Below are 115,343 nucleotides of genomic sequence, written 5' to 3' on the forward strand. Positions count from 1 at the left end.
CGGCGCGCCAGTTCCGCGTGCAATGTCTCCGGTCCCGTGCGCGCCAATTCATTGCGCCAGTGGCTGCGAATGTCCGCCGGGACCGGCGGGATCTGCGACAGGCCTCCGCTCAGCGCCCTGAAATACAGCCCGGTGCCGCCGACGATCACCGGCAGACGGCCCCGCGCACGGATCGAGGCAATCGCCGCGGCCGCATCCTCGAGCCAATGACCGGTCGAATAATCCGTCTGCGGATCGACGTGACCGTAAAGATGGTGCGGCACCAGCGCCATCTCCGCCTCCGACGGTCGCGCCGTGAGAATGCGCAGGCCCTCATAGACCTGCATCGAGTCGGCATTGACGATCTCGCCGTCATGCTTCTGCGCCAGCCGGATCGCCAGCCCGGACTTGCCGCTCGCCGTCGGCCCGGCTATCAGGATGGCCTCCTTGCCCTCGATCGAAAGTTCCTCGCTCATGGCTCTCGTTGCCACGCTGATTGCCAATCCGTCAAATCCTGCTCTCAGCCCCGCGCTGGGCGAAGCAGCGGCCGACGCGCTAGATGCCGCCGGCCTGTACTGGCTGGCCGACGGCATTGCCTGCGACCTGGCGCTTCGCGACACCGCCGACCCGCAGGCCGCCCTCCCCCGGCTGCGCGAAATTCTCGCCGGCCATCCGGTCGATATCGCCATCCAGACGGCGGAAACCCGGCGCAAGAAAGTGCTTCTTGCCGACATGGATTCGACCATGATCGACCAGGAGTGCATCGACGAACTGGCCGCCGAGGTCGGCTTCAAGGCCGAGGTTTCCGAGATCACCCGGCGCGCCATGAATGGCGAGATCGCATTCGAGCCGGCCCTGCGCGAGCGGGTGGCCCTGCTCGCCGGCCTGCCCGTCAGCAAGATTGGCGAGGTCATCGACAAGCGCATCACATTGGCCGCCGGCGGCACAACGCTGATTGCCACGATGCGCGCCAACGGCGCCTATACGGCGCTGGTCTCCGGCGGCTTCACCGCCTTTACCGGCCCGGTAGCCGATCAGCTGGGATTTGATGAACACCGCGCCAACCGCCTCGAGAGCGAAGACGGCAAACTGCTCGGCACCGTCGCCGAACCCATCCTCGGCAAGCAGGCCAAGGTGGATGCGCTGCGCGAATTGACCGTTCGTCTCGGCCTCGACCCGGAAGATGTTCTCGCCGTCGGCGATGGCGCCAACGATCTCGGCATGCTGCAGATTGCCGGCTCGGGTGTCGCCCTGCACGCCAAACCGGCGGTGGCGGCACAGGCGCAAATCCGCATTGACCATGGCGACCTGACGGCGCTCCTGTATCTGCAGGGCTACCGCAAGACCGACTTCGTCGGTGCCTGAAGATGCAGATGCTGACCACCGATCGCCTGATCCTGCGCAACTGGCGGGACAGCGACTGGCCCCTGTTCCACCTGATCAACAGCAATGATGAAGTGATGCGGTTCTTCCCGTTCCGCCGCGACCGCGCCGCCTCCGATGCCTTAATGCAACGCCTCGCCGCCGGTATCGCGCGCGATGGTTTCGGCTTCGCCGCCATCGAATTGCGAGACAGTGGACAGACGGCAGGCTTTGCCGGGCTGCACAGGAGCGAAGGCCTTCCTGCCCTGCCGCCGGGCAGCATCGAGATCGGCTGGCGGCTGGCCCCGGAGTTCTGGCATCGCGGCATCGCCAGCGAAGCGGCGCGGGCCTGGCTGGCCTGCGGGTTTGAGACGCTTGGCCTGCAGCGCATCGTCAGCTTCGCGGTCGCCGACAACGTGGCGTCACTGGCGGTGATGCACCGCATCGGCATGCGGCGCCGGCCCGATCTCGATTTCGACCATCCCGGCGTTCCCGCCAGCCACCCGCATCTGCGCCATCACGCCTTCTGCGAGATCACGGCCGCGCAGTGGGCGAAACAAAACGACGGATAGCAGGCCGGGCCCTAATCCATGCGCAGGGTGATGAAGCGCAATTCGCCATCCTTGTTGGCGAGCATCAAAAGCGCGTTGCGCCGCCCGTCTTCCTGCAGTTGCGCCAGCCGCTCCATGACCTCCTGCGGCGTCTCGACGGCGCTTTGCGCAATCTCGACGAGCACGTCGCCGGCAACGACGCGCTTGTCCGCCGCCGCTGACTGCTCCGCGACCTCCGAGATCAGCACGCCGGAGACATCCTCGGCGATGCCATATTCCTGCCGCGCGGCATCATCGAGCGGAGCGAAGGTCAGGCCCAGGGCCGAACGGGTCGGAACCGCCTCGGCGCTTTCCTCGGCCTCTTCCGCCGCCGCCAGTTGTTCGCCATCCTCGAGACGGCCGAGTGTGACCTGAACCGTGACCTCTTCACCCTTGCGCACCACTTGCACATCGACCGCCTTGCCGACCGGACTTTCGGCCACGATGCGCGGCAGATCGCGCATCTGGCGCACCGGCTGTCCGTCAAACGCCACGATCACGTCGCCTGCCTCGATCGAGCCGTCATCCACTGGCCCGCCGCGCACGACCCCGGCGACCAGCGCGCCGCGCGCCGTGGCCATGCCGAGGCTCTCGGCGATCTCGTCGGTGACCGGCTGAATGCGCACGCCGAGCCAGCCGCGCCGCGTCTCGCCGAATTCGCGCAATTGGTCGATGACGCTGACCGCCATCTCGGTCGGCACCGCAAAGCCGATGCCGATGGAGCCGCCGGACGGCGAAATGATCGCCGTGTTGATCCCGATCACCTCGCCCTTCATGTTGAACAGCGGACCGCCGGAATTGCCGCGATTGATCGCCGCATCGGTCTGAATGAAATTGTCATAGGGACCGGCCTGGATGTCACGGCCGCGCGCCGAGATGATGCCGACAGACACCGAGCCGCCCAGCCCGAACGGATTGCCGATTGCCATCACCCAGTCGCCGATGCGCATGGATTCGGAATCGCCGAAAGGCACCGCTGTCAGCGGTTGCGGCGGGTCGACCTTCAGAAGGGCAAGATCGGTCTTGCCGTCCGCACCAACCAGCTCTGCCTTCAGCTTGCTCCCATCGGCAAAGTTGATCTCGATATCATCGGCATCCTCGATGACATGATTGTTGGTCACGATATAGCCATCGGGATCGATCACGAAGCCGGAGCCGAGCGACGACATCTGCCGGCTGCGCGGCCCTTCGCCGCGCTCACGGAAGAAATCATCGAAAAAGTCCTGAAACGGCGAGCCATCCGGCGCCTGCATTCGCGGCCCGACCCTGTCGTCGCTATCGACATTCTGCCGTGTCGAGATATTAACGACCGCGTCAAGCAGCCCTTCAGCGATATCGGCAACCGATGCCGGTCCGGCGCCGCTTTGCGCCCGGGCCTCGGTTCCGAAGCCATTTGCGGCCGGCAGGAAAATCGGCGCGATACCCATGGCCACCGCCATAAGGCCGGGCAGGAAAACGGCCCGCATCGTTTGCAGGGCCGCGGTCCCGGGGTGTCTCGAAAGGGCTGGCATCGTCACGCTCGTTTTCTCCCGCTTGACTGGGTGCACAAAGACAACCTCAGACATAAGGCGAAATCGGGAGCGGTCCAATCATCTTTTTGCGAGCACAGCCACTGACGGGCATGGCGGGATGACACGCCGGCGCACCGGGCGTGAGCAGGTACTGGCGGGCGACCCGAAGGCCGTCAGCCCCAGTGCTTGGCGAGGAACACGAGACCGGTGCCGACCGCCAGCACGATGACGCCGGTCAGGCGCAAGGTCTGGTCATCGATGCGCGGCAACTGTTCGGCCATACGCCGCATTGCCCCCGGCGCCAGAGCCCAGATCAGGCCCTCGACGACACAGACCAGACCGATCGCAAGCAATAGCGTCGGCATGACGACCCTATTGCGCCGTCGCCGCTGTCCCGTTCTCCGCGCCGCCGGGCTCGCTTTCGCTTCCAGCACTCGCCGCCGCGTCCGGCGCAGCGGGCGTTTCCGCCGCAGCCGCATCGTCGCTGCTGCCGGCTGCGGTGGTTGCGCTTGTCGAAGCCCCCGCGTTGGGCGACGCTCCGGCCGAACCGAAGAACTCGAAGAACTCCGAATTCGGTGACAGCACCATCGTCGTGCCGCTGTCGGCGAGTGCCCCCGCATAGGCGCTCATCGACCGGTAGAAGGCAAAGAAATCCTCATCGCGCGAAAACGCATCGGCAAAGATGCGGTTGCGCTCGGCATCGCCCTCACCGCGAATGATCTCGGCGTCGCGCTGTGCTTCCGACTGGATTTCCACCACCTGGCGATCGGCGATGGCGCGGATGCGCTGTCCCGCCTCATTACCGCGGGCCCGGATCAATTCGGCCTCGGCCAGGCGTTCGGCCTTCATCCGCTCAAAGGTCTGTTGCGAGACTTCCTGCGTCAGATCGGTCCGCCGGATGCGCACATCCTCGATCGCGATGCCGAGATTCTCCGCCTCCGGACGCATCTGGTCGCGCACTTCACGCATCATCGAAGTGCGCTCTTCAGACAGCGCTGCCTCGAATCCGCGCAGGCCGTAGACCGTACGCAAGGCCGAGTTCAGACGCGTTCTCAGCCGCGATTCCGCCGCCACGATGTCGGCCGAGACCGTCTGCCGGAAGCGGCGCGGATCGGTGATGTCGTAGAGGACGAACGCGTCGACCTCGTAGAACTTGCCGCCCGACACCTGCACCCGGATGTCTTCCAGGTCAAAGCGCAGGACGCGCTTTTCGACGAACTGCACGGTGTCGATCAGCGGCACCTTGAAGTAAAGGCCCGGTGTTTCCCGCACGTCCTGAATTTCACCGAAGCGGACGACGATCGCCTGTTCGCGCGCATTGACCACATAGGCGGCCTGGTAGATCACGAACAGAACGAGAGCGGCAAGAATGCCGATGGCTGCGAAACGACTGCTCATTGCTGTTCACCCTGGGCGTTTTTCCGGATTTCCGGAAGCGGAAGATATGGCACCACGCCCGTTCCCTGTTCCTGTTCCATGATCACCTTGTCCGATCCCCTGAAGACGTTCTCCATGGTTTCGAGATAGAGGCGCTTGCGGGTCACCTCCGGTGCTTTCGAATATTCGTCATAGATCGAGATGAAGCGCTGCGCCTCACCGGTCGCCTCATTGACGACCCGATCCTTGTAGGCCGAGGCCTCTTCGCGGATCTGGGCGCCGCGTCCACGCGCCTGGCCCAGCTTCTGGTTGGAATACTGGTTGGCTTCCTCGACGAAGCGGTCCTCGTCCTGCTCGGCACGCTGCACCTCGTCAAAGGCATCGGCGACTTCGCGCGGCGGCGCCGCATCCTCGATCGACACCGCCGTGATCGACAGGCCCGAATCGAACAGATCCATGCTGTTTTGAATGATGTCGCGCACTTCCTGCGAAATCATCTCGCGATTGTCACGAAAGATGTCCTGCGCCGGACGCCGGCCGACCACCTCGCGCATGGCGCTCTCGGAGACCATGCGCAGCGTGTCTTCCGGCCTTGCCACGTTGAACAGGAAGTTCTTCGGATTGGCGACAGTGTAGAGAATCTTGAACTCGACATCGACGATGTTCTGATCGCCCGACAGCATCAGGCCGCCGGCGCTGCCGGTCCGCTGATTGCCGCCCGTCTCCATTTCGCGCTCGACGATCGACACCGTCTCGACCGTCTCGAACGGCCAGAAGATCATGTGCAGGCCGGGCATCGAGATTTCATCTTTCGGCTGCCCGAAGCGCAATTCGACGCCGCGCTCATCCGGCTGCACGGTGTAGATCGCCTGCATCAGCCACAGGGCCAGCAGGCCGACGACAATCACCGCCGCCATCACCTTGCCGCTGCCGCCGGATGCGCCACCGCCGCCACCGCCGCCGGGCATCACCCGCCGCAGGCTTTCCTGGCCACGGCGAATCAGATCCTCGAGATCCGGTGGCTGATTGCCGCCACCCCCGCCGCCGCGCGGACCCTGCGGGCCGCTGCCCCACGGTCCCTGGTTGTTGCCGCCGCCGCCGCTCCCGCCGCTGCCGCCCCAAGGGCCGCCGCCATTCTGATTGCTCCAGGGCATCCATACCTCTTTTCAAAAAAATGCGGGCGAAGCGCCCTTTCCGTGCCACCCACGCGGGCGCCCGACTTGCTGACTTCGTTATAAGGATCACGGCAGGCGCTTTCAACGCACCGGCGCTGCTAATCGTCCGCCGAGGGCCGATTTTATGCCGCGCGGCCGGTTTTAGCCGCGGATGTGGCGCCGCAAGCCGAAATATTGCCCTCTCAGCGGCGTCGATAGACCGCAAAGCGCATGGCATGGCTGTCACGCGGCCCTTCCGGCTGATGGCGCTCCGAGACGAGCGCCCACTCCGCCGGATCGATCGCCGGGAAGAACGTGTCCCCGTCAAGCTCGGCTGCGATATGCGTGATCTCCAGCCGCGCCGCGATATCCATGGCCTGCGCGAAAATCTCGCCGCCGCCGATGATGCAGATCTCCGGACCGTCGCTTTCTTCAAGCGCCTGGCGCGCCTGCTGCAACGCCGCCGGCAAACTGTCCACGACCGTGACGCCATCGATCGTCCGGCCGCTCCGCGAGATGACGATGTTGGTGCGCCCCGGCAAAGGCCGGCCGATCGATTCGAATGTCTTGCGGCCCATGATCACCGGATGGCCCAGCGTCACCCGTTTGAAATGCTGCAGATCGCTCGACAGCCGCCACGGCATGGCGCCATCGCGGCCAATGACGCCATTCTCCGTCAACGCCGCCACGAGAATGATTTCGGCCTCGCCGGCATTGCCTCTGTCAGGCGATGACTGTGCTTTTGCGCTCATACGGCGATCGGCGCCCGGATATGCGCATGCGCCTCGTAATTTTCGAGGCGGAAATCTTCGAAGCGAAAGGCAAACAGGTCGTCGACCTCCGGGTTGAGATGCATGCTTGGCAGCGCCAGCGGCTGCCGCTTCAATTGTTCGCGCGCCTGGTCGAAATGATTGCGGTAAAGATGCGCATCGCCGAGCGTGTGAACGAAATCACCGGGCTTGAGCCCCGTGACCTGCGCCACCATCATCGTCAGCAGTGCATAGGATGCGATGTTGAACGGCACGCCGAGAAAGATGTCCGCCGAGCGCTGATAGAGCTGGCACGACAGCTGTCCATTCGCGACGTAGAACTGAAACAGGCAATGACAGGGCGGCAGGGCCATGTCATCAACCTCCGCCGGGTTCCAGGCACTGACAATGTGCCGGCGCGACTGCGGATTTTGCCGCAATTGCGCAACGAGCTGGGCGATCTGGTCGATGCGGCGGCCATCGGGTGCAGGCCAGGACCGCCATTGCGCGCCGTAGACCGGCCCGAGCTCACCCTTCTCATCGGCCCAGTCATCCCAGATCCTGACGCCGTGTTCGTTGAGATAGGCAATGTTCGTGTCGCCGCGCAGGAACCACAGGAGTTCGTGGATGATCGACTTCAGATGCAGCTTCTTGGTGGTTACCAGCGGAAATCCGCCGGACAGATCGAAGCGCATCTGGTGGCCGAAAATGCTGCGCGTTCCGGTCCCGGTCCGATCATCGCGATCAGCTCCGTTTTCCAGCACCTTCTCGAGAAGGTCCAGATACTGGCGCATTGTCGTCTCCTGTCATCGCGAACCGGGGGCAGAAAGGCAAAACGCCCGGGCGTACCGGGCGAATTCCCACGTCTCGGACAGCGGCGCCCCGCGCCGCCGCCGCGCGTCCGGCATCAGATGCTGTCGAGCTTGCCAAGTTCCTTGGCGCACAGATAGTAGAAGGTCACGCGCGACTTTGAATTGTCACCCTTCATCATCGCGCAGACCTTTTCCACGGCCGCTTCGCCATCGCTTGCCGAAACGCCAAGCTTTTTCTGGCACCATTTTTCGTTCACGCGCGCGGTTTCCGTCGGATCCGAGCAGGACACGAGCGAGGAATCGCGGTTGCGCAGAGCAATCCCGAGATATTTAACGATCTTGGTGATGGTTTCGTCGGACGCGCCCGCGTCATATTTTTTCACATCGGCGGCGTAATCTGCCATGCTTGGCTCCTTGAATGCTCATCTTCCCGCACCCGCCGAACGCGAACACGGAACCCCCTGCGGCGAAATGTTTGCCATCCGGACCCGCGAAGTCAAGGGCTCCGCTCCTTTGCCCCCAACTTGCCGCTGCCCCACCCCGAAGTCCCGCCGCAGCGAAAGGCGGGCGCTCGGGCAAACGGCTGACACGGCCCTTTTCAACCCAGCCGCGGCCACCTATATAGGAAGCGTCGTCTTTGGCGACTATGGCAATAAACGGGCGATGCAATAAGCCATTCGGACCCGGGGGCGGTACCCGGCGCCTCCACCACGATCGGGCGAACGGAATTCGGCACTTTGACCGGTTCTCGCGGCCCGCTGGTGATGGGGGCGAAACAGGATCGACGAGGGTGTAAAGATCGACTTTTTGCTCGGCATAGTACCACCGTTATCGGGCTAAACTTGTAGTTGCAAATGACAACTATGCGGAAGCACGTCTCGCCGCGTAAGCAGCGCGACAGCTTCAATTGAAGTCCTGACCAGTCGCATGGTCAGGCGGGGTCCGGAGGCACCTGGCAACAGAAGCCTCCACTCTTTTCTTTTTTCGTCTGAATCTGACCGGCAACGCGCCTGACGAATGCGCTTGCAGCCGCATCGCGCCTGCCAATTGCGCCTCGCCGATGCGCATTGGATGGCCGGATACAGCCAATTTTTCACGTGATGCGCGCCGGCTGTGCCTTTTCCGCGCCCCGGAAAACCGTATATATGGAGAGGTACGTCGACTCGCGATATCGTGGCGAGCCGCCCATTCGGCGAAAGCCGCGCGTCGGGTCGCCCCAGGAGCAGGAAAGTAGTTCGCATGCCGCAGGACCATATCCGTTACGACATTCTGGCCCAGGATGCGTTGCGCGGCGTCATCCGCAAGGTGCTCAGTGAAGTCGCCGCGACGGGCTATCTGCCCGGCGAGCATCATTTCTTCATCACCTTCATGACCGAGGCTCCGGGCGTGCGCATTTCCACGCAGCTCAAGGAGCGCTATCCCGAGCAGATGACCATCGTCGTCCAGCACCAGTTCTGGGACCTGAAAGTAAGCGAGGCGCAGTTCGAGATCGGCCTTTCCTTCTCCGACAAGCCCGAAAAGCTGATCGTTCCCTTCGCCGCCGTGCGCGGCTTTTACGATCCGTCCGTCAATTTCGAACTGGAATTCGATACGGTGTTCGAAGAGGCCGCCAATGACGGCGAGACCGTCGAAGCCAGTGACGAGGATCTTGCCGAGGCCATCGAGCGCATCATCGAACCGGAGGCGGGCGCTGACGCATCGCAGCCAGGTGCCGGGGGTGCCAATGCGGCCGATGCATCCGAAAAGAACGGCGCCGATGTCGTCTCTCTGGATTCCTTCCGCAAGAAAAGCTGAGCGCCATGCCTTCCGTCAGCACGAGCCCGCTTGAATGACCGGCGAGATCGTCAATCTGCGCATGGCCCGCAAACGCAAGCGTCGGGCGACAGCGGAAGACGAGGCGGCACGCAACCGCTTAAGCCACGGCCGCAGCAAGGCCGAGCGGCAGGCCGCATCGCTCGAAACGGCGCGCTTGGATCGGCTGCATTCCGGCGGACGCCTTGACCCGCAACGGACCGCTGATGATCAAGACAGCGACGTCTGACACCCCTTCCACCGGCAATATCAAGCACTCGGTGACCATTCGCGGGCACCGCACCTCGATCTCTCTGGAACCCCGGTTCTGGTCGTGTCTGCGCCAGATGGCGCAGCAGCGCGATCTGCCGCTGGCCGCCCTGATCGCCGAGATCGACGCCGGACGGGGCCACGCTGAAGCCGGCAGCAACCTGTCCTCGAAAGTGCGCCTCGCCGTGCTCGAATGGGCGCTGGCCGCAGGCGTCAGCAACGCCGCAGCGCCGCCACAGCAATGATCGCCTGACCCGGCTCGGCATCTGCGGCTTGCAGCAAATCTGCCTGGAAAAGCGAAAAAATGCCTCCGAGAACGCTGCGCCGCGCACCACGCATCGCCCCTCGCAAAGACTAGAAGCGCTCCACCGATGGCGTGTCGAAATGGAAGTCGGACAGCGGATCATCGGGTTTGATCGTGCGCCGCGGCAGCGTCAGCACAGGGTCGGGATCTGGCGGCGGGGGCTCGATGCCCGGAACCAGTCTTGCCGCCGGCGCGCTGGCCGAGGCGGCATCTTTCTCCGCCGCAGCCCGGGCCTGACGCGCGGCCTCTTCCAGAGCCTTTTTCCGTTCCGCTTCCATCTGCCGCGCTGCCTGCCGCGCCGCTTCCAGACGCGCTGCACGCGCCGCTTCGTCCTCGGCTTCGCGCATGGCCCGCTGCTCCGCCTGGCGCGCCGCCGCCTCTTCCCGCTGCTGCCGGTCGATTTCCCGTTGCCGCGCCTCCTCCTGGCGCCGTTGCGCCTCCGTCTCGGCGCGCGCGGCCCGGTTTTCGCTGACCAGCGAAAGAACGCGCCGCAACCGCTGTTTCTCAAGCACCCCGGCCTGCAGCAATTCGACGCGACGACGCTCGCGTTCAAACGCACGCACCGACAGGAAATTCGTCAGTGCCGACACATCGAGATCGACGTCGGGGGCAGCAATCGGACCTTCAAGGGCAAAGGCCAGTGCCGGCTCCGCGCCGGCCTGCGCTTCAGATTCCGCCTCGAAGCCGAGCTGCAGCTGCGCCGTCATCTCGCCGCTGACCAGATCGACGCGCCCGTCGACGGAAACCTGCGCTCCCTGGGTGGCGATTTCCGCCGCCGAGAAGCGCTGAACACCGTTGGTGATCGTGAACGGCAGAACCACTTCACCTGCCTTAAGACGCCCCCCGGCCATCTCTCGCTCCGCCAGTCCTGCCACCTGCTCATCTGTCGGCTCGAATCCCTCCCGGTCGGCCGCCGCCAGAATGTCCGGCAGCGCCGACGCGGCAATCCCCGGCAGCACCACCTCGCTCAGCCGCATTTCGCCGCCGCCGGTCAGCGTTTCGACAAGCGCCAGTGGCGTTGTTCCGGAGGTTTCGAACCGTCCCGTCAAAGCCATGCGGCCTTCCGCAATCGCCTCACGCCCGAGCACCTCCTGCACGGCTCGCAGATCGCTGTCACTGAGGTCAAGCCGTGCCGACAGGAACGCCGTGCCTTGCGTGTTTGTCAGCTCAACATCGCCCGCCAGACGGCCACCGAGCCAGTCCGCCTCTGCACCCTTCAGGCTCAAACGTCCGTTGCGCAAACTCGTCTGTCCGTCGAAATTCTGCGCCGCAATTTTCGCTCCGATGTCGAAATGCACGGCGCGCAGCGCCACATCGAACTCGGCTCCGCCTGCCGCCGGATCCACGAAGGACTGCTCGCTGAACAGGCCCTCGTCCGCTTCGCCGGTCTGCGCTCCGAGCACCAGCCCGGCCAGCCAGGCCAGATCGGCGCGTTCCAGCGCCAGGGCACCGCGGGCCGACAGCGTCTCGCTCTGCCGATCGAAGGACAGCCGTCCGGACACGCCGTTGCCATCCACCGTGCCAAGAATCTCGTCCAGTCCGATCTCCGTGTCCGACAGGCGCACGGTCGCCCTGCCCCGCGCATCAAAGCCGTCGATCAGCGTTCCGGCGCCGGCAAGCGCCGGGTCGAGAAACAGCAACGCCATGACATCGCCGGAGGCGCGCAACTCGCTCTGAAAGGTTCCGGTCAGCGGCCCCTCTGCCGGCAATTTCCCCCGCCCGCGGGCGGTCAATTCGCTGTCGCCGGCCTTAATCGAGACAGCCATGTCGGCTACGCCGCCCGATGATGCCGTCCGATCGATGGTCTCGATGCTCAATTCGACGCGTGCCGGGCCGACATCGAGAACCGGCAGGACATCGAAACCGGCCTGTTGCGCCAGCTGCGCCGCCGAAGGATTGTCCGCTTCAAGCCGCACGCCCCACACGCCCATCCCGTCGAGCGAAACGGGCGCCGCGTCGGCCTCCATGACCAGCGTGCTGCCCCCGGCCATGCCGCGCGCCTCGACGCGGCTGCCCTCACTGCCTTGCAATGCGATTTCGACGCTGAGATCGAGATCATCAAAGACGCCCGGCACAGTGCGCAAGCGCTCGATGATCGTGTTTCCGTCACCCACCCGCGCGGCGAGGCTGAGAAGCTGATCGCCGGTCTCGGCGGCAATCTGACCGGAAATTTGCCCTTTCGGATCGGACAGGACCGTCTTGATCGTGCCCTGCAATTCGCCGGACCCGCCGGCCAGGTCGTTGAAGGCAAATTTCTCGATTGCCAGATCGCCCTGACGCAGGATCGCGCTGCCCTCAAAGCCGCCAATATCGATCCCGCCCACATGCAGGACCCCGGCCTGAACATTGGCGGACAGGTTGCCGCCCCCGAGCCATTCGCCGTCTTCGCCCGCATTGCCGAGTCCCGCCAGAACGGCCAGGGCGCGAATGGCCTCGATGTCGAAACGGTCTCCGGCAAGATCGAGTGACAGATTCGCCGGCCAGCCCTCTGGTTTCTGCCGTTCGAACCGGCCCGTCAGCTGCGACGGACCGATGGCCAACTCCAGCGCCTCGAAGCGCTGCACTTCCGCGCTCAGATCCACCTGCGCCGAGAAGCCTGCCCGGTCAAGCCGGCGGATGCCGGGATCGACCTCACCCGTCAGCCATTTCGCCAGCCCGGAAGGCTGGCTGGAGGCCACGACCATGTCGCCGACAAAACCCGCCTCGCTTCCAACACTCAGGGTCCCGCTGGTCTCGACCTTGGTGCGTCCCGGCAATGTCGCCACGAAGCGGTCAATGCGCCAGCTTTGCCCCTCGGGATGGGCCGCGATTTCAACATCGCGGACCGTGGTCTCGCCGGTCAGAAGCGCCGGCAGGGAAATCTCCACCCGGCCCGGCAGCAGCGGCGGCGGCATCTTGCCGAGAATGCGGTTGAGCTGCGCCAGCCGCGCGCCCACACCAGGCCTGTCGGGCTGGCCTTTGTCCTTCTCCCCGCTCGCCGCGCTGCGCCCCGTCTTGGTTCCGGCTTGCCGGCCAGCGCCCTGACCTATCGTGTCAATGTTCACCTGTTGTCCCTTGGCAATCAACAGGAAATCGGGATCAGGACCGGTATCCACCGTCGCCTCGCCCGTGACCACATAGGGATTGAGCCCGCCCCCCATCTCCAGCCGGTACTCTTCGATACGCAGCCGCTCGTTATCGGCGGCGAAATCGCCGCGCGCCACCATGGCAAGACCATTGGCTTCGGCGCCGGAGGGGTTTGCCGCAGCGGTGGCGGCATCGTAGCCCTCGGTTTGAATATCCGCCGGCATCGGAATGCGCAGGGTAAAGGTTCCGTCATAGCGCGGCTTGGCCTCGCTTATGCGTGCCGCGCCCTCGGTTTCAAGCGCGTATAGCCGGCTGTCCGGATGCAGCCTTGCCCTGAGCCGCAAACCGTTTTCCGCATCGACCGTGCCGGTGCTGATCGTGAACCCACCGCGCTGGCCGGCGACGCGGCCGCGTCCCTCGATCTGCCAGGGACCGGCCAGCGATTCGGCCGAGAGTACGGCGTAGATATCGGCAATCTGGTGCACGCGTCCGTTTTGCGCATCGACGATCTGCACATCGCCGTCGCTCACCCGCACTTTCTCCAGGACGATGGTTTCTCCGGGGCTCACCGGCTGGCGCGCCAGTGCCCAGTTCAGCGAACCGTCCGCCTCGATCGTCAATGTCGCTGACGGCTGCTGCAGATGCATGTCGATGATCCGCACCTCGCCGCGCAGGAACGGCGCCAGCTCGGCATCCATCGAGAATGTCTCGACGGTCATCAAGGGCGCGCCCGCCTCGTCAACGCCGATGACAACGTCCGAGAAGGTGACCGAGGGAAACGGCACCAGCCGCGCATCGGCATCGCCGCGCACCTGCACGGGCTGGCCCAATGCCCTGCTGGCCTCCCGTTCAAACGCCGTGCGATAGCTCGTCCAGTCGATGAAATAGGGGCCGATCAGCGCCGCGAACAAGGCGAGCACCAGAAGGCCTCCGATTAAGACAAAGATGCGGGCCAGTCCGAAATCCTCCTTGCGTTGATCGTGTGATGCGCCGCCGCACGATTGCGCGTTTGCTGTCGCAGTCTCCGCCCACGAAGCATCAACTGCTTATCAGATTATCTGCTTCGCAATGCTGCCGCCAGCACCCGGCGGAAACAAGGCACTGCGCCGATTTTGCAGCGATCTCGCGCCGCCATCAGTTCAAAGCGCAAACACCTTGCCCGGATTCATGATCTCATCCGGATCCAGCGCGCGCTTGATCTGCCGCATGATCTCCACGCTGTCCCCCAGCTCGGCCGGCAGATACGCCTGTTTGCCCTGGCCGATGCCGTGCTCGCCGGTGCAGGTGCCTTCAAAACGCAGCGCCCGTTCATTCAGCCGCGCCACGAACGCCTCTGCGGCCGCGATCTCCGCGGGGCTCTCCACGTCGATCAGCAGCAGCACGTGAAAATTGCCGTCCCCGGCGTGACCGACGATCGGCGCCGTCAGATCATGGGCCGCGAGATCCTCCTGGGTTTCCACCACACATGCCGCAAGCTGCGAGATCGGCACACAGACATCGGTGGAGAGCCCGCGTGCCCCGGGCCGCAACTGCAGCGACGCCCAATAGGCATCATGCCGCGCTTTCCACAACCGCGAACGCTTCTCCGGCTCCACCGTCCATGTGAATTCGCCGCCGCCACACTCCGCGGCAATCTCGCCAAAGCTTTCCGCCTGTTCCGCCACCCCGGCATCGGAGCCGTGAAATTCGACGAACAGTGAAGGCTGTTCGGCATAGTCGAGACCGGAATAGGCGTTGCAGGCCTTCATCTGCAGGGCGTCGAGCAGTTCGATGCGCGCCACCGGGATGCCCATCTGGATGGTCATGATCACTGCCTGGCAGGCCGCTTCGACGCTCGGGAACGGGCAGACGCCGCCGGAGATCGCCTGCGGAATGCCCTGCAGCCGCAATGTCACCGATGTCAGCACGCCGAGCGTCCCCTCGGCCCCCACGAACAGGCGCGTCAGGTCGTAGCCGGCCGAGGACTTGCGCGCCCGCTGCGCCGTGCGGATGTGCCGGCCGTCAGCCGTCACCGCCGTCACCGCAAGCACATTGTCCTTCATCGTGCCGTAGCGCACCGCATTGGTGCCCGAGGCGCGTGTCGAGGCCATGCCGCCGATCGTCGCATTGGCGCCGGGATCGATCGGAAAGAACAGTCCGGTGTCGCGCAGTGCGATATTCAGGTCTTCACGGGTGATCCCCGGCTCGACCGTGCAGTCCAGATCCTCCTGGTTGACCTCGATCACCCGGTTCATGCGCGTCAGATCGATACAGATGCCGCCGCGCGGCGCATTGACGTGGCCCTCGAGCGATGTCCCGGCGCCGAACGGGATCACCGGCACCCGATGTTTCGCGCAGGTCCGGACAATCAGTTGCACCTCGTCGCTGGTCTCGGCGAAGATCACCGCGTCCGGCCATTGCGCGGGAATGTAGGTCGTGGTGTGCGCATGCTGCGCCCGCAGCGCCTCGCCCGTCGACAGCCGCTCGGCAAAACGCTGGCCGAGAATGCCGATCGCTGTCGCGATTCCCGCTTCGTTGCGCGGCCCTGCCGTTATGTTGGCCAGTCCCATACTCGACTTTCCGTTGGCCGCCTGCGGCCCGTTGCTATCCGACACGGTCAGGCGTCGGTCCGGTTGCCACCTTGGCCCGCCCCGCCTCTGCGGCTAATGTGCCCAAGCGCTGCGACTTGTCCAGAGGGAGGACGTGACACCGATGACGACGACCCCGTTCCAGACCCCCCTGCAGGAGCTCGAACCCGGCTGGTTCGATTATAACGGCCATCTTAACATGGCCTATTACAATGTCCTGTTCGACCGCGCCGTCGATGTCTTTTTCGATGCGCTCGATTGCGGCGAAGCCTACCGCACCGCAGCCGATTGCAGCTTCTTCACCGCCGAGATCCATGTCAGCTATGTCCGCGAACTGCGCGAGGGCGCCCGCGTCCGCGCCGATATCCGCGTCGTTGATGTCGACGAAAAGCGCCTGCACGTCTTCGAGGAACTCTATCACGAGGACGGCTGGCTCGCCGCCACCTCGGAAACCCTGCTGCTGCATGTCGACATGCAGGGCCCGAAGGTGGCGCCAATGCCCGAGGACCTGCACGCCCGGATGGCCGCCCTGTGCCGCAAGCATGCGCATCTGCCCGCCGACCCCCGCATCGGCCGGTCGATCGCCATTCGCCGCAAGGGCTGAACTCAGCGCCCGCCAAGCCTATGAATAATGATTGCGGATCACTGCCTGCGCCACTTCCTCGCGGTCGATCACCCCGGCCACGTCCTCGGCGCGCGGCACGCCCGATTCATTGGCCACGACGATGGCATAGGAGCGCGCCCGCCGGCTCATGCGCGTGATCACCGTGTTCAGCGTGCTGGTTGGCACCGCGATGACGAAATCCGTGTTCATGATCTCGCCCAGCGTCTGCTTGACGAAGCGGTCGGCGTGATAGGGCACGGTGGCAAAGCGCACATAACCGACGATCCGCGTCCCGTCGGCGACCACGACACGGTTGGTGTCGACATCCGTATGCGATAGCGCTTCAGTCACCGACATTTCCGCCGGCAACACCTTGAAACTGTCATTCATCGCCTCGCGCGCCGGCTGCACCAGGAACATGTTGGTGGTCCGGTCGGTGGGAATGGCCCGCCCGCGCTTGCGCAGCTTGATCGTGTAGATGTCGTTCATCACCAGCGCCCGCCTTATGCCGAGCGCCAACGCCACGGCCAGCACCAGCGGCAGGATGATCGTGTAGTCGCGAGTCATTTCGAAAACCATCACGATCGCCGTCATCGAGGCGCTTGTCGCCGCCCCGACCATCGCCCCCATGCCGATCATCGCAAACACCGCGACCGACAGGCCGGCCTCGGGAAACAGCCATTGCCCGACCGTGCCGATCGCCGCCCCGAGCGTCGCGCCCATGAACAGCGACGGCGAGAAGATGCCGCCCGAAGCGCCCGCTCCGAGGCTGACGGTGGTCGCCAGCATCTTGGCGACGAACAGCGCCGCCAGCAGCACCGCCGGCAAGTGTCCGCCCGACAGGATGTCCTGGATCGTCGCATAACCGACGCTCATGACGTGATACTGGCCGGCCGTCAGCATGAACAGATATCCGGTCAGCCCGACGAGGCTCATGCCGAGAATGTTCTTGAAATAGTCGTTGACCGGCAGCGCCTCGAACCAGTCCTCGGAATATTCCAGCACCTTGACGAAGGCATAGGCGGCCAGTCCCAGCGCAATGCCGGTGAAGGCCGCCAGGCCGATCTCCGGGAAATTCACTGCATCGGCATGCGCCGGACTCGCCCAGGCTGGCAGATGGAAAGCCGCCTCGGCACCGATGATATGCCGGTAGGCGTAGGTTGACGTCGCCGTCGCCGCCACCACCGGCAGAAAGCTGCGCGGCGAAATTTCCGGCAGCAGCACCTCGACCGCAAACAACACGCCCCCGAGCGGCGTGTTGAAGGTCGCAGCGATGCCTGCCCCGGCGCCGGCCGCCAGAAGCGTGATCTTTTGCGAGCGGATCAGCCCGAGCCAGCGCCCGAAGGTCGACCCGAACGACGCGCCGATCTGGATGATCGGCCCTTCGCGACCAACCGAGGCGCCGGTGCCGATCGACAGGGCCGAAGCGAACGACTTGATCACCGCGACGATGCCGCGAACATTGCCGTCGCGGTGGTAGATCGCGAACATCACCTCCGGCACGCCGTGCCCCTTGGCTTCCGGCGCGAAGGTCTTGACCAGGAACACCACAATCAGTCCGCCAATCACCGGCACCAGGATGATAAACGGACCCCACGGGCTCGGCGGACCATAGACATTCGGATCGAGTTCGAACGACAGCAACCCGTAAAACGACAGGTTGTAGATGCCGGCAATCAGATATTTGAAGACGATGGCGCCGGCCGCCGCCACAAGCCCGACGATGAAAGCCAGGAACACCAGCAGCGGCAGACCGACCTCGCGTTCACCCTCGCCCACCTCCTCGTTCGAGGTATTCGGGACGGGCGAGAGCGGGCGATTCATGGCGGTCACGGACGGTTGGCGGCCTGCTGGCAGCCGCGGGGGGATAGCGGTTTCGCTCTAACGCAGTTGTTCCACCCGGCACAAGGGGCCAGGCCGGTCGCACGGTCCGAAACGGCAAGCTTCCCCGTTTGCATCCGCACTGATTGCGGCTATGGCATTGTCTCTCTGCTGCCGCATCCCGGCGCTGTACACCCGATCAGGAGGCCCCCATGCTGCGCGTGTTCGATTGCACCGGTACCGAACTCGAGGTTCCCCCCTCCCGTGATCTGACGACTCTTTCGGCCCCGTGCTGGCTGGATCTCAACGACCCGACGCCACAGGAGATCGCCGCCGTCGAACGACTCAACGACATCGATCTGCCAAGCCGCGATGAACTCGGCGACATCGAACCCTCGAGCCGGCTCTATGTCGAGGATGACGCCATTTTTCTGACCGCCAGCGTCGCCTGCCGCACCGATCTCGAGATCCCCGGTCTGACCGATATCGGCTTCATCCTGGCGCGCGGCCGGCTGATTACCCTGCGCCACGCCGAACCGCGGGCCTTCCCGGTCTTCATGGCCAATCTGCCGCGCACCGCCGATCTCGACGATGGCACCGACATTCTGCTGTATCTGCTCGAGGCGATCGTCGACCGGGCCGCCGAAGTGCTCGAGGGCGCCTCGCGCGACGTCGATGCGCTGACCACCGAAGTCTTTCACGCCGAGGAGGAAAAGCGCCTCAACCGCGCCACCCGCAGCCTTGAGGGCCAGCTCGCCGCCATCTCCACCCTGCAGCGGCGCGTGGCCAAAGTGCGTGAAAGCCTGATCACCCTGTCGCGCGCCACGGCCTTTCTGCAGACCCAGCGCAGCGCGCTTGACACCAAGCCGCGCAAGGAGAAATGCCGCTCGGTCAACCGCGACATCACTTCGCTGTCGGAACATGCCGGCTTCATCGCCGGCAACATCACCTTCCTGCTCGATGCCTGTCTCGGTCTGATCTCGGTGCAGCAGAACACCGTGATGAAGATCTTCTCGATCGCCGCACTCATTCTCTTGCCGCCGACCTTTATCGGCGCCGTCTACGGCATGAATTTCCGATATATGCCGGAACTCGATTTCCGCTGGGGCTATCCCATGGCCCTCGTCGCCATGTTTCTCTCAGGGGCGATTCCCTTTCTCTGGTTCCGCAAGAAAGGCTGGCTGTAGCGGCTGCTGTCCGCCGCCCCTTGCAGCGCCGGGCACGCCCGGCTAGGTCTGTCGCAAACGGAGTATCGCCCTTGCCAGTTTTCCTTTCCGCCCGCGCGCGTCTTGGTTCGCGGCGTGTCTTCACGTCTTGCGCGCCCCTCCTTCGCCGCTGGTCAGCTGCGTTGATTTTCGCTCTCCTCGGGCTGGCTCCGGCGCACGCCGTCACCCCGGTCGAGCAGGTCGAGCCCTATGCAATCTCGGGCCAGAGCGGCGCCGAACTCTACGCCTCGATCGGCGCCAGGGGACCGAAGCTCTCCGATGGCCGCCGCACCATTGCCCACACCACCTTCAAGCTGACCTGGCGGCGCGATTACCGGCCCCAGGCAGATGGTGCCTGCGTGCTGGCAACAGCCATTCCGAAACTGATCATCACCTACACCCTGCCCAAGCCGCGCGGCGCCATGCCTGCCCCGGTCGCCCAGCGCTGGAAGCGGTTCTATGACGGCGTCGCCGCGCACGAACGCGTGCATGGCCGCTATATCGTCGAGATGGTCGAGAAAATCGAGGCGGTCAGCACCGGGATGCGCGCCGAGGACGATCCCGGCTGCCAAAAGGTCCGTGCCTTTCTGCAGCGCAACCTGAAGGTGCTCTCCGATGAGCAGCGGGCCCGCGGCCGGGCCTTCGACCGCGACGAGATGAGCGCCGGCGGCAATGTTCAGGGCCTGATTTTCGACCTGATCAAGTAGGCTGGCTCACACCGGCTCGACGAACCCGTCCAGCACCCGTTTCTGGCCAGCCTTGTCGAAATCGATCGTCAGCTTGTTGCCGTCGATCGCCGCGATGTTGCCATTGCCGAATTTCAGGTGAAACACACGGTCGCCGACCGAGAAGGACGACGGCACGTCGGTGGTCGAGCGCGCCACCAGTTCGCCCTCGATGGTGCGCGCCCGCGGGCCCGATTCGCCATAGGCCACCCGTTCGACCGCGTGGCCCGAGCGCGTCCCCCAGTTCTCGCGCGTCGCCGAAGTGGCATTCTGCTGCGCCCGCCGCCAGCCGGGTGACTGGTAATTGCCGGCAAACGGCTCGGCCCGGTCGAAACGCGAGGCGCCATAGGGGCCACCCGACTGGCCGCGCCCGTAACTGGCATAACCACCATACTGCCCATCGGTCTCGGCGACTTCGACATGGTCTTCCGGCAACTCATCGAGAAACCGCGACGGGATCGTCGATTGCCACAGACCGTGAATGCGCCGGTTGGACACGAACCAGATGTGACAACGCCGCTTGGCGCGCGTCAGCCCGACATAGGCCAGGCGCCGCTCTTCCTCCAGCCCCGAGCGACCACCCTCATCGAGCGCCCGCTGGTGCGGAAACAGCCCCTCCTCCCAGCCGGGCAGAAACACCGTGTCGAACTCGAGACCCTTCGCCGAGTGCAGCGTCATCAGGGAGACGGCATCCATGTCGGCGTTGGTGTCGACATCCATCACCAGCGCCACATGCTCGAGGAAGGCCCGCAGCGATTCAAAGCCGCTGATCGTCTCGATCAGCTCCTTCAGGTTCTCCAGCCGCGACGGCGCATCGGCGGAGCGATCATTCTGCCACATCTCGGTGTAGCCGGATTCCTCGAGAATGACCTCCGCCAGCTCATGTCCCGGCATGGTCTCGAGCAGGCCCTGCCATCGTGCGAACTGTTCGGTGACGTCGCTCAGCGACTTGCGCGCCCGCGGCTTCAACTCGTCGGTGCCGACCAGGTCCTGTGCCGCCGCCAGCATCGGCTTGTCGTCGGCGCGCGCATGGTCGTGCAGCAGCCGCACGCTGGCCTCGCCGAGACCGCGCTTCGGCACATTGACGATGCGCCCGAAAGCCAGGTCGTCGGCCGGCTGGCACACCACCCGGAAATAGGCCATGGCATCGCGGATTTCCTGCCGCTCGTAAAAGCGCGGCCCGCCGATCACCCGGTAGTTCAGCCCAAGCGTGACGAAGCGTTCTTCGAATTCACGCATCTGGAACGAGGCACGCACCAGGATCGCCATGTCGTTGAGCCGCACGTCGCGGCGCTGCAACTGCTCGATCTCCTCGCCGACCGCGCGGGCTTCTTCTTCAGAATCCCAGGCCGCATGCACCTGCACACGATCATCATCGGGATCGCGGCGATCGGTGAACAGCGTTTTGCCCAGCCGCCCCTCATTGTGCGAAATCAGGTGCCCGGCGGCACCGAGAATATGTTCGCTGGAGCGATAATTGCGCTCGAGCCGCACCACCTTGGCGCCGGGAAAATCCCGGTCGAAGCGCAAAATGTTCTCCACCTCGGCGCCGCGCCAGCCATAGATCGACTGATCGTCATCGCCGACGCAGCAGATGTTCGGGGCATTCTCGCGCCGCCCCGTATCGCCGTCCTCGGCGGCCGGTCGCTGCGCCAGAAGCCGCAGCAGCATGTACTGCGCGGTGTTGGTGTCCTGATACTCGTCAACGAGCAGGAAGCGGAACTTGCGCTGATACTCCTTCAGAACATCGGGATGGTTGCGGAACATGCGGATCGGATGGCACAGAAGATCACCGAAGTCGCAGGCATTCAGCGTCTGCAGCCGCGCCTGGTAGGCGGCGAACAGGGCCCGGCCCTTGCCATTGGCGAAAGCCCTCGAATCGCCTTCCGGAATGTCCGCCGGCGCCAGTCCCTTGTTCTTCCAGCCGTCGATCATCGAGGCGAACTGCCGCGCCGGCCAGCGCTTGTCATCAATGCCCTCGGCCTGGATCAGCTGCTTGATCAGCCGCACCACGTCATCGGTGTCGAGAATGGTGAAATCGGAGCGCAAGCCGACCAGTTCGGCATGCCGGCGCAGAAATTTCACCCCGATCGAGTGGAAAGTGCCAAGCCAAGGCATGCCCTCGACGGCGCCACCGACCAGGAGCGCGATGCGCTCCTTCATCTCGCGCGCCGCCTTGTTGGTGAAGGTAACGGCGAAGATCTGCGACGGATAGGCCAGGCCGAGATTGAGAATATGCGCAATGCGCGTTGTCAGCACCCGCGTCTTGCCGGTTCCCGCGCCCGCCAGCACCAGCACCGGTCCGTCAATCGCCTGCACCGCTTCGGCCTGCTCCGGGTTCAGCCCCCGCAGATAGTCAGGCTGCGCCGCCGCACCGCGTGCCGCCATGGCCCGCGCCGCCAGCCCGCCGCTCGCGGCCAAGGGGGCGGCATCGGAACGGACCGGTGAAGTTCCAGGCAAATCACCGGGAAAGGGAATATCGTCTTCAGGAAAACTCATGGCCCTCAATGTAGTGATTCGCCCCTGGAAAACCAGCAATCCCGGAAAATTCGGGGGTGATGAGTGCTGTCGCCGCGGAACAAGGCGCGAGCCGGCCCGGTGTCGCGGCCGGAACGTGCTAACGTCCCGGACGCCCTGTCTTGCCCGGCCGGCGCTTCCGGCGTTGCTCCTCGCCCGCATCCTCGTAGGATCCAATGCCGATCTTGCCGCGCCGCACCGGACCCGGCGAATCCGGCGTGTCGCCGCCTTGCTTCGGCCCGAGCGGCTTTTCGGTGCGCCCCACCGTCATCTCGTCCAGCGTGTTCTTGCGGAAATACGATCCCTTTTCTTGCGATGCCGGCGCCGGCTTGCCCTGTGCCTTGGCCTTGCGCGCCGCCTTGGTGTTCTCGACACCGGCATTGCGCGCCAGCGGATCGTCCATCAGTTCCAGCTCGACCGATTTCAACCGCTTGATCTCGTCGCGCAGCCGCGCCGCGGTCTCGAAATCGAGATCGGCGGCTGCATCGCGCATCTGTTTTTCGAGCGCTTCCAGATGCGCCGCCATATTGCCGCCGACCAGCGCGCCTTCATCCTTCGCGCCCTTGCCGCCTGGCAGGGCGATCGGGGCACGCACATGATCGCGCTCATAGACCGAATCGAGAATGTCGGAGATGCGCGCCTTGACCGATTGCGGCGTGATGCCCTGCTCGGCATTCCAGGCCGCCTGTTTCTCGCGCCGCCGCGCCGTCTCTTCCATCGCCCGTTCCATCGAGCCGGTGACCTTGTCGCCATACAGGATGACCTTGCCATCGACATTACGCGCCGCCCGTCCGATGGTCTGGATCAGCGAGGTCTCCGAGCGCAGGAAGCCTTCCTTGTCGGCATCGAGAATGGCCACCAGTCCACATTCGGGAATGTCCAGTCCCTCGCGCAACAGGTTGATGCCGACCAGCACGTCGAAAGCGCCAAGCCGCAGATCGCGGATGATCTCGATGCGCTCCAGCGTGTCGATATCCGAATGCATGTAACGCACCCGCACGCCCTGCTCGTGCAGATATTCGGTCAGATCCTCGGCCATGCGCTTGGTCAGGACGGTGCACAGCGTGCGATAGCCGGCCTGCGCCGTGGCGCGGATTTCACCGAGCACGTCATCGACCTGGCTTTTCGCCGAGCGCACCTCGACCGGCGGATCGATCAGCCCGGTCGGCCGGATCACCTGCTCGGCAAACACCCCGCCCGACTGCTCCATTTCCCAGTTGCCGGGGGTCGCGGACACCGCCACGGTCGATGGCCGCATGGCATCCCACTCCTCGAAACGCAGCGGCCGGTTGTCCATGCAGGACGGAAGACGGAAGCCGTATTCGGCCAGCGTCGCCTTGCGCCGGAAGTCGCCGCGATACATCGCGCCGATCTGCGGAATGGTCTGATGACTCTCATCGACAAACAGCAGCGCGTTGTCGGGCACATATTCGAACAGCGTTGGTGGCGGCTCGCCGGGCGCCCGCCCGGTCAGATAGCGCGAATAGTTCTCGATCCCCTGGCACACGCCGGTCGCCTCGAGCATTTCGATGTCGAAACGGGTCCGTTGCTCAAGCCGCTGCGCCTCCAGAAGCCGCCCCGCCTGTTCCAGCTCGACCAGCCGGTGCTTGAGCTCTTCCTTGATCGACTTGATCGCCTGATTGAGCGTCGGACGCGGCGTCACATAGTGCGAGTTGGCATAGATCTTGACGCTTTTCAGATCGCCGGTCTTCTGGCCGGTCAGCGGATCGAACTCGGTGATCGCGTCGATCTCGTCGCCGAACAGCGAGATCCGCCAGGCCGCGTCCTCAAGGTGGGCGGGAAAGATTTCGATCGTGTCGCCGCGCACCCGGAACGAGCCGCGCTGGAAATCCATGTCACGTCGCCTGTATTGCTGCGCCACCAGATCGGCGAGCAATTGCCGCTGATCGATCCGGTCGCCGACCTCCATCTGGAAGGTCATCGCCGTATAGGTCTCCACCGAGCCGATACCGTAAATGCACGACACCGAGGCGACGATGATGACGTCATCGCGCTCCATCAGGGCGCGCGTCGCCGAGTGGCGCATCCGGTCGATCTGCTCATTGATCGTCGATTCCTTCTCGATGAAGGTATCGGTGCGCGGCACATAGGCTTCCGGCTGGTAATAATCGTAGTAGGACACGAAATACTCGACGGCGTTGTCCGGGAAAAAGCCCTTGAATTCGGAGTAGAGCTGCGCCGCAAGCGTCTTGTTCGGCGCCAGGATCAGCGCCGGGCGCTGCGTTTCCTCGATCACCTTGGCCATGGTGAAGGTCTTGCCCGAGCCGGTGACGCCGAGCAGCACCTGGTTGCGCTCGTTTTCGTTGGCACCGGCCACCAGATCGGCAATCGCCGTCGGCTGATCGCCGGCCGGCTGCAGATCGCTGTCCATGCGGATTTTAATGCCGCCTTCCGATTTTTGCGGCCGCGCCGGCCGGTGCGGTGTCCACAGCTTGCCGTTCTTGTGCAGCGGGTTGCCGCTCTCGATCAGGTCGGACAGGGCCTGCACAGTCGCCGTATTGGCGGTGCCGGCGAGCGTTTTTTCCGCCTCTTCCATAGACATGTCGAGGCCGGCGACGGCATTCAGCCCGGCCGCAGCGCGTGTGCGTGGATTGCTTGAGCCGCCGATCGAGGTGCCGCGCGCTGTCTTGCTGTCACGGCTTTCGTCCGCTTCGCCCGCTTTCCTGCGGTGCTTGCCGGCAGCCGAGCGGATGGCGCGGGTTTCCTCGCGGCGGCGTGCGCGCACGCCTTCCTCTTCGGCAGCGCGGGCCATCTGCTTGGCCCAGTCGGACACCGAACCGGTAACCGGGACACCGTCAAGAGGCGCCTGCGGCGCTTCACCGAAGCCGGCGGGATCTGTGGAGTCCGAAGCGCGTCCGGAGCGGTCTTTACGGGAGGATTTTGCCATCACGGCAATATGGGGAAACCGATCTGGTTTTGAAAGCCCTGCCCGGTACAAAACGGAAACATTTTCCGGGCGTCTTTGCTTCAGCGGCCGCTTTAGTTCGGCGCACCCTCGGACCACTCGACCTGCTGACCGTACAGAGGCACCGTCGAGATCGCCATCTTGGCGGAACCGTCCTGCACCTGGCGCGAATGCACCAGATAGATCAATGTGTCGTTCGCCTTGTCATAGATGCGATTGACGACCAGCTTCTTCCAGACGAGCGAGCGCGATTCCCGAAAGATCTCTTCACCGTCCTCGTCGAGATCGATGTCGCCGATCACCAACGGCCCGGTCTGCCGGCAGGCGATCGAGGCATTCGAGGGATCCTCGAACCAGTTGCCCTTTTTCAGCCGGTCGAGCACGCCGCGTTCGAAATAGGCGACATGACAGGTGACACCGGCAACCTCCGGGTCGGCAACAGCATCCACGACGATATCGTTGCCGATCCAGTCGACACCAACCTCGCCGACCTGCTCGGCATTGAGTGCCGATGTGCCAAACAGCACGGTGGCCAGCACCAGGCCGGCAGCGCGAAAGTGGCGCATCGATGGGCGAGAAAATGTCATGAAAGTCTCCTGTAGCGGTTGGCTCGCATCCTCGGGCTGGCGCGCCACACAGCGAGGCGGCCACCCGGTGCATATGGGGTGCGACAGAATGCTTTCAAAGCGCCGCCCATCTTGGCAGCGGCGCCCCCGCGCGATAGATAAGCGCCGATGCAGCACCGACCCCGCCCCACCGTGACTCTCGCCTGGCGCCGCATGGCCATTGCCGTCTTCGGCCTGTCCGGGCTCGCGCTGCTGTCCGCTTTCACCTTCGCAGGCTGGTCGGCCCATGGCGCGGCGATTTTATCCACGGTCATGCAGACGGGCCTGTCCTGGTGTCTGTGAACCCATTGCGAAAGACCCAGAGGCGTCAGTGGACGCCGCATCGCCTGGTTGCTCCAGTCTGATCCCGGAGAAGCGTCATGAAAATCTTTCGAAACGTCCTGTGGGCGCTGATCTTCGTCTTTGCCGGGATGCTCGGCTGGCTGGTTTTCGAATGGTCCCGCTCCGATGCGGGAGGCGCCAACGCCGCCTACGGCGTGCCCTTTGAGCTGACCGACCATCGCGGCCAGCCGATCACCCAGGCGGCGTTGCGTGATCGTCCCAGCGCCCTGTTCTTCGGTTTCACCCATTGCCCCGAAGTGTGCCCGACCACCCTGTATGAGCTGGACGGCTGGCTGCAACAGGCTGACCCTCAGGGACGCATTGGCGCCTATTTCGTCACCGTCGATCCGGAGCGCGACACGCCGGAGATGATGGACGCCTATGTTTCGGCGGTATCCGACCGGATCACCGGCATTTCCGGCACGCCCGAAGAGATCGCCCGCATGGTGAAAGGCTTTCACGTCTACGCCCGCAAGGTGCCGCTTGATACGGATGATCCCGATGGCGATTACACCATGGATCATACCGCCTCGGTGTTTCTGCTCGACCGCGATGGCCGTTTCAAGAGCACCATCGCCTGGGGCGAAGATGCAGCCGTGGCCGTCAAGAAGCTGGAAAATCTGCTGAAAGACTGACAGAACTGAATGACAACGCTTAAAGGTTCGCGCCGTGGAAGACATTGCCCTGAAAATTGCCTTCATTGGCGCCGCCGGCATCGCGGCGCAGTGGTTTGCCTGGCGCCTGGGCCTGCCGGCCATCGTTTTGTTGCTCGCAGCCGGCTTCGCTGCCGGTCCGGCCACCGGGTTTCTCAACCCGGCCGCCGATTTCGGTGAGATCTACCGACCCATCATCTCACTCGCCGTCGCCATCATCCTGTTCGAGGGCGGGCTGACGCTGAACTTTCGCGAGATTGCCGAAACATCGAAGGCGGTGCGCCGGATCATTCTGATCGGCGGGCCGGTGACCTGGGTGCTGACGGCGCTGTCGGCGCACTATATCGGCGGCCTGAGCTGGGCCACGGCGATCGTTCTTGGCGCTATTCTGATCGTCACCGGCCCGACGGTGATCATGCCGCTGCTGCGCCAGGCGCAACTGACCGCACGCGTCGCCTCGCTCCTGCGCTGGGAGGCCATAATCAACGATCCGATCGGTGCCCTGTGCGCCGTGATCGCCTTCGAGGTGGTGCTCGTCTTCATCGGCCAGCACGCCGCCGAAAGCCTGGCCCTGCAGATCGTCCTGGGCGGCGGCCTTGCGGTCGGTCTTGGCTATCTCGGCGCCAAACTGATTGCCTGGTCCTTCATTCGCGGCCATGTGCCGGAATTTCTCAAACAGCCGGTGCTGTTCGCCATCGTCATCCTGGTCTATGCCGTCACCAACGCCGCCCTCGAGGAAGCCGGCCTGCTGACCGTGACCATCATGGGTGTCGTGCTGGCCAATGAGAGGATCGCGTCGCTGACCGACATGCGCCGGTTCAAGGAGACGATCACCACCATGCTGGTCTCAGCGGTATTCATCATGCTGACCGCATCGCTGACGCTCGCAGATCTCGCGGAACTCGATCTCTACGCCGTCCTGTTCGTCGCCTCGCTGCTCCTGATCATCCGGCCGCTCGCCATATTCGCCGCCACTGCGAATTCGGGAATCAGCGTCAAGGAGCGAGTGCTCAGCGCCTGGATCGCGCCGCGCGGTGTCGTCGCCGTCGCCGTCGCCGGACTGTTCGGCACCCTGCTCGCCGATGCCGGCATTGCCGATGCATCGCGCATGGTGACCTTCACCTTTGCCGTTGTCGTCACCACCATCGTCCTGCACGGCTTTACCCTCGGGCCACTGGCGACGCTGCTGGGGCTGAAGAAGATGTCGCGCCCCGGCCTGCTCATTGTCGGCGGCTCGCGCTGGAGCACGGCGCTGGCCGCCAAGCTCAAGGAACACGACATTCCGGTACTGCTCGCCGACATGAACTGGAATCATCTCTCGCGCGCCAGGCTGGCCGATGTGCCGGTCTATTTCGGCGAGGTTCTCAGCGAAAACGCGCACCACACCATTGAACCGACGCGCTACACCAATCTCATCGCCGCCACCGACAATGACGCCTACAACGCCCTGGTCTGCACCAATTTCGCGCCGGAACTTGGCCGCTCGCATGTGTTTCAGATCGGTCGCGATGAGGGCGACAAGGAGCACAGGGCGCTGTCCTTCACGATCGGCGGCCGGCCGCTCGCCAAGCCGGGTCTGACCTTTCAGGAGTTTCGCGAGCGCTTCAACCGCGGCTGGACGTTCCAGGTCACCGGTTTGACCGAGGAATTCGACTATCAGGATTATCGCGAATCGCGCCCCGACGACACTCTGGTGCTGCTCTGGTTCAAGGCGTCCGGCGCCATCACCTTCGCCTCGATCGCCAATGGTCCGCCCGGGCCGGAGGATCAGATCCTCAGCTTCGGCGAGCCGCCTGGCCGGACCGCCAGCGAAAAGGCCGAGGAGCGCGCGGAGAAGCGGGCAGCGCGCAACGGGCAGGACACGCCCGGCAAAGGAGCTGACAAAAAGAAAGTCACGAAAGAGGCAGCCAGCCAGCCGGCGGCTGGCGCTTCATCCGGCGATCAACCCGCCAAGCCCCGCTCCTGATGCCAACCTATCGGCTGTTCGTCACCACGAATGAAACCGGCGCGGGCCAGGCTCTCGACCGGCTCGCGGCGCATTTCGAGGAGGAGGGCTATCCCGCCGCCACCACCGAGATCGACGAGGACAACGGGATCTGGCAGGCCAGTCTCTACCTTGAACACGAACCTGATGAAGCCCTGCGCGCTGCCATGGCCGAGGCGCTGGCCGGCGCCTTTCCCCGCGAGGCCATCGAGACCGAGACGCTTCCCGATATCGACTGGGTCAGTCATTCCCTGGCCGGGCTGAAACCGGTGCGTGCCGGCCGTTTCATCGTTCACGGCGCCCACGACCGCGCCGCCGTCCAACCGCACGACATCGCCATTCAGATCGATGCGGCCCAGGCGTTCGGCACCGGACATCACGGCACCACCGCCGGCTGTCTGGAAATGCTGGACGAAGTGATCCGCGCCTGGCCGGCGCGCCGCGGCTACCCGGCCCGCATCCTCGATCTTGGCACCGGGTCGGGCGTGCTTGCCATTGCAGCCGCCCGCCTGGTCCCGGCGCGTGTTCTCGCCACCGATATCGATCCGGTCGCCACCGCCGTCGCGCGGGACAACATGCGCATCAATCAGGTCATGAGCCGCGTCACCACGCTGACTGCTGGCGGTCTCAACGACCCGAAAATCACCCGGGCCGCACCCTTCGATCTGATCATTGCCAATATCCTCGCCCGGCCCCTGATGACCCTCGCCCCGAAGATCGCCGCAGCGCGCGCCCCGGGTGGCGCGGTCATCCTGTCCGGCATTCTCGCAACGCAGCGCTGGAAGGTGCTTGCCGCCTATCAGGCCCAGGGGCTCTACCATGTCAGGACCCTATGGCGTGATGGCTGGGTCACGCTGCTTTTGCGCTGAACGCACGTTAAAACCAAAAAAGGCCCGGCACCGCAGCGCCAGGCCTTAAGTGACTTGCCAAAGGAATTGTCCGATCAGAACGGGTAGCTCTGATAGCCTTCGCGATTGATTTCGTCACGGTTGCGGCCAAGGATGGCCAGCGACTCGTCATCAAGCTGCATCAGCGCGCCGTTGACGTAGCGGCGAACCTGACGCTCGCGTGCCTTGACCATGCGATCATAGGCGGCGGAGAAAAAGCTGCGCTTCATCATTCTACTCCTGTCTGTTGGGGCGGAAACAGGCCGACCGCCCGACTGTTGGTTGACTGATATATACAACCATTTTTGTGCATGTGCACAATCTATGTTGCAGTGCAGCTATGTCCAATTTGCATATCGACGGCGAAAGCAATGCGATCTGCTCATCTTTCCTCAAGGCTTTCAGCGTTTTGCCACTTCCGCCACGCCTTGCAGCCCCGCAGCGTTGCCGCTACGACAGGCTGTGACCGATCGGCCCAACACTGCGCACGCCGGAACCGGCAGTGCGGCATGAGGTGACTATGTTCCAGAATTTCGATGTTCCATCGGCGCCGCATGCGGCCGGCGACCGGCTGGCGGCTCTGCGCTTGACCTTTTCGCATCTCGGCGTCGATGCCATTGCCGTGCCGCGCGGCGACGAATTTCTCGGCGAGTATGTGCCGGACAATGCGGAGCGTCTTGCCTTTCTTACCAGCTTTACCGGTTCCGCCGGGCTGGTGCTGGTCGAACGCACGGCTGCGACGCTGTTTGTCGACGGTCGCTATACGGCGCAGGCCCGCACCCAGACCGATCCGGCCCACTTTTCCATTGTCGATCTGGTCTCCGAACCGCTGCCGGTGTTCCTGCAAAGCCGCGCGGCTGCTGACAAGCAAAAGACCGGCGCGCCCTACCGGCTCGGCATCGATCCTTGGACCTGGCCGGGTTCGGACGTCGAGCGCCTCAAGGCTGCGCTGGACAAAATCGGCGGCGAATTGGTGCTTCTTCGCGAAAATCCCGTGGATGCGATCTGGACGGACCGACCGGCCGCGCCGTGCCAGCCGGTGACGATCCAGCCCCTTGAATTCGCCGGGGAGCCGGCGCGCGACAAGCTGGCCCGGCTGCAGGACACGATCGCCGGCAGCGGCGCCGACGCGGCGGTGCTTTCCGATCCCTCCTCCATCGCCTGGAGTTTCAACATCCGCGGCAGCGACCTGCCCTCGACGCCGCATCCGCTCAGCCGCGCCATCCTTCCCGCCAATGAGCGGCCGACCCTGTTCATCGAGCCCGCCAAGCTCAACCGCGAAGTCGAAGCCTATCTAACGCAATTGGCTGATCTGGCGCAGCCCGACGCGTTCGAGACCGCCCTGCGCCGCCTTGCAGCATCGGGCGCGCGGATTCTTGTTTCGCCGGCCTCCGCTCCGCATGCCATCAGCGAGCTGGTCGAAAGCGCAGGCGGCACGGTGATTGCCGCTGCCGATCCGGCGCAGGTGCCGCGTGCCGTCAAGAACGAGGCCGAACTGTCCGCCAGCGCCGAGATCCACCGCCAGGATGGCGCCGCCATGGTGCGGTTCCTCGCCTGGTTCGATGCGCAGCCGCCCGGCAGCATCGACGAGATTGCGGCGGCAACGCAGCTCGAGGCGTTTCGCGCCAGCACCGGGGCGGCCATGCAGCGCCCGCTCATGGCATTGTCCTTCGACACCATATCCGGCGCTGGTCCCAACGCCGCCATCATCCACTATCGCGTCAATCGCGACACCAACCGCCAGATCAACGCCGGCGAGATGTATCTCGTGGACTCCGGCGGGCAGTATGTTCCCGGAACCACCGACATCACCCGGACCCTGGCCGTCGGTGCGGTACCAGCCGAGCAACGGCGGTTCTTCACCCTGATCCTCAAGGGCATGATCGCCATCAGCCGGCTGCGCTTCCCCGCCGGCACACGCGGTATCGACATCGATGCTTTCGCCCGCCAGGCGCTCTGGCAGGGAGGTGTGGATTACGCGCACGGCACCGGCCACGGCGTCGGCAGCTATCTTTCCGTTCACGAGGGACCGCAATCGCTCTCGCGCCGCGGCATGCAGGAATTGCTGCCCGGCATGATCCTGTCCAATGAGCCCGGCTATTACCGCGACGGCGCCTTCGGCATTCGCATCGAGAACCTCGTCTATGTGCATGAACCGCGCGATATCGCCGGCGGCGACAGGCCGATGCTCGGCTTTGAGACCCTGACCCTGTGCCCGATAGACCGGCGGCTGATCGTCCCCGGCCTGCTCGATGACACAGAGCGGCACTGGCTGAATGCCTATCACGCACGGGTGCGCGACAGCCTTTCGCCGCTGCTGGGCAATGAGGTCCTGACCCGCCAGTGGCTCACGGCCGCCACCGCCGACATCTGAGACCTGCAATGCGGCTTAAAGGCCGATATTGCGCAGCGCCACCAGCAGGATCCAGGCGATCGCGAACATGCCCAGCATCGGCAGGCGCAGCCCGATCAGCGTCGCCACCGCCAGGGTCAGGATTTCCCCTGTCCCGTACTGCACCAGGCTCGGTGCGACCAGGGTGGTGATCACCGCCGCCGGCACCGCATTGAGCGCCACATCGACCCGCCGCGGGATCGTCTTGAAGCGGGACATCAGTAGATTGCCACCAATGCGGGTCACATAGGTCACGACGGCCGCCGCGAGGATGATCCACACATGCGTCGCACTCAGGGCGAAGGTTGGCCCCAGCGCCGGCGCGAGATCGGCTGTGGCGGCGCTCATATCACCCCCTCCGGACGATCCTCGCCGGGCACCGGGTCGTTCGCTGCCTTGCCGGGCGGCAACAACACCGCCACAAGAATGCCGGCCAGCGCCCCAAGGCTCACATGCCAGGGCGAACCGACATACAAGAAGGCGAGGATCGACCCGACACCGCTCGCCAGCACCACCGGCAGCCAATTGGCGCGCCGGCGAAATCCGAGCAGCAGCCCGAGAAAATAGATCGGCAACAGGAAGTCGATGCCATAGCGCTCCGGCTCTGAGATCAGCCGCCCGAACAGCGCACCGGCCAGTGTCATCAGGTTCCACACGACATAAACAGGAATTCCCATCCCGAGATACCAGGCAAAACCCAGCGGACGGCGCTTTTCAACCCGCATTTCCGAAGCGGCATAGACCGGGTCCACGAGCAGGAAATAGGCGAAGATCTTTTGCGCAAAACCGAAATGCCGCAGGTGCCGGCCAAGCGATGCCGAATACAGCACGTGCCGGAAATTGACCGCAAAAATCGAAAAGACGATCAGCCAGGCGGCCGCATTGTCGCGAAACAGGTTGAGACCGACCATCTGACTGGCACCGGCATAGACGGTCACGCTCATCAGCACCGCCTCGCCGGCTGTCAACCCGTGATCGACCGCCAGGGCGCCAAACAGGGCACCGAACGGCGCCGCTGACATTGTCGGCGTGATCGATTCGCGAAACCCGACCCAAAAATCGGCCCGCGCACCGGACCGTGCTGTCGACCGTGCGCGCAACTGTGCAGATGCCATGCCAAACTCCTTGGCCCTGCGTTAGGTCAGCAATACTGACCTGTCAAATCAAACTGCTTGAAGTGTCGACAATCCCGGGCAGCCCCCCCGGGCACGCTTGAAGAGCGCCCCCGAAAAAGTTCTGCAGAACCCTTCCGTCAGATTGACCCGGCGTCTTCGCACAACATGTTAATCCGTGCGGTGCGAGCCTCGGCCTTGCGGAAGCTCCCTGATCCTGAACGTGATCCCGGCCTTTCCGGCCCGGCTTTCCGACCCTGAGGTATGCGATGAACGAGCCCATTGTTCCCTTCGACCTTGTGCGAATGTTTCTCGGAACCGACCCGCCACTGTTTTATCTCGAGATCGTCTTTCGCACCCTTGTTGTCTACATCTATGCGCTGGCGATGATCCGCTGGGTCGGCGGGCGCGGCATCGCGCAGATGTCCACCGTCGAATTCCTTCTGGTCATCGCGCTGGGATCGGCCGTGGGCGACGTGATGTTCTATCCCGAAGTGCCGATCCTGCATGCGATGCTGGTGATCACCGTCGTGATCCTGATCAACAAGGGTCTCGACACGCTCATCTTCCGATACCGGTCGCTGGAGAAGGCCGTCGATGGCCTCACCGCCGAGGTGATCCGCGACGGGGTCATCATTCCCGAGACGCTGCGCGACAGGAAGATGGGACGAAGCGAGGTCTTCGAGGGGCTGCGGGCGCAGGGCTACCGGAACCTCGGCGAGATCCGCAGGGCCTATCTCGAAACATCGGGCAACTTCAGTGTCTTTCCGAGCCCTGGATCCACTTACGGCCTCCCCATCGAACCCGCCTGGGCTGTCGAACCTCCGCCGATGATCGGGCCGAACGCCACGATCGATGGCGGCGCTCGACCGGCCTGTTGCGAATGCGGAAAGCTTGTCGGCCCGGAGACACGCGTCACGCCGTCCGCCTGTCCGAATTGCGGCAGCACCAGTTGGACACCCGCTCGTCGCGTCAACGAGGCTCCTCCAGACCGCAAAAGCCTGCCGACATGATGGTCGAAGAGGCTGCCGCGGGTCGTTTCACCCTGCAAAACCCTTGAAAGGGTCCCGCCGAACTTGACGGCGGCGCCCTCCGGCATCGACAAGGAGGGCGGAACGGATCGTACAGCGGATCGTTACGCACACGGGGCTCAGGGGAGAGATGCATGCCGGACACACTGCGCAAACCGACACTCGACAAGGACCTCGACAAGCTCACGACGATTGAGCAGGCCACCGAACGGGTCAGTCGCGGCATCATGGCGCCCGGCCTGTCGCTGATTTTCGTGCTTATCTGCGCCCTCGTCGCCGCCTTGCTGATGACCGGCCAGCCCGGCGCCGTCGTCATCGTCGCCGCCGCCGTTGTCGGCGCCTACATGGCATTGAACATCGGCGCCAACGATGTCGCCAACAATGTCGGCCCCGCCGTCGGCGCCCGTGCCATGACGCTCGGCACCGCCCTGATCGTCGCTGCGGTCTGCGAAAGCGCCGGCGCCCTGATCGCCGGCTCCGACGTCATCGGCACCATCTCCAAGGGCATCATCTCGCCGGACGCGGTCAGCAACCCGTCGGTGTTCATTTCGGCGATGCTTGCCGCCCTGGTGGCCTCGGCAATGTGGATCCATCTTGCCACCTGGCTGAAGGCGCCGGTCTCGACCACCCATTCCATCGTTGGCGGCGTCATGGGCTCGGGCATCGCCGCCGCCGGTCTGAACGCCGTCAACTGGACGACTATGGGCTCGATTGCCGCCAGCTGGGTGATCTCGCCCGTCCTGGGCGGCATTTTCGCGGCAATCTTTCTCGCCTTCATCAAGACGGCGATCATCTATCGTGACGACAAGATCGCCGCCGCGCGGGTCTGGGTGCCCGTCCTCGTCGCCCTGATGTCCGGCATTTTCGCAGCCTATCTGTCGGTCAAGGGCCTCAAGGGTATCGTCAAGATAACCCTGCCGATGGCGCTGATCATCGGCCTCGTCGCCGGCGGCATCTTCTGGCTGCTCGCAAGGCCGCTGATCGCAAAGCAGTCGCGTGGGCTGGAAAACCGCAACCAGTCGCTGCGCTACCTGTTCTCGCTGCCGCTGATCATCTCCGCCGGGCTCCTGTCCTTTGCGCATGGCGCCAATGACGTTGCCAATGCCGTCGGCCCGCTGGCCGCCATCGTGCACACCGCCGAGGCCGGCGAGGTTGCCGCCAAGGTCTCGATCCCCCTGTGGGTCATGGCGGTCGGCGCCTTGGGCATATCGCTTGGCCTGTTGCTGTTCGGCCCGCGCCTGATCAAGCTCGTCGGCAACGAGATCACCAAGCTCAACCCGATGCGCGCCTACTGCGTGGCCCTGTCGGCCGCCCTGACGGTGATCGTCGCCTCGGGTCTCGGCCTGCCGGTCAGCTCGACCCATATTGCCATCGGCGCGGTGTTTGGCGTCGGTTTCTTCCGGGAATGGTACACCAGCCGCTCGCAAAGGCGCGCCGACTACGTCGCCCGCCGTGCCGCCGATCAAAGCCAGCCGAAAGCAAAAAAGACCTCGAGCGAGGATCAGAAGCACCGTTTTCTGGTGCGCCGGGCCCACTTCCTGACCATCGTCGCCGCCTGGCTGATCACTGTACCGGCAGCCGCCATCCTGTCCGGGATACTTTTTGCGATTTTCCGCATCTTCATCCGCTGATTCGCGGCGCGTGGCGCGCGCCTGTCAGCAGTTGGCCGCACGCCGCAGGGCTGCGCTCACGGGGTCTCGCCAATATGGGTGAACCACTCATCCTCGCTGAGAACCTGGATGCCAAGTTCCTCCGCCTTGGTCAGTTTCGAGCCGGCTCCCGGCCCGGCCACGACGAGATCGGTCTTCTTCGACACCGAACCGGCAGTCCGAGCCCCCAGCCGCTCGGCCATCGCCTTGGCCTCATCGCGGGTCATCTTCTCCAGTGAGCCGGTAAACACGATCGTCATCCCCGTCACCGGACTTTGCGTGCCGGATACCGCCTCCGCCGCCTCGGGGGTCACCTCGTCAAGCAACCTGTCAATGACCTCGCGATTGCGCGCCTCGCGGTAGAATTCGACCAGCGCCCGCGCCATCACCTCGCCGATGCCGTCAATGGCGTTGAGATCGTTCCACGCCTCGCCGCCGCTCTCCTGCGCCGCCTGCATTGCCTCGGCGAAAACCGCATAGGTGCCGTAGGACCGCGCCAGCAGCTTGGCGGTCGTCTCGCCGATATGGCGGATGCCGAGCGCATAGATGAAGCGGTGCAATTGGATGGTCCGCCGCGCATTGATCGCCGCAAACAGATTGCGCACGCTGACGCGCCCGAACCCCTCGACGTTCTCCAGCTTGGTCAACGACCCCTTCTGACGCGCCTCGAGGGTGAAGATGTCCGGTGCTGTGCGCACGCGCATCGCCGGGTCTTCGGTCTCGAAGAAGAACTCGATCTGCCGCGCCCCCAGCCCATCGATGTCGAAGGCATTGCGCGAGACGAAATGCTTGAGATGCTCGATCGCCTGCGCCCGGCAGACGAACCCGCCGGTACAGCGGCGGACCGCGTCGATCTTGCCGCTTTTCTCGTTGACCTCGCGCACGGCGTGCGACCCGCAGACCGGGCAGTTCTGGGGAAACGCATAGGGGGTTGCTTCCTCCGGGCGTTTGTCCAGCACGATATCGACAATCTGCGGGATCACATCCCCGGCGCGCTGCACGATCACCGTGTCGCCAATACGGATATCGCGTCCCTCGCGGATCGGTTCGCCGTCCGACCCCAGGCCCTTGATGTAGTCCTCATTGTGCAGCGTCGCATTGGTCACCATCACGCCGCCGACCGTTACCGGCTCGAGGCGGGCCACCGGGGTCAGCGCACCCGTCCGTCCGACCTGAATGTCGATGGCCTTCAGCGTGGTGAAGGCCTGCTCGGCCGGGAACTTGTGGGCGATCGCCCAGCGCGGGCTGCGCGAGCGGAAGCCGAGCCGCTCCTGGTAGTCGAGCCGGTCGACCTTGTAGACGACGCCGTCAATGTCATAGTCGAGATCGGCCCGGTCGAGCCCGATCTGGTGATAATGCGCCAGCAGCGCCTCGATGTCGCTCAAACGCCGGGTCAGCGGATTGGTCGGGAATCCCCAGGCCGAAAGAACCTCGATCATGCCCGATTGCGTGTCGGCCGGTCGCTCGGACAATTCGCCCCAGGCATAGGCGAAAAACCGCAGCTTGCGTGCCGCCGTGACCGACGCATCGAGCTGGCGCAGCGAGCCTGCCGCCGTATTGCGTGGATTGACATAGGTCGGCTTGCCCTCGGCTTCCATGCGCGCGTTGAGCGCGAAGAAATCGGACTTGGCCATGAAGATCTCGCCGCGCACCTCGACAATCTCCGGCGCAGTGCCCGGCAGCGTCTCCGGGATGTCCGCAATGGTGCGCACATTGGCCGTGACGTTCTCGCCGGTGGTGCCGTCGCCGCGTGTCGCCGCCGTGACCAGCTTGCCGTTCTCGTAACGGATCGAGATCGACAGCCCGTCGATTTTCGGCTCGGCGGTCAGGGCGATGGAGCCGTCGGGGATCTGTCCAAGGAAGCGGTAGATCGAGCCGAGAAAATCGCGCACATCCGCGTCGTCGAAAGCATTGTCGAGCGACAGCATCGGACGCGCGTGCCGCACCGGCGCAAAGGTCTCGGACGGCGCCGCTCCGACCCGCTGCGACGGGCTGTCCGGCAAGACCAGGGACGGGAAACGTTTCTCGATCGCCAGATTGCGCTGCTTGAGGGCGTCATAGTCGGCATCGGAAATCTCCGGAGCGTCCTGCCGGTGATAGAGCAGGTCGTGACGCTGCAACTCTTCCGCCAGCCGCTTGAGTTCGCGCCGCGCCTGGCGTTCGCTCAGCGCATCGACCGGTGTCTCGGCCCAGGTCGGTGCCGACGTCGATGCCGGCGTCGCTGCGGGCGTCTTCCGCGCGCTCATTGCGCTTCGGCTCCGGCCAGAAGCCTGGCCGCGGCGGCCCGCGCCTCGTCCGTGACGCTGGCCCCTGCCAGCATGCGCGCAATCTCCTCGCGCCGCCCGGCCGGGTCCATCTCCTCGACCCGCGTCGCCACCGCGACGCCGTTGCCACTCGGCCCCTTGGCGATCAGCAGATGCGCATCAGCGCGCGCCGCCACCTGCGGCGCATGCGTTACCGACAGCACCTGCACCTGTTGCGAGAGCCGGCTGAGCCGCTGACCGATGGCGTCGGCCACCGCCCCGCCGACGCCCGTATCGATCTCGTCGAACACCAGGGTCGGGGCCGAGCCGCGCTCGGCCAATGCCACCTTCAAGGCAAGAAGAAAGCGTGACAATTCACCGCCCGAGGCCACCTTCATCAGCGCGCCGGCCCGCGAGCCGGGATTGGTACGCACGCGGAATTCGACCGTGTCGATACCCGCCGCCCCGGCACGTTCGCGATCGCTGTCGACCACCACCAGGAATTCGGCCCGCTCGAGTTTGAGGGCCGGCAGCTCGGCCATTACCGCCTGCGCCAGCGCGCTTGCCGCATTGTGGCGCCGTTCCGACAGCGAGCGGGCTGCGTGCTGATAGGCCGCCTCCGCCTCTTTCACGCGCGCCTCGAGCGCCAAAAGCCGCTCGGCGCCGGCATCAAGATCGGCAAGATCGGCAAGCATCGTCGCGGCCAGCTCGCCCAGACCATCTACCGGCACGTTGAACTTGCGCGCCGCCGCCCGCAACGCGAACAACCGCTCCTCGGTCGTTTCAAGCTCGCGCGGATTGAACTCAGTCGCCCTCAGTGCCGCCTCGACAGCGGTCTGCGCATCGGCCAGGGCGTTCAGCGCCCGGTCGAGCGCTGCCACCGTTTCTCCGAGCAGTTCAGGCGCATCCGCCGCCTTGCGTTCGAGCCGCCGCAACAGCGAGGCCACCATCGGCGTCGGCGCCGACTGGCCGCTGAGCAATTGATCGGCTTCGTTGATCTCGGCCGCCAGCTTTTCGGCCTTCATCATCAAGGCACGCCGGTCGGCGAGGTCCTCCTCCTCACCCTCCTGCGCCGCCAGCAATTCCAGTTCCTCTGCCGAGGCGCGCAGCCAGTCGCCTTCCCGCGCCGCTTCCTCCACCCGCTCGCGCTGTGACTTCAGGTCCCGTTCGGCGGCCCGCCAGCCGCGATACAGCGCCGCCAGAGCTTCGACATCGCTGCTCAGACCGCCGAATGCATCGAGCAGCATGCGGTGGCTGTCGGCATCCACCAGGGCCCGGTCGTCGTGCTGGCCATGAATTTCGACCAGAAGCCGGCCGACGTCGCGCATCAGGGCGACGCTGGCGGGCTGGTCATTGATGAAGACGCGCGTGCGGCCATCGCCGTTCTGCACCCGACGCAGGACAATATCACCTTCATCATCGAGACCATTGTCGCGAATCAGCGCGCGCACAGGGTGATCCTGGGTGACATCGAAGGCCGCCGTGACCTGACCGCGATCCGCACCCTGCCGGACGAGCGATCCGTCGCCGCGCCCCCCCAGAGCCAATGACAGACTGTCGAGAAGGATCGATTTGCCGGCTCCGGTCTCGCCGGTCAGTACCGACAGTCCCTCCGAGAAAGCGAGGTCGAGCCGTTCGATCAGGACGATATCGCGGATCGACAGCTGCGCAAGCATTGATGACGGGCCTTTCTTCTGCTCAGGCCCCGATCAGACGCTTGCCGGCGCGCGACACCCAGGAGCCCTTGTTCTCGCGCGGCTCGAGACCACCGGTCTGCAACAGCTTGTAGGAATCGGCATACCACTGGCTGTCGGGGAAATTGTGCCCGAGAACGGCAGCCGCCGTCTGCGCCTCGCTGGTCAGGCCCATGGCGTAATAGGTCTCGACGAGCCGCGCCAGCGCCTCTTCGACCTGACGCGTGTTCGGATAGGTTTCCACGACGGTGCGGAAGCGGTTGGCCGCCGCCACATATTCGCGCCGCTCGAGATAATACCGGCCGATCTGCATTTCCTTGCCGGCCAGCTGATCACGCGCGTAGCGGATCTTCGCCTGCGCGTCGTCGACATATTCGGAATCCGGATAGCGCTCGACGACTTCGTTCATCGCCTCGATGGCGCGCGCCGATGGCCGCTGGTCGCGGGTCACGGCCGGGATCTGTTTGAAATAGGCAAGGCCGACAATGTACTGCGCATAGGCTGCGTCGGGATCATTGGGATAGAGATTGACGAACCGCTTACCGGAATTGATCGCTTCCTGGTGCTGACCCTGGCGGTACTGCACGAAAGTCTGCATCACCATCGCCTTGCGGCCATATTCCGAATACGGATGCTGCTTGGTGATCGCTTCGAACTTGCGCGAGGCCTCGGTCATGTTGCCGGCCTGCATATTGGCCAGCCCCTCGTTATAGAGCTGGTCGGCCGGATCGAGCGAAGCCGCGTAATTGGAAATGTCGATATCGGGATCGCCGTTCTGGCAGGCGCCGAGCACCAGCGACAGTCCGACGAGACCCGCCGCGGCCAGCAACCTGTGCCCTGCCCACCCCCGATTATAGCTTCCGGTAGCTGTCATTTCCAAACCTCTTCAAGCCCCCGAACGCGACATCCGCCCCCGCCCACAGACGGCAGGCATGCACCGCGTTCTATCCGTAAATGCCCATTCTTCGCAATCGCATGATGCCGCTTTGCCGCAAATTTATGGCGAAGGGGGTTTTTTAAACGGGATTGCAACCGCGAACGCCCGGGACGGGCAGGCTGAGACAAGAATGCGCGTGAATGGCCGCGAAAGTCGGGTGGGGAAAAGGCGGTCGAAATTCTGATCTGATGGTCTCAGACGAGCCACGGCGCGAAGGCCGGGGCACTGACGGCGACCAGTTCGCCATAACGGCTGCCGCCGCGGCGTGCCGGCTGTTCGACGACTTCATAGGCGCTCGCATCGGCCAGTAAGGCCCGCAGCGCCATCGCATTGAGTCTGTGGCCACCGCGATAGCTCCGGTAGCATCCGATGAACTGCGCACCGGCAAGTGCCAGATCGCCAACCGCGTCGAGCGTCTTGTGGCGCACGAACTCGTCTTCGAAGCGCAGACCCTCACTGTTGATCACCGTATGGTCGTCGCCGATCACCACGGAGTTCTCCAGGGACGAACCGAGAGCATGCCCGGAGGCCCAGAGCCGCTCGACGTCGCGCATGAAGCCGAAGGTGCGCGCCCGCGCCAGCTCGCGCCGGAAATTTTCGGCGTTGATCTCGCCTTTCCAGCTCTGCCGGCCAATCAGCGGCGTATCAAATTCAATATCGATCTCGAAGCGGGTGCCGTTGTGCGGCGTGAATTCGGCCCAGGAGCCACCCATCTCCATGCGCACCGGCTTGACCACCCGGATGTAGCGGCGCTTCTCTTCCAGCATCTCGATACCCGCCTCGTCAAAGGCCTCGATAAAGGCGCCGGCGCAGCCGTCCATGATCGGCACTTCGCCGGAATCCAGCTCAACGACGATATTGTCGATGCCGAGCGCATAAAGCGCTGCCATCAGGTGTTCGACTGTTGCGATGGAGCGATCCGGAGCGGTGCCGAGCAGCGTGCAGAGATCGGTCGAGCCGACCTGCGACGACACGGCACGAACCGAGGCGACCATGGTCTTGCCGTCATACCGGTTAAAGACGATGCCGCTGTCCGCTTCGGCGGGATGAAATGTGATGGTGACACTCTGCCCGGAATGAACGCCCACGCCCGACAAAAACACTGAACGCGAGATGGTGGCCTGATAGCCGCTGACATCCATACCCATAAGGCCAACCGTTTTCCCGTAGCCGAACACGCAGGTTCGACTGAACCCCTGATACATTCGAGGACATCACGCCACTATAATCGCGCTAACCAGTCCCCGCCCCGTCTTTACCCCCTGAGGCCGAAGGGAAACATACGGCGACCATTGTAACAAACCAAATCACGCTTTCTTTCGTTTTGTAACGAAGCATATCACGCGAATCGTTAAAATTTTAGAAACATTAACAAGCAGTTAAATTGAAGACGACGGCGCGGACCTCGCCGCACCGTCGTCTTTTGTTACAGGCATCGGCGTGCGCGGCGCGGGGCCGCGCGAATCGCCTATTTGACCTGGCGGCGAAGAAACGCCGGAATCTCCAGGTGCTCGTCATCGAGATTGCCACGCGCCGGCGCCGGAGCGGTGCGGCCCTGGTCGTCGAGCTGACCGCGACGCGGGGCGTAAACGCTCGCTTCCGGTGACAGCTGCCGGCGGGCCGGAGCGGCCTGCATCGCGGCTTCGCCCGCCGTCTCGTCATCGTCCTCGCGCTTGCCGAGCGATGCCGACAGCCGCTTGAGGAGACCCATCGGACCACGCTCGTCCTGCTCGCCGGCTGCGACATTGCGGCGTTGGGCGATCTCGGCCTGCACCACCGGCGGGAAATCCTCGACCTGCGGCATCCGCACCGCTTCCGCCTGATGGCGCAACTGGGCTTCAGAGACGGTCTCGGCCATCGGCTCGACCGGCTGCGGCGCGATTGCTGCCGCGGCCGCCGGCGCGCTCGCCGCCAATGGAGCGGCAGTCATGCTGGGACGCTGCGCCTGCTGTGCCGCCGGCTGCGCAACAGGCTGTGGCGCGGCTTGCGCGGCAGCTTGTGCGGCCGGCTGCCGGGCCGGTGCCTGTGCGGCCTGGGGCGGCGCCGAAAACAAACGGCTCTGCGGCCGGAAATCGTCGCCGGATGCCGCGGCAGCGGGTGCTGCCGGAGCCTCGGCGATGTCGAGCTCGCGCTCCATGTCGCGGGTCGCGGCGCGGATCGTCTGCGCGATGGCATCGCCGCCCGCTTCGCCAGTCGGTGCGGCAGGACGCGCGGCCGGAGCCGCCGCCGGTGCTGAAGCCTGCGCCGGGGCCGGTGCGGGAGCCGGTGCCGGGGCAGCCGGCGCCGGGCTTGCCGTTTGCGCCGGAGCCTGTGCAGCAGGACGCTGCGCCGGGCGCTGCGGCGCCGGAGCGCGGTAATCGCGTCCATCGCCGCTGTCGGCGCCCAGTTCGCGATCGATGCCGGTGGCGACCACCGAGACACGGATCAGTCCTTCCAGTTCCTCGTCGAAGGTCGCACCGAGGATGATGTTGGCATCCGTATCGACCTCTTCGCGGATGCGGGTCGCGGCCTCGTCGACCTCGAACAGGGTCATGTCGCGACCACCGGTGATCGAGATCAGCAGACCCTGCGCGCCGCGCATCGTCGTTTCGTCGAGCAGCGGATTGGCGATCGCCGCTTCCGCCGCGGCCATGGCCCGGTTTTCGCCGGAGGCCTCGCCGGTGCCCATCATCGCCCGGCCCATCTCGCGCATCACCGAACGCACGTCGGCGAAATCGAGGTTGATCAGGCCTTCCTTGACCATCAGGTCGGTGATGCAGGCCACGCCCGAGTAAAGGACCTGGTCAGCCATCGCGAAAGCGTCGGCGAAGGTCGTCTTGTCATTGGCGATGCGGAACAGATTCTGGTTCGGGATGACAATCAGCGTATCGACATTCTTCTGCAATTCGTCGATGCCCGATTCCGCCAGCCGCATGCGGCGCTGACCCTCGAAATGGAACGGCTTGGTGACGACGCCGACGGTCAGGATACCCTTTTCGCGGGCTGCGCCGGCGACGACGGGAGCGGCGCCCGTACCGGTGCCGCCGCCCATGCCGGCGGTGACGAAGCACATATGCGTGCCACTGAGATGATCGACGATCTCATCGATGCACTCCTCGGCGGCAGCCCGCCCGACTTCCGGTTGCGAACCGGCTCCGAGACCCTCGGTGACGTTTGCGCCGAGCTGGATCAGCCGTTCGGCTTTCGACATGGTCAGGGCCTGCGCGTCGGTGTTCGCCACGACGAAATCGACGCCCTGGAGTCCCGCCGTGATCATATTGTTGACGGCGTTGCCGCCACCGCCGCCGACACCGAATACGGTGATGCGCGGCTTCAGCTCGGTGATGTCCGGCTTCTGCAGATTGATGGTCATGTCACCCGTTCCTTCCTTGCTCATGGCCGCATCGCCTGCCGGCCAATTCCGAAAATTCAAAAACTGTCTTTCAGCCACCGTCCGACATTCGCCAGCCGGCCGCCCGTTCCGGTCATGCGGCTCAGGCCGCCCTCGCCCGCCGCATGGGTCTCAAGCCCCGCGACCTGCGGGTAGATCATCAGTCCGACGGCCGTCGAAAAGGCCGGGCCCTTGGCCGCTGCCGGCAGGCCCGAGACCCCCAAAGGCCGGCCGACCCGCACATTGCGCGCCAGGATCCGCCGGGCCGTCTCCTGCAGACCCGTCAACTGGCTGGCGCCACCGGTCAGCACGATGCGTTTGCCGACAATCGGCGCGCAGCCCGACTGCTGTATCCGCTCGCGGATCATTTCCAGGGTTTCCTCGATGCGCGCCCGCACGATGCGCGCCACCAGACCGCGCGGCACCTGCATGGGCTGGTCATCCTCGTCACCGATCGGCGGCACGCTGATCACTTCGCTGTCCTGGGCCGCCTGCGGCGCGGCCGAGCCGTGCACCACCTTCAGCCGTTCGGCATCGTCAAAGCGCGTCGACAAGCCGCGCGCCAGGTCCATCGTCACATGCTGACCGCCGAGCGCGATGGCATCGGCATGCACCAGCTTGCCCTCAGCAAACACCGAAATCGTCGTTGTCCCGCCGCCCATGTCGATGGCCGCGCATCCCATTTCCGCCTCATCCGCAACCAGCGCCGCCAGACCGGAGGCATAGGGCGTCGCCACCATCGCATCGACCGTGAGATGCGCGCGATTGACCGCCAGTTCGAGATTTTTCAAGGGCGCTGATTCGGCGGTCAGCACATGCATGTCGACACCGAGCAGATCGCCATACATGCCGAGCGGATCGCGCACGCCGCGTTCCCCGTCGAGACTGTAGCCCGACGGCAGCGAATGCAGCACCGCCCTTTCATCGAGATCCGCCTGCCGGGTCGCCGCCGAAACCACCTTGCGCAGATCGGAACTGGTGACCTCGTGCCCCCCAAGCGTGACGATGGCCGAATGCGTCTCGCTGCGCAGCCGCCCGGCGGACACATTGATGATCAGCGATTCGGCGGTCATCCCGGCCATCCGTTCGGCGGCATCGACCGCAAGTCGGACGGAATTTTCCACTGCTTCCATGTCGGCAATGACGCCGGCTTTCAGCCCGCGGGATTTCTGGTGACCGATGCCGAGAATCTCGATCTTGTGGCTGCGGCCGGCAAGAACATCGACGCTGGCGATCGGCGACAGCCGTCCGATCATGCACACCACTTTCGACGAGCCGATATCGAGCACCGTGACGATGCTCGAGCGCTTGCCCGACAGCGGCTTCAGCCGCGGCACCCCGGAACTGGAACGAAAGAGGGTCATATCTGCCCCGCCTTGATCGCCTTGTCGCGCGCCTCAAGCGCGTCCTGACGCCGTGCCAGTGCCGTTTCCGTCAGCCGCAGCGTGACCCGATCGGCCACCCGCAGATCGATCGCAGCGATATCCCGATCGGCGACGCCCCGGCCGGCATCGAAATCGGCGAAGCGGGCAAACGCCTCATCGACGTCGCGCTCGGGCAGGCGAATGGTCACGCCATTGTCGAGACGCAGGTCCCAGCGCCGGTCGGCAACGCGAATGGCCGCCTTGACCCGGCCCTTCAATTCCGGATGGAAAATCAGCCGTGCTTCCAGTTCGTCGGCATGGCGATTGGCACCGAGACCGACGTAAAGCGGCAGTCCGGCATGCCGCGAGCCGCTGAGCGGCACGATCGCATCGCCCCGCGCATCGATCAGCGACAGCGTCTCGCCATGCTGCCAGATCGCCACCGCCACCCGCTCCACCAGCTTGACCGAAAGAGAATCGGGATAGACTTTCGTCACCTGTGCATCGACCACCCATGGCAATTCGATCAGCCGCTGACGCGCTTCCTCGACCGAGATCGACAACACCGATGTTGCCCCGTTCAGGCCGATTTGCTCGAGCACGGTGATGTCGGAGGTTTCCGAATTGCCGGCAATGTGCACGTCTTCCAACGCGAACCCGGCCGTCGATGACAGGGTTTCGGCGACAAATGGCGCATGGCCACCGATCTGCATGCCGTAAAGGCCGGTGGCTCCGAAAAACAGGACAGCGGCCACCGTACCGATGTGGGGCGGCATCGCCGTGCGGCCGGAAACCAGCGCAGCGACAAGGCGCGCCGGGCGGCGAAGGAAACGCGGCAGCGCAAGCTGCGCCCGCGACAGGAAATCCTGCCCGCGGTTCCGCGCTTCGCGCTCGCTGGTCCCCTTCATCGACAACACGTGGCGTCCTCCACCATCCAACTGACAAACTCTTCGAAACTGTGTCCCGCCTGCGCCGCCATTTCCGGCGCCAGCGAGGTGGGTGTCATTCCAGGCTGGGTATTGATTTCAAGCCAGACAAGCTCCCCGTTTTCGGAGAAACGGTCGTCGTAGCGGAAATCCGACCGGCTCACCCCGCGACACCCGATGGCTTGATGGGCCTTGAGTGCAAGTGTTCGTATCTTTTGGTAAACAAATGGTGAAATTTCTGCCGGACAGACATGTTTTGATCCGCCCTCGACATACTTTGCGTCATAATCATAGAAGGTGTGGCCAACCGGCACGATCTCGGTCACGCCAAGCGCCACGTCGCCCATCACCGTGCAGGTCAGTTCGCGGCCATGGATATAGCGCTCGACCATCACGCGGTCGCCATATCGCCATTCATCGGAGGTGATGATCTGTGGCGGATGCGGTTGATCCGCCTGCACGATGACGATCCCAAAGCTTGAACCTTCAGCCACCGGCTTGACGACATAGGGTGGCGGCATCGGATGCGCCGACGTCAGATCGAACCGGTTCATGACCTTGGATTCGGCAACCGGAATGCCCTGCACCTTGGCGACGATCTTCGACAGCTTCTTGTCCATCGCCAGCGCCGAGGCGAGGACGCCGGAATGGCTGTAGGGGATCTCGAGATATTCCAGGACGCCCTGAATACTGCCATCCTCGCCGAACGGCCCATGCAGCGCGTTGAAACAGACATCGGGCGCCAGCGCCCTGAGCCGTTCCGAGATATCGCGCCCGACATCAACCCGGGTCACCTGATAGCCGGCCCGTTCGAGCGCCGCCGCGCAGGCTTCACCTGAAGCCAGGCTGACCGGCCGCTCCGACGAAAATCCGCCCATCAGAACGGCCACATGCTTTTTATCTGTCATGGAATGAGGTCCCCTTCGCTCCCGCCCAGATTGGTCGTCCGGCAGTGACCACGTCCGGCCGCGCCGACGGGTATGCAGGCGCGAATCAACAGCGCCATCAAGTCCGGATGAAAGAATCAGAGAGTTGATTCGCTGGCAAGACCGGCGCCACGGCAAGAACGGCGGCGCCTATCCCTCCAGAACGCGGGAAGCTGGCTCAGATTTCCCCGACCAGCGGGCTGAGATCCATGTCACCGGCATACAGCCGGGCAGCGGACAGGACCACCTGCCGCGCCGCCTCCGGCAGCTCTTCGCCGCGCCCGGCCACGCCCTTGTTCAACCGCAGCGATGCCGCGTCCGAGGTGTTCTCGAGCGCTTTTTTCAGTCGCACCACATCAATCTTGTCACGCCCGAGATAGGCAGCGATCCGGCCCGCCAACTGCCGTTTGTCACCGAGAATATCCTCTTCGTAGGACACCCAGAGTGGACTGACGAGGCCCATGTCCTCGCATTTTTTCCAACTGACATAGAACTGCAGCAGCCACATGGACCACCGGTGCGCCAGCAAAGTCAGCCGGTCCTCGCGCGGCATGCGGGAATAATTGGCCGGCATGGCGTCATTGAAGAAATGGCCAGAATTCTCGGGGTCGTCCGCGCGCCAATGAATCAGCATGTCATCCAGCGAGATCAGCGTATCGAAGATATTGCGGTGGGTCACGATCGGCCGCAGCTTGTAGAGGCTGAGCAGACGCATCGTGAAGGGAGAAGCCCGAAGGTGATGCTGGGCGACAAAACCCTTCGCCTGAAGCGTGGCGCGCAGCAATGCCAGTTCGTCAATCTCCTGCTCGCGAATATTTGCGCCGAGGGCGGACGGATTGGCGCCGAAGGCGAAAATCATTGCAGCGCGCAGATCGGTCGCCTCTCTCAACTTGCTTTGTAAGAACGTCGAGGCCGATTTTGGCGCGCAGGCTACGAGCACGTACAATTCGTCGGACTGATGTGCTGTCAACCGCGCCCGCAGCACGAGCTCGGAAAACTGGTCGGTGCTGAGCGTAAGCTGAGTGGCTTGCGGCGCCGGAACGCGCGGCATGAAGAACGGATTTTTCCAAGCGATGATTGTCGCCAGTTCCAACCCATATTGAGGCGGGAAGCTATGCAGGAATTCGTGACATTCCCTGTCGAGCTGCTGATCATTCATCATCGTCGAAATACGCGCGATGAACTGCTCGATTTCACCTTTTCGTTCCAGTAAAGGGTTCCCCAAAACCGCAAGATCCTTCAATGCTTGATACAAATCGACGAGACAATAACTGAAAATAACGCGTCTATTAAACCAATTTTCGAAAATTATATATTTATAATATCATGATATTATACAATAATACCCCGGAAAAAACGAGTATACGCCCATTCCTTTAGTAACACGGGAAAACGTCCCTGTATGCTGCGGTGCGGACACACCGACATGTTTTGACCCGGAAGCAGGCGTGAAACCGGCATCAATTGGTTTGATAAGCACTGCGGCAGGTCGAGTGCAAGCCGGGCCAGCCTGGACGCCGGTGCAAGGCGGGAATGATGGCACTAAGCGCGCAGTTGCGCTGCGCTTGAGGTTGCCGCGTTGTGGGCCGCCGCCCGCGCTTCGCCCCCGGCAAAACAATTCCGGCCCTCGGCCTTGGCGGCGTAGAGCGCCTTGTCGGCCAGCGAGAACGCCGCGCCGAATGACAGGTCTGCCGGAGCGGCTGCCAGGCCGCCGGATACCGTCGCCGTGAATGCCTGTCCGGAGACCGAAAATTTCAGTTCCGCGACGGCTCGGCGGGCGGTTTCGGCAAGCGCATGTACCTCCTCGATACTGCGCTTCCAGCACAGCACCCCGTATTCCTCGCCGCCGATCCGCGCAACCAGGCAATCGCTGTCGAAGATCTTCCGCAATGCTGCGCCGACACGCGCGATCACCATATCGCCGGCCGCGTGGCCATAGGTGTCGTTGATATCTTTGAACCGGTCGATATCGAACAGGATCATCACCCGGTCCTCCAGCCGATCGGTGTAGGCATCCTGAAACGCCCGCCGGTTGGCCAGTCCCGAGAGCACGTCGGTGCTGCTGATGCGCTGCAATTCCTCGCGCGACACGCCAAGATCAAAAATAGCCAGACCGACGACCGCATAGGCGAACAAGGCAACGAAGAAGCCGATCGGCGGGGCGACGATGGTGTTCACCAGCAGCCCGTCCTTCAGCGCAAAGGGCAACAGCCCGACTGCAGCCAGGCCAACATGCGCAAGAACACTGAGAACAAACGCGACCATGGCGATCTTCAAGGCCATGCCGGCGGACTTGCGCCATACCTCGCAGACAGTCGAAAACTCACCGAGCGATAACTGCCGCACGATCCAGTCGCGCGTGGGACCAACCATACTTTGCTCCTCAACCACGCGCGACAGAGTAAGGATGGCGGATTAACAAAATCTTGGGAAAATGGCGGCTGGTCGGCACAGGCCGCGGATAATCGCCCAACCTCCTTTACAATTTCTTTCCAGCCCCCCGTAAAAAGAGGCACAATGGAGCTTGATCAAGCCAGTGATCGCGGTCGATAGGGCAAGGGCGTTCCCGCCAGATCGGTGGCGCCTGACCTCAGGTCTCGTCCTGCAGGAAGGGCGCTACCGTCCGATTCTCGGCAAAGATGCCGATGCGCTTGATCTCCCAGTGCAACCGAAGGCCTGAGGCCTCGAGAACACGCGCCCGCACCGTTTCGCCGAGCCGTTCGAGATCATACCCGGTTGCCGCGCCGGTGTTGATCATGAAATTGCAATGCATCGGCGACATCTGCGCGCCGCCCTCCGTCAGGCCACGACAGCCGGCCTTGTCGATTTCCTTCCAGGCGGACGATCCCTCGGGGTTCTTGAATGTCGACCCGCCGGTCTTCTCGCGAATCGGCTGCACCGTCTCGCGATGTTCCTGAACCGCCGCCATTTCAGCCTCGATCGCCGGCTTGTCCTGCGGCATGCCTTCAAAGACGGCGCGCGTGAAGATCAGGTCCTGGGGCGCATCTGAATGCCGATAGGCATAGCCCATCTCGGCATTGCTCAGGACATGGCGCCGGCCCTTGCGATCAAGCGCATGCACCTCGACGACCCGTTCGCAGGTTTCGGTCCCGTTGGCGCCCGCATTCATCCGCAAAGCACCCCCAATGGCACCTGGAATGCCGTGATAGAAGGCAAAGCCGCCTAGTCCGCTGTCGAGCGCCAGCGCCGCCAGCCGCTTGTCGGGGCACACCGAACCGGCCTCCAGGCGCGTTTCCGACAGACGCCTTGTCTGCCCGAACCCCTTCACCGAAGGCCGCACGACGACCCCGGGGATGCCGCCATCGCGCACCAGAAGATTCGAGCCGATGCCGACCGGCAGCAGCGGCACCTCCTCGGGCAGCAAGGCGAGAAAGGCCGCAAGGTCCTCCTCGTCAGCCGGCTGAAACAGCAATTCTGCCGGTCCTCCGGTGCGAAACCAGGTGATTTTCGACATGTCGGCGTTCGGCGTCAGCCGTCCGCGGATCGCATCTGTTGGTATCCCGAGATCCGCAAGCAAGCGTTCGCCGTCGATGCTCACGCCGCTCACGACTGCGCCTCATCGAGCGCTTTCAGTTCTGCCGGCAAGGCACCGGCCCACTGCGTGATGCTGCCGGCCCCCAGGCAGATGATCAGATCATCCGGGCGCGCCAGCTCGCGCAGCAGCGGCGCCAGCGCCGGGGCGCCGTCGACCAGACGCGCATCGCGATGTCCGCCGGCGCGCAGCCGCGACAACAAAGCTGCCGAATCTGCACCCGCGATCGGCTCCTCGCCCGCCTCGTAGACGGGCGTCAACACGACGGTATCCGCATCGTTGAAACAGGCTGCGAAATCATCGAACAGGCTCTGAAGACGGCTGTAGCGATGCGGCTGCATGACGGCGATCACCCGTCCGGAACAGGCGTCGCGCGCCGCCCGCAAAACAGCCCTGATTTCCACCGGGTGGTGTCCGTAATCGTCGTAGATCGCCACGCCGTTCCATTCGCCGGTCAGCGTAAAGCGGCGCTTGACCCCCGAGAACTGCGTGATGCCACGCGCAATATCGGCAGCGCTCATGCCCAACTCATGCGCCACCGCAATCGCCGCCGTGGCATTCGAGACATTGTGCCGGCCCGGCATCGGCAGGCGCAGATCCCGCAGCTCCTGCGTTTCCCCATTCTTGCGATCGCGGATGTCGACATCGAACAGCGACACGCCTCCATCCATGCGATGATTGAAAAAATGCACGTCCGATTGCGGGTTGGCGCCATAGGTGACGACCCGGCGGTCCTCGATGCGGCCGACCAGCGCCTGCACCTCCGGATGGTCGATGCACATTACGCCCAGACCATAAAAGGGCACGTTCTCGACGAATTGCGCGAAAGCCGCCCGCACCGCGTCGAAATCCCCGTAATGATCGAGATGCTCCGGGTCGATATTGGTCACCACGGCGATCTCCGCCGGCAGCTTCAGGAATGTGCCGTCGCTTTCGTCGGCTTCGACCACCATCCAGTCGCCGCCGCCCATGCGCGCATTGGTGCCATAGGCGTTGATGATGCCGCCATTGATCACCGTCGGATCCAGCCCGCCGGCATCGAGCAGCGCCGCCACCATCGAGGTGGTTGTCGTCTTGCCGTGCGTGCCGCCGATGGCGATGGCATTGCGAAAGCGCATCAACTCGGCAAGCATCTCCGCACGCCGCACGATCGGCAGCACCCGTTCACGCGCCGCCACCAGTTCCGGGTTTGACTTGCGGATCGCTGTCGAGACCACCACCACCCGCGCGTCGCCGAGATTGTCCGCCGCATGGCCGACATGCACGGTGATGCCCTTCTTGCGCAGCCGCTGCACATTGGCGCTTTCCGCCTGATCGGATCCCTGCACCCGGTAGCCGAGCGTATGCAGCACTTCCGCGATGCCGCTCATGCCGATGCCGCCGATGCCGATAAAATGCACCAGCCCGATATCCTGTGGCATCTTCATGTCTGTTCGCTCCTGGCTGCCGCAACTGATTTGCCGGCTGCAATAGCCTCAACCAGATCGGCAAGCAACCGCGTCGCGTCGACCCGCGCCACGCCATGCGCGTTCGCCGCCATGCTGTAGAGCCGTTCCGGGTCGGACAGAAGGGCCGTCAGGTCCGCCGCCAGAGTATCGCGGGTGATCGCGGGCTGCCGGCGCATCAGCGCCGCATCGGCCTCCACCAGCAATTGCGCATTGTGCCCCTGATCATCATCGAGCGCATGCGGCAAGGGCACCAGGATCGCCGGCCGGCCGATGATCGCCAATTCGTTGACCGTCGAAGCGCCCGAGCGCGACAGCACGAGATGTGCATTGGCGAGATGCGCCGGCAGATCATCGAAGAACCGAGCCACATCGGCTTGCACACTCATCTGCGCATAGCGCGCCGTCAGCCGCTCCTCATCTTCGCCGCGCGCCTGCTGCGTCACGACCAGCCGCTGCTGCAGGGCTGCGGGCAATTGCGCGATCGCCTCCGGCACCGCGGCGGAAAAGAACTGTGCGCCCTGGCTGCCGCCAAACACCAGGAGCCGCAGGGGCCCGCCCTCCTGGGGACGCTCATAGGGAGTTCCGGCCCGCGCCAGAACGGCAGGGCGCGCCGGATTGCCCACCTCGACGATTTTCTCGGCATGCCGACCCCTCGCCTTGAGAAAGCCGCCGGCGATGGCATCAACGCGTCCCGCCAGCGCCCGGTTGGCGCGGCCCATGACGCCGTTCTGCTCGTGAATGATCGTGCGCTGCCCTGACAGTGCCGCCGCCATGAGCGGCGGCACGGTGGGATAACCGCCGAAGCCGACGACGATTTTCGGCTGCACCGCGCGCATCAGGGACCAGGCCTTGAAAAAACCGTGCGCGAGCGTCGATCCGGTTTTCAAAAGGCGCAGCGGCGACTTGCCGCCAAATGTTGCCGAGGGCACCAGATGGATGCGTTCGGCGGGAAAATCACCGGCGAATTTCTCGGCCCGCATGTCGGTGACCAGTTCAACCCGATGCCCGCGTGCCGCCAGTTCGCCCGCCAGCGCCTCCGCCGGAAACAGATGTCCGCCCGTGCCGCCAGCCGCCAGCAATATCGGCCCCCGGCCCACGCCGGACCGCTCAGCCATGCGCCTGACCTGCGGCAGGAACGCCGCTCGCCGGCAGCGCACGCCGGCGCCCTCCGCGCCGCAGCCGGTGTTCCGGGCTGTGCCGGGTCAGTGCCAGCAGAAAGCCCGCCGTCAGCGCCACGGCGATCATCGAGGACCCACCATAGGAAATCATCGGCAGCGTCATGCCCTTGGCGGGCAAAAGCTGCAGGTTGACACCGATATTGATGAAGGACTGAAAGCCGATCAGCAGCGCCAGCCCCGATACCGCCAGGCGGCTGAAATCATCCTGCAGCGCCCCGGCCTTGCTCAGTCCGCGAATGACGATGAAGGCAAACAGTACGGTCAGCACCATGCAGAATAAAATGCCGAATTCCTCGGCCGCCACGGAAAACACGAAATCCGTATGGCTGTCGGGCAGGATGCGCTTGATCGTGCCCTCCCCCGGACCGCGCCCAAGCCAGTCGCCGCGAATGATCGCCTCGCGCGCCGTGTCGACCTGAAACGTGTCGCCCCCCTTTTGCAGGAAGCCGTTGATGCGATCGGCCACATGCGGAAAGACGAAATAGGCGGAGATGAATCCGGTGATCGCCACCGCGCCAAGCAGCATGATCCAGAACCAGCTCATGCCCGCCATGAAGAACATGCCGCCCCAGATTGCCGCTGTCAGCATTGTCTGGCCCAGATCCGGTTGCGCTACCAGAAGGGCCGCGACAATGATGAACAGGATGATCGCGAACAGATTGCCCGGAATCTCCGGATGCCGGGAATGCTCGGAAAACAGCCAGGCACAGATGATCACGAAGGCCGGCTTCATGAATTCCGAGGGCTGCAGCGACACGCCGGCAACCGAGATCCAGCGTCGCGAGCCTTTCACTTCGACACCGAAAAACAGCGCCGCGATCATCGCCGCGATGGAAATGCCGAGGATCAGCAAGGCGGCGCGCCGCACCTGGCGCGGCGACAGGAACGACACGCCCAGCATGGTCACCAGCGTCGGCACGAGAAAGACGGCATGGCGCTTGACGAAATGAAAACTGTCGAGGCCGAGCCGCTCCGCTACCGGCGGACTGGCGGCAAAGGACAGCATGAACCCCAGCCCGATCAGCAGGGTGAAGACCGCGAGGAACAGCCGGTCGATGGTCCAGAACCAGTCCGCAACCGGCCCCCGTTCGGCACGCGTCACCATCAGCTTTTCCCTTCATCAACGTGATCGACAAGCATTTCGATGCCTTCGATCTGAGCGATTTGCCTGACGAAAGCGTCGCCCCGCACCTCGAAATTGCGGAACTGGTCGAAACTGGCACAGGCCGGTGACAGTAACACCACCGGGCTTGCGTCGGCGTTGCCGCCCGCATCCTGCGCTGCCGCATCGGCATCCTGCGCCGCCTGCGCCACCGCCTGCTCGATCGTTCCGGAGATCTCGAAGGGCGCGTGCGCGCCGATGATGCTGGCAAATGCGGAGGCGGCCTCACCAATCAGATAGGCCTTGGCCAGCCGCGGAAACAGCGGCTCGAGCGCGGCAATGCCGCCATCTTTGGCCAGACCGCCGGCGATCCAGTAGATCTGCTCATAGCTCGACAAGGCAGGCGCCGCCGCTTCCGCATTGGTGGCCTTGGAATCGTTGACGAACAGGACGGCGCCGCGCCGCGCCACCGGCTGCATCCGGTGCTTGAGGCCTGGAAAACTCTCAAGCCCGCCGCCGATCTCGTCATCCGAAAGTCCGACCGCCTGGCAGGCGGCAATCGCCGCCGCGGCATTCTGGCCATTGTGACGCCCGCGCAGCGTCGTACTTTGCGACAGATCGGCAACGGGCAATTGCCGCCCCGCTTCGACCCGCATGACCGTGCCGTCCCGGGCCACCAGCCCGTCGCTGAGCGCTGCGGCTGTGTGTGTCGTTGCCAGCCGGATCACCGCATGGCCGGCATCATCGAGGCGTGCCGCGATCGCGCTGCAATACGCGTCGTCAACGCCGACAATCGCGATGTCGCTGCGCGCCACCAATTGTTCCTTGATAGCCGCATAGCGCTGCATCGTGCCGTGCCGGTCGAGATGATCCGGCGTCAGGTTGAGCAGAATGCCGGCCGTCGGATCAAGCGACGGGGCCAGTTCGATCTGGTAGGATGAACATTCAACAACGTGAAAGCGCTCCGCCCCCGGCTCTTCGAGCGCCAGCACCGGCGTGCCGATATTGCCGCCCATCTGCGTGTCACGACCACTGGCGGCAAGGATGTGTGCGATCAGCGCCGTTGTCGTCGATTTGCCGTTGGTGCCCGTCACGGCGATGAACGGGCTGCCGGGTGCGAAGGCCCGGCGTTCCCGCACGAAGATTTCGACATCGCCAATAATCTCGACGGAGTTGGCCTGCGCCAGACCGACCGTCCAATGCGGCTTGGGGTGCGTCAGCGGCACGCCCGGCGACAACACCAGGCTGTCGACCAGTGCCCAGTCGAGATCATGCAGATCGTCAGTGGCGATACCGTGCGCCTTCGCCCGCGCCACCTGCTCGGGATTGTCATCCCAGGTCGACAGAACCGCGCCGCCGGCTTGCAGCGCCAGCGCCGTTGCGAGCCCCGATCCGCCAAGGCCGAACAGCGCCACGCGCCGCCCCTTGAATGTCCGCGCCGCGATCACCCCGAACACTCCGGCTTGAGCACCGGATAGGCCCCGCACAGGGCCGCGACGATGCGGCCAAACCCCAGCCCGAGCGACGATTTGACCACCACGACGTCGCCGGCTTCGAGCGTCTCCTGCAGCCATGCCGCCAACTCATCGGCCGTCTCGCGCCAGACCACCGGCACGCGCTCGCCGAGCGCCGCTTCCAGATGCTTCATCTCGGGTCCGGCCAGACCGACGAGATCGGCCTTTGCCTCGATCACCGCGTCGGCGAGATCCGCATGCACCTTCTCGGCATAGCGCCCCATTTCCAGCATGTCGCCGAGCACGGCGATGCGCCGCCCGCCCGCCTCGACCGGCGCGTCGGCCAGCAGCGCCAGGGCGGCGCGCATCGAAGCCGGGTTGGCGTTGTAGCTTTCGTCGATCAGCGTCACGCTGCCTTCGCCGATCGCCAGGTGATGACGGGCGCCGCGGCCCTTGTCCGGCGCAAAATCGGCGAACGCCGCTGCGACCGTGTCCACGTCGGCCCCGGCAAAGGCGGCAGCGCCGAGCACGGCCAGTGCATTGTCAACCACATGCCGGCCCGGCGCCCCGACCCGCAGCGTCAGGTCGCGCGCATTCAGCCGCACGGTGGTGTCCGAATGCTCCGGCCCGATCTCGCACGCCATCAGCCGGATGCTGGCCTGCTTGTGCGCACCGAAACTGCGCACCTGCGGCACGCCAAGCTCACTGGCGCGCTTGCGCAGCTGCGAGAATTTCTCGTTGTCGCGGTTGAGAAGCACCGTGCCGCCGTCGGCAAGGCCTTCCATGATCTCCGCCTTTGCCGCGGCAATCTCCGACAATCCCTTGAAGTTGCCGAGATGCGCACCGGCCACCGTGGTGATGATGGCGATGTGCGGACGCACCAGCTTGACCAGCGGACGGATCTCGCCTGGATGGTTCATGCCGATCTCGAAGACGCCGAAATCGGCATCTTCCGGCATCCGCGCCAAGGTCAGCGGCACGCCCCAGTGATTGTTGAAGGAGGCCCGCGCCGCATGCACCTTGCCGCACGGGGTCAGAACATGCCGCAGCATCTCCTTGCTGGTCGTCTTGCCTACCGAACCGGTCACCGCGATCACCTGCGCCGACGAGCGGGCGCGCGCCGCCGCCCCAAGGGCCCCGAGCGCTGCCAGCACGTCGTCAACGACGATCATCGGCACATTCAGCCGGCCGAGCGCCGGCAGCCGCGCTTCCGAGACCACCATCAGCCCGACGCCGGCCGCCATGGCGGCGCTGGCAAAATCGTGGCCGTCGAAGCGATCGCCCTTGATGGCGAAGAACGCATCGCCCTTCTGCAGGGTGCGCGTGTCGATCGAGATGCCGTCGACGCCGTCCGGCAGGTTCCCGACCGGGCGGCCGTTCATCGCCGCCACCATCGCCTCCGCTGTCCACAGCCGGCTCATGCCTGGCCCCCGCCATCTTCCGCAGCCCCCGGCAATGCGGCCAGCGCCTTGCGGATCTCGGCATGATCGGAAAACGGATGCACCGTCGCCCCGACAGTCTGCCCTTCCTCGTGTCCCTTGCCGGCGACGATCAGCGTATCGCCATGCGCCAGCATCGCCACCGCCGCGCGGATCGCCTCACCGCGATCGCCGATCTCGCGTGCGCCGCTGGCCGCCGCAAGGATCTCCGCGCGGATCGCCGAAGGTGTTTCCGACCGGGGATTATCGTCCGTGACGATCGTCACATCGGCAAGACGGGACGCGATTTCGCCCATGATGGGCCGCTTGCCGCGGTCCCGATCACCGCCGCAGCCGAACACCACGACAACGCGTCCGGTTGTGAAGGGCCGCACGGCAGAAAGGACGTTTTCGAGCGCCTCCGGCTTGTGCGCGTAATCGACATAGCAGGGTGCGCCCTCCGGCGTCGCGCCGACCAGATCGAGCCGGCCCGAGGCGCCTTCCAAGGATTCAAGCGCCTCCAGCGCTGTATCCACCGACACGCCGGACCCCATCGCCATGCCCGCCGCGACCAGCGCGTTGGCAAACTGGAAATCGCCGGCCAGCGGCAGATGCACCTCGAAGATGCGTCCATCATGATGAATTTCACCCACCTGCGCGTGGCGCCGGTGTTCGACCCGTTTCAGGGCGAGAAAGCCGCCTTTGCGACCGACACTCAGCACCTGCGCACCCGCCCGCTCGGCAGCGGTGACGGCGCGTTCCGACCATGCATCGTCGGCAAAGATCACCGCCGGCTCACCGCGCGGCAGCAAGGTGTCGAACAGGCGCATCTTGGCGGCAAAATAATCGTCCATGTCGGTGTGATAATCGAGATGATCGCGGCCCAGATTTGTAAAGCCCGCCACGGCAAGCGCCACACCGTCGAGCCGTCGCTGCACCAGCCCGTGGCTCGACGCCTCCATGGCTGCATGGCTGACGCCGGCGCTGGCAAGCTCGGCCAGAAGACGCTGCAGGGCCACCGGATCCGGCGTCGTCAGGGCGCCGTAGTCGCGCCGGCCGGGCGCGATCACGCCCGTGGTGCCAATCATCGCCGCCGCCTCGCCCGCATGCGCCCAGATCTGCCGAAGAAAGGACGCCACCGAGGTCTTGCCGGCCGTGCCGGTGACCGCGCCGATGACCCGGGGCTGCAGCCCGAAAAATGCCGCCGCCGCCCGCGCCAGAACCTGCCGTGGATCATCGGCCAGGATGATCGGCAGGCCGCTGTCGAACAGTTCAGCGTCGGAGGACGCGACCACGGCCACCGCACCCTTCAGCGCCGCCTCGGCGACATAGCGTCCGCCATCGACCTTCGTCCCGGGGAGCGCAAAGAACAAGTCGCCCGGCTGCACGGTACGGCTGTCGGCGCACAGGCCGGAAAAGGACAGTTCGGCACCGTCCGCCGGAGGGATCGTCAAGGCGCCTTCTGGCAGCGCTCGGAGCAATTCGCTCAGTTTCATACAGTTTCTGTCCCGCCGATGAGAAAAACGCGTCGATAGCCAGACAAAACAGGCCTCAATATGTCAAGCCGGCGACCGCTTCGCCATTGCCGAAGACCGGCTTGATGCCGAGAAAACCAGCCGAACGGCGAATGATCGCGCCCACCGTCGGCGCTGCATTCATGCCGGCGGTGGCGTAGTGCTTGCCTTCCTCCGGCTTCGGCTCATCGATGATCACCAGGACGACATATTGCGGATCGTCGATCGGAAATGCCGAAAGGAAGGCATTGAACCGGACCTTCGAGGAGTAGCGGCCATTGACCACCTTTTCGGCTGTACCGGTCTTGCCGCCGACCCGGAATCCATCGACCTCGGCGCGGCGGCCTGAGCCCTGCTCGACATTCATGCGCATCAGCTGACGCAACTCCTCGGATGTCTGCGGGCGGATCACCTGTTCGGCAAACTTTGCTGCTTCGTCACGGCTGCGCGGCCGGAAAGTCGGTTCGATCAGCTTGCCGCCATTCATCAATGCGGCAGCCGCCACCGCTGTCTGCAGCGGCGTGGTCGCCACGCCGTGACCGAACGAGATCGTGATCGAATTGATCTTCTTCCACACTTTCGGCTGGGTTGGCGTGGCAACCTCCGGCAGTTCCGTCTCCAGCCGCGTCAGAAGGCCGATCCGGGTGAGAAACTCCCGCTGCGCCTCGATGCCGACCACATCCGCCATTCGCGCCGTGCCGATATTCGAGGAGTAGATGAAGATTTCCGGCACGGTGAGAACGCGGTTCTTGCCGTGAAAGTCGCTGATCGTGAACCCGCCGATGCGGATCGACTTGCGCGCATCGAAGGTGTCGGTGAAACGCACCTTGCCCGAATCCAGCGCCATCGCCGTCGTGAACGCCTTGAAGGTCGAGCCCATCTCGAAGGTGCCGGCCGACATGCGGTTCAGGCGATCCTTCTCCAGCGCTTCGACCGGATTGTTGGGATCGTAATCGGGCAGCGACGACATTGCCAGCACTTCACCGGTGTGGATGTCGAGCACCACACCCCCGGCGGCAATCGCCTGGTAGCGCTGCATTGCCGCCGCCAGTTCATCGCGCAACACATTCTGCACCCTCAGATCGAGCGACAGGCGCACCGGCTCCAGCGTTTCATCGACGGTCAGCCCTACCGCAGCCAGATCACCGAGACCCTGGCCATCGACGAATTTTTCCATCCCGGCGATGCCCTTGTTGTCGATATTGACGTGACCGACAATGTGCGACGCCGTGGGCCCGCCCGGATAAAACCGCCGCTTTTCCGGCCGAAAACCGATCCCGGGAATGCCGAGCGCCAGGATCTGGCTCTGCTGCCGCGGGGTCAGCTGCCGCCTCAGCCACTGAAAGCGGGAGGAGGAGGACAGCTTGCGATAGGTGGTGCGCACATCGAGATCGGGCAGCACCGTTGCCAGCCGTTCGATCGCCTCATCCGGGTCAACGATCTTGTTCGGCTCTGCATAAAGCGACACCGTTCGGATATCGGTGGCCAGCACTTCCCCGTTGCGGTCGACCAGATCGGGCCGGGAGGCCATCAGCTTGTCAGCGGGGCCGATCGAGGCCACCGTGCCTTCACTCTCCAGCCCGTACTGGGTCAGGCGCACCCCGATCAGGGCATAGAGCATGGCGAAACAAAGTATGGTGATCAGCACGCGACTGCGCGCCTGCCGCCCATGTCCGATGCGCTCGCCCGTCAGGCGAATGGGGTGCTCCTGTTTGCCGGCAGCCTGCTCAGCAGTCCGGCCTGGCGCGGACGACAGGCGCATGCGGCGCAGGACCCGGATGTCGAAGGGAAGGGAAGCGGCGCGGTTCATGGCTGCACCGAGCCGGTCTTGAGCATCGTATCGAGACCGGGCACGCCACCGTCAGACCCGGATGCATCCTCGGCTACGGCCGGGTCGGGAGCCGGCGGCAGTTCGCCCCAGGGCGCCATCTGTCGTGCCGTGATCACCTCGAGTTGCAATTGCTCGGCATAGTCGGCGGTCAACCGCTGCAACCGGCTTGGCTGGTTGAGCAGGCTCCAATCCGCCTCAAGCAGATCGATGGTGTCCTCCTCGAGCTGGATTTCGGCTTGCAGCCTTTCCACATCCTCAAGCTTCACCTCCGCCTGATGCTTGATGTGATAGGTCGCCGTCGCCGCGCCGATCATTGCGAAAATCAAGAGGACATCGTGGGTACGCAACATGGCATCAGCCTCCAAACGCCGACAGCGCAGCGAGTTCAGGGACGGGTAGAATTGAAAGGTCACGCGAGCGCGGCGCCGCCTCGGTGCGCCGCGCGGCGCGCAGCTTGGCAGACCGGGCGCGCGGATTGCGCTCGCATTCTGCCGCATCCGGCTTCACCGGCTGCCGTCCCAGCGGTTCGAACACCGCTTCGCGTTCAGCCGTCTCGGGCAGATGCCGCGATCCGCTCGCCTTGCCGCTGCGATCAGCCAGGTAGCGTTTGACGATGCGGTCCTCGAGCGAATGAAAGGTGACGACAACCAGGCGTCCGCCGGGCTTGAGCGCCCGTTCGGCGGCAAACAGCGCCCGCGCCAGTTCGGCAAGCTCGTCGTTCACATAAGTGCGCAGCGCCTGGAAGACCCGGGTCGCCGGATGGATGCGGTCCTGGGCGCGGCGCGGCGCCACTTTCTCGATCAGCGCCGCCAGTTCTCCCGTCGTGGTGATCGCCTTGTGCTGCCGCGCCTTCTCAATGGCGCGGGCCATGCGGCCAGCCTGTCGCTCTTCGCCGAGCAGCCCGAAGACACGGATGAGGTCCGACACCTTCATCTTGTTGACCACGTCGGCGGCGCTGACCCCGGCCTGGCCCATGCGCATGTCGAGCGGACCATCGCGCATGAAGGAAAAGCCGCGCTTGGCCTCGTCGATCTGCATCGAGGACACGCCGATATCGAGCACAACACCGTCAAGGCTGTTGCTTTCGACATGATCGAGCATTTGCGAAAATGGCGCCATCACCAGGCGCAGCCGTGAGCCGTATCGCTTCTGCAGCGCAGCAGCGCCGGCGATCGCATCCGGGTCGCGATCAAAACCGATAATGTCGGCACCCGCCTCGAGCAGCGCCGTCGAATACCCGCCGGCACCGAAGGTCGCGTCAATCATTGTCGTTCCGGCGCGCGGATCAAGGGCAGCACAAACCTCGGCCAACATCACCGGCACATGGCGCGCAGAGCCAGGATCGGCGCCCTCCGGTATGTCCCCACTCTGCGCCATCAATCCCCGTTCCCCTTTGGTGCCGGTCAGGCCGGCCGCATCCGTTCCCTTCGGGCCCGCGCCTGCATCTCCTCGAAGGCCGCCGGTTCCCACAACTGAAAATGATCGCCGCGCCCCGCGAACGTGACCCGGTCGGCAATCCCGGTGAAATCGCGAACGAAATCCGGGATCTGCAACCGCCCCTCGGCATCGAGCTTCATGAAGATGCCGCCGCCATGAACCAGAAGCGACATCCTGTTGGCTTCCTCGGAGAACGGATCCAGCGTGGCGATCTGCCGCTCGAAGCGCTCGAGGATCTCCGCTCCCGCCATCGAAATGGCCGGAAAGATAAAGTCCTGGTAAGCGTAGAGTTCCTGCGTTCCATTGCGCGCCAGAACAGAGCGAAACACCGACGGGACAGAGACCCGTCCCTTCGCATCGATCTTGTTCGTCGCATTCGACAGGAACCGGTCTGCTACGCCCAACCGCTGTATCCGCCCCTTGCCTGCATCGCGAAAATCCCACGGTCTTACCCCCGGTTTCCGAAGGCAGCGCCGCTGCGTGCGCCGGCCTCCGGCCCGCCACCCGTCCGGCGTTCCAGAGCGCCCGCGGCACCCCGGTTCCACCCCGCGATCCGGTTAATATGGGATATCATGGGCATATATGGGCGTCAATGGGATTGCCTCCCATTCGATGAGATCAGACATGCCCTGTTAATAACCCGTCAAGATTAATGAAGGGTTAGAGCAGCCGTGACCGTGGAACGCTCGAAGACGGCGTTCGCGCTCTGAAAAATCTTCGTAAATGATTGAAAATGCGAGGAAATTACCAGCCGGCCTGTAAGCCGGGTTCTGTATGGCTTGCGCCCGAAGGCGCAAACGTGGCAGCCATTCCTCTGGGACGCGCCTTGCGGCGCGCCTCTAGCAACCTACCCGGATGACTGGCCCGGAACAGGCCGGCCGAAGCCGCGTCATCCCTATTCGGTCTTGCTCCCGGTGGGGTTTGCCGTGCCGTCTTTGTTACCATCGACGCGGTGGGCTCTTACCCCACCCTTTCACCCTTACCCGGTCGCCCCGCCCTTGCGGGCTGCGAGCAGATCAGGCGGTTTGCTTTCTGTGGCACTTTCCCTGGGGTCGCCCCCGCCGGACGTTATCCGGCACCGTTGTTCCGTGGAGCCCGGACTTTCCTCGACCCGCGGCCTTTCGGCCTGATGCGGAGCGCGGCTGCCCGGCCGGCTGGCGAAGGCTAGATAGGCGTTTTTCCCCGCCATGACCAGCCCCGCCCGGCGCCGGACATCACTTCATGAACTTTTTGACCTTGCCGCAATAGGCCTTGGAAATCGGGTTCATGCGCTTCGCGCCGTGGCCCGCATTGTACTTCAGGATCGTACCGCAGGTCGTTCCGCCGCCCAGCTTGTGCGCGCCGGCGAGATACTTCATGCCGTATTTGATGTTGGTCTCGGGATCGTAGAGCCCCTTGGTCGACCCCTTGTAGCCCATCATCCGCGCCGTCGCCGGCTTGATCTGCATCAGACCGATTTCGCCCGCCGCGCCGCGCACGTCCGAGCGGTAGTTGCTTTCCACTGACACGACAGCATGGGCCAGTGGCTCAGGCACACCATAGGATTTCGCATAGGACGAGATCAGCGATCCGAAAGGACGCGCTGCATAGCCCGCCACGGTCGTTTTGGTTTCCAGTTTGCTGGAGCTTTTGGTTTCTTTTGCGAAGGCGGTCTGGCTTCCGATCATGGCAAAGCCGAGCACGGCCGCAACAGCGGCTGCTGTCAGTCGATTCATCTTGGTGTATTCTCCGTTGGCGCCATGATGGAAGGAAGCTTCCGTCATACCCCTGGCGCGTTTTTCTTTCGGAACCAACGTGCCGCTCAATGCGTTGACGTGGCCCTCTGTGGTACGGGCGCCCTGATAAGGGGTGGCACGGGGTGAAAATGTGACGATTTCCGCATCAGAATGTGGCAGCCGATGAACTTGTGTAAACGGCTGTTACACACTGCTAGGCCTGCGGGTGACCGTTAAAGGCCTGCGCGCCTATGAAAACCGCGGCAGGGCGGCCAGCAGCCGATGCAGAGTTGTGATCGTCGATGCGTCGGCAATGCCATCGACGCGCGCCGGACGAAAATGCCGCTGGAAAGCGATCACCGCCTCGCGTGTGGCCGTGCCGAAGGTGGCATCGGCATCGACCTTGTACCCGTATAATCTCAGCATCGTCTGCAGGGCATCGACCGGCATGCCGCTATCACCCTCCTGCAGGAAGCGCCCGCCGCCCAAGGGTTCCGGCTCGACCCACAGCCCCACCCCCTCGTCGGCAAGATACTTCCAGTCGAACCATTCGCCGGGGTCGCTCTTGCGGCCTGGCGCCACGTCGGAATGCGCCAGCACCCGCGCAGCGGCAATCTCGTGCCGCGCGATGATGTCCCGGCACAACCGCGCCACGGCCCGCATCTGCATGATCGGAAAGGGCGGGCAGCCGCCCTCATGCCCGGGATTGACGATCTCGATGCCGATCGAGGCGGAATTGATATCGGTCTCGCCGTTCCAGAAGCTCTGGCCAGCATGCCAGGCCCGTTCGCTCTCCGGCACCAGCTGCGTGACAATGCCGCCCTCATCGACGAAATAATGCGAGGAGACCTCGCTCTCTCGCGCGCACAGCCAGTCAAGCGCCGCCTTGCCACTCGCCATTCCCGTGTAGTGAAGAAGGATCATATCGGGCGGATGCGTGCGCTCCGCGGTGCCATCGCGCCGCGCGTTGCGGTTTGGCGAGACACGTACCAGGGCCGCCGCAAAGTCCGGATCGAAAGTTTCAGCTCGGAACCACTTCATGCCGGCTCTTGCTGCTTTTCGATGGCCCGGTAAGCCGCATTCAGCGCAGCCATGCGATCATTGGCGATCGCCAGGAATTCCTCGGGCACGCCGCGCGCCTGCAATGCATCGGGATGACTTTCGGCAGCCAGCTTGCGATATTTCTTGCGGATCTCGGCAAATGGCAGATCAGGCGACACGCCCAACACGGCAAAGGGATCGATGCCGTCCGGATGCACATGCCGCGCCAGAATGCGGTCGAAATTGCGCTCGTCGAAACCGAAAATGTCGGCAACAAGCGCAATGAAATCCAGTTCCTTCTGGTGAACGACACCATCGGCCTTGGCAATGTGGAACAGCCCGTCGAGAATATCCTCCAGCATCGCGCAGTTCGCCGTTCCGGACCCGCACAGCCGCGCAATGCGCTCGGCATAGACATCGAAACCGGCAACATCCTGCTTGGCCAGATTGTAGAGCCGCGCCACATTCGCCGCTTCCTCGTCCGGAATGGCGAAAATTTCCTGAAACGCCGTCACTTCTTCCTGCGAAACGATGCCGTCGGCTTTCGCCATTTTCGCCGAAAGCGCGATCATCGCCACGGAGAACGCCACCTTGCGACGCATTTCGGGATCGCCGGCAAACACCGTGCGCACCGATTCCATCACATTGGCGAAGGCCTGCGACGCAGTCCCGCCGATGGCGTCTATGAGGCGTTTAAACAGCGACATGCCGGTGGTTTATTGCATCGCCGAAGGAAAATCGAGAGGCAGATTTTCACGAAATGATCAACAAAAGGAATGGATGGGCCAAACCGAATTGACTGGACCATGCCGGGCAAAGCCGCTTAAGCCGCGGCATGACATATTACGCTTCCACCCGCCCTGCGGCGCATCCGGTCACCGGCTATCTCCTCGGCCTTGCCGGCGTTGCCATTTTTGGCGGCACGCTGCCTGCCACCCGCCTGGCGCTGGAGGGCTTCAGCCCCGGCTTCATCACCTTCGGCCGCGCCCTCATCGCCGCTTGTGTTGCTGCCGCCGCACTGGCGCTGCTCAAACGTCGCCCGCCGCGCCGGCACCTGCCGCAACTGCTTCTCGCAGGCCTCATGCTCGCCTATGGGTTTCCCGGCTTTTCCAGCATCGCCATGCAGACCGTGCCGTCCGCGCATGGCGGCGTCGTCCTTGGTGTCTTGCCGCTCATGACCGCCGCCTTCGCTGCCCTGATCGCCGGTGAACGGCCGGGGCCGGCCTTCTGGGCCTGGGGTGTGGCGGGCGCGGTGCTGGTGGTCGCATTCTCCCTGTCAGGCGGCGATATCGAGGCAGCGCGCGGCGATCTCTGGCTTGTCATGGCCGCGATCTCAGCGGCCTGCGGCTATGTGATCTCCGGCAAGCTGGCACGGACCATGCCCGGCTGGGAAGTCATCGCCTGGATGCTTGTCTTTGTCGCTCCGATTTCCCTCATCGGAACAGTTGTCACCTGGGACAGCGGCTTTGACGCGCCCGGCAGCATGGCGCTTTCAGCGCTCGCCTATCTCTCTCTCGGCTCGATGTTTCTCGGTTTCGTCTTCTGGAACCGCGGACTGGCACTTGGCGGCATCGCCCGCATCGGCCAGGTTCAGCTTCTGCAATCCTTCTTCACGCTTGCCTTTGCCGCACTGATCCTCGGCGAAACCGTCGCTCCGGTCATGATCGCTTTCGCCGTGGCTGTGGCCGGCGTCGTCTTCATGGGCCGCAAATCGCGCATCGATTAAGGCTGGCGCGAAAGTTGCGCCTGCCGCCAAGGCGCATGTTGACGCTGCCCGGCCGGCATGGTTGACAGGCCGGAGCAATCCCGGAGAGGGCAGAGATGAGCGACGACAGGTGGGACTTCTGGATCGACCGGGGCGGGACCTTCACCGATATCATCGGGCGCGCGCCGGACCAGACCCTGCACCAGCGCAAGCTGCTGTCCGAAAACCCGGACGTCTACCGCGACGCTGCCATAAAGGGCATTCGTGACCTGCTTGGCGTGAAGCCGGACGACGCCATTCCGTCCGGCCGCATCGGCCATGTGAAGATGGGGACGACGGTGGCCACCAATGCGCTGCTCGAGCGCAAGGGGGATCGCACGCTGCTGGTCACCACCCGTGGTTTCCGCGATGCGCTGAAGATTGCCTATCAGGCCCGCCCCGACATCTTCGCCAAGCAAATCGTTCTGCCCGAACAGCTCTATGACCAGGTGGTCGAGGTCGATGAGCGCCTTGCCGCCGACGGCAGCGTGCGCCGCCCGATCGATGCGGCTTCCCTTTCGCAACCGCTGCGCGCTGCACGCGCGGCCGGCATCAACGCCGTGGCGATCGTGCTGATGCACTCCTGGCGCAATCCCGAGCATGAGATCGAAGTCGAGACAGCCTGCCGAGAGGCCGGCTTCACCCAGATCTCCGTCAGCCACCAGGTTTCGCCTCTGATCAAGCTGGTCGGCCGCGGAGACACCACCGTGGTCGATGCCTATCTTTCGCCAATCCTCAAACGCTATGTTGATCGCATTGCCGAAGAACTGGGCGCCACCCCGGCCGGCCAGCCGGGCCCGACCCTGCAATTCATGATGTCGTCGGGGGGCCTGACCGCAGCCGACAAGTTCCGCGGCAAGGATGCCATCCTCTCCGGGCCAGCCGGCGGCGTCGTCGGCATGGTCGAAACAGCGCGCTTGGCCGGCTATTCGAAAGTGATCGGTTTCGACATGGGCGGCACCTCCACCGACGTGACCCATTTCGATGGCGATCACGAGCGGGTCTTCGACACCGAGGTCGCCGGCGTCCGGATCCGCGCCCCGATGATGCGCATCCACACGGTCGCCGCCGGCGGCGGTTCGATCCTCTCTGCCGAGGAAGGCCGTTTTCGCGCCGGGCCGGGATCGGCGGGTGCTGACCCCGGACCCGCCTGCTACCGCCGCAACGGGCCTCTGACGGTAACCGATGCCAATGTCATGCTCGGCAAGCTGCAGCCCGATTTTTTCCCCGCGATTTTCGGCCCCGGACAGGATCAGCCGCTTGATCGCGAGGTGGTCGCCGCGCGGTTCGAGGACCTCGCGGCCCGGCAGCCGGGCAAGTCCGCAGAAGAGATCGCCGAGGGCTTCATCACCATCGCCGTCGAGAACATGGCCAATGCCATCAAGAAGATCTCGGTCCAGCGCGGCTACGACGTCACCCGCTATCTGCTCAACTGCTTCGGCGGTGCGGGCGGTCAACATGCCTGCCTGGTCGCCGACGCGCTCGGCATGCAGGCGATCCTGATCCATCCCTTTTCCGGCCTCCTGTCGGCCTACGGCATCGGCCTGGCGCGTGTGTTCGCCAGCCGCCAGCAGGCGCTGATCGCCCCGCTGGCGCCCGACAGCCGCGATGCGGTCAACACCCTTGTCGACACCCTGACCGCCGGCCCGGGCGGTGTTATCGAGGAAATGGCGGATCAGGGCATAACCGAAGAGAAACTGCGCTGCCGCACCGTCCTGCAATTGCGTTACGAGGGCACCGACACCACCCTGCCCGTGGTCAGCGAGGATCTCGATCTGGGTGCGGCAAAAAGCGACTTCGAAACGGCCCACAAGGCGCAATTCGGCTTCATCTATGATGACAAGGGCATCGTCATCGAGGCCGTCTCCGTCGAAGTCACCGACGCGACCGGTGGCAATCATCACGAACCGCACCAGCCCCTTGAAGAGGGCGAGGCCGAGAGCGCCCAGAGCCGCCGGATCTATTCCGGAGGAGCCTGGCATGATGCGCCGGTGTTCGAGCGGACGGCGCTGCGGCCCGGCAGCCGGGTTCGCGGGCCGGCGCTGATCATCGAGGCCAACCAGACCATCGTTCTCGAACCCGGCTGGAGCGCCGAGATCAGCGCCCATGACCATGTTCTCCTGAAACGCCATGAGAAAAAGCGCCGCGAGCTGGCAATCGGAACCACAAAGGCCGATCCGATCCTTCTTGAAGTGTTCAACAACCTGTTCATGGCCATTGCCGAGCAAATGGGCGTGACACTTCAGAACACCGCCTATTCGGTGAACATCAAGGAACGTCTCGACTTCTCCTGCGCCGTCTTCGACCGCACCGGCGCCCTGGTCGCCAACGCGCCGCACATGCCGGTGCATCTCGGTTCGATGGACCGTTCGGTGGAGACGGTGATTCGCCTCAATGGCGATGAGGTGCGCCCCGGCGATGTTTTCGCTTTGAATGCACCATATAACGGCGGCACCCATCTGCCCGACATCACCGTCGTCACACCGGTCTTCGATGATGCCGGCGAGACGATCCTCTTCTGGACCGCGTCGCGGGGTCACCATGCCGATGTCGGCGGCACCGCGCCCGGTTCGATGACACCGCTCGCCACCAGCGTCGACGAGGAAGGCGTGTTGATCGACAATTTCAAGCTCGTCGATCGCGGGCGCTTCCGCGAGACGGCGCTGCGGCAATTGCTCACCGAGCACCCCTATCCGGTGCGCAATGTCAGCCAGAACATTGCCGACCTGAAGGCGCAGATCGCCGCCAACGAGAAGGGCGTCGCCAGTCTGCGCAAGATGGTGGCGGATTTCTCGCTTGAGGTCGTGGAAGCCTATATGAGCCACGTTCAGGACAATGCGGCCGAGAGCGTCGCACGCGTGATCGCGACCCTGACGGACTGCAGCTACGACTATCCCACCGACACCGGCCAGGTGATCCGCGTCCAGATCAGCGTTGATCGGGAAAAGCGCCGCGCCACCGTCGATTTCACCGGCACGTCAGAGGCCTGCGACAATAATTTCAACGCGCCCGAACCGGTCGCCCGCGCCGCCGTCCTCTATGCCTTCCGCGTCATGGTCGAAAAGCCGATACCGATGAATGCCGGCTGCCTGCGGCCGATCGACATCATCATACCCGACGGCTCGATGCTCAAGCCGGCCTATCCGCGTGCCGTCGTCGCCGGCAATGTCGAGACCTCGCAACATGTCACCAACGCCCTGTTCGGTGCGCTTGGCGCGCTGGCCAACAGCCAGGGAACCATGAACAATCTGACCTTTGGCAACGACATCTATCAGTATTACGAGACCATCTGTTCCGGCTCGCCGGCAGGCTATCACAATGACGGTCGCGGCTTTGCCGGCACGGCGGGCGTGCACACCCACATGACCAATTCGCGACTGACCGACCCGGAAGTGCTCGAATTGCGCTTCCCCGTCGAACTCGAGGATTTTCACATCCGCCACGGTTCCGGCGGCACCGGGCACCACCGGGGCGGCGATGGCACGATCCGCACGCTGCGCTTTCTTGAAACGATGGACATGGCGATCCTGTCCTCGCACCGCAGCCATCCCCCGCGCGGGATCGGCGGCGGCGGCGGCGGTGAGACGGGATCGACGGTGATACGCCGGCTGGACGGCACCCGTGAAACGCTCAAGGCCTGTGATCAGACGGTCCTGCAGGCCGGCGAAGCCGTTATCCTGACAACGCCGACATCCGGGGGGGCCGGGCGCGCCAATTGAGCCTGGAGCGCCGCCCTCAATGGGCGGCCGCCAGAGCAACAGACAGCGGCAGGGAACACACATTGCCGGCGGACAGGACCGCGGGTGGCGAGTGGATGCCGGCCATGGCGGCGACCTCGGCGTTGCTCAGTCCGGGCCCGGCAATACGCCCGTCGACCAGCGCGTCCGGAAGCTGCGACACCAGCGCCAGATCGCCTTCGCTATCGACATTCTGAAAGCACAGCTGCACACCGACGGCAGCGGCCAGGTCGCTGACCGCCTTGAGCGTATCGCTTAATGAAAGTCCCTTGGCGACGGCGCGAAGATCATTCAGATCGGCCTGCCAGAGGCCGACCGGCTCGGCCGCCACCGGGTCCAGATCGCCGGCGCCGCGCGTAATCGCCTTTGCGGCAATACGCACGCCCATCGCCTGCAATGTTTCGAGCAGTCCGCGCGCCTGGCCGATCAGCCGTGCCGAAGCGTTGCCGAATTCGACCTCGAAAACGATTCGCGTCGCCGCCACCTTGCGCTGGGACAGCATCTGCGCGAACTGCGAGGCGAAACTCGGGCGGGCCACCTCCTCCACGGAGATGCGCAGCACGACGGCGATCTCAGCCGGCCAGCCGGCGGCATCGTCAAGCACCTGCCGCAAGTGCCATTGCTCGACCAGCGCCATCGTGCCGCTCTCGCGTGCCATCGCCATGAACAGCTGCGGCGCGATTTCGCCGTGCTCGGGATGCGTCCATCCAATTTGCGCCCGATAGGCGCGTGGCTGCAGCGAGCCGGCCTCGAGGATCGGCTGATAGTCGATGCGCAGCGCGCCGCTTTCGACCCCCTGGCGCAGATCCAGCTCGGTTCTGCGGCGCGACCGGTCATCGCGCTCCATTTCGTCGGTGTAGAAACAATAGGCAGCACCCGCCGCTTCCTTCGCCTCATATAGCGCCAGATCGGCGCGTCTCAGGCACGCCGACAGGCTGTCGCCCTCGACCGGGCAGAAGGTGATGCCGATGCTGCCCGCAGTCTCGATCTCGGTTCCCGCGTGATGCACGGGGCGGAAAACGCCCTGGATCAGCTCGCGCACGATACCGGCCAGGAGCGCTTGATTGCCCGGCGCTTGCATAAGGATGACAAATTCATCGCCGCCGAGCCGGTAAATGCGGCTGTCGCGGCCACACCCATCGCGCAGCCGCGTGGTCAGAGCCCGCAACACGGCGTCGCCAGCCAAATGCCCCATCGTGTCATTGATGAATTTGAAGCGGTCGAGATCCATGACCAGCACCACCGCCTGATCTGCCGTACGCTCCGCCGCGTCCGAGCGTGGCGCCGCAAAGGCAGGAAAGTCGCGGCTGAGGGCATGGCGGTTGCCAAGTCCCGTCAGGGCGTCGTGATAGGCAGTGTGATACAGATCGCGCGTGCCGGCCCGCTCGGCCTCGGCGAATCTCGCGCGGCGCTCAAGCTGCCGGCCGAAGCGCGACGCCATGACACCGCCGATCCCGCCGGTCGCCAGGGCGGTTGTAGCCGCAAGTCCGATCGCCATCGCCGGGAACGCGAGCAAACCATGCGAAAACCCGGCGGAAGCCAGCGCTCCGGCCGCGAATGCCAATGGCGCCACGGCGCCCAGTGCCGAACCGGCGAATGCATATCGCCATCCCATGTCCGGCAGATTGCGTTTCAACATCATGTCAAACTCCTGCCTTGGCGCGACAGTGCGCGGCGGCCGCTTAAGAGTTTGCTAATTCGAATGTCGGCAACTAGGGATATAGTTACTGCGTCGTCACCGACTGCCGCAGGCTTTTCAGGGCGGCGCACTGGGGGTCTGCAGCGGTCTTGGCAATGGGGAGGAAGCCCGGAAATGAAGTTGCGCGCCGCGTTACCATCCGCTGCCGTCGAAACGAAATATCCGATGCGAACCCCGCTTCGGCGTCACCTCACCCGGCAGCTGTCACGCCCGCCGCGGCGCTTCGCCCGCGCGCTGATATTGTCCACTCTCGCCTTGGTCGGCTGCACGGCCGGCGGCCCGACCGAAATGCTGTCCTCGGCGGTGCTGGCCAGCAGCGGCCGCACCACCGCGACCCCCTATGGCGATTACGACCCGGTGGATTTCGGTGCACGCCATCCGGGGCGCTACCCGGTCCACGGCATCGACGTGTCGAAATACCAGGGCAGCATCGACTGGCGCAAAGTCCGCGCCGCCGGTGCCGCCTTTGTTTTCCTGAAAGCGACGGAGGGTGGCGACCGCGTCGACGACCGTTTCGATACGTTCTGGCGCGGCGCTGCGGCGGCCGGTCTGCCGCATGCGCCCTACCACTTCTATTATTTCTGCCGATCGGCTGCCGACCAGGCCCGATGGTTCATTCGCAACGTGCCGAAAGCTGCGGTGAAGATGCCGCCGGTGCTCGACATGGAATGGAACGCCGCCTCACCGAGCTGCAAGTTGCGCCCCGACCCGCAGACCGTCCGGCGCGAAATGCGGGTCTGGCTGAAGGCGGTCGAGCGCCATTACGGTAAGCGTCCGATCATCTACACGACGGTCGATTTTCACCGCGAGAACCTTGACGGTCATTTCAGGGATCATCAGTTCTGGCTGCGCTCGGTCGCGGCGCACCCTTCCGAGATCTATCCCGGCCACCCCTGGACGTTCTGGCAATATACCGGCACCGGAAAGATGCCCGGTGTCACGGGTCACACGGACATCAACGCCTTCGCCGGAAGCCGGGCCGAGTGGAATGCCTGGCTGCGAAAGCATGCCGATTGACATCAATGCTCCCGCGGCAGAGTTCCGCTTTGCTTCCGCCGGCCACGGGCTGCGGGCGCCGACCCAAAGACGCCCTATTTGCCCGCCATCACAGATCACGACAAAACAGGAGATGTTCATGCAGCGCCGCCTATCCTCATTCTTCCGGCCCACCACCCTCGCCGCCTTCTGCGTTTTCGCCATGCCCGTAGCTATGGCCTCGGCACAGGGAGCCGCCTGCGGCGGTGATTTCGGCCAGTTTCTCGAGGGGGTGAAAGCCGAGGCGATCGCCAAGGGCGTGCCGGGCGATGTTGCTGCGTCCGCCCTGCGAGGCCTGTCGCCGGACCAGAAAGTCCTCTCGCGCGACCGCGCTCAGGGTGTATTCCGTCAGACCTTCCTGGAATTTTCCCAACGCGTCATCAGCGGCAGCCGCATGCAGATCGGCCAGCGCAAGATGCGCGATTATGCCGCCACCTTCGACCGCGCCGAGCGTGATTACGGCGTACCCGCCCCCGTCATCGCCGCATTCTGGGCCTTGGAGACCGATTTCGGCGCCGTGCAGGGCGACTTCAACACGCTGCGTGCCCTTGCCACGCTATCCCATGATTGCCGCCGCCCCGAACTTTTCCGGCCGCAGCTGATCGCTGCCCTTGAAATGGCCGCGCGCGGCGATCTCGATCCGCGCACCACGACCGGTGCCTGGGCCGGCGAAATCGGCCAGGTGCAGATGTTGCCGGAAGACATTCTCACCTACGGCATGGATGGCGACGGGGACGGCCGGGTCCGCTTGAAGACCAGCGCCGAAGACGCGATCCTGACAGCGGCCAGGTTCATCCAATCGCTTGGCTGGCGCGCCGGCGAGCCCTGGCTGAAGGAAGTCACGCTGCCATCCGGCAATTTTCCCCTGGAAAAATCCGGCCTCGATCAGAACATGACCGTCGGCGACTGGACCGCGCTTGGTGTGCGGATCCGCGATGGCGCCAGCCTGCCGGCCAGCATGCCCGCCGACCTGCTTTTGCCGCAGGGCGCCGGTGGTCCGGCATTTCTCGCCTTCCCGAATTTCGATGTCTATCTCGAATGGAACAAGAGCTTCATCTACACCACTTCCGCAGCGTATTTCGCCAGCCGCCTAGCCGGAGCCGACCGTTATGACGCCGGCAATCCCGCACCCGGTCTTGGCGATGCGGAAATGAAAGCCCTGCAGCAAAAGCTCGCCGCGATGGGCCACGATGTCGGCGACATCGACGGAATTCTCGGCGCCGGAACGCGCGACGCAGTCCGCGACGAGCAGTTGCGCCTCGGGCTGCCCGCCGATGGCTGGCCGACACGCGAATTGCTCAACCGGCTCTGACTGCAGCCCCGGCGTCGCTCAGGCGCCGGGCGCCTTCGTGTCGCGCTCCGGCGGACCGGCTTCCGGCGGTCCGGGCTCAATAGGTGCGGGCTCGGGCGCGTCGGGTTCGGGCGTCTCGGGCTCAGCCGGTCCGGGCTCAGGCGCATCAGGCGCCGCAGCCTTGCGCGCCCGTCTCTGATACAGCGCGAAGCGTCCGGCGCGATAGCGCAGCCGCCCCCACCAGAACGCTCTGTCGATCGCCTGCCGTCCGCGCTCGACCTCCCCAAGTTCGCCTTCATAGGCCAGCCGCAGAGCCTCGCGATACGGCCCGAGACCGGAGGCGGCAATACGCTCGATGCGCTCCATCAGATTGAACCAGATCGGCGATACCAGAAGCGACACCGCCGTCATGGCGATCGCCAGCCGGTATATGTCGTAGCCAAGGGCCCGCGACGATAGCCCGGCCGCCGCCAGCACGAAGGAAAATTCACCGACCTGCGCCATCGACAATCCGGCCAGAAGCGCCGTCTTCGGCTCTGAACCGGTGGCGCGCAACAGCATGATGTTCCAGATCGTTTTCACGCCGATGACCAGAAGCGAGGCAAACAGCACCAGGCCGATATTGGCGACAATGAAATCGAGATCGATCAACAGGCCGATCGACAGGAAGAAGACCACCACGAGAATGCTCTGGATCGGCTCGATCACCGGGATCACCCGCGCCCGAAGGTTGGAATTGCCGACGATGATGCCGGCCAGAAACGCGCCATAGACCGGCGAAAGTCCCGCCACACCCGACAGCGCCGCAGCGGTAAAACACAAGGCCAGGGCGCCAAGCGCCAACAGATCGACATTCTCGCCGATCGAGGCGGCATAAGGCAGTTTCAGACGGCTGTGATTGCCGAACCACCACATGATGCCGCCCAGCAGGGCCACCGCAACGATGACTTTGAACACGACTTCCGAAATGCTCACCGTCGCGCCGCCGAGGCTGGAGACGAGAATCAGCATCGGAATCACGGCCAGGTCCTGCGCGATCAGCACGCCGACCGTCACCCGCCCCGTCTCGCTGCGCAGTTCGCCCATGCCGTCGAGCATCTTCATCGCCACCACAGTGCTCGACAGGGCGATGATGAAGCCGAGGATGATCCATTCCGCGACGCTGGCCTCGAACCACAGCGCCAGCACCGCCGCCAAGGCCATCGACGCAAGCAATTGTCCGCCAGCGACAAGCGTCGCCTGGCGCACCGTCAGCATGAAGGCCTTGATCGACAGCTCCATGCCGATGAAGAACAACAGCACCACCACGCCCATCTCGGCCAGGACCGAAACATTCTCCGAGTTCTGGATGACTCCCAGTCCGGTGGGACCGAGCGCCAGCCCGGCCAGGATGAAACCGACCAGCGGGGGCTGCCGCAGACGCATGAACCCCAGTCCCATGATCGCCGCCACGGCGACGGCGATGGCGATGCCCAGCAACGGATCGCCGCTATGGGCCACCTCTTCCACAGCTTCCGCAGCATTGGCGATCTGGTTTTCCATGGCTGAGATTCGGTCCCTTCATTGTCGCCGCCCCGGCTGTCTGCCGGCGGTCGGCCCCTAATCGCCCATCGTCTCGAGGCTGGCGAAACTCTCCGCCGCGCCATCGGCCCCGAACGGGGTTGTCACCTCGACGAAATCATCCGGATAAAAACCGTTGAAACGCGTGCGCAAGGCCAGCGAATACGCGCCGATATGGCCGATTTCGATCCAGTCACCGGTGTCGATTGTCTCCGGCAGCCAGAACGGCCGCGACAGGATATCGACCGAATCGCAGGTTGCGCCGCAAACCTTGAAGGGCGTGACCTTGCTGGCATCGCCGTTGCGCGACCGCCGCGCCGGATCGGGGATAAAGCGCGCCGGCAGGGTGATCTTGCCGGTCCAGCTGTCCGACAATGAGGCCCATATGCCATCATTGATGTAAAGCCGCCGTCCCTTCCGCAACAAGACGCGGACAATCAGCGAAAAGGCGCGTGCGACGATGACCCGGCCCGGCTCGGCTGTCAGCGGAAGCGTGTCGAATTCCCATTCGACGATGTCCCTGCGCAGTTGCCCCATCAGATCCTCGAGCGGCGGCGTCGGCTTGTTTTTGCGGGCCGGATCATCGCCGTACCGCGCCGGAAACCCGCCGCCGACATCCAACCCGGCCAATGCGACACCGGCGCGATTGCGCACCCAGTCGGCGGAGCGCAGAGCGGCCTCGTAGCTTTCGGTCTCCTCGACCTGGCTGCCGACGTGAAAACAAAGACCCACCTTGAAGCCGATGCGATCGAGCCGGCGCACCAGATCGACAGCATGGCCAGGCGCTGCACCGAACTTCTTCGACAATTCGTAAGCGGCATGTCCCTTGGTGGCCAGGCGCACATAGATGGTCATCGAACCCGGATCGAGATCGAGCGCGCGCACGATGCGCAGCACCTTGGCGATCTCGTCTTCGTGGTCGAGCGACATAACGCGGATGCCGTATTGTTCCAGCGCCAGGCGAATGTCCGACTGCGCCTTGACCGGATGCATGTACAGCATCTCCGCGTCCTGCGAGGCGGCACGCACGGCTGCAAACTCGCCGGGTGAAGCGACATCGAAGATCTTCACGCCGGCTTCGACGAGCGCTTTCAGCACCATCGGCTCGCCATTGGTCTTCACGGCATAGGCGGTATCGCCTGGAAACAGGCTCATGAATTGCTGCGCATCCTCCCGCAATACTGCAGGCCGGAAACAATAAAGGGGGTGATCAGGACGCAACTTCAGGGCCGCTTCGGTTCCGGTCGCAAAGATGCGCATGTGGTCTCCCTCTTCTTCGGTCGTCATGGCAGATTGCGGGCGCCGGAATGCAATCTGAAATAGTGCAGCCGGCTCGTCCGTCGAGCCTGCCACCTGTTTCACTATCGTCAGTTTGCCGCCAACCGCAAATTGTTTGGCACCCGATGGATCTTGCCGGGGGTTCTCGTGTGGTTTTCGGGTGGTCTGCGAGTTCGATTCGAGGCACAGATCCATCAGCCGGCGATTCCGGGTCTGCCCTCGGCGACCGCACACCGCTCACCTCTTGCGACCCGCAGCCCGCGGCGCCGTCCGCTCAGGAGATTTAAATGTCAATCGCGCCGATCGCTTCGACCGCCACCACCCCGATGCGCTCGATGAACGCCTTCAGTTGGTCCCTGCTTGTGCTGCTCGGCCTGATCTGGGGCGCCTCCTTCTATTTCGCCCGGGTAGCCGTGCCTTACGTTCCGCCGATGACCCTGGTGTTTCTGCGCGTCGCCATCGCTGCGCTTGCCTTGCATCTGGTCTTCGGCCGGACACCCGGGTTTTACAGTCAGCTGCGCCGGCGGGCATTTGCCTTTCTGGTGCTTGGCCTGCTCAACAACGCCATCCCCTTCACGCTGATCTTCACCGGCCAGACGGTGATCGGCGCCGGCCTGGCCTCAATCCTCAACGCCACGACGCCGCTGTGGACCGTCTTGATCGCCCAGGTGCTGACCAGCGATGAGAAGATCTCGCCCAACAAGCTCATCGGTTGCGCCCTCGGCCTTGCCGGCACAGCGGTGCTGATCGGCCCTGCAGCATTCGATCTGCGCGCCGCGCCGCTCTGGCCGATGCTGTGCATCATCGCTGCCGCAATCTCCTATGGCTTTGCGGTGATCTGGGCGAAACGTTTTCGCGACATGCCGCCGCGCAGCATCGCCACCGGCCAGTTGACCGCTTCCAGCTTTCTGATGCTGCCGCTCGCCGCCTTCTGGGATCAGCCCTGGCACCTGCCTGCGCCGCCGCCCGGCGTCCTTTTCGCCATTCTCGCCCTGGCGCTTGTTTCGACAGCGTTCGCCTACATCCTCTATTTTCGTATCCTCGCCCGCGCCGGTGCCACCAACGCCTCGCTGGTCACCCTTCTCGTGCCCCCCTCGGCCATCCTGCTCGGGGTCCTGCTGCTGGGTGAAAGCCTGTCGATCGGCGAATTCAGCGGGCTGCTGCTCATTGCGCTCGGGCTGTTGATCCTCGACAATCGTCTCGTTGTCCGGCGCCGCCGGAAATCCTGAAGCCCGCCGCAATCCTGCAGGAATGAGAAAATTTGATGCCCGCACCAGAACCGATATCGCTTTCCGCACTTCTTCAGGCGCGCGACAGCGGCCAGACGGCGCCGCCCGAGATGGTGGCGCAGGCCAGCGAGGCCATCCGGACGAAAGACGACGACATCGTCGCCTTCACCCATGTCGAGAATAGACCGGCGATCAGCAACGGCGCGCCGCTGTCGGGCATTGCCATCGGCATCAAGGATATTCTCGATACCGCCGACATGCCGACAGGCTATGGCTCTGAGGTCTTTGCCGGCCACCGCCCACGCACCGACGCTGCCGTGGTGGCGCTGGCCCGGCGCCGTGGCGCAACAATCATCGGCAAGACGGTCACTACCGAATACGCCTTCTTCGAGCCCGGCCCGACGGTCAATCCTCACAACACCAGCCACACGCCCGGCGGCTCGTCCTCCGGGTCCGCGGCAGCGGTCGCAGCGGGGATGGTGCCCGCCACCATCGGCACACAGACGGGCGGCTCAGTGCTGCGCCCGGCCGCCTATTGCGGCATTGCCGGTTACAAACCGAGTTTCCGCCTGCTACCGGCGACCGGCATGAAGCATTTCGCACCGTCGCTCGACACCGTCGGCCTGTTCGCCGCCACGGTCACCGACGTTGCGCTTTTCGCCGATCTGTTGACCGGCCGCGACCTGCGCGTCGCGAGCGACCCTTCCCTCCGTCCCGCCGACATCCGCATCGGCCTGTATCGCTGCTCAGAATTGCCGACGGCCGATGCCGCCATGCAGGCGGCGCTCGAGACCGCCATTGCGGCGGCACAGGCGGCCGGCTTCACGATCATTCCCGTCGAGGAGCCGGACGTGCTCAAAAAGGCGCGCGCCGCCCACTCCCCGCTGCAGGCCTTCGAGGCCGGCATGAGTTGCGGCCCGGACCTGGCACTCTTCGAAGACCAGCTCAGCCAGCGCCTCAAGGACGTCATTCGGGAAGGTCAGGCCATGGCCCCGCAAGCCTATGATACGGCCCGCCGCGATGCCAAGCGCGGCCGCATGGCCACCGCCGCGCTTTTCGATGACATCGACATCCTCCTGACCCCGTCGGCGCCGGGACCCGCACCGCGCGGTCTTGCCTCCACGGGTGATCCGCGCTTCAACAAGCTGTGGACGCTGATGGGAACGCCAAGCATCAGTATTCCCGCATTTTCAACGGCGGATGGCTTGCCCCTCGGCATACAGGCCGTTGCCCGCTTCGGCGACGACCGCCGGCTTCTCAAGGTCGCGGCGCATCTCGAAAAGGTGTTCCGCACTGCCGCATGAATTGCGATCCCGACCGGCAAAACTGCAATTTGCTGCAAATCCTAACAAATTGTGAAGAACCGATTTTTATGCTCTTATTCAGGTGCTTGAAGCCCGGCTGGAGCATGGAAATACCGGTTTAAGCTGCAATGCAGCATAAAATTCGCTTTTCCTCGCGCCCGCTCCGCCCTTAGTATGCCCTCTCCAACGCAAGGAGGTCCGCGATGGGATTTACACAATCTGTCAATGCCCTGGTGATCTGTGCAGCGTTTATCTTCGTCGGAGCCATGCTCTTCATCTAGGGCAGCGTCTGGCCAGCGCCGTGCGGCGGCGGGCTCAAAGGCAACGCGAAAATGGAAAGAGTTTACGGGAGCGCTTCGGCGCTCCCGTTTTTTGTGCCCACGCTCCCGGGCAATTGCCGCAACCGCAGAGCTGGGCACTCATCCTCAAGGGTCGGCGAAAGCCGGATCAGGCGGCAGCGCCCATGCCGCCCGACTTGCGGCTCTTCTGCGCGGTGCCGTCCTTGTTGCCGCGCAGGCCAAGAATGTGGCAGATGGCATAGACGAGCTGCGCGCGGTTCATCGTGTAGAAGTGAAAATCATCGACACCGCGCTCGATCAGATCGTTGACCTGCTCGGCGGCCAGCGCCGTGGCGACGAGCGCCCGGGTTTCCGGGTCGTTCTCCAGTCCTTCGAACCGATGTGCCAGCCGCGCCGGCACCGAAGCGCCGCACATCGAGGCAAAGCGCGACACCTGGCCGAAATTGTGGATCGGCAGAATGCCGGGCACGATGGGGATGAAAATGCCCGCCTTGCGCACCCGCTCGACATAGCGTTCATAGTGGTCGTTCTCGAAGAAGAACTGCGTGATCGCACGGCTTGCCCCGTTGTCCACCTTGCGTTTGAGCATGTCGATGTCGAGCGCGTAATCAGGGCTTTCGGGATGTTTCTCCGGATAGGCCGCCACCGAGATTTCGAAATCATCGATCGCTTTCAGGCCGGCCACCAGTTCCGCCGCATTGCCGTAGCCGTCCGGATGCGGAACATATTTGGCGCCGATGCCGCCCTGCGCATCACCGCGCAGAGCCACGAAATGCTTGATCCCGGCCGCCTGAAATTCCCGCGCCACCGCATCGACCGCTTCGCGTGTCGCACCGACGCAGGTCAAATGCGCCGCCGCCGCCAGGGCGGTCTCCTCGGCGATCCGCGATACGGTGTTCAGGGTCGGCTGTTTCGTCGAGCCGCCTGCGCCATAGGTCACTGAGACGAAATCGGGATTAAACGGCGCCAACCGCGAAATGCTTTCCCACAAGGTCGCTTCCATGTCGCCGCTTTTCGGCGGAAAGAATTCGAACGAAACCTTGATCCGGTCGGCTGCGATCGGCGAGGCGGAGCGGGAAGACATATCAGGCAGTTCCTGTCGCAAGAAAAGTGGGTTGGGCAATCAGCAGACGCGGGTCGCGCGCCAGCCAGAGCGTAACGGTCAGTTCGCCGGCATCCTCCGGGCGCGGCGGCAGATCAACGATCTCCTCGACCGCCAGGCCGACCTGGGTCAGCCATTCACCGACGGTCTCCTGCGCGAAGCCTAAACGCGCATGCGCATGTTCGCTGCGCAAGTCCTCGTAGCTGTGCGGCGCGAAATCGATGATCAGCAGCCGCCCGCCGGGACTGAGCATGCGCGCCGCCTCGCGAATGGCAGGCAGCGGATCATGCAGGAAGTGCAGCACCTGGTGGATGGTAACGACATCGAACGTCTCGCGTTCGAGCGGCAGATTGTAAATGTCACCCTGACGCACCGACGCATGCGTGACGCCCGATGCGTCGAGCCGGCTGCGCGCGATCGCCAGCATGTCACGGCTGGCGTCGACACCGATGCCGCGGCGGTACCGGTCTGAAAGAAGGTTGAGAATCCGCCCGGTCCCGGTTCCGAGATCCAGCAGAGCATTGAACGGGTTGCGCCCGAGGATGCGCAGGATCTCCGCTTCGACCACGTCTTCCGGCACGTGCAGCTTGCGCAATTCGTTCCAGCCGTCGGCATTGGCGGAAAAATAAGCCTGCGCCCGGTCCGCTCGCGCCTGCTTGATCGCCTTGAGCCGTTCGCCGTCCCGCTCGATCACCGCATCGTCGGGCGTCATTGCCGCCAGGATGCGCCGGATCAGGCCGGCGCGCAGTCCGTCGCCGACAAGACGAAAATAGGCCCAGGCACCCTCCTGGTAACGCTCGACCAGTCCCGCCTCGCCCAGAAGCTTGAGATGCCGCGAAATGCGCGGCTGCGACTGCCCGAGAATTTCCGTCATCTCCGACACCGTCAAGTCACCGGAGGCCAGCAGCGCGATCAGTCGCAGGCGCGTCGGCTCGCCCGATGCCTTGAGGACATCAACGCATTGCTCAAGACCGAGCGTTCCGGGGTGAGAACCCCGGTTCTGCTCTGCATCGGGCCAATCTGCGGAAGACAACGACATGCACACCTCGGAAATGATATAAACATATCTTTATGTCATTTTGACGAAAGAGGCAAGTCGTCCTGCGGCGTTTTCCGTTTACGCGTTCCGTTGGCACACGCACGGGCCCGACCGATCAAGCGCCGAGATCGGCCACAGGTCGCTCAGCCATTATTTGCGATGAGGGAAGGAGGCAGACGTTAAAAGTGACGGTCAGGGCCGGTAGATCCATTGTTCGGGCACATGCACCTTCACCGCCTCGCCGGCCTCGATGACCCCGGCTTTCTCAACGACCGCAACCAGGCCGCGGCGGCGGCGCGCATGCCGCGGGAAGGCCAGCGCCAGGCTTTGCGCATCATGCTCCGGGTAGCGCGCGGCGATGGCACTGCCAGCCAGCCGGCAGGGCGCATTCATGCCGTCGATCCGCAGTGTGACGCCACCGGCAAAGAACAATTGCGTGCGCGGCGGCAGGAAGGAAAACTGCCGGATGCCGGCGATCGCCATGTTGGCGCCGATCCATTCCGGCGCAATGTGCGCAATGCCCATATCCGCCGCGATCACCGCCAGCTCAGCCTCGCAGACCAGGCTGACCTGCCGCTCGTTGCACATCTCGGTGCCACGCGGATACCACGGCTCGCGCCCGCCGGATCGGCGCGTATGCCCGTAATGATGATCGCCGACAATGCCGCCGAGATCGACTTCCAGCCGCGCCACCGCGGCAGTCTGCATGTGCCCATCGCGCGCCGCCATCAGGCGGGTCGCCGCAGCCATAAGCCGCCGTGCCGGAACGATCTCCGGCAGCCGCTCCTCAGCCTCGGGCATCAGATCGGGAAACAACGATTCGACTGGCAACGCGCCCGGACGATTGTACATCGCGGCAGATCCCCCTTGGCTCCCCCCACCGGGAGCGATGCGAATCTCATAGAACGCGGCGGCGTGATGCACCAATCAACATTGGTGATCGAACATCGCCGCCGCTGAAGGTGCGCCTCTAGCGCGTCAGGCGCTTGTAGGTCACCCGCTTCGGGTTGACGCTATCGGGACCCAGCCGGCGAATCTTGTCGGCCTCGTAATCCTCGAAATTGCCTTCGAACCATTCGACATGGCTGTCGCCTTCAAACGCAAGGATGTGGGTCGCCAGCCGGTCGAGGAACATGCGGTCATGGCTGATGATCACCGCGCAGCCGGCGAAATTCTCCAGCGCTTCTTCCAGCGCACCGAGAGTCTCGGTGTCCAGGTCGTTGGTCGGCTCATCGAGCAGCAGCACATTGCCGCCCTCTTTCAGAAGTTTCGCCATGTGCACGCGGTTGCGCTGGCCGCCCGACAGCGTGCCGACCTTCTGCTGCTGATCGCCGCCCTTGAAGTTGAAGGCGCCGCAATAGGCGCGGCTGTTGACCTCATGCTTGCCGAGCTTCAGCACATCGTTGCCGCCGGAAATCTCTTCCCAGACGGTCTTGTTGGCGTCGAGCGCGTCGCGGCTTTGATCGACATAGGACAAATCGACCGTCTCCCCGACCGTGATGGATCCGGAATCGGGCTCTTCCTGGCCGGTGATCATCCGGAACAGGGTCGTCTTGCCGGCGCCGTTCGGGCCGATGACGCCGACAATGCCGCCGGGCGGCAGCTTGAAGCTCAGGTCGTCGATCAGCAGCCGGTCACCGTAGCTTTTCGAGATGCCCTCGACATCGATCACCGTGTTGCCCAGGCGCTCGCCTGCCGGAATGACGATCTGCGCCTCGCCGGGACGCCGTGCATCGGCGGCCCGCACCAGTTCGTCATAGGCCCTGATGCGCGCCTTCGACTTGGCCTGCCGCGCCTTCGGCGAAGAGGCGATCCATTCCTGTTCGCGCGACAGCGTCTTCTGCCGGGCCGCCTCCTCGCGGCCCTCCTGCTTCATCCGCTTGGCCTTGGCTTCGAGATAGGCTGAATAATTGCCTTCATAGGGAATGCCGCGCCCGCGATCGAGCTCGAGAATCCAGCCGGTGACATTGTCGAGAAAATAGCGGTCATGGGTGATCATCAGCACCGAGCCGGGATATTCGCGCAGATGCTTTTCCAGCCACGCAATGGTCTCGGCATCGAGATGGTTGGTCGGCTCGTCGAGCAGCAGCAGGTCCGGCTGCCGCAAGAGCAACTGGCACAGCGCCACCCGGCGTTTTTCGCCGCCCGACAGCTTGTCGACCGAGGCATCCGCCGGCGGACAGCGCAGCGCTTCCATCGCCATTTCCACCTGGCTGTCGAGATCCCACAGGTTCTGGGCATCGATGATGTCCTGCAGCCGCGCACCCTCGTCCGCCGTCTCGTCGGAATAGTTCATCATCAATTCATTGTAGCGGTCGAGGATCGCCTTCTTGCCGGCGACGCCTTCCATGACATTCTCGACCACGTTTTTCGACTCATCGAGATGCGGCTCCTGCGGCAGGTAGCCGCGCGTCGCCCCCTCGGCGATCCATGCCTCGCCCGTATATTCGTTATCCAGCCCGGCCATGATCCTGAGCACCGTCGACTTGCCGGCGCCGTTCGGTCCGAGAATACCGATCTTGGCATCCGGGTAGAAAGACAGGTGGATGTTCTCGAGAACCTTCTTCGAGCCGTAGGACTTGTTCAGGCCGGACATGTGATAGATGAACTGGCGTGCCATGGTGCGCGCGTGCTCCACAAGAATGCGAGGGAAAATCTGCCGCTCATTTAGGCGATTTGGCATCTTGGTGCAATGGCAGCCCGCTTGACGAAAGCGCGCCCGCCCCGTCATCTGGCGCAATGACCAATACGCCCTTCCCCGCCACCCCCTTTGTCAGCCCGACCGGCGCGACGCTTGCCCTGCGCCATTGCCCGGCCGCTGCGCCGGCGTCTGGTCAAGCGCGTGGTATCGTGCAGATCAACCATGGCCTTGCCGAGCACGCCGCGCGCTACGCGCGTTTTGCCGGCTTTCTGGCCGCGCGGGGTTATCATGTCTACGCCCATGACCACCGCGGCCATGGCGGCACCCGTGCACCGGACGCCGCCCCCGGCCTGTTTGCCAGGGAGGACGGGGTCGCCAAGGTGCTTGCCGACATTGCCGCCGTGCATGCCGAAATCCGCCGTACGCATCCCGGACTGCCGGTCATCTGCTTCGGTCATTCCATGGGCGGCCTCATCGCGCTGAATTACGCCGAGCAGCATCCCGGCAACCTAGACGGGCTGGCGGTCTGGAACGCCAATTTCGACGCCGGAGCTGCGGCCATTGCCGCGCGTGCCATTCTTGCCACCGAGCGCTTTTTCCTCGGCTCCGATGTGCCGAGCCGCATTTTGCCGCGCCTGACCTTCGAGGCCTGGGGCAAGGCCGTGCCGGATGCCCGCACGCCCTTCGACTGGCTCAGCCGCGATCCGGCCGAGGTGCAGGCCTATATTGATGACCCGCTGTGCGGCTTCGAGCCGACCGTCAGCCTGTGGCGCGACGTTTTTGCTTTGGTCGCCGCCGGCCCGAAGAACCTCGATCGGCTCCCGCCCGGCCTTCCGGTCCAGCTTGTCGGCGGCGCTGCCGATCCGGCAACCAGCAATGGAGCCGCCGTACAGGCCCTGGCCCGACAATTGCAAAAATCCGGACAGAACGATGTCAGCCTGACCATTTTGCCCGACACCCGCCATGAGAGCCTGAACGACATCAATCGCACCGAAACAATGCTGCTGTTCGCCGACTGGGCCGACACCGTCGTGCGCCGGCAATGACCGTCGTTTGCGCAGGCCAGGACAGCGCCGCTGACCCCGGCGGCGGTCGGCGCTGCGAGCGGTCGCCGCAAACAATTTTGGCCGGGGTCTTGTTTCGGACACGATTATAGCCCATCTATGTCCAATCGAACTTTCGGCCGAACGACACCGAACGACTATTTTTGCGTTTTGCGCAGTCTGACGTTTCTTCTACCCTGATTTCGACACCACCGTCCGCGGTTGCACCAGGCAGACAGCCAAAGCAGTCAGGGACAAACGCCAGCACTTGCAGTCAAAGGAACACGCAAAATGGCTACCGGTACCGTTAAATGGTTCAATTCCACCAAAGGCTTCGGCTTCATTCAGCCTGACGAAGGCGGCAACGACGTTTTCGTCCACATCTCCGCCGTCGAGCGCGCTGGCATGCAGACGCTCAATGATGGTCAGAAGATCAACTATGAGCTCGTGCAGGACAAGCGCTCGGGCAAGTCGGCTGCAGACAATCTCAGCGCCGCCTAATATGCGCTGACGCCGGTTCGCGCCTGTCAAGTCACGGATGTACTGGCAGGCAGGCCGCTGAACAAGGCGATAGCGCGCGGCGCAGATGGAAGGCGGGGTTCATCCCCCGCCTTTTTTCTTGTCTTTTTTCCACGTGGCGGCACCCGAGGGGCACCTCACCAGGAGACATCACCTATCCCGCTTCTCTCATGCCTGTTTCTCCACACCCTGCGCCACTTTCTACCAATGACCCGTCTCTCAACGCCGCCGATTTTGCGGCTTGCCAGCCCATCGAGACGTGGTGTAGCCATTCAGACAACCTCCTCTGATCAAGGCGAACCTGTTTATATTTCGATCGCGCCCTACCCTTTCTCCGACAGTGATCGCAGATAAAAAGGAATGGCATCGTGGACATGCTGGCTGAACTCTTCTCCGTCGAACATCTCATCACCTTCCTGGTGCTGACCGCATTGGAGACGGTGCTCGGCTTCGACAACCTTCTCTACATTTCCATCGAGGCGCAGCGCGTGGCCCCCGAGCGCCAGGCCATGGTGCGCCGCTGGGGGATCATCCTCGCCCTCGTCCTGCGTATTGTCTTGCTGTTCATCGTCCTGCAATTGATCGAGATGTTCCAGGAGCCGCTGTTTTCCGTGGACTGGGGCGGCATCGTCAAGGGAGAGGTCTCCGGTCATGCCCTCATCGTTCTCGCCGGCGGCGTATTCCTGATTTACACGGCGTTGAAGGAAATCACCCACATGATGAGCCTCGAGGAGCACGAAAAGAGCAGCGAGCGCCGCGGCCCGGGGTCCGTGAACAAGGCGTTGTTCCTGATCGTTGCCATGAACCTCGTCTTCTCGTTCGACACCGTGTTGTCCGCCGTGGCCCTGACGCAGAACTTCATCGTCATGACCGCCGCAATCGTCGTCTCCGGCATCCTGATGGTGCTGATGGCCAATACGGTCGCCAACTTCCTCAAGCGCAACCGCATGTATGAAGTGGTCGGCCTGTTCGTTCTGCTGCTTGTCGGGATCATGCTGATGAGCGAAGGCGGCCATCTCGCCCATCTTGCTTTCTTCGGCTACGACATCGTCGCCATGTCGAAGGCCACCTTCTACTTCGTCCTGGTCACCATGGTGCTCATCGAGATCGTTCAGGGCCGCTACCAGCGCAAGCTGATGCAGGAAAAAAGGCGCATGCTTGTCGATCAGCTGGACGACGACGGTCCGCAGAGTGTCTGACGCGCCGCTGAAAGGCGTGCGGGTCATCGAATTGGCCCGCATCCTCGCCGGCCCCTGGGCCGGGCAGTTGCTCGCCGATCTTGGCGCCGATGTCATCAAGATCGAAAAGCCCGGCAGCGGTGATGACACAAGGCAATGGGGACCGCCCTTCGTCAGCGGCGCCAACGGCGAGAACCTGTCCGCCGCCTATTACCATTCCACCAATCGCGGCAAGCGCTCGGTCGCCGTCGATATCGCAACGCCCGAGGGCGCCGAAACCGTGCGCCGGCTCGTCGCCGATGCCGACATTCTCATCGAGAACTTCAAGGTCGGCGGCCTGGCGAAATACGGGCTCGACTATGCCAGCCTGAGAAAGCTCAACCCGCGTCTCGTCTACTGCTCGATCACCGGTTTCGGTCAGACTGGCCCCTATGCCAGCCGCGCCGGCTATGATTTCATCATCCAGGCGATGGCCGGCATGATGTCGATCACCGGCGAGAAAGATCGCGAGCCGCAAAAGGCCGGCGTGGCGATATCCGACATCTTCACGGGGCTTTATGCGGTCATTGCCATCCAGGCCGCCCTGCGCCACGCCGAGCAAACCGGCGCCGGCCAGCACATCGACATGGCCCTGATGGATACCCAGGCCGGCATTCTCGGCAATCAGAATCTCAACTATCTCGTCTCCGGCATCGCCCCGATCCAGATGGGCAACGCCCATATGAACATTGCGCCCTACGAGGTGTTTCCGCTTGCCGATGGACACGTCATCCTGGCGGTCGGCAATGACGGTCAGTTCCAGCGCCTGTGCGCCCTTCTTGATGCCGAGAACCTTGCATCCGACCCCGATTTTGCCACCAATCCGCTGCGTGTGAAATCACGCGAGCGGCTGCGTGCAGAGTTGATCGACCGTCTTGCCAATTGGACCAAAGCCGCGTTTCTCGCCGCCTGCGAAGCACACGCGGTTCCCGCCGGCCCCATCAACACGATTGCCGAAATGTTCGACGACCCGCAGATCAAGGCGCGCGGGTTGCAGATGCAGATTGCGGACCGGGATGGAACCGCGATTCCCGCCGTGCGCGCGCCGATCCTGCTGCCTGCTTCTCCGCTTGTTTATGACCGCCCCAGCCCGAGGCTCGGCGAACACACGGAGGAGGTGCTGGCCGAACTTGGCGCGAAAGCTGGAAAAGAACTGGACGAGGATCAATGACCGAGAACAAGCGCACTGGCGGACAGCTGATCGTCGACTGTCTTGCCGCCAACGATGTCAGCCATGCCTTCTGCGTTCCCGGCGAAAGCTATCTCGCAGTGCTCGACGCCCTGCACGACAGCACGATCGAAACCATTGTCTGCCGCCAGGAAGGCGGCGCCGCGATGATGGCCGATGCCTGGGGCAAGATGACGGGACGGCCGGGCATCTGCTTTGTCACGCGTGGCCCCGGCGCCGCCAATGCCACCGCTGGGCTGCACATCGCGCGGCAGGACTCCACGCCGATGATTCTGTTCATCGGCCAGGTGCAGCGCGACGCGCGCGAGCGCGAGGCCTTCCAGGAAATCGAGTACCGCCGCGCACTCGGCGAATATGCCAAATGGGTGGCCGAGATCGACGACGCCGCGTGCATCCCGGAATTTCTCGCGCGCGCCTTTCGCGTCGCCACGTCCGGACGGCCCGGACCGGTGGTCCTGTCCATGCCCGAGGATATGCTGCGCGATGTCGTCGAGAGCCCGGTGGTGCCGCGCGCCGCCCCGCCGGTGGCAATCCCTCCGGCGCCCTCGCAGATGAGTGACCTGGCGCACCGCCTCGACCGCGCCGAGCGCCCGCTGATCATCCTCGGTGGATCCGGCTGGACGGCAAAGGCCAAGGGTGCCATCGAGACACAGGCCGAGAAGGCCGCTTTGCCCATATGCTGTTCCTTGCGCCGGCAGATGCTGTTTGACCATCTGCACCCCTCTTATGCCGGAGATGTCGGCATCGCCATCAATCCGGCTCTGGCCGAGGAAGTCAGAACTGCAGACCTGATCGTCCTGGTCGGCGGCCGCATGTCAGAAATGCCCTCCTCCGGCTATACGCTCCTGGATATTCCCTATCCGGCGCAGGATCTGATCCATGTGCACGCCGATGTCGGCGAACTGGGCCGTGTCTACCAGCCATCTCTCGCCATTTGCGCCGATCCGGCGAGCTTTGCCGAGGCGTTTGCGGCGCTCGATCTTGATGAGCCGAACCCGGCGCGCGCCGAGCGCACGGCACGCATGCACCAGGCCTATCTCGACTGGTCGACACCGCCGCTTGAAGGGCCGGGCAAGGTGCAGATGGGCGCCGTGATGGCATGGCTGGAAGACAACCTGCCGCCCGACGCGATCCTCACCAATGGTGCCGGCAATTACGCCACCTGGGTGCATCGCTTCCACCGCTTCCGCAATTTCGCCAGCCAGGCGGCGCCGACCTCCGGTTCAATGGGTTACGGACTGCCCGGCGCCATTGGCGCGGTGCTTGCCAATCCCGAGCGCCTGACCATCGCCTTTGCCGGTGACGGCTGCTTCCTGATGACCGGTCAGGAGTTCGCCACGGCTGTGCACTACCGCCTGCCGATCATCGTCATTGTCGTCAACAATGGCATGTATGGCACCATCCGCATGCACCAGGAGCGCGACTACCCAGGCCGTGTCAGCGGCACCGGCCTGACCAATCCGGACTTCGCCGCCTATGCGCGCGCCTTTGGCGGCCATGGCGAGACAGTCGAAACCTCCGGCGAATTCGCAGCGGCATTCGAACGGGCCCGCCAGTCCGGCCTTCCGGCAATCATTGAAATCCGCCAGGACCCGGAGGCCATCACCCCGGCCCGCACGCTCTCCGATATCCGTGATGCCGCGCGCCCCTAGCGCGCGTGGTTGCAACAGCGATTGGCGTTTCCTATCTGTCTGTTTGCATAGTCTTGAACCGAGCCGGCTTCGGCGCCCCATCCTCCCCGAAGAGTTAAAGCGACAGGATCTCCAATGACCGAGACATACACCCCGCCAAAAGTCTGGAAATGGGACAAGGAGAGCGGCGGCCGCTTTGCCAACATCAACCGCCCGATCGCCGGACCGACGCATGACAAGGAGCTGCCGCGCGGCGAGCATCCCTTCCAGCTCTACTCGCTCGGCACGCCGAACGGCGTCAAGGTCACGGTGATGTTCGAGGAACTGCTGGCCGCCGGCCACAAGGGCGCCGAGTATGATGCCTGGTTGATCGATATCGGCGAGGGCGATCAGTTCTCCAGCGGCTTCGTTGACGTCAATCCGAATTCGAAGATTCCGGCCCTGATGGATTACTCCGGACAAGCGCCGCTGCGCGTCTTCGAATCCGGTTCGATCCTGTTGCATCTGGCCGAAAAATTCGGTGCCTTCCTGCCAAACGATCCGGCCAAACGCACCGAAGCGCTCAACTGGCTGTTCTGGCAAATGGGCAGCGGCCCGTATCTCGGCGGCGGCTTCGGGCATTTTTACGCCTATGCGCCGGTGAAGATCGAATACGCCATCGATCGCTTCGCCATGGAGGTCAAGCGCCAGCTCGACGTCCTCGACCGCCGCCTTGCCGACAACCGCTTCCTCGCCGGTGACGACTACACCATCGCCGATATGGCCGTGTGGCCCTGGTATGGCCGTCTGGCCACCGGTGGCGCCTACGGCGAATCCGCCACCTTCCTGGAAACCGAGTCCTACAAGAACGTCCTGCGCTGGGAAGCCGAGATCGCCGCCCGCCCCGGCGTCAAGCGCGGCAACGCCGTCAACAAGAACTCCGACGACGGCAAGACCATTCGCGAGCGCCATTCGGCAGCCGATCTGGATGCGCTGAAGCTCGACTGAACATCCGGCCGCGCTTTTGCGGCCGGGCATCCGGCATCTGTTTAATTGCGCAGGTGAGCGGTCTGCTGGTAGCAGGCCGTCGAACGCGCGCCCGAGCGACAATAACCGAGCATCGGGCGCTCCATTTCATCGAGCGCATCGACCATCGATTGCACCGCCTCGGCGGTCACCCCGGTCTGGCCGATCGGGATGTGCCGGGCCTCGAGGCCCAGTTCGGCGGCGGCCGCACTGACGCTGGCAAAGCTGGGTTGTCCGGGCTGCTCATCGTCGGGTCGATGACAGACGATCGAACGGTATCCGGCGGCCTTGATCTCCTCAAGGTCCTCGGGGCTGATCTGGCCGCTGACCGCATATTCCTCGTTGATCGGACGGACGTCCATGGCAACTCCACCTCTTGTTGAAATATGATCCTGATTTACGGCGCGGACCCTCTGCCGTCAATCAATGCGCTGGCTTCGAGCTGAGATCGGCCATCTCGGTTGACGCTAAAACCTGCATGACATACTCAAGATTTACGGGCGCAGCCGGACGAACGGCGGCGCCTCGGTCACGCATGACAAGGGCTTTGTATTGTTCGGCGAACGCGCACTGAAGACGGCCGCCTGGGTCATCTCGCTGATCTGCCTGGCACCAATCCTCGCGGTGGCCATCGCCGCGGCATCCGGCACCTTGGTGACCTGGAACAGCCTCGCCGGCACGGTGTTGCCCGGCTATGCGGTAACGACGCTGCTGCTGGTCATTCTCGTCGGGATCGGCACCGCCGTGATCGGAACCGGCGCGGCCTGGCTGGTCTCCGTCTGCGCATTCCCATTTCGCCGCACCTTCGAGATCGCTCTGGCCCTGCCGCTGGCTTTCCCCGCCTATGTGCTCGCCTACGCCTACACCGATCTTCTCGATCATCCGGGCCCGGTGCAAACCTGGCTGCGCACGGTCACCGGCTGGGGACCGCGCGATTACTGGTTTCCCGAGATACGCTCCCTGGGCGGGGCGGCGGCGATGCTGACCTTCGTTCTTTATCCCTACGTATACCTGCTCGCCCGCGCTGCTTTTCTGCGCCAGTCGCCGACCGCCTATTTCGCTGCCCGCACGCTCGGCCACCCGCCCTGGAGCGCCTTTCTGCGCGTCAGCCTGCCAATGGCCCGCCCGGCCATTGCCGGCGGCGTCATCCTGGCGCTGATGGAGACCATCGCTGACTTCGGCACCGTGGCGCATTTCGGTGTTCAGACCTTCGCCACCGGCATCTATCGTGCCTGGTTTTCCATGGGGGATCGCCTCGCCGCCTCGCAGCTGGCCCTGTGTCTGCTGGCTGTCGCCTTGCTGTTTGCCACTCTCGAGCGCGCCCAGCGCGGCCTCGCCAAGCGCTACCCGGCCGGTTCGCGCTTCGAGGCCAGCGAACGTCATGTCCTGACCGGCGGTCGTGCGGCTCTGGCCTTTGCGGCCTGTGCCCTGCCTGTTCTTGTCGGCTTCGCCATCCCGCTCGTCGTGCTGATCGACATGGCCGTGTCCTCCGGTCACGACTGGCTCTCGCGCCGCTACGTCGCTTACATCGAGAATTCCCTGACCCTGGCCGCAATCGCTGCCGCCCTCACCGTGGCGGCCGCGGTGCTCATCGGCTTTTGTGCCCGCATCGCGCCCAGCCGCGCCGCCCGCTTCGCCGCCGCCTCCGCAGGCATCGGCTACGCGGTGCCGGGAGGGGTCATCGCCGTCGGGCTGCTGGTCCCCTTTGCGCATCTCGACAATGCCATCGACGATTTCGCGGAAGCCGTTTTCGGCGTCTCGACCGGGCTGTTGTTCACCGGCAGCATCGGCATTCTCGTCATTGCCTATATGGTGCGCTTCATCGCCGCCGCGCTTGGCGCCTTCGACACCGGCATATCGGTGATCCGGCCGAACATCGATGCCGCTGCACGCACGCTGGGCCGCACAGCCGGGCGCATGCTCTGGCAGATCCACCTGCCCTTGCTGCGGCCAAGCCTGCTGACTGCCCTGCTGATCGTCTTCGTCGATGTCATGAAGGAACTGCCGGCCACCCTGATCATGCGGCCGTTCAATTTCGACACGCTCGCCGTTCAGGCCTATCGCCTCGCCTCCGATGAGCGGCTCAACCAGGCCGCGATCCCGTCGCTGATGATCGTCGCCTTCGGCCTGATGCCGGTTATTCTCTTGTGTTACTCGATCGGCCGCTCCGGGCGGCCGCGCGCCGGTCAGCTGCCGTCCGAGGACGGCGGCGTTCCCGCCGTCTGACACACCGCATCAACCTCGATCTCGACCAGCCATTGCGGATTGACGAAACCGCTGACGGCCATGATCGTGTCGACCGGACGCGCGGTCAGGCAGAACGCCTTGCGCACCTCGATCGCCGCACGCCAGTTCTCGATATCGGTCAGCAAGATCCGCGTGCGCACCACGTCGTCGAACCCGGATCCGGCATCGGCAAGCGCGGCACCGATGATCTCGAAACAGCGACGCGTCTGCGCGGTGATATCCCCGATCCCGACCGTGCTCCCGTCCGCCGCCACCGGTGCGGTTCCGCCGATCGCGATGAACGGTCCGACGCGCACTGCCCGGCTGAAACCGACCACCGTTTCCATCGGATTGCCATTCGAAATCAGCCGCCGTTGCCAGGTCATCACATGCCTTTCTCGGGAGGTTGAACCTAGCACGAAAAACGGCCGGTGAAGACACCGGCCGTTACATCGCGAATTGAGACTGGAAATGTCAGCCTATTTGAAATCCGCCTCGTTGTAGATTTCCTGCGCCCGGGCCTGATTTTCGCCCAGCGCATTGAGGTTCAGTTCATCGGCCTTGAAGTCGCCGAGGCTTTCGACAAATGACGAAGCCGCCACGCCTTCAACCACCGGATACTCGTTGTTGCCGTTGGCAAAGAAGGACTGCGCCTCGTCGGACGTCAGATATTCGAGGAAGGTCACCGCATTGTCGCGATTTGGCGCATGCGCGGTGATGCCGGCACCGGAAATGTTGACATGCGTCCCGTTGCCATCCTGATCGGGGAACACGACACCGATCTTGTCGATACCGTTCGACAGGCCGGAGACGTCCTCGGCCAGTCCGCGGGCAAAGTAATAGGTGTTCGCCACGGCAATCTGGCACTCGCCGGAAACGATGCCGCGCAGCTGGTCGGTATCACCCCCCTGCGGCTCGCGCGCCAGGTTCGATTTCAGACCGGCCACCCACTCGCTGGCTTCCGCCTCTCCATGATGGGCAATGTAGGAGGCCAGCAGCGACAGCATGTAGATATTGCTGCTCGAGCGCACACAGACCATCCCCTCATATTGCGAATCGGCCAGCGCCGCGTAGGTCTGCGGCGGATTTTCGACCTCAGCCTTGTCGTAGAAGATCACCCGCGCCCGTGTCGACAGACCGACCCAGTGACCCTCCGGGTGGCGCAGATGCGCCGGAACCCGCGCTTCGAGAACCTCCGACTGCACCGGCGAGAACAATCCGGCCTGCTCGGCGCGCCACAGCCGGCCCGCATCGGCGGTGATGAAGATGTCGGCCGGGCTGTTGTCGCCCTCCGCCTTCATACGCTCGATCAGCTCGTCTTCCTTGCCCTCGATCAGGTTGACCGTGATGCCGGTCTTCTTCTCGAAATTCGCATACAGCTTCTCGTCAACATCATAGTGGCGGGCCGAATAGATATTGACCTCGCCGTCGGCGAAGGCCGGGCTGACGGCCAGTACCGAGACGGCAGACAGAAAGGTGCACACGGCGGCGGAACGCAGATTCATCGGAGAACTCCTTCAGACGATTAAACATGACTATCGTTGTCAGGTTTTTAAGAGCGCTCTGGCAGGCTGTCAATATCCAGCGTCATCTTTGTGCCCGGCTTCGCTGTAAAGTTTGAAAACCTCGTCGGCACGGCACAATTCGGTTCCTGGCGTGCGCGCCGCAGCGGCACCGGCAGCAACCCCGAAACGAAAGGCTGCTTCGATGGACTGGCCCTGGCTGAGAAACCACACCAGTGCGCCGACGAAGCTGTCACCGGCGCCGACCGCTGAACGCACCACCACATTCTGTGCCGGCAGCCGGATGACCGATTGCCTGCTGACCAGCAACGCCCCGTCGCGGCCAAGCGTCACGGCGACATATTCGGCCTTGCCCTCGCGGGTGATCTGGCGCGCCGCCTCTTCAACGCCCGCGTCGTCAAGATCGCCGCCGCTCAGTTCCTCCAGCTCGCCGCGGCTTGGCTTGACGAGAAACACCGGGCTCTGTTCCAGCGTCGACCTGAGCGCTGCACCATTGGCATCAAGGATGAATCGCCCGCCATTCTCCTGCGTGATCTGCGCCATCCGTGCATAGGTGTCGGCCGGCGCATTGCGCGGCAGCGAGCCGCTGGCCACGACATAGCCGGCTCTGCGCTCGCGCACCTTGTCGATCGCGGCCTCCAGTTCGGCAGAGCTCGCTTCCGGTCCTTCCGGCACGAAGCGGTATTCGGAACCGGTGTCCTTCTCGAAGACCATGAAGGCCAGCCGCGTCGGCTCAGTGATCATCACCGGGCTCAGGGTCACCGGCACATCCGCGAGCAGTTCCTTGAGCAAGGCTCCGGTCGGACCGCCGCACAAGAACACCAGTTCGCTGCGCACCTTGGCCGCCCCTTGCGCAGGGTTGCGCTCACAGAGCATGGCAATGACGCGCGCCACGTTGACGCCGCCACCACCCGGATGCCAGCGTTGCCGGCCGGTGCGCACCTTGCGCGTCGGATGGATCCGTCCGGTGTCACTGGACACATCGATGGTCGGATTGAGGGCGATAGCGAGAATATCAGTCACGAAACCTCCTTCCGAGGCGGATGGCGCGGCGCGCCCCCGGTTTATCGGGAATGCAACGCCGGCAGCGGTCACTTCGTTGCAGTCACCACGCTGTGCCATGCTGCCCCGCACGGCGCAATAATGGCGCGGCCACGCCCGCTTCTCACCGAAATGTGTGCGGGCACGATTTGACAGCCGGCCATTCCCAATGGAGAACCGAAACCGGAAACAGCAAGGCGGCACCTGAGATGCCGCAGGTTCAGGGGCCGGAAATGAAGCGTAGAACAATCCTGGCTGGTGCGTCCCTCGCGGCAGCTGCAACCTGGCTACCGGGACTGCGACCCGGCCATGCCGCCACCGCGGCGGTCGCGCCGCAGGCGCTGTTCTTCGACGCCGATGCGCCGGTGCTCGGCAACCCGCAAGGCGATGTGCAGATTGCCGAGTTTTTCGACTATCAGTGTTCCTGGTGCAAGCGCACCCACGCCGAAACCATGCAAGTTGTTGAACAGGATGGCGGCGTGCGTCTGGTGAAGAAGGACTGGCCGGTCTTCGGCCCGGCCTCCGTCTTCGCGGCACAGGCCGTTCTCGGCTCTGCCCGCCTTGGACACTACCGGCGCGCCATGGATACATTGATGGCGCAGAGCGGGGCGCTGACCAGCGAGTCCATCCTGTCATCGCTGGCAACCGCCGGCCTCGACATCGAGGCGTTGCGCGGCGTCGTCAATGCCGAGAGCGATCGCATCGGCAATCTGCTGACCCGCAACTGGCACCAGGCAGAGGCCTTCGCATTTATCGGCACACCCTCCTTCGTCATTGGCAGGACAGCCTATCCCGGGGTGCTCGACCGCGAGGCCCTGAAACGGGCGATAGACCGGGCCCGCGGCTGATCCGGACACCGGGGCCTCCGAATCTGCCTGAACCCGCCCGTCCGCTTGCAGGCTGAGACGTCTATCGCACCGCCGCCGATCACGTTAGGCTTGCCGCACCATCCTCACCTTCGCCGATCAAGGACCTTCTTCCAGCATGAATTTCGACACCGACAACATTGAGGCCGCGACCGCCGGCGTCGCCGCCAGCATCGCCCAGATCGTCACCACCTATGCCTTCTCCGTGCTTGGCGCCATCATCATTCTGATCATCGGTTTCTTCATCGCCGGCTGGATCAAGCGTGCCGTCTACCGCCTCGTCAGCCATCGCGGCGAGACGACGCTGGCCAAATTCCTCGCCAATGTCGCGCGCTACACCGTCCTGACCCTCGTTCTGGTGATGGTCCTGCAGCAATTCGGCATCCAGACAGCGTCGATCATCGCCGCACTCGGCGCCGCCGGCCTCGCCATCGGCCTGGCGCTGCAGGGGACATTGCAGAACATTGCCGCCGGAGTGATGCTGCTGTTTCTCCGGCCCTTCAAGATCGGCGATTTCATAGACACCGGCTCGGTCTCCGGCACCGTCGAGGAGATCGGCCTGTTCGCCACCGAACTGAAAACGCTCGACGGGCTGTATGTGCTGGCGCCCAATTCCAGCGTCTGGGGCAACGAGATCACCAATTTTTCCTATCACAACAAGCGGCGCTTCGATCTCGTGGTCGGCATCGGCTATGACGACGACATCGATCTGGCCATGCAGACCATGCGCGAACTGGTCGAAGGCGATGAGCGCGTGCTGACCGATCCGGCGCCGTTCATCTATGTCAACAATCTCGGCGACAGCGCTGTCGAGATCGTCACCCGCATCTGGATGCCAAGCGCCGACTGGTGGGTCGCCAGCCGCGAATTGATCAAACGGGCAAAGCAGGCCTGCGACGCCAAGGGGATCAACATTCCCTTCCCGCAGCGCGATGTGCATTTCTACCCCACCGACGGCGCGCAACCAGTGGAAATCAGGGGAAAAGGCGAGGCTGGGGCGGATGGCCCGATAACGACGGGCGCGGGATCGAACTGAGATCGCCCGGCCGCGTCGCGCGGACTTCACAGCGCAACGGATTCGCCAGATGTCGGGCGAATTCCGCAGGCGCGACCGCCAGCAAGGGCTGCGCGGTGTGTTTAGAAGCGCCGAATGAGACCGAATTTGACCGTGTGCAACGTATCATCAAAGGCGAAGGGCTGGGTCCCCGAGATGAACGTGTCGTAGGTCTCGCTGCCAAAATCGGCATAGGAGTATTCAGCTTTCACACGCCACTCCTCCGTAAGCGCATGCTCGGCGCCAAAGCCGATCATCCAGCCGAAGCGGGTCGTGTCACCAGTACCGGTTTCATTGCCATCGAACCCGCCGAAACCGCCGCTGTCTTCGGAACCGACGCCGTCATATTCTCCGCCCGCGGATTCGATGCGAGCAAAAGCCAGTCCGCCCTTGCCATAAACATAGGTGCGATCGAAAGCGTAGCCGAAGCGCCCGGCGAGGCTGCCGTAAAAATCATAGATGGTGCGCAGCCCATCGTCGCCGTTGATCACCCGGGTTTCATCATTCGACAGGCCGGCGAATTCGAACTCCGGGCCGAACACGAATTGCCCATGCTGGAAATTGTAGCCCGCCAGCACGCCACCGATGAAACCGTCATCTGACAGGCTCATCGTCGCACCGACCGATCCTCCGCCATATTCCTCACCGGAAATGTCGGTCGCCGTCGTGCGGTTGTGCGCCCAGCCGGCAAAGATACCGACATAGCTGCCGCGCCAGTCATAGCCGGCTCCTCCGGCCTCCTGGGCACTGGCAGTCGAGGGCAACAGAAGAAGACATGCAGGGGCCAAAAGACGAAAAAGCATCATTTTATCCTCGAATTCTCAGCCAGTTCCCGCTTGAGAATACCCGCAATGAAAACGCGGCTTCCTCAGCCTACTCGGCCGGAATAAATGCCAATATTGCCCCTTCGCAACATTCGATAGCAGAAACGCGCACGCCACGCTAGCTGGGAAGATATCGTTCCGCAGCGACCGGCACCCTGTCACAGCGCGCAATGACCTCCTGAAAGAGAGGGATCAGAAAGCTGTTCATGGCTTCGGTGGTCTGATGCTGGCGCAGGAAAGCCGGCATGCGGGCGCGCATTTCCGAAAGAATCCCGGCCTCGTCCAGCCGGGTGAAGCTCCCGTCGCGGATGACGAAACACCCATCCACCATGACGCTTTCAACCGAACTGCCGTTCTCGCAATAGACAAGCTGATTGACGACATCCGACAGCGGCGTGAACGCCGTCCCGTGCGACAGGTCGAGAATTATCAGATCGGCCTGTTTTCCCACTTCCAGCGAACCGGTGGTCTCCGCCAGCATCGCCGCTTGCGCGCCCCCCAGCGTCGCCGCATGCAGGACCTCGCCGGACGACAGACCTGCCATGGGCCCCTTTGCCGTGGCGGAGGACACCAGGGCTGCGGCCCGCAGCACATCGAACAGGCGCAGCGTGTCGTTGGAGGACGCGCCGTCGGTTCCAAGCGCCACGTTGATGCCGGCATTGAGGAGACGCCGGACGGGCGCGAGACCGGATCCGAGCTTGAGATTGGCGAGAATGTTCCAGGAGACCGACACACCCGCATCGGCCATCAGCGCGATGTCCTCGTCGGTTATCCAGACAGCATGCGCCATCAACACGTTCGGATTGAGCAGCCCGTGCTCATGCATGTAGCGCACGATGGATCCGCCAAACAATTTGTCTGCCGTCACCGCCTGCGTGCGGGTCTCCAGCACATGCGTATGGTAGGGCACCTGCCATTGCCGCGCCAGATCACGGCAGGCCTGCATCAGTTCGACGGTGCAGCGCTGCGGCCCGGAGGGCGCCAGCATGTAGCGCAGCCGTCCATCACCGCTGTTGTGCAAAGTGCGGAAGACCGCCTCGCAAAAGGTGGTGTATTCATCCGCTCCGGTCAGCGGAAAATCCAGTTGCGCCTGCACCCTGGCCGGGAAGACCTCCCGTCCATAGGCCAGCGTGTCGAGATAGGGCCGGTTCATCAGCCCGCTCGAGACATTGGCGCGAATGCCCGCTTCGTCATAGGCGCTGAAGACCGTTCCCAGCCGGGCAAGATGATGCGCAGGCGGATCGAAAAAATCATCGGAGATCATCGTCACGCCCGAGCGCAGCGATTCCATCGCCACAAGCAGGCTGCGCAAACGCAACAGTTCGAGATCCGGCGGTTCCAGGCCGAAAAATGGATAGGACCAGCAGAGCCACATTTCGAGGGGAAGCCGCTCATAGCGCCCACGCAGGAACATTTCGCTCGAATGAAGATGCGCATTGACGAGGCCGGGCATGACGAGCCGCCCGGCCGCCTCGACAATCTCGGCGCCGGCGGGAACGGCAAGATCTGCGCCAAGCCCGGTGATCCGCCCGCTCTCGATCAGGACATCGGCGCGGCTGGGCCGGATCTCCTCGCCTGCCGCCATGGTCAGAACGTCGGCGCCGCGGATCAGGATGATCTCGGCCTCGCGGCTGCTCATTGCTGCCCCAGTTCCCTGCTCGTCGTTGCATGTCCGCCGCGCGTGCGGGCCGAGATCCAGAGGCCGATGACCGTTGCGACATAAGGCAGGGCAAGCAGCAGACTGCTGGGGATCCGGTCTCCATAGGCAAGTTGCGCGCGAATGCCCAGCGCCCCGACGAATGCGAAGAAGAAGGCGGCAAGAGTTGCGCCGACCGGATGTCCGGCCCCGAAGATGACCGCTGCAAAACTCATGAAGCCGCGGCCTGCCGTCATGTTGACGGAAAAGATCTGAAGGCTGCCCGCCGCCAGTTCCGCACCGCCCAGCGCACAGAGCGGCCCGCCCAGCAAAAGCGCGATGAGCCGCATCAGACCCGGGCTGACGCCGGTCGCCCGCGCTGCGAACGCGTGTTCCCCACAGGCCGAAAGGCGCAGCCCGAAACGGGTGCGGCAGAGCAGCACCCAGCAGGCGAACACCACCAGCGGCATCGCCGCGACCAGAACCGAAAGTCCGCCGAATGCGCCAAACGCCGGTCCCAGCCGCGGCAGGCCGGCCGGTGCGCTGACCGCCGCTTCGCTTCCGAAGATGGCGGTCAGCGCCAGCGCCGTGCCGCCAAGACCGAGTCCGGAAAGACCGAGCCCGGCAATGATCTGATTGGCTTTCAGCACCTCCACGACGAACCAGAACAAAAGTGCCAGCAGGCAGCAGAATATCGTTCCGGACAACAGACCCACCATCACCGACTGCGTTAAAACGATGCCGACGATCGTGGCGCAGGCGCCGGTGATCATCATCCCTTCGAGGCCGAGATGCCAGATACCGGCGCGCTGCGCGATGACACCGGCCAGGGCGACGTAAACCAGCGGCGTGCCGGAACGCAGGAAGGCAACGATCAGATCTTCCATGCCTCTACCTCCTGAACCAGCTCAGCAGGCCGCGCAGGGCCCCCGCTTTCGCCGTGATGAAAAGAGCAATCGACGCGTGGATGATGTCGATGGCCGCCGAAGGCAGGCCGGTCATGATCGGCAGCCACAGACCCGAGGATGTCAGCGCCCCGAAAAACAGCGCAACCAGCGTTGCCGCGATGACCGACATGCCCGCCACCAGGGCAATCAGGATCGCGGTGAAGCCATGGTCCGGCAGAAAACCGCTCGCCAGCCGGCCATTCGGCCCCATCAGTTCAACGGAACCGGCGAGTCCTGCGAGCGCGCCGGACAGCAGGAAGGCACTGATGGCAATGCGCTGCACCTTGGCGCCCTGCCAGGTCACCATCACCGGATTGCGTCCGGCCAGTCCGGAAAGGATGCCGAATGAAGTCCGGTTCACCAGCCACCAGCCGAAGACCACCACCAGCGCGGCAATGGCGATGATGATCGGCGAACTTCCCGTTGACTCCGAGATGCGCCAGGCCGCATCGATCGGACGCGAGGAGGCCTGTTGCCCCGACCCGGCCGGATCCTTCAGCGGGCCGGAAGTGACATGCACGAGAAATTGCGCAGCGATGAAATTGCCCATCATCGTCGTGATCACCTCATCGGCCCCGGCCTTGACCCGCAACAGGGCCGGCCAGAGGGCCCACAGCGCGCCGCCGGCCATTCCGGCCAGAAGGCAGATGGGTACGGCAACCAAGGCCGGGCTGCCACGCAGCCACTCGGCGGCGAAGGCGGCGCAAATCGCTCCGAGATAGAACTGCCCCTGGGCCCCGATGTTGAAGTAGCCGGCGCGAAAACTGATGATCACGCCGACCGCGGTGATCAGCAGCGGCAAACCCCAGCGCAAAATGTGATTGAGGGCGTTGGGGCGAAAAAATGCGCCGTCGATAATGGCGCTCAATGTGCCGGTGGCGGAGAGGCCGACGGACAGGAAAATCAGACTGCACAGGACCAGAGCCAACACAATGAAGGCTCCGGTCTGCAGGACAGGCACCAGACGTCCGCTCATGGCACTGCCTCCAGGGCGGGTTGCTGTCCTGCGGCGGTCATCGCCCGCCCGACCGCCTTGAGGTCCCATGGCGGGGCAAATTCGGCCACCACCCGGCCCGAGACCATGACCGCGACGCGATCGCAGATGTCGAACAACTCATCGAGGTCGGACGACACCAGCAATATTCCGGCCCCCTCGCCGCGCGCCTGGCGCAGCGCCTTCCACACCGCCATTGTTGCGCCGATGTCGAGACCGCGTGTCGGCTGCGCCGCGAGGATGAGCTTGGCCCCCGGGTCCATCTCGCGCGAGAGAATGACCTTTTGTGCATTGCCGCCCGAAAGCGATCCGGCCGGCTGGGCGGTATTGCTGAACACAACGTCCCAGGCCTGAAAGGCGGCCTCGGCGGATCTTTGCAGATTGCGTGGCCGCACCGATGCCAGAAGCGAGCCGCCGACAAGTTGCGCGGCACCCCAGTTTTCCCATAGCGGGCTTGAAAGGGACAGCCCTTCCACGTTGCGTTCGAATGGAATGATCCGCAGCCCGGCCTCGCGCCGCGCCGCTAAAGATGCGGTCTCCATACGCTGGTCAGCCAGAGAAATCTCGCCTGCCGTCAAAGGCTCGAGGCCGGCAATGGCCGCCACCAATTCACGCTGTCCGTTGCCCTCGACACCGGCGATACCAACAATTTCACCGCAACGGACCGTAAGATCCACCTCGCTCAGGCCATTGCCGCGCGTATTCGACGCCGTGGAAATGCCTTTCAAGACCACGGCGGGTGGCGCATCGGGCCGCCCCTGATCGGGCTGGTGCTGCGCGCCGGCGCCGACAAGGGCGGCGCGGTCGCTGGCATCAAGGCGCGCCGCGGCTTCCCCGATAATCAGTTCCGCCAGCGTCTCGGAGGTCAGATCCTGTGCTTCCACAGGTCCTGCGACAAGCTCACCACCGCGAAGCACGGTAACCGTATCGGCGATGGCGAGAACCTCCCGAATCTTGTGCAAGACGAGCATGATCGTCACGCCCTGGGCCTTGAGTTCGCGGACACGCGCGAACAGCCGCTCGGTTCCTTTCGGTGACAGGACGGCAGTCGGTTCATCAAGGATCAGCAGCCGCGCGTCTGAAACCATCGCTCTGGCGATTTCGGCCGATTGCTGCATTTCAATTGGAAGATCGCGGATGCGGGCGCGCGCATCAAGGCCCAGACCCAGCCCGTCCAGCCAGCGTTGCCAGTGTCGCTCGATCCCGCGCTTTGTAAACAGGCCGGCCTTGGGTCCGACAAATTGCAGAACCTCGGCCACCGTGAAAGAGGGCGGCAATGCGAAGCTCTGATGCACGAGTTCAACGCCAGCGCCACGTGCTTCGGCCACATCACCGCCCGCCAGCCTCCTGCCGAACACGGTAACCGCTCCTTCCGCCGGCGGCACCAACCCGGCAGCCACGCGGGCAAACGTCGTCTTGCCAGCACCGTTCTGGCCGAGCACCGCATGAATGCGCCCCGGCTCGAACCGGGTCGAAACGGCCGACAGCGCCGTGACCTCGCCATAGCGCACCGTTACCGCTTCGGCCGCCAAGGCAGGCGCCGTGACGCCTGCCTCAGTGTGCTGCTCCGCTTTCACGCCCCGCCTCAGAGACTGGTGTTGAACGGCACGTTCAGGGAACCATCGAGGATCTTGCCCCGCGCCTCTTCGACGGAGGCCAGGGCGACCTGGGCCATCTTCCGAAGCTCTTCCGGACCTTGTTCGGCAAACAGGGGAGAAGGGATGAAATCGATGACCCCAGTCCCCAGACCCGTTGCCTCATGTCCGCCGCTCCAGTCCGCTTCGAGCGATTTTGTCGCCTCGTTGTAGAGCGAAGCGCCAAAATCGAGACCGACAATCGAGATCACCGATTTGGGATCGAGGGGGAATTGTGCCGGATCGAGGGTCGAGACGACCCGACCTTCGTTCTCGCCGGCAGCGGCGATGATACCGAAATCGGTCGCCGCGGCATCCGTCTGGATGAAGTCCACGCCATCCGAGAACATCTGCGTGGCGATTTCCTGTCCCTTCGCCGGATCCTGGAAGCTGCCCGCGAAGGCGACGGCAACGGTCAGATCCGGATTGACAGACTGTGCGCCGGCCTTGAAGGCGTTATAGTCCGCATTGATCGGCGGAATGGAAATGCCGCCGATAAAGCCGAGCTTGCCGGACCGCGACACCCGGGCTGCGAATATTCCCGACAGATAACAACCGAGATAATAATCGTAGGAGACGGTCGCCACATTCGGGATCTTCGGCTCGAACGGATCACCGAAGAGCTGGATGAATTTCGTATCGGGGAATTTCGGTGCGACTGCCCGGAACGGCTCGGCCACCTCGTTGAAGGTCGAAACCACGATTTTCGCGCCTGCCTCGCCCAGTGAGGTGAAGATCGTCTCGTAGGTCGAGGGATCTTCGGCATAGATGGCGCGCGCCGTCATGTCGTGCTCTTCGGCAAACGCGTTCAGCTTTGCGATCATCGAATCGACAGGCCCTGCGTCCCCGGCCGCCTGGGTGTGCACGAGGGCGATGAGGCCACCGGCCGCCTGGGCAGGAAGGGCGCCGTATAGCGCGCTCGCTGCGAGGGTTCCGGCAACGCCGAGGATCACCTGACGGCGGCCAACGGCAATCGGCACTTTGGTGTTGATGCTCATTTGAGTTGTTCCTCTCTTGTGGTGGGCGGTATTATTTTTGGGGTTGGGGAGAAATCGGCAGGCGCCATGATCATGACGTCCTGCGAAGTGATCGCGTCGAGCGCCCAGACCGACGCGATGAATTCTTTCCAGGCGGGATCCGCATACATGGCCGCCCGCCTTGCTTCCCGGTCGGCAAGACTGTCATAGGCCCAGACGAGGATTGTCGTGTGCAACCGACCTATCTCGGACTGCCAGAGACCGACGAAGCGGTTGAGATGCCGCTTCTGCACCGGCAGGCCCTGTGACCGGTATTTCTCCATCCAGCCGTCCACGGTGCCGGGCCGGAAGGTGTAGGTACGGTGTTCGATAATCATGCGCGTGCGTCCTCAAGGATGAAATCGGAAGCCCGCTCGCCAATCATGATGGCGGGCGCGTTGGTGTTGCCGGAAGAAATGATGGGCATGATCGATGCATCCGCGACGCGCAGGCCATCAATGCCGCGCACCTTCAACCGGCCATCGACCACCGCCATGGGATCGGTGTCGACGCCCATCTTGCAGCTGCCGACCGGGTGGAAGGTGGTCATCGCCGTTGCCCGCAGCCACGCCGTCAGCTCATCGTCGCTGTCGACTGCTGCGCCGGGAGCAAGTTCGGCACCCTTGAAAGGCGCAAATGCCTGTTGCGACAGGATGTCCCGCGTCTTGCGGATGGCATCGATCATGGTGCGGATGTCAAATTCATCGGCCAGATAATTCGGCCGTATTTTCGGCGCCGCGAAGGGATCGCCGGACGCCAGTTCGATCGCGCCGCGACTGGCCGGATTGACCGGACCGACACGCATGGTGAGCCCGTGGTTCGCTTCCACCCGCTGCCTGCGGAACGGATTGGGAAAATTGAGATTTGCGGTCTTTTCGAGGGCCGGCATGAAATGCAGCTGCACGTCCGGAGCCTCAAGGCCTTCTCGCGTCTTGAGAAAGGCGCCGCCCTCATAGGGAAAGGTCGTCACGATCCCGGTGCCGAAAAGCATCGCCTGGACCATCGACACCGCCAGGCGGTCGGCGCGAAGATCGCTGTAGAGTGTGACCGGCTGCGAACATTCCCAACTCATCACGCAATCGACATGGTCCTGAACATTCTGGCCGACGCCCGGCAGGTCGTGGCGCACCGTAATCCCATGCGACTTGAGATGCGCGGCCGGACCGATGCCGGACAGCATCAGCAGTTGCGGTGAATTCACCGTACCCCCCGAAACAATGACCTCACGCGCCGCCTGCGCGCTTTCGGACCGGCCGTCGCGCGACCAGGTGACGCCCGTCACACGCCGCCCCTCAAGGCTTAGCCCGTCCACATGAGCTCCCGTCAGGATTGTCAGATTGGGCCGCCTGGAAGCCGGCTTCAGAAACGCCGAAGAGGTCGACCAGCGGCGGCCTTTGCGTATGGTGAAGTCGTAGCGCCCGACCCCCTCCTGTGTGGCTCCGTTAAAGTCGTCGTTGAAGGGCAGTCCAGCCTGTTCGCCGGCTTTGATGAAAGTGTCGAACAGTCGATTGCTCGACCGCGCCCGGCAGACCGTCAGTTCGCCCCGTGTGGAATGGTATGCGCCATCACCGCGCTCGGGATTGCTTTCCGACCGCAGAAACGCCGGCAGCACCTTGTCGTAACTCCAGTCCGGCAGGCCAAGCTGGGCCCACCGGTCGTAGTCGTGCCGGTTGCCGCGCACATAGATCATGCCGTTGATCGTCGACGTACCGCCCAGCACCTTGCCGCGCGGCCAGTACAGCTTGCGCCCGTTCAGATGCGGTTCTGCCTCGGTATGGTAGTGCCAGTTGTAAAGGCCGGAATGAAACAGCTTGCCCATCAGCATCGGCAGGCGCACCAGCGGATTGCGATCTTTCGAACCTGCTTCCAGCAACAATACGCTGTGGCGTCCGTCGGCGCTCAGCCGGTTGGCCACCACCGCGCCGGCGGATCCGGCTCCCACCACAATGAAATCATAGGTCCGGGTCATCAGGCTACCACGCGATTGGTTGCGCGCCCATGCGCTGCAGATGCGCATTTGCGGCAAGGAAGGGATTGGCGCATGCGAGGAACTCCTCTGCGAATGCGGGATGGGGCAGAACAAGGGACAGATGCGGCGCGGGCGCAGGCAGACATCCCGCATGTTCCAGATTGTCCGCCGCCGCCTGCCCGAAAGCGACGAACACCACCGGCCGATCCTGGCTGGCGATGTGACGCAGCGCGGCGCGGATCACCGGCCTCCAGAACAGCACGTGACCGCGCCCCTGGTGCGGATCGACATCACGCTGGAACCGGCTGAGTGTCAGGGCCGAGTTGAGAAGCAACACGCCGGCGCGCTCCTGGCGGTCGGCCATGTCCGCAGGATCCTCGATCTGCAAGCTCCCGCTTTCGATCTCCGCGAGCATCGTCGACCAGGCCGAAAAACTGTGCGTCAGCTCCGGTCGGTCGTAGCGCGCCGCCATCAGCATCAGCGTGAAGGCGCGGATCGATTTCGAGAACATTCTCTCAAGGTCACGCCAGACAAGCGCATTGCCGATTTCGAACGCCCGTCCGGTCGAGGCAGCCGGATCGGGATAGGGATCCTGGCCCAAAAGTACCACCCGCACAGCATCTGCTCGCACAGCATCGAATGCGCGCAGCATATGCGCGCCCTCCGGCGCCCCCGGAAAGCTCCGGCCCTTCCGGGCCGGAAAGATGGGCTCCCAGGCCTCCAGCTGCAAATGAGGATCAATGTCGTCGGCGCCCGTCTCGACGTCCTGCATCACCAAGCGCCAGTCCGGCGGAAGGTCGTCCTTCCAGCCTGCGGTCATCTCACGCATTGCTTCACACAACGTCGTTGCCATGATCGTCTCCCCGAGCCATCAAGGGAAGACGATCCTGACGATTTCGTCAAGTTTTATTTCGCATAAGTTGACGAAACCGTCAGTTTTTGAGCGCCCCGTCTTGCCCTGTCGAGCGAAGCTGATAAGACGTGTTTGAGACGAGTTGCAGCCAAAGCGGGTGGAAAGCATGGCACGTCGAACGGGCGGTGGAAGCAGGAAAGCGAACGGTGACACCGACGGCCGGATCCGTGCCCGCAATGAGGCCAGAATCCTCCAGGTCTCGGTGCGTTTGTTCTCAGCCAAGGGGTTTGACGGCACGACGATTTCTGAAATCGCCGAGGACTCCGATCTGCCCAAGGCGAATGTCTACTATTATTTCCAGTCCAAGGCGGCGATCTATGAGCGGCTGATCGCGGAGGTCTTCGACGATTGGGACGCAGCTCTGCGCCATATCCGCCCCGAGCGGGACGCACGTGAAGCGCTGGGCGACTATGTCCGCGAGAAACTGGAAAGTTCCCGCCGCAATGCGGCGCAATCGCGGTTTTTCGCCGGAGAACTGCTCCGCGGCGGCAAATTTCTCTCACGCCGCCAGCGGCGGCACATGCTCGATGTCACCCATGAGGCCTGCGCGGCCATCGATCAATGGATCGCCGAGAAGCGCTTTCCGGACATCGACCCGCGACATTTTCTGATCATGATCTGGGCCACGACGCAGTTCTATTCCGACTTCGCGCCGGTGGTGGCTGCGACGCTGGAAGTGCCGCGCCTGCGCAAGTCCGAATTCGACGATGCAGCCGAACAGATCCTCAAGGCCATCAAATTCGATCCCGATTGACCGGATGCATCAGCGACCTCTGCCGCCACCTGACGACGGGATCAAACGGACCGGGTCGTCGCCTCTGCCTGATTTCCGGCCGACACATTCCACGGCGAGGGCATCGGTTCGCGATACGCCGCATCGAGCCAGTCCGAAAGGTCTAGCCCGGTCAGATGTCCGGTGCGCATGATATCCTCGGCAAACAGGCGTGTCAGACGCTCGCGCGCACGCGGTGCCATCGGCGCGGTATCATCATTCTCCACCGGCACGATATAGCGTGGCTGCACATTCTCCCGCAGCCAGCGCGGCGCGCCGAGAAAGTCTTCCACCTGTTGCAGCGATTTCAGGGGCTGCGACCAGAAGGTGTCCGTGCGCACAAACAGGATCTGCTCGCGCTTGAACAGCGACAACAGCCGCTCCACCTGCCAGCCATAAAATCCCCGTTCGACATAGGAGAATTTGCGCTTAACACCGTGCGGTGCTCCCACCACCCGGCGACGCCCCTTGTCCGACACGGCCTCTTCAAAGGACAGCGGCTCAATCCCGCGAAACCTGGCCATACGCCACTGTGAGTAGGCCCGGAATGCCGGGTGCCGCAGGATCAGGATCAGCCGGGCCTGTGAATTGTAGTCCTGCAGCCGCTCCAATGCGCCCGGCCAATAGCAGTAAATCGGCGTTGCCTCGCCGCGCATCACATCTTCGACAGTCCAGTCGAAATGCTTCTTTAGTTCGAACCGATCCTGCGCTGCCACACCAGCCACACCCTTGTCGAACACATGCAGTTCCTTGCGGGCCGGCAGTTGCAGCGAAGGATGCTGGGCGAGAAGACTGGCAAGTGCCGTCGTGCCGGCCTTCTGGACGCCGATGATGAAAAAATCGACTTTCATAGGTCTCCGTGAGCCTGTGTCCGGCTGCAGATCGGCCTTTTCGCTAGGATAGCCGACTAGCACCGCACACGGTCACTGTCCAACCGGCCGAGACACGAAACCGGCTCGATGACCGCGACATTCACGCAAGCGAGAGGCGATCGGTCGAGGCAAGTGATGCACGGCGGTTGCTTTGCCGGCAGCTTGCAGCCTAAATCCACCCGGACGCAACGGTCGATGCCCATAGGATCGCATCACGCCGGGGTCTCCGGACTTTTGACCGCAAGATGCCGTGGTGCGTCAGCGTCGAAGCCGAATGTCGATACCGGCTTCACTCCGGGGCAGGACGCAACAATGACCCGCTCGACGCAGCGGCAGGGAGGACTGACATTCATGACGGAGGACGCCACACGCAGCCCGATTTCCGGCATCGTCCTGATGTGCGCCGGCATCGCATGTCTGAGCCTGAACGATGCCATTGCCAAGACCCTGACCGCGACCTACGCGCCGCTACAAATTCTGTTTCTGCGCAATATCATCGCCATTGTTCCGGCTCTGCTGATGGCCCTCTATATGGGTGGCACGGCGGCACTCGTGACCGCTTCACCCGGCGCGCATCTGCTTCGCGGCGTGTTGTGGACCTGCGCCGCATCCACCTTCTTTCTCGGATTGAGGTATCTTGGACTTGCCGAAGCGACGACCCTCGTTTTTGCCGCGCCGATCTTTATCGTCACGCTCTCGAGCCTGTTCTTGAAAGAAAAAGTCGGCTGGCGCCGCTGGACGGCGGTTCTGGTCGGATTTCTCGGTGTGCTGGTCGTCGTCCGTCCGGGCATGGCCACATTTCAGCTCGTCGCATTGCTGCCGGTCAGCACGGCCTTGTTCTACGCCCTGCTGATGATCGGCTCGCGACTCGTCGATCCGCGCGAAAGCCCCTGGACGGTCATGCTGTATCTGGTCACCTTCGGCGCCCTGACCAGCGGCGTTCTTGCGCCATTCTTCTGGACGGCCGTGCGCCCCGAGGACATCTGGCTGTTCGTCGGAACGGCGATCCTCGGCACGGCGGCGATGACGATGATCACTCAGGCCTTCCGTTTCAGTTCGGCCTCGGTCGTCGCGCAGTTCGAATATACGGGCCTGTTATGGGCGATCCTGCTTGGATGGCTCATCTGGCGCGAGGTGCCGGACCTTGCAACCCTCGTCGGCGCCGGCATCATTGTGTCGACCGGCCTGTACATCATCTTCCGCGAACGCCAGCTGCAAAAGTGATGAAAATGAACTGCAGCCGCTCGCGCAGCACAGCGCGATGGGGATCCGGAGTGCCGCCCTGGTAAGGGACCGCGAAGCCTGCACTTGAGTATTCTTACGCAGTAGAATAACTAGCTACTGATCAGTCAAATGCGCGCAGACGCTCTTACTTCAGGAACTCCCATGCCAAGAACGCGAAAGAGCACAAAGGCCGCCTCCGTGTGGAACGAGGTTGCGGAACTGAAGCGGGAGAAGATCCTGCAGAGCGCAGTGGATCTCTTCTACCAGAATGGTTACCTGCCAACGACAATGGACGTGATCGCCGAAAGCATCGGCGCAACCAAACCCTTCGTCTATTATCACTATGAGAACAAGGCCGAGCTTCTGTCGGAAATTGCCCGGCGCACGCTGCGCGAATGGCTGGCGGTGACCACACATGTCACGGATCAGTCGCTTCCCCCGAAGGAGGCACTGTCCCTCGCCGCACAGCAGTTCACGATGATCGTGCTGAACATGTACAAGCTCGTCTCGATTTACTATCGCGAGCAACTCAATCTTCCAAAGGAAGTCGCTGACGAGATTGCCGGCATGCGCCGCGAGATCGACGCGCAGGTGCGCACGATTCTTGCCGAAGGCAAGAAGACAGGCGTCTTCGAGTTCGAAGATCTGGCCGTTGCCAGCCAGGTGGTCACCGGCATGGTCAGTTTCGTCTTTGCCTGGTACCGCGAACCCTCGCGCCTGTCGAAGGAAGAGATCTGCGCCCAGATGGTCTCGCATGTGCTGCGCAGCGTCGGGGCCACGACGACGCCATCCTGACATACGGCTGCGCAGGTTCCGGTGCCGGAAGCGCTGCGCGCCCCCGAGCGTGTGTGCAATTGCTTGCAGCCTCAGGGCAAGGTGGGATCGAGAATCAGCTTGCCGAAAACCTTGCGCTGCCGCAGCAGCTCCTGTGCCTTGGGCACATCGGCCAGCGAAAACCTGTCCTGGACGACCTGACGCAAGCGCCCGGCTCCCCCCATTTTCATGACCTCGAGGAAATCGCGGCGCGTGCCGCCGAAGGACCCGATCAGGGTCTGCTCCTTGACGAACAGGTGCCACAAATTGAAGCCGACCTGAAATCCGGAGTGTCCGCCGCACGTCACCAGCCGGCCGCCGCGGGCCAGGGCCTTGAGACTGCCTTCCCATGTCGCCGCGCCAACATGCTCGAAAACGATGTCGACACCGCGCCCGCCGGTGAACCGGCGCACCTGGTCGGGCCATGACGGATCGTTGTGATCGACAGCGAAATCGGCGCCCACCTCAAGCGTTCGGCGCACCTTGTCGGGACCGCCGGCGGTTGCGATCACGCGCGCACCCGCCGCCGCGGCGATCTGCATACCGAGCACGCCGATCCCCGAACCGGCGGCGATGATCAGCACATCCTCGCCCAATACGACCTTTGCCCGGTCGCGCAGCATGTGCCAGGCGGTCGGTCCGGTGACGGCCATCGCAGCCGCGGCTGCATAATCCAGCGCCTCGGGCAGTTCGAGCAATTGCCGCGCCGGCGCAACGGCATATTCGGCGTACCCGCCGGGAGTCTGAACGCCGAACACCCGACTGTTGCGGCACATGTTGGTCTCACCGCGGACGCAGTTGTCGCAATGCCGACAGGCGATGATCGGATCGACGACCACGCGCGCCCCGATCTCCCAGTCGGCAACATCCGGCCCCACTGCGGCAACATCCCCGGCAACCTCCGTGCCGGAGATATGCGGAAGAGCAACATCCTGCGGGGTCTGGCCGTCCTTCGTCAAAAGATCGACCTGATTGAGACCGCAGGCCCGCACGCGCACAAGGACCTCGCCCGGTCCGGGCACCGGAACCGCGACGTCCGTATCCAGCCGCAATTCGGTACCACCGTTGGCTCCGTGGTGTAGACGCGCCGCGCGCATGGTGCCTGTCGCCTTGGTCATCTGCGCCCCTCCTTGAGAGCATCGAGATAGTCGCTCTTCTTTTGGCGGAATTCCTCGGACTGAAAGGTCAGCCCGTTGGCGACCGCCTCGATTCCAAGCTGACTACGCAGGTCGCTGCGCTCACCGTTGCGCAGGATCAGCTTCATCATCCGCAGGGCATCAGAACCCATCCCCTCGATCTGCACAGCAAGCGCATCCATGCGCTCCGAGAGGGCAGCCGCATCATCGGCCAGTTCGTTGACCAGCCCCCAGGACAGCGCCGTATCGGCATCGATCTTCTGCCCCAGGACCGCCATCTGCATGGCCCGGGAGGGACCGATCAGACGCTGCGCAAGCCAGCTCAGACCGAAATCCTGAATGACGTCGAGCATCAGCGGCACCATCCAGAACCGGGCCGCCCGGACGCTGATGCGCATGTCGCAAGCCATTGCCAGTCCCAGTCCGCCGCCGCCACAGGCGTGGCCGTTGAGCGCCGCGATGGTGACCACCTCCTGCTCGAACAGCGCCGATATCACGCGGTGCTGCGCGTTAAGGAGCCGGGTGCCTGAAAAGACCGATGGATCTTCGACATGCTCCATGAAGAAAGGCGTATCGAGATCGACACCGGCGGAAAACAACCGTCCCGCACCCTGCAGGAACAGGGCATTGAGACCGCTCCGTGCGCGGACCCGGTCCAGCGCGTCGAGCAATTCCTCGAGCATTTCCGGATTCAACGCGTTCAGCCGCTCCGGCCGGTTCAGGGTCAGACGTGCGATCCGCCCCTCGAAGGCGAGGGTCACGGTAGCGTAGTCTGGAAGGTCGTCGCCAGTTCCCATTTCCGTCCCAATCTTCATACTATTAGGTCTGTTTTAATACTGACTAGTATCATCTTCGCGAGGTGCACGTCTGTCAAGCGCCAATTCGGCGCCACGTTTCACCGACCGTCGGCGGTCGGCCCTGCCATTCACGGCGATCTGCCTGGCTCTCCGGGCGCGTCACATGCGTTCAATGGCCAGCGCAATACCCTGGCCTCCGCCGATGCACATGGTGATCAGGCCATAGCGCCCGCCAGTGCGCTGCAGGTGGTAAAGCGCCTTGACCGTCAGGATCGCACCGGTCGCTCCGACCGGGTGGCCCAGGGCAATGGCCCCGCCATCCGGGTTGACCTTTGCCGGATCAAGGCCGAGTTCGCGGTTGACCGCAATGGCCTGCGCGGCGAATGCCTCGTTGGATTCGACAACGTCGAAATCGTCCAGCTTCAGCCCGCACCGCTGAATGAGTACCCGCACCGCGGGCACCGGCCCGATTCCCATCACCTCCGGCGCCACTCCGGCGTGGGCATAGCCAACAATCCGCGCCAGCGGTGCGGCGCCAGCGGATTCGACGTAACGTTCCGACGCCAGGACAACTGCCGCTGCGCCGTCATTTATGCCCGACGAGTTGCCGGCCGTCACGACACCATCTTTCCTGAAGGCGGGGCGAAGGCCCGCCAGCATCTCGGCGGTCGTCTCGGGCTTGGGATGTTCGTCCGTGTCGACGATCACCTGGCTCCGCCCCACTTTGGTCTCCACCGGAAGAATCTGGCTCCTGAAATGCCCGGCAGCCATGGCCGCCGCCGCCCGGCGTTGGCTTTCCAGTGCGAAGGCGTCCTGGTCCTCTCGCGACACCCCGTATTTCTGCGCCACGTTCTCGGCTGTCACGCCCATGATGCCATTGCCGAACGGGTCGGTGAGCACGCCCGCAAGACCATCCACAAGTGCGGCATCACCCATTTTCTGGCCGAAGCGGGCCACCTGCACGAAATGCGGCGCCCGGCTCATCACCTCGGCCCCACCGGCCAGCGCGACCGGCGCATCGCCGAGCATGATGTTTTGCGCCGCCGAAACGATGGCTTGCGCGCCACTTCCGCACAGGCGGTTCAGGGTCATGGCGGGAACGTCTTCCGGGATGCCCGCGCTGATCGCCGCGATGCGCGCGAGATAGGCATCCTGGGGACCGGTGGGGATGACATTTCCGAACACCACGTGTCCGATGCGCGCCGGTTCCACATTCGCGCGGACCATGGCTTCGGCCGCGACCCGGCTTCCCAGCTCACTCGGCGCGATGCCCATCAGGCCACCACCGAAACGACCGATGGCGGTCCGCACTGCGGAAAGAATATAGGTGGTTTCGGGCATGTCTTGTTGATCCTTCAGGCGGGAAACGAGGGTTCGGGCAGCGACGC

98 protein-coding genes and 2 other RNA genes (1 of these 100 cut by a window edge) are annotated in these 115,343 nt (G+C 63.9%); 34 read left to right on the forward strand and 66 right to left on the reverse strand.

Annotation, left to right across the window (positions count from 1 at the left end; genetic code table 11):
• Positions 1–455, reverse strand: the 5' portion of a protein-coding gene (gene miaA, locus KY465_RS01145; RefSeq protein WP_219157599.1) for a tRNA (adenosine(37)-N6)-dimethylallyltransferase MiaA. 448 nt of this gene lie to the left of the window's left edge; only the first 455 of its 903 coding nucleotides appear in the window; it begins with the start codon at positions 453–455; the stop codon falls past the left edge of the window.
• Here miaA and serB point away from each other — a divergent pair.
• Together serB and KY465_RS01155 are read left to right on the forward strand one after the other, a co-directional pair.
• Complete coding sequence (gene serB, locus KY465_RS01150; protein WP_219200707.1) at positions 454–1,344, forward strand: phosphoserine phosphatase SerB; 891 nt, start codon at positions 454–456, stop codon at positions 1,342–1,344. The two genes, miaA and serB, sit on opposite strands and share 2 nt — an antisense overlap.
• A 2-nt stretch (positions 1,345–1,346) precedes the next feature.
• Positions 1,347–1,913: a GNAT family N-acetyltransferase gene (locus KY465_RS01155; protein WP_219157601.1), complete on the forward strand. Its 567-nt coding sequence runs from the start codon at positions 1,347–1,349 to the stop codon at positions 1,911–1,913.
• An 11-nt stretch (positions 1,914–1,924) separates the two neighbouring features.
• On the opposite strand, the gene KY465_RS01160 is transcribed toward KY465_RS01155, so the two are convergent.
• The 7 genes from KY465_RS01160 to KY465_RS01190 form a co-directional block, all read right to left on the reverse strand.
• On the reverse strand, positions 1,925–3,442 hold the full coding sequence (locus KY465_RS01160; RefSeq protein WP_428982933.1) for a DegQ family serine endoprotease: 1,518 nt from the start codon (positions 3,440–3,442) through the stop codon (positions 1,925–1,927).
• A 173-nt stretch (positions 3,443–3,615) separates the two neighbouring features.
• Positions 3,616–3,807, reverse strand: coding sequence for a DUF2065 domain-containing protein (locus tag KY465_RS01165; protein WP_219157603.1), 192 nt, complete (start codon positions 3,805–3,807; stop codon positions 3,616–3,618).
• Positions 3,808–3,814: 7 nt separating this feature from the next.
• Complete coding sequence (gene hflC / locus KY465_RS01170) at positions 3,815–4,840, reverse strand: protease modulator HflC (protein WP_219157605.1); 1,026 nt, start codon at positions 4,838–4,840, stop codon at positions 3,815–3,817.
• The gene (gene hflK, locus KY465_RS01175) at positions 4,837–5,973 is read right to left on the reverse strand and encodes an FtsH protease activity modulator HflK (protein ID WP_219157607.1); all 1,137 of its coding nucleotides are present in this window, start codon (positions 5,971–5,973) and stop codon (positions 4,837–4,839) included. The genes hflC and hflK overlap by 4 nt, the downstream gene beginning before the upstream one ends.
• A gap of 203 nt (positions 5,974–6,176) precedes the next feature.
• A complete protein-coding gene (locus KY465_RS01180; protein WP_219157609.1) occupies positions 6,177–6,725 on the reverse strand; it encodes a dihydrofolate reductase in 549 nt (182 codons plus the stop codon).
• Positions 6,722–7,516, reverse strand: a complete 795-nt coding sequence (locus KY465_RS01185) for a thymidylate synthase (RefSeq protein ID WP_219157611.1) — start codon at positions 7,514–7,516, stop codon at positions 6,722–6,724. The genes KY465_RS01180 and KY465_RS01185 overlap by 4 nt, the downstream gene beginning before the upstream one ends.
• Before the next feature lie 113 nt (positions 7,517–7,629).
• Positions 7,630–7,938 (reverse strand): DUF2853 family protein, encoded by a 309-nt coding sequence (locus tag KY465_RS01190; protein ID WP_219157612.1) that lies wholly within the window; start codon positions 7,936–7,938, stop codon positions 7,630–7,632.
• 187 nt (positions 7,939–8,125) lie between these two features.
• Here KY465_RS01190 and ssrA point away from each other — a divergent pair.
• The 4 genes from ssrA to KY465_RS01210 all read left to right on the forward strand — a co-directional run bounded on the left by ssrA (position 8,126) and on the right by KY465_RS01210 (position 9,840).
• Positions 8,126–8,507, forward strand: a transfer-messenger RNA (tmRNA) gene (gene ssrA, locus KY465_RS01195).
• Positions 8,508–8,773: 266 nt separating this feature from the next.
• Entirely contained in the window at positions 8,774–9,328 is a 555-nt protein-coding gene (locus KY465_RS01200; RefSeq protein ID WP_219157614.1) for an SspB family protein, read from the forward strand.
• A gap of 34 nt (positions 9,329–9,362) precedes the next feature.
• Positions 9,363–9,575, forward strand: coding sequence for a DUF4169 family protein (locus tag KY465_RS01205; RefSeq protein WP_219157616.1), 213 nt, complete (start codon positions 9,363–9,365; stop codon positions 9,573–9,575).
• The gene (locus KY465_RS01210) at positions 9,553–9,840 is read left to right on the forward strand and encodes a ribbon-helix-helix domain-containing protein (protein ID WP_219157618.1); all 288 of its coding nucleotides are present in this window, start codon (positions 9,553–9,555) and stop codon (positions 9,838–9,840) included. The genes KY465_RS01205 and KY465_RS01210 overlap by 23 nt, the downstream gene beginning before the upstream one ends.
• A 109-nt stretch (positions 9,841–9,949) precedes the next feature.
• Here KY465_RS01210 and KY465_RS01215 read toward each other — a convergent pair whose 3' ends face one another.
• Together KY465_RS01215 and KY465_RS01220 are read right to left on the reverse strand one after the other, a co-directional pair.
• A complete protein-coding gene (locus KY465_RS01215; protein ID WP_255561454.1) occupies positions 9,950–13,921 on the reverse strand; it encodes an AsmA family protein in 3,972 nt (1,323 codons plus the stop codon).
• A gap of 183 nt (positions 13,922–14,104) precedes the next feature.
• A complete protein-coding gene (locus KY465_RS01220) occupies positions 14,105–15,514 on the reverse strand; it encodes an FAD-binding oxidoreductase (RefSeq protein ID WP_219157622.1) in 1,410 nt (469 codons plus the stop codon).
• Between the two features lie 142 nt (positions 15,515–15,656).
• On the opposite strand from KY465_RS01220, the gene KY465_RS01225 reads away from it, so the two are divergent.
• Complete coding sequence (locus KY465_RS01225; RefSeq protein ID WP_219157623.1) at positions 15,657–16,136, forward strand: thioesterase family protein; 480 nt, start codon at positions 15,657–15,659, stop codon at positions 16,134–16,136.
• Positions 16,137–16,154: 18 nt separating this feature from the next.
• Here KY465_RS01225 and KY465_RS01230 read toward each other — a convergent pair whose 3' ends face one another.
• The gene (locus tag KY465_RS01230) at positions 16,155–17,960 is read right to left on the reverse strand and encodes a chloride channel protein (RefSeq protein WP_219157625.1); all 1,806 of its coding nucleotides are present in this window, start codon (positions 17,958–17,960) and stop codon (positions 16,155–16,157) included.
• A gap of 209 nt (positions 17,961–18,169) precedes the next feature.
• Here KY465_RS01230 and KY465_RS01235 point away from each other — a divergent pair, with 209 nt between their 5' ends.
• Complete coding sequence (locus KY465_RS01235) at positions 18,170–19,144, forward strand: magnesium transporter CorA family protein (protein WP_219157627.1); 975 nt, start codon at positions 18,170–18,172, stop codon at positions 19,142–19,144.
• Between the two features lie 161 nt (positions 19,145–19,305).
• Positions 19,306–19,869 carry a DUF922 domain-containing Zn-dependent protease gene (locus KY465_RS01240; protein WP_219157629.1) on the forward strand — a complete coding sequence of 188 codons (564 nt, stop codon included), beginning with the start codon at positions 19,306–19,308 and terminating at the stop codon, positions 19,867–19,869.
• 6 nt (positions 19,870–19,875) lie between these two features.
• On the opposite strand, the gene KY465_RS01245 is transcribed toward KY465_RS01240, so the two are convergent.
• The 3 genes from KY465_RS01245 to KY465_RS01255 form a co-directional block, all read right to left on the reverse strand.
• A complete protein-coding gene (locus KY465_RS01245) occupies positions 19,876–22,386 on the reverse strand; it encodes an ATP-dependent helicase (RefSeq protein ID WP_219157631.1) in 2,511 nt (836 codons plus the stop codon).
• Between the two features lie 118 nt (positions 22,387–22,504).
• Positions 22,505–25,312, reverse strand: a complete 2,808-nt coding sequence (gene uvrB, locus KY465_RS01250; RefSeq protein WP_219157633.1) for an excinuclease ABC subunit UvrB — start codon at positions 25,310–25,312, stop codon at positions 22,505–22,507.
• Positions 25,313–25,404: 92 nt separating this feature from the next.
• Positions 25,405–25,917 carry a CreA family protein gene (locus tag KY465_RS01255; RefSeq protein WP_219157635.1) on the reverse strand — a complete coding sequence of 171 codons (513 nt, stop codon included), beginning with the start codon at positions 25,915–25,917 and terminating at the stop codon, positions 25,405–25,407.
• Between the two features lie 147 nt (positions 25,918–26,064).
• Here KY465_RS01255 and KY465_RS01260 point away from each other — a divergent pair, with 147 nt between their 5' ends.
• From KY465_RS01260 to KY465_RS01275, 4 genes are all read left to right on the forward strand, one after another.
• Positions 26,065–26,238 carry a hypothetical protein gene (locus KY465_RS01260; protein WP_219200791.1) on the forward strand — a complete coding sequence of 58 codons (174 nt, stop codon included), beginning with the start codon at positions 26,065–26,067 and terminating at the stop codon, positions 26,236–26,238.
• 77 nt (positions 26,239–26,315) lie between these two features.
• Positions 26,316–26,912, forward strand: coding sequence for an SCO family protein (locus KY465_RS01265; RefSeq protein ID WP_219157637.1), 597 nt, complete (start codon positions 26,316–26,318; stop codon positions 26,910–26,912).
• A gap of 34 nt (positions 26,913–26,946) precedes the next feature.
• Positions 26,947–28,896 carry a cation:proton antiporter gene (locus KY465_RS01270; RefSeq protein ID WP_219157639.1) on the forward strand — a complete coding sequence of 650 codons (1,950 nt, stop codon included), beginning with the start codon at positions 26,947–26,949 and terminating at the stop codon, positions 28,894–28,896.
• A complete protein-coding gene (locus KY465_RS01275; RefSeq protein WP_219157641.1) occupies positions 28,896–29,783 on the forward strand; it encodes a 50S ribosomal protein L11 methyltransferase in 888 nt (295 codons plus the stop codon). Before KY465_RS01270 ends, KY465_RS01275 begins: the two co-directional genes overlap by 1 nt.
• A 74-nt stretch (positions 29,784–29,857) precedes the next feature.
• Here KY465_RS01275 and KY465_RS01280 read toward each other — a convergent pair whose 3' ends face one another.
• Positions 29,858–30,031, reverse strand: a complete 174-nt coding sequence (locus tag KY465_RS01280; RefSeq protein WP_219157643.1) for a hypothetical protein — start codon at positions 30,029–30,031, stop codon at positions 29,858–29,860.
• 290 nt (positions 30,032–30,321) lie between these two features.
• Between KY465_RS01280 and KY465_RS01285 the strand changes: the two genes are divergently transcribed.
• The gene (locus KY465_RS01285) at positions 30,322–32,175 is read left to right on the forward strand and encodes an aminopeptidase P family protein (protein WP_219157645.1); all 1,854 of its coding nucleotides are present in this window, start codon (positions 30,322–30,324) and stop codon (positions 32,173–32,175) included.
• Between the two features lie 15 nt (positions 32,176–32,190).
• Here KY465_RS01285 and KY465_RS01290 read toward each other — a convergent pair whose 3' ends face one another.
• The gene (locus KY465_RS01290; protein WP_219157647.1) at positions 32,191–32,541 is read right to left on the reverse strand and encodes an AzlD family protein; all 351 of its coding nucleotides are present in this window, start codon (positions 32,539–32,541) and stop codon (positions 32,191–32,193) included.
• Positions 32,538–33,308 (reverse strand): AzlC family ABC transporter permease, encoded by a 771-nt coding sequence (locus KY465_RS01295; protein ID WP_219157649.1) that lies wholly within the window; start codon positions 33,306–33,308, stop codon positions 32,538–32,540. Before KY465_RS01295 ends, KY465_RS01290 begins: the two co-directional genes overlap by 4 nt.
• Before the next feature lie 266 nt (positions 33,309–33,574).
• Here KY465_RS01295 and KY465_RS01300 point away from each other — a divergent pair, with 266 nt between their 5' ends.
• On the forward strand, positions 33,575–34,318 hold the full coding sequence (locus KY465_RS01300) for a DUF421 domain-containing protein (RefSeq protein ID WP_219157651.1): 744 nt from the start codon (positions 33,575–33,577) through the stop codon (positions 34,316–34,318).
• Positions 34,319–34,470: 152 nt separating this feature from the next.
• Entirely contained in the window at positions 34,471–35,967 is a 1,497-nt protein-coding gene (locus KY465_RS01305; RefSeq protein ID WP_219157653.1) for an inorganic phosphate transporter, read from the forward strand.
• Positions 35,968–36,023: 56 nt separating this feature from the next.
• Here KY465_RS01305 and ligA read toward each other — a convergent pair whose 3' ends face one another.
• The 25 genes from ligA to KY465_RS01430 form a co-directional block, all read right to left on the reverse strand.
• The gene (gene ligA, locus KY465_RS01310) at positions 36,024–38,231 is read right to left on the reverse strand and encodes an NAD-dependent DNA ligase LigA (protein ID WP_219157655.1); all 2,208 of its coding nucleotides are present in this window, start codon (positions 38,229–38,231) and stop codon (positions 36,024–36,026) included.
• Positions 38,228–39,904, reverse strand: a complete 1,677-nt coding sequence (recN, locus tag KY465_RS01315) for a DNA repair protein RecN (protein WP_219157657.1) — start codon at positions 39,902–39,904, stop codon at positions 38,228–38,230. Before recN ends, ligA begins: the two co-directional genes overlap by 4 nt.
• A 22-nt stretch (positions 39,905–39,926) precedes the next feature.
• Positions 39,927–40,796 carry an outer membrane protein assembly factor BamD gene (locus tag KY465_RS01320; RefSeq protein WP_219157658.1) on the reverse strand — a complete coding sequence of 290 codons (870 nt, stop codon included), beginning with the start codon at positions 40,794–40,796 and terminating at the stop codon, positions 39,927–39,929.
• Positions 40,797–41,053: 257 nt separating this feature from the next.
• A complete protein-coding gene (gene lpxC / locus KY465_RS01325) occupies positions 41,054–42,007 on the reverse strand; it encodes a UDP-3-O-acyl-N-acetylglucosamine deacetylase (protein ID WP_219200709.1) in 954 nt (317 codons plus the stop codon).
• A gap of 320 nt (positions 42,008–42,327) precedes the next feature.
• Positions 42,328–44,211, reverse strand: a complete 1,884-nt coding sequence (gene ftsZ, locus KY465_RS01330; RefSeq protein WP_219200711.1) for a cell division protein FtsZ — start codon at positions 44,209–44,211, stop codon at positions 42,328–42,330.
• 56 nt (positions 44,212–44,267) lie between these two features.
• Complete coding sequence (gene ftsA, locus KY465_RS01335; protein ID WP_219157660.1) at positions 44,268–45,593, reverse strand: cell division protein FtsA; 1,326 nt, start codon at positions 45,591–45,593, stop codon at positions 44,268–44,270.
• Positions 45,590–46,501 (reverse strand): cell division protein FtsQ/DivIB, encoded by a 912-nt coding sequence (locus tag KY465_RS01340; RefSeq protein WP_219200712.1) that lies wholly within the window; start codon positions 46,499–46,501, stop codon positions 45,590–45,592. The genes ftsA and KY465_RS01340 overlap by 4 nt, the downstream gene beginning before the upstream one ends.
• Entirely contained in the window at positions 46,498–47,427 is a 930-nt protein-coding gene (locus tag KY465_RS01345; protein WP_219157662.1) for a D-alanine--D-alanine ligase, read from the reverse strand. The genes KY465_RS01340 and KY465_RS01345 overlap by 4 nt, the downstream gene beginning before the upstream one ends.
• A 196-nt stretch (positions 47,428–47,623) precedes the next feature.
• Entirely contained in the window at positions 47,624–48,670 is a 1,047-nt protein-coding gene (locus tag KY465_RS01350) for a hypothetical protein (protein ID WP_219157664.1), read from the reverse strand.
• A gap of 317 nt (positions 48,671–48,987) precedes the next feature.
• Positions 48,988–49,818 carry a GGDEF domain-containing protein gene (locus tag KY465_RS01355; RefSeq protein WP_219157666.1) on the reverse strand — a complete coding sequence of 277 codons (831 nt, stop codon included), beginning with the start codon at positions 49,816–49,818 and terminating at the stop codon, positions 48,988–48,990.
• Between the two features lie 217 nt (positions 49,819–50,035).
• Entirely contained in the window at positions 50,036–50,998 is a 963-nt protein-coding gene (gene murB, locus KY465_RS01360) for a UDP-N-acetylmuramate dehydrogenase (RefSeq protein WP_428982934.1), read from the reverse strand.
• Positions 50,999–51,009: 11 nt separating this feature from the next.
• Positions 51,010–52,425: a UDP-N-acetylmuramate--L-alanine ligase gene (murC, locus tag KY465_RS01365; protein ID WP_219157668.1), complete on the reverse strand. Its 1,416-nt coding sequence runs from the start codon at positions 52,423–52,425 to the stop codon at positions 51,010–51,012.
• Positions 52,422–53,543, reverse strand: a complete 1,122-nt coding sequence (gene murG / locus KY465_RS01370) for an undecaprenyldiphospho-muramoylpentapeptide beta-N-acetylglucosaminyltransferase (RefSeq protein WP_219200716.1) — start codon at positions 53,541–53,543, stop codon at positions 52,422–52,424. The genes murC and murG overlap by 4 nt, the downstream gene beginning before the upstream one ends.
• A 10-nt stretch (positions 53,544–53,553) precedes the next feature.
• Positions 53,554–54,729 (reverse strand): putative lipid II flippase FtsW, encoded by a 1,176-nt coding sequence (ftsW, locus tag KY465_RS01375; RefSeq protein ID WP_219157670.1) that lies wholly within the window; start codon positions 54,727–54,729, stop codon positions 53,554–53,556.
• Positions 54,729–56,174 carry a UDP-N-acetylmuramoyl-L-alanine--D-glutamate ligase gene (gene murD, locus KY465_RS01380; protein ID WP_219157672.1) on the reverse strand — a complete coding sequence of 482 codons (1,446 nt, stop codon included), beginning with the start codon at positions 56,172–56,174 and terminating at the stop codon, positions 54,729–54,731. The genes ftsW and murD overlap by 1 nt, the downstream gene beginning before the upstream one ends.
• A complete protein-coding gene (locus tag KY465_RS01385) occupies positions 56,171–57,601 on the reverse strand; it encodes a UDP-N-acetylmuramoylalanyl-D-glutamyl-2,6-diaminopimelate--D-alanyl-D-alanine ligase (RefSeq protein ID WP_219157674.1) in 1,431 nt (476 codons plus the stop codon). The genes murD and KY465_RS01385 overlap by 4 nt, the downstream gene beginning before the upstream one ends.
• A complete protein-coding gene (locus KY465_RS01390) occupies positions 57,598–59,094 on the reverse strand; it encodes a UDP-N-acetylmuramoyl-L-alanyl-D-glutamate--2,6-diaminopimelate ligase (protein ID WP_219157676.1) in 1,497 nt (498 codons plus the stop codon). Before KY465_RS01390 ends, KY465_RS01385 begins: the two co-directional genes overlap by 4 nt.
• 55 nt (positions 59,095–59,149) lie before the next feature.
• The gene (locus KY465_RS01395; RefSeq protein ID WP_255561375.1) at positions 59,150–60,922 is read right to left on the reverse strand and encodes a peptidoglycan D,D-transpeptidase FtsI family protein; all 1,773 of its coding nucleotides are present in this window, start codon (positions 60,920–60,922) and stop codon (positions 59,150–59,152) included.
• Positions 60,919–61,293 (reverse strand): cell division protein FtsL, encoded by a 375-nt coding sequence (ftsL, locus tag KY465_RS01400; RefSeq protein ID WP_219157678.1) that lies wholly within the window; start codon positions 61,291–61,293, stop codon positions 60,919–60,921. Before ftsL ends, KY465_RS01395 begins: the two co-directional genes overlap by 4 nt.
• A gap of 4 nt (positions 61,294–61,297) precedes the next feature.
• Positions 61,298–62,323, reverse strand: coding sequence for a 16S rRNA (cytosine(1402)-N(4))-methyltransferase RsmH (gene rsmH / locus KY465_RS01405; RefSeq protein ID WP_428982907.1), 1,026 nt, complete (start codon positions 62,321–62,323; stop codon positions 61,298–61,300).
• Positions 62,324–62,346: 23 nt separating this feature from the next.
• Positions 62,347–62,784 (reverse strand): division/cell wall cluster transcriptional repressor MraZ, encoded by a 438-nt coding sequence (mraZ, locus tag KY465_RS01410; protein WP_219157682.1) that lies wholly within the window; start codon positions 62,782–62,784, stop codon positions 62,347–62,349.
• A 339-nt stretch (positions 62,785–63,123) separates the two neighbouring features.
• Positions 63,124–63,538, reverse strand: an RNA gene (gene rnpB / locus KY465_RS01415) — RNase P RNA component class A.
• 56 nt (positions 63,539–63,594) lie between these two features.
• Entirely contained in the window at positions 63,595–64,095 is a 501-nt protein-coding gene (locus KY465_RS01420) for a lytic transglycosylase domain-containing protein (RefSeq protein WP_219157684.1), read from the reverse strand.
• Positions 64,096–64,344: 249 nt separating this feature from the next.
• Positions 64,345–65,136 carry an N-acetylmuramoyl-L-alanine amidase gene (locus tag KY465_RS01425; protein ID WP_219157686.1) on the reverse strand — a complete coding sequence of 264 codons (792 nt, stop codon included), beginning with the start codon at positions 65,134–65,136 and terminating at the stop codon, positions 64,345–64,347.
• Complete coding sequence (locus KY465_RS01430) at positions 65,133–65,843, reverse strand: J domain-containing protein (RefSeq protein WP_219157688.1); 711 nt, start codon at positions 65,841–65,843, stop codon at positions 65,133–65,135. Before KY465_RS01430 ends, KY465_RS01425 begins: the two co-directional genes overlap by 4 nt.
• Before the next feature lie 128 nt (positions 65,844–65,971).
• Here KY465_RS01430 and KY465_RS01435 point away from each other — a divergent pair, with 128 nt between their 5' ends.
• Positions 65,972–66,862, forward strand: a complete 891-nt coding sequence (locus KY465_RS01435; protein ID WP_219157690.1) for a DMT family transporter — start codon at positions 65,972–65,974, stop codon at positions 66,860–66,862.
• Positions 66,863–66,957: 95 nt separating this feature from the next.
• The gene (locus KY465_RS01440) at positions 66,958–70,599 is read left to right on the forward strand and encodes a hydantoinase B/oxoprolinase family protein (protein ID WP_219157692.1); all 3,642 of its coding nucleotides are present in this window, start codon (positions 66,958–66,960) and stop codon (positions 70,597–70,599) included.
• Positions 70,600–70,615: 16 nt separating this feature from the next.
• Here the strand turns inward: KY465_RS01440 and KY465_RS01445 are convergent, their stop codons facing one another.
• Positions 70,616–72,259, reverse strand: coding sequence for a diguanylate cyclase domain-containing protein (locus tag KY465_RS01445; RefSeq protein WP_219157696.1), 1,644 nt, complete (start codon positions 72,257–72,259; stop codon positions 70,616–70,618).
• Between the two features lie 222 nt (positions 72,260–72,481).
• Here KY465_RS01445 and KY465_RS01450 point away from each other — a divergent pair, with 222 nt between their 5' ends.
• Together KY465_RS01450 and KY465_RS01455 are read left to right on the forward strand one after the other, a co-directional pair.
• Positions 72,482–73,333, forward strand: coding sequence for a glycoside hydrolase family 25 protein (locus KY465_RS01450; protein WP_428982935.1), 852 nt, complete (start codon positions 72,482–72,484; stop codon positions 73,331–73,333).
• A gap of 118 nt (positions 73,334–73,451) precedes the next feature.
• The gene (locus KY465_RS01455) at positions 73,452–74,663 is read left to right on the forward strand and encodes a lytic murein transglycosylase (protein WP_428982908.1); all 1,212 of its coding nucleotides are present in this window, start codon (positions 73,452–73,454) and stop codon (positions 74,661–74,663) included.
• An 18-nt stretch (positions 74,664–74,681) separates the two neighbouring features.
• On the opposite strand, the gene KY465_RS01460 is transcribed toward KY465_RS01455, so the two are convergent.
• Positions 74,682–76,184: a cation:proton antiporter gene (locus tag KY465_RS01460; protein ID WP_219157700.1), complete on the reverse strand. Its 1,503-nt coding sequence runs from the start codon at positions 76,182–76,184 to the stop codon at positions 74,682–74,684.
• 57 nt (positions 76,185–76,241) lie between these two features.
• On the reverse strand, positions 76,242–77,462 hold the full coding sequence (locus KY465_RS01465) for an alanine racemase (RefSeq protein WP_219200722.1): 1,221 nt from the start codon (positions 77,460–77,462) through the stop codon (positions 76,242–76,244).
• A 305-nt stretch (positions 77,463–77,767) separates the two neighbouring features.
• On the opposite strand from KY465_RS01465, the gene KY465_RS01470 reads away from it, so the two are divergent.
• Together KY465_RS01470 and KY465_RS01475 are read left to right on the forward strand one after the other, a co-directional pair.
• The gene (locus tag KY465_RS01470; protein ID WP_428982909.1) at positions 77,768–78,709 is read left to right on the forward strand and encodes a DMT family transporter; all 942 of its coding nucleotides are present in this window, start codon (positions 77,768–77,770) and stop codon (positions 78,707–78,709) included.
• Between the two features lie 35 nt (positions 78,710–78,744).
• The gene (locus KY465_RS01475) at positions 78,745–80,013 is read left to right on the forward strand and encodes an amidase (protein ID WP_219157702.1); all 1,269 of its coding nucleotides are present in this window, start codon (positions 78,745–78,747) and stop codon (positions 80,011–80,013) included.
• A 447-nt stretch (positions 80,014–80,460) separates the two neighbouring features.
• Here the strand turns inward: KY465_RS01475 and metF are convergent, their stop codons facing one another.
• From metF to ettA, 4 genes are all read right to left on the reverse strand, one after another.
• Complete coding sequence (metF, locus tag KY465_RS01480; protein WP_219157704.1) at positions 80,461–81,396, reverse strand: methylenetetrahydrofolate reductase [NAD(P)H]; 936 nt, start codon at positions 81,394–81,396, stop codon at positions 80,461–80,463.
• A 1-nt stretch (position 81,397) separates the two neighbouring features.
• Positions 81,398–82,453: an ArsR/SmtB family transcription factor gene (locus tag KY465_RS01485; protein WP_219157706.1), complete on the reverse strand. Its 1,056-nt coding sequence runs from the start codon at positions 82,451–82,453 to the stop codon at positions 81,398–81,400.
• 192 nt (positions 82,454–82,645) lie between these two features.
• A complete protein-coding gene (locus tag KY465_RS01490) occupies positions 82,646–83,305 on the reverse strand; it encodes an MOSC domain-containing protein (protein WP_219157708.1) in 660 nt (219 codons plus the stop codon).
• A gap of 118 nt (positions 83,306–83,423) precedes the next feature.
• Positions 83,424–85,073 (reverse strand): energy-dependent translational throttle protein EttA, encoded by a 1,650-nt coding sequence (ettA, locus tag KY465_RS01495; RefSeq protein ID WP_219157710.1) that lies wholly within the window; start codon positions 85,071–85,073, stop codon positions 83,424–83,426.
• Positions 85,074–85,192: 119 nt separating this feature from the next.
• Between ettA and KY465_RS01500 the strand changes: the two genes are divergently transcribed.
• From KY465_RS01500 to yghU, 6 genes are all read left to right on the forward strand, one after another.
• Positions 85,193–86,140, forward strand: coding sequence for an alpha/beta hydrolase (locus KY465_RS01500; RefSeq protein WP_219157712.1), 948 nt, complete (start codon positions 85,193–85,195; stop codon positions 86,138–86,140).
• A gap of 288 nt (positions 86,141–86,428) precedes the next feature.
• Positions 86,429–86,638, forward strand: a complete 210-nt coding sequence (locus KY465_RS01505) for a cold-shock protein (RefSeq protein ID WP_219157714.1) — start codon at positions 86,429–86,431, stop codon at positions 86,636–86,638.
• Between the two features lie 392 nt (positions 86,639–87,030).
• Positions 87,031–87,855 (forward strand): TerC family protein, encoded by an 825-nt coding sequence (locus tag KY465_RS01510; protein WP_219200725.1) that lies wholly within the window; start codon positions 87,031–87,033, stop codon positions 87,853–87,855.
• Positions 87,848–89,044 (forward strand): CaiB/BaiF CoA transferase family protein, encoded by a 1,197-nt coding sequence (locus KY465_RS01515; RefSeq protein WP_219200728.1) that lies wholly within the window; start codon positions 87,848–87,850, stop codon positions 89,042–89,044. The genes KY465_RS01510 and KY465_RS01515 overlap by 8 nt, the downstream gene beginning before the upstream one ends.
• Complete coding sequence (locus tag KY465_RS01520; protein WP_219157716.1) at positions 89,041–90,714, forward strand: thiamine pyrophosphate-binding protein; 1,674 nt, start codon at positions 89,041–89,043, stop codon at positions 90,712–90,714. Before KY465_RS01515 ends, KY465_RS01520 begins: the two co-directional genes overlap by 4 nt.
• A gap of 114 nt (positions 90,715–90,828) precedes the next feature.
• Positions 90,829–91,680 carry a glutathione-dependent disulfide-bond oxidoreductase gene (gene yghU / locus KY465_RS01525; protein WP_219157718.1) on the forward strand — a complete coding sequence of 284 codons (852 nt, stop codon included), beginning with the start codon at positions 90,829–90,831 and terminating at the stop codon, positions 91,678–91,680.
• A gap of 41 nt (positions 91,681–91,721) precedes the next feature.
• Here yghU and KY465_RS01530 read toward each other — a convergent pair whose 3' ends face one another.
• On the reverse strand, positions 91,722–92,060 hold the full coding sequence (locus KY465_RS01530; protein WP_219157720.1) for a protein tyrosine phosphatase family protein: 339 nt from the start codon (positions 92,058–92,060) through the stop codon (positions 91,722–91,724).
• A gap of 190 nt (positions 92,061–92,250) precedes the next feature.
• Between KY465_RS01530 and KY465_RS01535 the strand changes: the two genes are divergently transcribed.
• Positions 92,251–93,924, forward strand: a complete 1,674-nt coding sequence (locus KY465_RS01535; RefSeq protein WP_219157722.1) for an ABC transporter permease — start codon at positions 92,251–92,253, stop codon at positions 93,922–93,924.
• Here KY465_RS01535 and KY465_RS01540 read toward each other — a convergent pair.
• The 3 genes from KY465_RS01540 to KY465_RS01550 form a co-directional block, all read right to left on the reverse strand.
• Positions 93,885–94,310 (reverse strand): Rid family hydrolase, encoded by a 426-nt coding sequence (locus KY465_RS01540; protein WP_219157724.1) that lies wholly within the window; start codon positions 94,308–94,310, stop codon positions 93,885–93,887. The genes KY465_RS01535 and KY465_RS01540 overlap by 40 nt on opposite strands.
• A 93-nt stretch (positions 94,311–94,403) precedes the next feature.
• Positions 94,404–95,429 carry a Fe(3+) ABC transporter substrate-binding protein gene (locus KY465_RS01545; protein ID WP_219157726.1) on the reverse strand — a complete coding sequence of 342 codons (1,026 nt, stop codon included), beginning with the start codon at positions 95,427–95,429 and terminating at the stop codon, positions 94,404–94,406.
• A 69-nt stretch (positions 95,430–95,498) separates the two neighbouring features.
• Complete coding sequence (locus tag KY465_RS01550; RefSeq protein ID WP_346432580.1) at positions 95,499–96,470, reverse strand: 1-phosphofructokinase family hexose kinase; 972 nt, start codon at positions 96,468–96,470, stop codon at positions 95,499–95,501.
• 251 nt (positions 96,471–96,721) lie between these two features.
• Between KY465_RS01550 and KY465_RS01555 the strand changes: the two genes are divergently transcribed.
• Positions 96,722–97,336 carry a DsbA family protein gene (locus KY465_RS01555; RefSeq protein ID WP_219157731.1) on the forward strand — a complete coding sequence of 205 codons (615 nt, stop codon included), beginning with the start codon at positions 96,722–96,724 and terminating at the stop codon, positions 97,334–97,336.
• 136 nt (positions 97,337–97,472) lie between these two features.
• The gene (locus tag KY465_RS01560; protein ID WP_219157733.1) at positions 97,473–98,390 is read left to right on the forward strand and encodes a mechanosensitive ion channel family protein; all 918 of its coding nucleotides are present in this window, start codon (positions 97,473–97,475) and stop codon (positions 98,388–98,390) included.
• Positions 98,391–98,491: 101 nt separating this feature from the next.
• Here KY465_RS01560 and KY465_RS01565 read toward each other — a convergent pair whose 3' ends face one another.
• From KY465_RS01565 to KY465_RS01605, 9 genes are all read right to left on the reverse strand, one after another.
• The gene (locus KY465_RS01565) at positions 98,492–99,211 is read right to left on the reverse strand and encodes an outer membrane protein (RefSeq protein WP_219157735.1); all 720 of its coding nucleotides are present in this window, start codon (positions 99,209–99,211) and stop codon (positions 98,492–98,494) included.
• A gap of 139 nt (positions 99,212–99,350) precedes the next feature.
• Entirely contained in the window at positions 99,351–100,871 is a 1,521-nt protein-coding gene (locus KY465_RS01570) for an amidohydrolase family protein (RefSeq protein WP_219157737.1), read from the reverse strand.
• Complete coding sequence (locus tag KY465_RS01575; RefSeq protein WP_219157739.1) at positions 100,868–101,755, reverse strand: ABC transporter permease; 888 nt, start codon at positions 101,753–101,755, stop codon at positions 100,868–100,870. The genes KY465_RS01570 and KY465_RS01575 overlap by 4 nt, the downstream gene beginning before the upstream one ends.
• A 4-nt stretch (positions 101,756–101,759) precedes the next feature.
• Complete coding sequence (locus tag KY465_RS01580) at positions 101,760–102,791, reverse strand: ABC transporter permease (protein ID WP_219157741.1); 1,032 nt, start codon at positions 102,789–102,791, stop codon at positions 101,760–101,762.
• Positions 102,788–104,386, reverse strand: coding sequence for an ABC transporter ATP-binding protein (locus tag KY465_RS01585; protein WP_346432581.1), 1,599 nt, complete (start codon positions 104,384–104,386; stop codon positions 102,788–102,790). The genes KY465_RS01580 and KY465_RS01585 overlap by 4 nt, the downstream gene beginning before the upstream one ends.
• Positions 104,387–104,394: 8 nt before the next feature.
• Complete coding sequence (locus KY465_RS01590; protein ID WP_219157743.1) at positions 104,395–105,441, reverse strand: BMP family ABC transporter substrate-binding protein; 1,047 nt, start codon at positions 105,439–105,441, stop codon at positions 104,395–104,397.
• Positions 105,438–105,797, reverse strand: a complete 360-nt coding sequence (locus tag KY465_RS01595; RefSeq protein ID WP_219157745.1) for an NIPSNAP family protein — start codon at positions 105,795–105,797, stop codon at positions 105,438–105,440. Before KY465_RS01595 ends, KY465_RS01590 begins: the two co-directional genes overlap by 4 nt.
• The gene (locus KY465_RS01600; protein WP_219157747.1) at positions 105,794–107,428 is read right to left on the reverse strand and encodes a GMC family oxidoreductase; all 1,635 of its coding nucleotides are present in this window, start codon (positions 107,426–107,428) and stop codon (positions 105,794–105,796) included. The genes KY465_RS01595 and KY465_RS01600 overlap by 4 nt, the downstream gene beginning before the upstream one ends.
• Before the next feature lie 4 nt (positions 107,429–107,432).
• Entirely contained in the window at positions 107,433–108,281 is an 849-nt protein-coding gene (locus tag KY465_RS01605) for a uracil-DNA glycosylase family protein (RefSeq protein ID WP_219157749.1), read from the reverse strand.
• A 166-nt stretch (positions 108,282–108,447) separates the two neighbouring features.
• On the opposite strand from KY465_RS01605, the gene KY465_RS01610 reads away from it, so the two are divergent.
• Positions 108,448–109,095, forward strand: a complete 648-nt coding sequence (locus KY465_RS01610) for a TetR family transcriptional regulator C-terminal domain-containing protein (RefSeq protein ID WP_219157751.1) — start codon at positions 108,448–108,450, stop codon at positions 109,093–109,095.
• A 41-nt stretch (positions 109,096–109,136) separates the two neighbouring features.
• Here the strand turns inward: KY465_RS01610 and KY465_RS01615 are convergent, their stop codons facing one another.
• Positions 109,137–109,964, reverse strand: coding sequence for a sulfotransferase domain-containing protein (locus tag KY465_RS01615; protein ID WP_219157754.1), 828 nt, complete (start codon positions 109,962–109,964; stop codon positions 109,137–109,139).
• Positions 109,965–110,297: 333 nt separating this feature from the next.
• Between KY465_RS01615 and KY465_RS01620 the strand changes: the two genes are divergently transcribed.
• Together KY465_RS01620 and KY465_RS01625 are read left to right on the forward strand one after the other, a co-directional pair.
• On the forward strand, positions 110,298–111,209 hold the full coding sequence (locus KY465_RS01620) for a DMT family transporter (protein ID WP_255561377.1): 912 nt from the start codon (positions 110,298–110,300) through the stop codon (positions 111,207–111,209).
• Positions 111,210–111,371: 162 nt separating this feature from the next.
• Positions 111,372–112,004 carry a TetR/AcrR family transcriptional regulator gene (locus KY465_RS01625; protein WP_219157756.1) on the forward strand — a complete coding sequence of 211 codons (633 nt, stop codon included), beginning with the start codon at positions 111,372–111,374 and terminating at the stop codon, positions 112,002–112,004.
• 71 nt (positions 112,005–112,075) lie between these two features.
• Here the strand turns inward: KY465_RS01625 and KY465_RS01630 are convergent, their stop codons facing one another.
• From KY465_RS01630 to bktB, 3 genes are all read right to left on the reverse strand, one after another.
• Entirely contained in the window at positions 112,076–113,140 is a 1,065-nt protein-coding gene (locus KY465_RS01630; RefSeq protein ID WP_219157758.1) for an alcohol dehydrogenase catalytic domain-containing protein, read from the reverse strand.
• Positions 113,137–113,973 (reverse strand): enoyl-CoA hydratase/isomerase family protein, encoded by an 837-nt coding sequence (locus tag KY465_RS01635; protein ID WP_219157760.1) that lies wholly within the window; start codon positions 113,971–113,973, stop codon positions 113,137–113,139. The genes KY465_RS01630 and KY465_RS01635 overlap by 4 nt, the downstream gene beginning before the upstream one ends.
• Before the next feature lie 141 nt (positions 113,974–114,114).
• Entirely contained in the window at positions 114,115–115,296 is a 1,182-nt protein-coding gene (bktB, locus tag KY465_RS01640; RefSeq protein ID WP_219157762.1) for a beta-ketothiolase BktB, read from the reverse strand.
• Between the last annotated feature and the right edge of the window lie 47 nt (positions 115,297–115,343).

The sequence above is a fragment of the Neohoeflea coraliihabitans genome, assembly GCF_019334345.1.
GTDB lineage: Bacteria > Pseudomonadota > Alphaproteobacteria > Rhizobiales > Rhizobiaceae > Pseudohoeflea > Pseudohoeflea coraliihabitans.

Bases quoted from the DNA above. Each gene is read 5' to 3' on its own strand.
- serB (WP_219200707.1), top strand. From the start codon at position 454: ATGGCTCTCGTTGCCACGCTGATTGCCAATCCGTCAAATCCTGCTCTC.
- KY465_RS01155 (WP_219157601.1), top strand. From the start codon at position 1,347: ATGCAGATGCTGACCACCGATCGCCTGATCCTGCGCAACTGGCGGGAC.
- KY465_RS01160 (WP_428982933.1), bottom strand. From the start codon at position 3,442: ATGCCAGCCCTTTCGAGACACCCCGGGACCGCGGCCCTGCAAACGATG.
- KY465_RS01165 (WP_219157603.1), bottom strand. From the start codon at position 3,807: ATGCCGACGCTATTGCTTGCGATCGGTCTGGTCTGTGTCGTCGAGGGC.
- hflC (WP_219157605.1), bottom strand. From the start codon at position 4,840: ATGAGCAGTCGTTTCGCAGCCATCGGCATTCTTGCCGCTCTCGTTCTG.
- hflK (WP_219157607.1), bottom strand. From the start codon at position 5,973: ATGCCCTGGAGCAATCAGAATGGCGGCGGCCCTTGGGGCGGCAGCGGC.
- KY465_RS01180 (WP_219157609.1), bottom strand. From the start codon at position 6,725: ATGAGCGCAAAAGCACAGTCATCGCCTGACAGAGGCAATGCCGGCGAG.
- KY465_RS01185 (WP_219157611.1), bottom strand. From the start codon at position 7,516: ATGCGCCAGTATCTGGACCTTCTCGAGAAGGTGCTGGAAAACGGAGCT.
- KY465_RS01190 (WP_219157612.1), bottom strand. From the start codon at position 7,938: ATGGCAGATTACGCCGCCGATGTGAAAAAATATGACGCGGGCGCGTCC.
- KY465_RS01200 (WP_219157614.1), top strand. From the start codon at position 8,774: ATGCCGCAGGACCATATCCGTTACGACATTCTGGCCCAGGATGCGTTG.
- KY465_RS01205 (WP_219157616.1), top strand. From the start codon at position 9,363: ATGACCGGCGAGATCGTCAATCTGCGCATGGCCCGCAAACGCAAGCGT.
- KY465_RS01210 (WP_219157618.1), top strand. From the start codon at position 9,553: ATGATCAAGACAGCGACGTCTGACACCCCTTCCACCGGCAATATCAAG.
- KY465_RS01220 (WP_219157622.1), bottom strand. From the start codon at position 15,514: ATGGGACTGGCCAACATAACGGCAGGGCCGCGCAACGAAGCGGGAATC.
- KY465_RS01225 (WP_219157623.1), top strand. From the start codon at position 15,657: ATGACGACGACCCCGTTCCAGACCCCCCTGCAGGAGCTCGAACCCGGC.
- KY465_RS01230 (WP_219157625.1), bottom strand. From the start codon at position 17,960: ATGAATCGCCCGCTCTCGCCCGTCCCGAATACCTCGAACGAGGAGGTG.
- KY465_RS01235 (WP_219157627.1), top strand. From the start codon at position 18,170: ATGCTGCGCGTGTTCGATTGCACCGGTACCGAACTCGAGGTTCCCCCC.
- KY465_RS01245 (WP_219157631.1), bottom strand. From the start codon at position 22,386: ATGAGTTTTCCTGAAGACGATATTCCCTTTCCCGGTGATTTGCCTGGA.
- uvrB (WP_219157633.1), bottom strand. From the start codon at position 25,312: ATGGCAAAATCCTCCCGTAAAGACCGCTCCGGACGCGCTTCGGACTCC.
- KY465_RS01255 (WP_219157635.1), bottom strand. From the start codon at position 25,917: ATGACATTTTCTCGCCCATCGATGCGCCACTTTCGCGCTGCCGGCCTG.
- KY465_RS01260 (WP_219200791.1), top strand. From the start codon at position 26,065: ATGCAGCACCGACCCCGCCCCACCGTGACTCTCGCCTGGCGCCGCATG.
- KY465_RS01265 (WP_219157637.1), top strand. From the start codon at position 26,316: ATGAAAATCTTTCGAAACGTCCTGTGGGCGCTGATCTTCGTCTTTGCC.
- KY465_RS01275 (WP_219157641.1), top strand. From the start codon at position 28,896: ATGCCAACCTATCGGCTGTTCGTCACCACGAATGAAACCGGCGCGGGC.
- KY465_RS01280 (WP_219157643.1), bottom strand. From the start codon at position 30,031: ATGAAGCGCAGCTTTTTCTCCGCCGCCTATGATCGCATGGTCAAGGCA.
- KY465_RS01285 (WP_219157645.1), top strand. From the start codon at position 30,322: ATGTTCCAGAATTTCGATGTTCCATCGGCGCCGCATGCGGCCGGCGAC.
- KY465_RS01290 (WP_219157647.1), bottom strand. From the start codon at position 32,541: ATGAGCGCCGCCACAGCCGATCTCGCGCCGGCGCTGGGGCCAACCTTC.
- KY465_RS01295 (WP_219157649.1), bottom strand. From the start codon at position 33,308: ATGGCATCTGCACAGTTGCGCGCACGGTCGACAGCACGGTCCGGTGCG.
- KY465_RS01300 (WP_219157651.1), top strand. From the start codon at position 33,575: ATGAACGAGCCCATTGTTCCCTTCGACCTTGTGCGAATGTTTCTCGGA.
- KY465_RS01305 (WP_219157653.1), top strand. From the start codon at position 34,471: ATGCCGGACACACTGCGCAAACCGACACTCGACAAGGACCTCGACAAG.
- ligA (WP_219157655.1), bottom strand. From the start codon at position 38,231: ATGAGCGCGCGGAAGACGCCCGCAGCGACGCCGGCATCGACGTCGGCA.
- recN (WP_219157657.1), bottom strand. From the start codon at position 39,904: ATGCTTGCGCAGCTGTCGATCCGCGATATCGTCCTGATCGAACGGCTC.
- KY465_RS01320 (WP_219157658.1), bottom strand. From the start codon at position 40,796: ATGACAGCTACCGGAAGCTATAATCGGGGGTGGGCAGGGCACAGGTTG.
- lpxC (WP_219200709.1), bottom strand. From the start codon at position 42,007: ATGGGTATGGATGTCAGCGGCTATCAGGCCACCATCTCGCGTTCAGTG.
- ftsZ (WP_219200711.1), bottom strand. From the start codon at position 44,211: ATGACCATCAATCTGCAGAAGCCGGACATCACCGAGCTGAAGCCGCGC.
- ftsA (WP_219157660.1), bottom strand. From the start codon at position 45,593: ATGACCCTCTTTCGTTCCAGTTCCGGGGTGCCGCGGCTGAAGCCGCTG.
- KY465_RS01340 (WP_219200712.1), bottom strand. From the start codon at position 46,501: ATGAAGGGGACCAGCGAGCGCGAAGCGCGGAACCGCGGGCAGGATTTC.
- KY465_RS01345 (WP_219157662.1), bottom strand. From the start codon at position 47,427: ATGACAGATAAAAAGCATGTGGCCGTTCTGATGGGCGGATTTTCGTCG.
- KY465_RS01355 (WP_219157666.1), bottom strand. From the start codon at position 49,818: ATGGTTGGTCCCACGCGCGACTGGATCGTGCGGCAGTTATCGCTCGGT.
- murC (WP_219157668.1), bottom strand. From the start codon at position 52,425: ATGAAGATGCCACAGGATATCGGGCTGGTGCATTTTATCGGCATCGGC.
- ftsW (WP_219157670.1), bottom strand. From the start codon at position 54,729: ATGGTGACGCGTGCCGAACGGGGGCCGGTTGCGGACTGGTTCTGGACC.
- KY465_RS01385 (WP_219157674.1), bottom strand. From the start codon at position 57,601: ATGAGCCGGCTGTGGACAGCGGAGGCGATGGTGGCGGCGATGAACGGC.
- KY465_RS01390 (WP_219157676.1), bottom strand. From the start codon at position 59,094: ATGAAACTGAGCGAATTGCTCCGAGCGCTGCCAGAAGGCGCCTTGACG.
- KY465_RS01395 (WP_255561375.1), bottom strand. From the start codon at position 60,922: ATGAACCGCGCCGCTTCCCTTCCCTTCGACATCCGGGTCCTGCGCCGC.
- ftsL (WP_219157678.1), bottom strand. From the start codon at position 61,293: ATGTTGCGTACCCACGATGTCCTCTTGATTTTCGCAATGATCGGCGCG.
- KY465_RS01420 (WP_219157684.1), bottom strand. From the start codon at position 64,095: ATGAATCGACTGACAGCAGCCGCTGTTGCGGCCGTGCTCGGCTTTGCC.
- KY465_RS01425 (WP_219157686.1), bottom strand. From the start codon at position 65,136: ATGAAGTGGTTCCGAGCTGAAACTTTCGATCCGGACTTTGCGGCGGCC.
- KY465_RS01430 (WP_219157688.1), bottom strand. From the start codon at position 65,843: ATGTCGCTGTTTAAACGCCTCATAGACGCCATCGGCGGGACTGCGTCG.
- KY465_RS01435 (WP_219157690.1), top strand. From the start codon at position 65,972: ATGACATATTACGCTTCCACCCGCCCTGCGGCGCATCCGGTCACCGGC.
- KY465_RS01440 (WP_219157692.1), top strand. From the start codon at position 66,958: ATGAGCGACGACAGGTGGGACTTCTGGATCGACCGGGGCGGGACCTTC.
- KY465_RS01445 (WP_219157696.1), bottom strand. From the start codon at position 72,259: ATGATGTTGAAACGCAATCTGCCGGACATGGGATGGCGATATGCATTC.
- KY465_RS01450 (WP_428982935.1), top strand. From the start codon at position 72,482: ATGCGAACCCCGCTTCGGCGTCACCTCACCCGGCAGCTGTCACGCCCG.
- KY465_RS01455 (WP_428982908.1), top strand. From the start codon at position 73,452: ATGCAGCGCCGCCTATCCTCATTCTTCCGGCCCACCACCCTCGCCGCC.
- KY465_RS01460 (WP_219157700.1), bottom strand. From the start codon at position 76,184: ATGGAAAACCAGATCGCCAATGCTGCGGAAGCTGTGGAAGAGGTGGCC.
- KY465_RS01465 (WP_219200722.1), bottom strand. From the start codon at position 77,462: ATGCGCATCTTTGCGACCGGAACCGAAGCGGCCCTGAAGTTGCGTCCT.
- KY465_RS01470 (WP_428982909.1), top strand. From the start codon at position 77,768: ATGTCAATCGCGCCGATCGCTTCGACCGCCACCACCCCGATGCGCTCG.
- KY465_RS01475 (WP_219157702.1), top strand. From the start codon at position 78,745: ATGCCCGCACCAGAACCGATATCGCTTTCCGCACTTCTTCAGGCGCGC.
- metF (WP_219157704.1), bottom strand. From the start codon at position 81,396: ATGTCTTCCCGCTCCGCCTCGCCGATCGCAGCCGACCGGATCAAGGTT.
- KY465_RS01485 (WP_219157706.1), bottom strand. From the start codon at position 82,453: ATGTCGTTGTCTTCCGCAGATTGGCCCGATGCAGAGCAGAACCGGGGT.
- KY465_RS01490 (WP_219157708.1), bottom strand. From the start codon at position 83,305: ATGTACAATCGTCCGGGCGCGTTGCCAGTCGAATCGTTGTTTCCCGAT.
- ettA (WP_219157710.1), bottom strand. From the start codon at position 85,073: ATGGCACGCCAGTTCATCTATCACATGTCCGGCCTGAACAAGTCCTAC.
- KY465_RS01500 (WP_219157712.1), top strand. From the start codon at position 85,193: ATGACCAATACGCCCTTCCCCGCCACCCCCTTTGTCAGCCCGACCGGC.
- KY465_RS01505 (WP_219157714.1), top strand. From the start codon at position 86,429: ATGGCTACCGGTACCGTTAAATGGTTCAATTCCACCAAAGGCTTCGGC.
- KY465_RS01510 (WP_219200725.1), top strand. From the start codon at position 87,031: ATGCTGGCTGAACTCTTCTCCGTCGAACATCTCATCACCTTCCTGGTG.
- KY465_RS01520 (WP_219157716.1), top strand. From the start codon at position 89,041: ATGACCGAGAACAAGCGCACTGGCGGACAGCTGATCGTCGACTGTCTT.
- yghU (WP_219157718.1), top strand. From the start codon at position 90,829: ATGACCGAGACATACACCCCGCCAAAAGTCTGGAAATGGGACAAGGAG.
- KY465_RS01530 (WP_219157720.1), bottom strand. From the start codon at position 92,060: ATGGACGTCCGTCCGATCAACGAGGAATATGCGGTCAGCGGCCAGATC.
- KY465_RS01540 (WP_219157724.1), bottom strand. From the start codon at position 94,310: ATGACCTGGCAACGGCGGCTGATTTCGAATGGCAATCCGATGGAAACG.
- KY465_RS01545 (WP_219157726.1), bottom strand. From the start codon at position 95,429: ATGAATCTGCGTTCCGCCGCCGTGTGCACCTTTCTGTCTGCCGTCTCG.
- KY465_RS01555 (WP_219157731.1), top strand. From the start codon at position 96,722: ATGAAGCGTAGAACAATCCTGGCTGGTGCGTCCCTCGCGGCAGCTGCA.
- KY465_RS01560 (WP_219157733.1), top strand. From the start codon at position 97,473: ATGAATTTCGACACCGACAACATTGAGGCCGCGACCGCCGGCGTCGCC.
- KY465_RS01565 (WP_219157735.1), bottom strand. From the start codon at position 99,211: ATGCTTTTTCGTCTTTTGGCCCCTGCATGTCTTCTTCTGTTGCCCTCG.
- KY465_RS01570 (WP_219157737.1), bottom strand. From the start codon at position 100,871: ATGAGCAGCCGCGAGGCCGAGATCATCCTGATCCGCGGCGCCGACGTT.
- KY465_RS01575 (WP_219157739.1), bottom strand. From the start codon at position 101,755: ATGGAAGATCTGATCGTTGCCTTCCTGCGTTCCGGCACGCCGCTGGTT.
- KY465_RS01580 (WP_219157741.1), bottom strand. From the start codon at position 102,791: ATGAGCGGACGTCTGGTGCCTGTCCTGCAGACCGGAGCCTTCATTGTG.
- KY465_RS01590 (WP_219157743.1), bottom strand. From the start codon at position 105,441: ATGAGCATCAACACCAAAGTGCCGATTGCCGTTGGCCGCCGTCAGGTG.
- KY465_RS01595 (WP_219157745.1), bottom strand. From the start codon at position 105,797: ATGATTATCGAACACCGTACCTACACCTTCCGGCCCGGCACCGTGGAC.
- KY465_RS01600 (WP_219157747.1), bottom strand. From the start codon at position 107,428: ATGACCCGGACCTATGATTTCATTGTGGTGGGAGCCGGATCCGCCGGC.
- KY465_RS01605 (WP_219157749.1), bottom strand. From the start codon at position 108,281: ATGGCAACGACGTTGTGTGAAGCAATGCGTGAGATGACCGCAGGCTGG.
- KY465_RS01610 (WP_219157751.1), top strand. From the start codon at position 108,448: ATGGCACGTCGAACGGGCGGTGGAAGCAGGAAAGCGAACGGTGACACC.
- KY465_RS01615 (WP_219157754.1), bottom strand. From the start codon at position 109,964: ATGAAAGTCGATTTTTTCATCATCGGCGTCCAGAAGGCCGGCACGACG.
- KY465_RS01620 (WP_255561377.1), top strand. From the start codon at position 110,298: ATGACCCGCTCGACGCAGCGGCAGGGAGGACTGACATTCATGACGGAG.
- KY465_RS01625 (WP_219157756.1), top strand. From the start codon at position 111,372: ATGCCAAGAACGCGAAAGAGCACAAAGGCCGCCTCCGTGTGGAACGAG.
- KY465_RS01630 (WP_219157758.1), bottom strand. From the start codon at position 113,140: ATGACCAAGGCGACAGGCACCATGCGCGCGGCGCGTCTACACCACGGA.
- KY465_RS01635 (WP_219157760.1), bottom strand. From the start codon at position 113,973: ATGAAGATTGGGACGGAAATGGGAACTGGCGACGACCTTCCAGACTAC.
- bktB (WP_219157762.1), bottom strand. From the start codon at position 115,296: ATGCCCGAAACCACCTATATTCTTTCCGCAGTGCGGACCGCCATCGGT.